104 protein-coding genes and 3 pseudogenes (2 of these 107 running past the window's edge) are annotated in these 115,343 nt (G+C 69.3%); 70 read left to right on the forward strand and 37 right to left on the reverse strand.

The window, feature by feature from the left end; translation table 11 throughout:
* Window positions 1-156, reverse strand: partial view of a hypothetical protein gene (locus tag A5727_RS23890; RefSeq protein ID WP_068256589.1) — the 5' portion only. It extends 75 nt beyond the left edge of the window; 156 of the gene's 231 nt are visible here — the first part of the coding sequence; its start codon is at window positions 154-156; its stop codon lies beyond the left edge, outside the window.
* 81 nt (window positions 157-237) lie between these two features.
* Between A5727_RS23890 and A5727_RS23895 the strand changes: the two are divergent.
* Window positions 238-676 (forward strand): annotated as a pseudogene (locus tag A5727_RS23895) (nitroreductase family deazaflavin-dependent oxidoreductase).
* Between the two features lie 51 nt (window positions 677-727).
* The gene (ilvA, locus tag A5727_RS23900) at window positions 728-2,008 is read left to right on the forward strand and encodes a threonine ammonia-lyase IlvA (protein ID WP_068256216.1); all 1,281 of its coding nucleotides are present in this window, start codon (window positions 728-730) and stop codon (window positions 2,006-2,008) included.
* On the opposite strand, the gene treZ is transcribed toward ilvA, so the two are convergent.
* The 4 genes from treZ to sucT are packed head-to-tail and all read right to left on the reverse strand — an operon-like array spanning window position 2,005 to window position 10,401.
* On the reverse strand, window positions 2,005-3,735 hold the full coding sequence (treZ, locus tag A5727_RS23905; RefSeq protein WP_068256592.1) for a malto-oligosyltrehalose trehalohydrolase: 1,731 nt from the start codon (window positions 3,733-3,735) through the stop codon (window positions 2,005-2,007). The genes ilvA and treZ overlap by 4 nt on opposite strands.
* Window positions 3,728-6,013, reverse strand: a complete 2,286-nt coding sequence (gene treY, locus A5727_RS23910; protein ID WP_068256221.1) for a malto-oligosyltrehalose synthase — start codon at window positions 6,011-6,013, stop codon at window positions 3,728-3,730. The genes treZ and treY overlap by 8 nt, the downstream gene beginning before the upstream one ends.
* 4 nt (window positions 6,014-6,017) lie before the next feature.
* Window positions 6,018-8,180: a glycogen debranching protein GlgX gene (gene glgX / locus A5727_RS23915; RefSeq protein ID WP_068256225.1), complete on the reverse strand. Its 2,163-nt coding sequence runs from the start codon at window positions 8,178-8,180 to the stop codon at window positions 6,018-6,020.
* A 52-nt stretch (window positions 8,181-8,232) separates the two neighbouring features.
* Window positions 8,233-10,401 (reverse strand): acetyltransferase SucT, encoded by a 2,169-nt coding sequence (gene sucT, locus A5727_RS23920; protein ID WP_068256229.1) that lies wholly within the window; start codon window positions 10,399-10,401, stop codon window positions 8,233-8,235.
* A 94-nt stretch (window positions 10,402-10,495) separates the two neighbouring features.
* On the opposite strand from sucT, the gene A5727_RS23925 reads away from it, so the two are divergent.
* The 4 genes from A5727_RS23925 to A5727_RS23940 are packed head-to-tail and all read left to right on the forward strand — an operon-like array spanning window position 10,496 to window position 14,186.
* Window positions 10,496-11,782, forward strand: a complete 1,287-nt coding sequence (locus tag A5727_RS23925) for an adenosylmethionine--8-amino-7-oxononanoate transaminase (protein ID WP_068256232.1) — start codon at window positions 10,496-10,498, stop codon at window positions 11,780-11,782.
* 41 nt (window positions 11,783-11,823) lie between these two features.
* Entirely contained in the window at window positions 11,824-12,978 is a 1,155-nt protein-coding gene (locus tag A5727_RS23930; RefSeq protein ID WP_068256235.1) for an 8-amino-7-oxononanoate synthase, read from the forward strand.
* The gene (gene bioD, locus A5727_RS23935; protein WP_068256238.1) at window positions 12,975-13,652 is read left to right on the forward strand and encodes a dethiobiotin synthase; all 678 of its coding nucleotides are present in this window, start codon (window positions 12,975-12,977) and stop codon (window positions 13,650-13,652) included. Before A5727_RS23930 ends, bioD begins: the two co-directional genes overlap by 4 nt.
* 12 nt (window positions 13,653-13,664) lie before the next feature.
* Window positions 13,665-14,186 carry a 2'-5' RNA ligase family protein gene (locus tag A5727_RS23940; protein ID WP_068256241.1) on the forward strand — a complete coding sequence of 174 codons (522 nt, stop codon included), beginning with the start codon at window positions 13,665-13,667 and terminating at the stop codon, window positions 14,184-14,186.
* On the opposite strand, the gene A5727_RS23945 is transcribed toward A5727_RS23940, so the two are convergent.
* Window positions 14,183-14,794, reverse strand: a complete 612-nt coding sequence (locus tag A5727_RS23945) for a TetR family transcriptional regulator (RefSeq protein WP_068256245.1) — start codon at window positions 14,792-14,794, stop codon at window positions 14,183-14,185. The two genes, A5727_RS23940 and A5727_RS23945, sit on opposite strands and share 4 nt — an antisense overlap.
* Before the next feature lie 67 nt (window positions 14,795-14,861).
* Here A5727_RS23945 and bioB point away from each other — a divergent pair, with 67 nt between their 5' ends.
* From bioB to A5727_RS23960, 3 genes are read left to right on the forward strand one after another with little or no spacing between them, the layout of a single operon-like run.
* Entirely contained in the window at window positions 14,862-15,869 is a 1,008-nt protein-coding gene (bioB, locus tag A5727_RS23950; protein WP_068256248.1) for a biotin synthase BioB, read from the forward strand.
* Between the two features lie 9 nt (window positions 15,870-15,878).
* Entirely contained in the window at window positions 15,879-16,127 is a 249-nt protein-coding gene (gene bsaP / locus A5727_RS23955; RefSeq protein ID WP_068256251.1) for a biotin synthase auxiliary protein BsaP, read from the forward strand.
* Window positions 16,124-16,780, forward strand: a complete 657-nt coding sequence (locus A5727_RS23960; RefSeq protein WP_068256255.1) for a DUF2567 domain-containing protein — start codon at window positions 16,124-16,126, stop codon at window positions 16,778-16,780. Before bsaP ends, A5727_RS23960 begins: the two co-directional genes overlap by 4 nt.
* Here the strand turns inward: A5727_RS23960 and A5727_RS23965 are convergent.
* Both A5727_RS23965 and A5727_RS23970 read right to left on the reverse strand, forming a co-directional pair.
* Window positions 16,746-18,083 carry a lipase family protein gene (locus A5727_RS23965; RefSeq protein ID WP_068256258.1) on the reverse strand — a complete coding sequence of 446 codons (1,338 nt, stop codon included), beginning with the start codon at window positions 18,081-18,083 and terminating at the stop codon, window positions 16,746-16,748. The two genes, A5727_RS23960 and A5727_RS23965, sit on opposite strands and share 35 nt — an antisense overlap.
* A 68-nt stretch (window positions 18,084-18,151) precedes the next feature.
* Window positions 18,152-18,844 carry an NUDIX hydrolase gene (locus tag A5727_RS23970; RefSeq protein ID WP_082949996.1) on the reverse strand — a complete coding sequence of 231 codons (693 nt, stop codon included), beginning with the start codon at window positions 18,842-18,844 and terminating at the stop codon, window positions 18,152-18,154.
* A 45-nt stretch (window positions 18,845-18,889) separates the two neighbouring features.
* On the opposite strand from A5727_RS23970, the gene nadA reads away from it, so the two are divergent.
* Genes nadA through nadC form a run of 3 tightly spaced genes read left to right on the forward strand, consistent with a single transcriptional unit; the run spans window position 18,890 to window position 22,391 of the window.
* Window positions 18,890-19,933 (forward strand): quinolinate synthase NadA, encoded by a 1,044-nt coding sequence (nadA, locus tag A5727_RS23975; RefSeq protein ID WP_068256263.1) that lies wholly within the window; start codon window positions 18,890-18,892, stop codon window positions 19,931-19,933.
* Window positions 19,930-21,528 carry an L-aspartate oxidase gene (locus A5727_RS23980; RefSeq protein WP_068256266.1) on the forward strand — a complete coding sequence of 533 codons (1,599 nt, stop codon included), beginning with the start codon at window positions 19,930-19,932 and terminating at the stop codon, window positions 21,526-21,528. Before nadA ends, A5727_RS23980 begins: the two co-directional genes overlap by 4 nt.
* 11 nt (window positions 21,529-21,539) lie before the next feature.
* Complete coding sequence (gene nadC, locus A5727_RS23985) at window positions 21,540-22,391, forward strand: carboxylating nicotinate-nucleotide diphosphorylase (RefSeq protein ID WP_231992213.1); 852 nt, start codon at window positions 21,540-21,542, stop codon at window positions 22,389-22,391.
* A 15-nt stretch (window positions 22,392-22,406) separates the two neighbouring features.
* Here the strand turns inward: nadC and A5727_RS23990 are convergent, their stop codons facing one another.
* The gene (locus A5727_RS23990) at window positions 22,407-23,483 is read right to left on the reverse strand and encodes a PrsW family intramembrane metalloprotease (protein ID WP_068256595.1); all 1,077 of its coding nucleotides are present in this window, start codon (window positions 23,481-23,483) and stop codon (window positions 22,407-22,409) included.
* Window positions 23,484-23,488: 5 nt separating this feature from the next.
* On the reverse strand, window positions 23,489-24,064 hold the full coding sequence (locus A5727_RS23995; protein ID WP_068256270.1) for a hypothetical protein: 576 nt from the start codon (window positions 24,062-24,064) through the stop codon (window positions 23,489-23,491).
* Window positions 24,065-24,364: 300 nt separating this feature from the next.
* Here A5727_RS23995 and A5727_RS24000 point away from each other — a divergent pair, with 300 nt between their 5' ends.
* Window positions 24,365-25,321 (forward strand): sensor domain-containing protein, encoded by a 957-nt coding sequence (locus A5727_RS24000; RefSeq protein ID WP_082949997.1) that lies wholly within the window; start codon window positions 24,365-24,367, stop codon window positions 25,319-25,321.
* Window positions 25,322-25,328: 7 nt separating this feature from the next.
* Here the strand turns inward: A5727_RS24000 and rhtB are convergent, their stop codons facing one another.
* Complete coding sequence (gene rhtB, locus A5727_RS24005) at window positions 25,329-25,964, reverse strand: homoserine/homoserine lactone efflux protein (protein ID WP_068256275.1); 636 nt, start codon at window positions 25,962-25,964, stop codon at window positions 25,329-25,331.
* Window positions 25,965-26,043: 79 nt separating this feature from the next.
* On the opposite strand from rhtB, the gene hisD reads away from it, so the two are divergent.
* The 9 genes from hisD to A5727_RS24050 are packed head-to-tail and all read left to right on the forward strand — an operon-like array spanning window position 26,044 to window position 33,469.
* Window positions 26,044-27,384, forward strand: a complete 1,341-nt coding sequence (gene hisD, locus A5727_RS24010) for a histidinol dehydrogenase (RefSeq protein WP_068256278.1) — start codon at window positions 26,044-26,046, stop codon at window positions 27,382-27,384.
* Complete coding sequence (locus A5727_RS24015) at window positions 27,381-28,514, forward strand: histidinol-phosphate transaminase (RefSeq protein WP_157521545.1); 1,134 nt, start codon at window positions 27,381-27,383, stop codon at window positions 28,512-28,514. The genes hisD and A5727_RS24015 overlap by 4 nt, the downstream gene beginning before the upstream one ends.
* Window positions 28,511-29,119: an imidazoleglycerol-phosphate dehydratase HisB gene (hisB, locus tag A5727_RS24020; protein WP_068256281.1), complete on the forward strand. Its 609-nt coding sequence runs from the start codon at window positions 28,511-28,513 to the stop codon at window positions 29,117-29,119. The genes A5727_RS24015 and hisB overlap by 4 nt, the downstream gene beginning before the upstream one ends.
* Window positions 29,116-29,742: an imidazole glycerol phosphate synthase subunit HisH gene (gene hisH / locus A5727_RS24025; RefSeq protein ID WP_068256284.1), complete on the forward strand. Its 627-nt coding sequence runs from the start codon at window positions 29,116-29,118 to the stop codon at window positions 29,740-29,742. The genes hisB and hisH overlap by 4 nt, the downstream gene beginning before the upstream one ends.
* Window positions 29,739-30,485 (forward strand): bifunctional 1-(5-phosphoribosyl)-5-((5-phosphoribosylamino)methylideneamino)imidazole-4-carboxamide isomerase/phosphoribosylanthranilate isomerase PriA, encoded by a 747-nt coding sequence (gene priA / locus A5727_RS24030; protein WP_068256287.1) that lies wholly within the window; start codon window positions 29,739-29,741, stop codon window positions 30,483-30,485. The genes hisH and priA overlap by 4 nt, the downstream gene beginning before the upstream one ends.
* A gap of 6 nt (window positions 30,486-30,491) precedes the next feature.
* Entirely contained in the window at window positions 30,492-31,310 is an 819-nt protein-coding gene (locus A5727_RS24035; protein WP_068256290.1) for an inositol monophosphatase family protein, read from the forward strand.
* Entirely contained in the window at window positions 31,307-32,089 is a 783-nt protein-coding gene (hisF, locus tag A5727_RS24040) for an imidazole glycerol phosphate synthase subunit HisF (RefSeq protein WP_157521546.1), read from the forward strand. The genes A5727_RS24035 and hisF overlap by 4 nt, the downstream gene beginning before the upstream one ends.
* Complete coding sequence (gene hisI, locus A5727_RS24045) at window positions 32,086-32,433, forward strand: phosphoribosyl-AMP cyclohydrolase (RefSeq protein ID WP_068256294.1); 348 nt, start codon at window positions 32,086-32,088, stop codon at window positions 32,431-32,433. The genes hisF and hisI overlap by 4 nt, the downstream gene beginning before the upstream one ends.
* 43 nt (window positions 32,434-32,476) lie before the next feature.
* Entirely contained in the window at window positions 32,477-33,469 is a 993-nt protein-coding gene (locus A5727_RS24050; protein ID WP_068256297.1) for an ESX-1 system-associated protein, read from the forward strand.
* 7 nt (window positions 33,470-33,476) lie between these two features.
* On the opposite strand, the gene A5727_RS24055 is transcribed toward A5727_RS24050, so the two are convergent.
* The gene (locus A5727_RS24055; protein ID WP_068256300.1) at window positions 33,477-33,935 is read right to left on the reverse strand and encodes a peroxiredoxin; all 459 of its coding nucleotides are present in this window, start codon (window positions 33,933-33,935) and stop codon (window positions 33,477-33,479) included.
* Between the two features lie 51 nt (window positions 33,936-33,986).
* Here A5727_RS24055 and A5727_RS24060 point away from each other — a divergent pair, with 51 nt between their 5' ends.
* The 12 genes and pseudogenes from A5727_RS24060 (at window position 33,987) to A5727_RS24115 (ending at window position 51,083) form a co-directional block, all read left to right on the forward strand.
* On the forward strand, window positions 33,987-35,522 hold the full coding sequence (locus tag A5727_RS24060; protein ID WP_157521547.1) for an anthranilate synthase component I: 1,536 nt from the start codon (window positions 33,987-33,989) through the stop codon (window positions 35,520-35,522).
* Window positions 35,515-36,204 carry a TIGR02234 family membrane protein gene (locus A5727_RS24065; protein WP_068256306.1) on the forward strand — a complete coding sequence of 230 codons (690 nt, stop codon included), beginning with the start codon at window positions 35,515-35,517 and terminating at the stop codon, window positions 36,202-36,204. The genes A5727_RS24060 and A5727_RS24065 overlap by 8 nt, the downstream gene beginning before the upstream one ends.
* A 101-nt stretch (window positions 36,205-36,305) precedes the next feature.
* Complete coding sequence (gene trpC, locus A5727_RS24070) at window positions 36,306-37,124, forward strand: indole-3-glycerol phosphate synthase TrpC (RefSeq protein WP_068256309.1); 819 nt, start codon at window positions 36,306-36,308, stop codon at window positions 37,122-37,124.
* A 42-nt stretch (window positions 37,125-37,166) separates the two neighbouring features.
* On the forward strand, window positions 37,167-38,435 hold the full coding sequence (trpB, locus tag A5727_RS24075; RefSeq protein ID WP_068256312.1) for a tryptophan synthase subunit beta: 1,269 nt from the start codon (window positions 37,167-37,169) through the stop codon (window positions 38,433-38,435).
* A complete protein-coding gene (gene trpA / locus A5727_RS24080) occupies window positions 38,432-39,238 on the forward strand; it encodes a tryptophan synthase subunit alpha (protein WP_068256315.1) in 807 nt (268 codons plus the stop codon). The genes trpB and trpA overlap by 4 nt, the downstream gene beginning before the upstream one ends.
* Window positions 39,238-40,101 (forward strand): annotated as a pseudogene (gene lgt / locus A5727_RS28545) (prolipoprotein diacylglyceryl transferase); the annotation flags it as partial. The gene trpA and the pseudogene lgt, both read left to right, overlap by 1 nt.
* Before the next feature lie 1,425 nt (window positions 40,102-41,526).
* On the forward strand, window positions 41,527-41,994 hold the full coding sequence (locus A5727_RS24090) for an NINE protein (protein ID WP_068256320.1): 468 nt from the start codon (window positions 41,527-41,529) through the stop codon (window positions 41,992-41,994).
* The gene (locus A5727_RS24095; protein WP_068256322.1) at window positions 41,984-42,400 is read left to right on the forward strand and encodes a DUF2752 domain-containing protein; all 417 of its coding nucleotides are present in this window, start codon (window positions 41,984-41,986) and stop codon (window positions 42,398-42,400) included. Before A5727_RS24090 ends, A5727_RS24095 begins: the two co-directional genes overlap by 11 nt.
* A 190-nt stretch (window positions 42,401-42,590) precedes the next feature.
* The gene (gene gltB, locus A5727_RS24100) at window positions 42,591-47,174 is read left to right on the forward strand and encodes a glutamate synthase large subunit (protein ID WP_068256325.1); all 4,584 of its coding nucleotides are present in this window, start codon (window positions 42,591-42,593) and stop codon (window positions 47,172-47,174) included.
* Window positions 47,167-48,669, forward strand: a complete 1,503-nt coding sequence (locus A5727_RS24105) for a glutamate synthase subunit beta (protein ID WP_068256328.1) — start codon at window positions 47,167-47,169, stop codon at window positions 48,667-48,669. Before gltB ends, A5727_RS24105 begins: the two co-directional genes overlap by 8 nt.
* Before the next feature lie 77 nt (window positions 48,670-48,746).
* Window positions 48,747-50,165, forward strand: a complete 1,419-nt coding sequence (pyk, locus tag A5727_RS24110; RefSeq protein WP_068256331.1) for a pyruvate kinase — start codon at window positions 48,747-48,749, stop codon at window positions 50,163-50,165.
* Window positions 50,166-50,195: 30 nt separating this feature from the next.
* Window positions 50,196-51,083, forward strand: a complete 888-nt coding sequence (locus A5727_RS24115; protein WP_068256334.1) for an acyl-CoA thioesterase II — start codon at window positions 50,196-50,198, stop codon at window positions 51,081-51,083.
* Window positions 51,084-51,137: 54 nt separating this feature from the next.
* Here A5727_RS24115 and A5727_RS24120 read toward each other — a convergent pair whose 3' ends face one another.
* The 6 genes from A5727_RS24120 to A5727_RS24145 all read right to left on the reverse strand — a co-directional run bounded on the left by A5727_RS24120 (window position 51,138) and on the right by A5727_RS24145 (window position 58,347).
* On the reverse strand, window positions 51,138-51,692 hold the full coding sequence (locus A5727_RS24120) for a DUF4190 domain-containing protein (RefSeq protein WP_068256337.1): 555 nt from the start codon (window positions 51,690-51,692) through the stop codon (window positions 51,138-51,140).
* Window positions 51,689-53,404, reverse strand: a complete 1,716-nt coding sequence (cydC, locus tag A5727_RS24125) for a thiol reductant ABC exporter subunit CydC (protein WP_068256340.1) — start codon at window positions 53,402-53,404, stop codon at window positions 51,689-51,691. The genes A5727_RS24120 and cydC overlap by 4 nt, the downstream gene beginning before the upstream one ends.
* On the reverse strand, window positions 53,391-55,013 hold the full coding sequence (cydD, locus tag A5727_RS24130) for a thiol reductant ABC exporter subunit CydD (protein ID WP_231992208.1): 1,623 nt from the start codon (window positions 55,011-55,013) through the stop codon (window positions 53,391-53,393). The genes cydC and cydD overlap by 14 nt, the downstream gene beginning before the upstream one ends.
* 41 nt (window positions 55,014-55,054) lie before the next feature.
* Complete coding sequence (gene cydB / locus A5727_RS24135) at window positions 55,055-56,101, reverse strand: cytochrome d ubiquinol oxidase subunit II (protein ID WP_068256343.1); 1,047 nt, start codon at window positions 56,099-56,101, stop codon at window positions 55,055-55,057.
* A gap of 15 nt (window positions 56,102-56,116) precedes the next feature.
* Window positions 56,117-57,664, reverse strand: coding sequence for a cytochrome ubiquinol oxidase subunit I (locus A5727_RS24140; protein ID WP_068256346.1), 1,548 nt, complete (start codon window positions 57,662-57,664; stop codon window positions 56,117-56,119).
* 98 nt (window positions 57,665-57,762) lie between these two features.
* Complete coding sequence (locus A5727_RS24145) at window positions 57,763-58,347, reverse strand: HdeD family acid-resistance protein (protein ID WP_068256349.1); 585 nt, start codon at window positions 58,345-58,347, stop codon at window positions 57,763-57,765.
* Between the two features lie 250 nt (window positions 58,348-58,597).
* Here A5727_RS24145 and A5727_RS24150 point away from each other — a divergent pair, with 250 nt between their 5' ends.
* Genes A5727_RS24150 through A5727_RS24180 form a run of 7 tightly spaced genes read left to right on the forward strand, consistent with a single transcriptional unit; the run spans window position 58,598 to window position 66,791 of the window.
* Complete coding sequence (locus tag A5727_RS24150; RefSeq protein WP_157521553.1) at window positions 58,598-59,509, forward strand: ABC transporter substrate-binding protein; 912 nt, start codon at window positions 58,598-58,600, stop codon at window positions 59,507-59,509.
* Window positions 59,510-59,525: 16 nt separating this feature from the next.
* Entirely contained in the window at window positions 59,526-60,446 is a 921-nt protein-coding gene (locus A5727_RS24155; RefSeq protein ID WP_068256356.1) for an amino acid ABC transporter permease, read from the forward strand.
* A gap of 1 nt (window position 60,447) precedes the next feature.
* On the forward strand, window positions 60,448-61,209 hold the full coding sequence (locus A5727_RS24160) for an amino acid ABC transporter ATP-binding protein (protein ID WP_068256359.1): 762 nt from the start codon (window positions 60,448-60,450) through the stop codon (window positions 61,207-61,209).
* 48 nt (window positions 61,210-61,257) lie between these two features.
* Window positions 61,258-63,087: a serine/threonine protein kinase StpK7 gene (stpK7, locus tag A5727_RS24165; protein WP_286150258.1), complete on the forward strand. Its 1,830-nt coding sequence runs from the start codon at window positions 61,258-61,260 to the stop codon at window positions 63,085-63,087.
* Complete coding sequence (gene macS / locus A5727_RS24170; RefSeq protein WP_502687709.1) at window positions 63,084-64,238, forward strand: MacS family sensor histidine kinase; 1,155 nt, start codon at window positions 63,084-63,086, stop codon at window positions 64,236-64,238. Before stpK7 ends, macS begins: the two co-directional genes overlap by 4 nt.
* A 26-nt stretch (window positions 64,239-64,264) precedes the next feature.
* A complete protein-coding gene (locus A5727_RS24175; protein WP_068256607.1) occupies window positions 64,265-64,900 on the forward strand; it encodes a response regulator in 636 nt (211 codons plus the stop codon).
* A 55-nt stretch (window positions 64,901-64,955) separates the two neighbouring features.
* Complete coding sequence (locus tag A5727_RS24180) at window positions 64,956-66,791, forward strand: DUF2339 domain-containing protein (RefSeq protein ID WP_068256368.1); 1,836 nt, start codon at window positions 64,956-64,958, stop codon at window positions 66,789-66,791.
* Between the two features lie 2 nt (window positions 66,792-66,793).
* Here A5727_RS24180 and A5727_RS24185 read toward each other — a convergent pair whose 3' ends face one another.
* A complete protein-coding gene (locus tag A5727_RS24185) occupies window positions 66,794-67,369 on the reverse strand; it encodes a TetR/AcrR family transcriptional regulator (RefSeq protein WP_068256371.1) in 576 nt (191 codons plus the stop codon).
* Window positions 67,370-67,435: 66 nt separating this feature from the next.
* Here A5727_RS24185 and A5727_RS24190 point away from each other — a divergent pair, with 66 nt between their 5' ends.
* Window positions 67,436-68,170 (forward strand): SDR family oxidoreductase, encoded by a 735-nt coding sequence (locus A5727_RS24190; protein ID WP_197507740.1) that lies wholly within the window; start codon window positions 67,436-67,438, stop codon window positions 68,168-68,170.
* A 115-nt stretch (window positions 68,171-68,285) separates the two neighbouring features.
* Window positions 68,286-68,786: a Dps family protein gene (locus A5727_RS24195; RefSeq protein WP_068256377.1), complete on the forward strand. Its 501-nt coding sequence runs from the start codon at window positions 68,286-68,288 to the stop codon at window positions 68,784-68,786.
* A gap of 17 nt (window positions 68,787-68,803) precedes the next feature.
* On the opposite strand, the gene A5727_RS24200 is transcribed toward A5727_RS24195, so the two are convergent.
* Window positions 68,804-70,117: an adenylate/guanylate cyclase domain-containing protein gene (locus A5727_RS24200; RefSeq protein ID WP_082950001.1), complete on the reverse strand. Its 1,314-nt coding sequence runs from the start codon at window positions 70,115-70,117 to the stop codon at window positions 68,804-68,806.
* Window positions 70,118-70,148: 31 nt separating this feature from the next.
* Complete coding sequence (locus A5727_RS24205) at window positions 70,149-70,751, reverse strand: TetR/AcrR family transcriptional regulator (protein ID WP_068256380.1); 603 nt, start codon at window positions 70,749-70,751, stop codon at window positions 70,149-70,151.
* 61 nt (window positions 70,752-70,812) lie between these two features.
* Here A5727_RS24205 and A5727_RS24210 point away from each other — a divergent pair, with 61 nt between their 5' ends.
* A complete protein-coding gene (locus A5727_RS24210) occupies window positions 70,813-71,820 on the forward strand; it encodes an oxygenase MpaB family protein (RefSeq protein ID WP_068256384.1) in 1,008 nt (335 codons plus the stop codon).
* Between the two features lie 11 nt (window positions 71,821-71,831).
* On the opposite strand, the gene A5727_RS24215 is transcribed toward A5727_RS24210, so the two are convergent.
* Both A5727_RS24215 and A5727_RS24220 read right to left on the reverse strand, forming a co-directional pair.
* Window positions 71,832-73,547 (reverse strand): alpha/beta hydrolase, encoded by a 1,716-nt coding sequence (locus A5727_RS24215; protein ID WP_068256387.1) that lies wholly within the window; start codon window positions 73,545-73,547, stop codon window positions 71,832-71,834.
* Window positions 73,544-73,822 carry a DUF7162 family protein gene (locus A5727_RS24220; RefSeq protein WP_068256390.1) on the reverse strand — a complete coding sequence of 93 codons (279 nt, stop codon included), beginning with the start codon at window positions 73,820-73,822 and terminating at the stop codon, window positions 73,544-73,546. The genes A5727_RS24215 and A5727_RS24220 overlap by 4 nt, the downstream gene beginning before the upstream one ends.
* Before the next feature lie 141 nt (window positions 73,823-73,963).
* On the opposite strand from A5727_RS24220, the gene pafA reads away from it, so the two are divergent.
* From pafA to A5727_RS24255, 7 genes are all read left to right on the forward strand, one after another.
* Window positions 73,964-75,322 (forward strand): Pup--protein ligase, encoded by a 1,359-nt coding sequence (pafA, locus tag A5727_RS24225; protein WP_157521549.1) that lies wholly within the window; start codon window positions 73,964-73,966, stop codon window positions 75,320-75,322.
* Window positions 75,323-75,339: 17 nt separating this feature from the next.
* Window positions 75,340-76,332 carry a helix-turn-helix transcriptional regulator gene (locus tag A5727_RS24230; RefSeq protein WP_068256614.1) on the forward strand — a complete coding sequence of 331 codons (993 nt, stop codon included), beginning with the start codon at window positions 75,340-75,342 and terminating at the stop codon, window positions 76,330-76,332.
* Entirely contained in the window at window positions 76,329-77,291 is a 963-nt protein-coding gene (locus A5727_RS24235; RefSeq protein ID WP_068256396.1) for a helix-turn-helix transcriptional regulator, read from the forward strand. Before A5727_RS24230 ends, A5727_RS24235 begins: the two co-directional genes overlap by 4 nt.
* Window positions 77,292-77,320: 29 nt before the next feature.
* Window positions 77,321-77,563, forward strand: a complete 243-nt coding sequence (gene tatA / locus A5727_RS24240) for a Sec-independent protein translocase subunit TatA (protein ID WP_068256400.1) — start codon at window positions 77,321-77,323, stop codon at window positions 77,561-77,563.
* Window positions 77,564-77,715: 152 nt separating this feature from the next.
* Entirely contained in the window at window positions 77,716-78,579 is an 864-nt protein-coding gene (gene tatC, locus A5727_RS24245; RefSeq protein ID WP_068256404.1) for a twin-arginine translocase subunit TatC, read from the forward strand.
* Window positions 78,563-81,343: a DEAD/DEAH box helicase gene (locus tag A5727_RS24250; protein ID WP_068256407.1), complete on the forward strand. Its 2,781-nt coding sequence runs from the start codon at window positions 78,563-78,565 to the stop codon at window positions 81,341-81,343. The genes tatC and A5727_RS24250 overlap by 17 nt, the downstream gene beginning before the upstream one ends.
* 162 nt (window positions 81,344-81,505) lie before the next feature.
* Complete coding sequence (locus A5727_RS24255; RefSeq protein WP_068256410.1) at window positions 81,506-82,309, forward strand: DUF4333 domain-containing protein; 804 nt, start codon at window positions 81,506-81,508, stop codon at window positions 82,307-82,309.
* Window positions 82,310-82,348: 39 nt separating this feature from the next.
* On the opposite strand, the gene A5727_RS24260 is transcribed toward A5727_RS24255, so the two are convergent.
* Window positions 82,349-83,311: a 5'-3' exonuclease gene (locus tag A5727_RS24260; RefSeq protein WP_068256619.1), complete on the reverse strand. Its 963-nt coding sequence runs from the start codon at window positions 83,309-83,311 to the stop codon at window positions 82,349-82,351.
* Window positions 83,312-83,326: 15 nt separating this feature from the next.
* Entirely contained in the window at window positions 83,327-83,761 is a 435-nt protein-coding gene (locus tag A5727_RS24265) for a nuclear transport factor 2 family protein (protein ID WP_068256413.1), read from the reverse strand.
* 42 nt (window positions 83,762-83,803) lie between these two features.
* Between A5727_RS24265 and A5727_RS24270 the strand changes: the two genes are divergently transcribed.
* Complete coding sequence (locus A5727_RS24270) at window positions 83,804-84,934, forward strand: M24 family metallopeptidase (protein WP_068256417.1); 1,131 nt, start codon at window positions 83,804-83,806, stop codon at window positions 84,932-84,934.
* A 6-nt stretch (window positions 84,935-84,940) separates the two neighbouring features.
* Here the strand turns inward: A5727_RS24270 and A5727_RS24275 are convergent, their stop codons facing one another.
* On the reverse strand, window positions 84,941-85,354 hold the full coding sequence (locus A5727_RS24275) for a F420-dependent biliverdin reductase (RefSeq protein ID WP_068256421.1): 414 nt from the start codon (window positions 85,352-85,354) through the stop codon (window positions 84,941-84,943).
* Between the two features lie 35 nt (window positions 85,355-85,389).
* Between A5727_RS24275 and dprE2 the strand changes: the two genes are divergently transcribed.
* The 4 genes from dprE2 to A5727_RS24295 are packed head-to-tail and all read left to right on the forward strand — an operon-like array spanning window position 85,390 to window position 88,818.
* The gene (gene dprE2 / locus A5727_RS24280) at window positions 85,390-86,148 is read left to right on the forward strand and encodes a decaprenylphospho-beta-D-erythro-pentofuranosid-2-ulose 2-reductase (protein WP_068256424.1); all 759 of its coding nucleotides are present in this window, start codon (window positions 85,390-85,392) and stop codon (window positions 86,146-86,148) included.
* Window positions 86,148-87,326 (forward strand): bifunctional cobalt-precorrin-7 (C(5))-methyltransferase/cobalt-precorrin-6B (C(15))-methyltransferase, encoded by a 1,179-nt coding sequence (locus A5727_RS24285; protein ID WP_068256428.1) that lies wholly within the window; start codon window positions 86,148-86,150, stop codon window positions 87,324-87,326. The genes dprE2 and A5727_RS24285 overlap by 1 nt, the downstream gene beginning before the upstream one ends.
* Window positions 87,323-88,078, forward strand: coding sequence for a precorrin-4 C(11)-methyltransferase (gene cobM / locus A5727_RS24290; protein WP_068256431.1), 756 nt, complete (start codon window positions 87,323-87,325; stop codon window positions 88,076-88,078). Before A5727_RS24285 ends, cobM begins: the two co-directional genes overlap by 4 nt.
* Window positions 88,078-88,818, forward strand: a complete 741-nt coding sequence (locus A5727_RS24295) for a cobalt-precorrin-6A reductase (RefSeq protein WP_068256434.1) — start codon at window positions 88,078-88,080, stop codon at window positions 88,816-88,818. Before cobM ends, A5727_RS24295 begins: the two co-directional genes overlap by 1 nt.
* Here the strand turns inward: A5727_RS24295 and A5727_RS24300 are convergent.
* Genes A5727_RS24300 through cobG form a run of 3 tightly spaced genes read right to left on the reverse strand, consistent with a single transcriptional unit; the run spans window position 88,803 to window position 92,020 of the window.
* Window positions 88,803-90,266: a precorrin-2 C(20)-methyltransferase gene (locus A5727_RS24300; protein WP_068256436.1), complete on the reverse strand. Its 1,464-nt coding sequence runs from the start codon at window positions 90,264-90,266 to the stop codon at window positions 88,803-88,805. The genes A5727_RS24295 and A5727_RS24300 overlap by 16 nt on opposite strands.
* Window positions 90,263-90,898, reverse strand: coding sequence for a precorrin-8X methylmutase (locus A5727_RS24305; protein WP_068256439.1), 636 nt, complete (start codon window positions 90,896-90,898; stop codon window positions 90,263-90,265). Before A5727_RS24305 ends, A5727_RS24300 begins: the two co-directional genes overlap by 4 nt.
* A gap of 9 nt (window positions 90,899-90,907) precedes the next feature.
* Window positions 90,908-92,020, reverse strand: coding sequence for a precorrin-3B synthase (cobG, locus tag A5727_RS24310; protein WP_197507741.1), 1,113 nt, complete (start codon window positions 92,018-92,020; stop codon window positions 90,908-90,910).
* A 52-nt stretch (window positions 92,021-92,072) separates the two neighbouring features.
* Here cobG and cobN point away from each other — a divergent pair, with 52 nt between their 5' ends.
* The 7 genes from cobN to A5727_RS24345 are packed head-to-tail and all read left to right on the forward strand — an operon-like array spanning window position 92,073 to window position 101,194.
* A complete protein-coding gene (gene cobN, locus A5727_RS24315) occupies window positions 92,073-95,666 on the forward strand; it encodes a cobaltochelatase subunit CobN (RefSeq protein WP_231992209.1) in 3,594 nt (1,197 codons plus the stop codon).
* Between the two features lie 17 nt (window positions 95,667-95,683).
* Window positions 95,684-96,061 carry a PPOX class F420-dependent oxidoreductase gene (locus A5727_RS24320; RefSeq protein WP_068256449.1) on the forward strand — a complete coding sequence of 126 codons (378 nt, stop codon included), beginning with the start codon at window positions 95,684-95,686 and terminating at the stop codon, window positions 96,059-96,061.
* Window positions 96,062-96,064: 3 nt separating this feature from the next.
* Window positions 96,065-96,448: a PPOX class F420-dependent oxidoreductase gene (locus A5727_RS24325; protein ID WP_068256452.1), complete on the forward strand. Its 384-nt coding sequence runs from the start codon at window positions 96,065-96,067 to the stop codon at window positions 96,446-96,448.
* A gap of 34 nt (window positions 96,449-96,482) precedes the next feature.
* Entirely contained in the window at window positions 96,483-96,962 is a 480-nt protein-coding gene (locus A5727_RS24330) for an FxsA family protein (RefSeq protein WP_068256456.1), read from the forward strand.
* Between the two features lie 36 nt (window positions 96,963-96,998).
* Complete coding sequence (locus A5727_RS24335; protein WP_068256459.1) at window positions 96,999-98,600, forward strand: amidohydrolase; 1,602 nt, start codon at window positions 96,999-97,001, stop codon at window positions 98,598-98,600.
* Window positions 98,593-100,446, forward strand: coding sequence for an apolipoprotein N-acyltransferase (gene lnt / locus A5727_RS24340; RefSeq protein ID WP_157521550.1), 1,854 nt, complete (start codon window positions 98,593-98,595; stop codon window positions 100,444-100,446). Before A5727_RS24335 ends, lnt begins: the two co-directional genes overlap by 8 nt.
* On the forward strand, window positions 100,436-101,194 hold the full coding sequence (locus A5727_RS24345; RefSeq protein WP_068256462.1) for a polyprenol monophosphomannose synthase: 759 nt from the start codon (window positions 100,436-100,438) through the stop codon (window positions 101,192-101,194). Before lnt ends, A5727_RS24345 begins: the two co-directional genes overlap by 11 nt.
* Before the next feature lie 9 nt (window positions 101,195-101,203).
* Here A5727_RS24345 and rbpA read toward each other — a convergent pair whose 3' ends face one another.
* Window positions 101,204-101,542, reverse strand: a complete 339-nt coding sequence (rbpA, locus tag A5727_RS24350) for an RNA polymerase-binding protein RbpA (RefSeq protein ID WP_068256625.1) — start codon at window positions 101,540-101,542, stop codon at window positions 101,204-101,206.
* A gap of 134 nt (window positions 101,543-101,676) precedes the next feature.
* Between rbpA and A5727_RS24355 the strand changes: the two genes are divergently transcribed.
* Entirely contained in the window at window positions 101,677-102,012 is a 336-nt protein-coding gene (locus tag A5727_RS24355; RefSeq protein ID WP_068256465.1) for a hypothetical protein, read from the forward strand.
* A gap of 7 nt (window positions 102,013-102,019) precedes the next feature.
* Here A5727_RS24355 and A5727_RS24360 read toward each other — a convergent pair whose 3' ends face one another.
* A complete protein-coding gene (locus A5727_RS24360) occupies window positions 102,020-102,718 on the reverse strand; it encodes a hypothetical protein (RefSeq protein WP_068256468.1) in 699 nt (232 codons plus the stop codon).
* 75 nt (window positions 102,719-102,793) lie between these two features.
* On the opposite strand from A5727_RS24360, the gene A5727_RS24365 reads away from it, so the two are divergent.
* The 3 genes and pseudogenes from A5727_RS24365 to A5727_RS24375 all read left to right on the forward strand — a co-directional run bounded on the left by A5727_RS24365 (window position 102,794) and on the right by A5727_RS24375 (window position 108,319).
* Complete coding sequence (locus A5727_RS24365; protein WP_068256471.1) at window positions 102,794-104,317, forward strand: carboxylesterase/lipase family protein; 1,524 nt, start codon at window positions 102,794-102,796, stop codon at window positions 104,315-104,317.
* A gap of 61 nt (window positions 104,318-104,378) precedes the next feature.
* Entirely contained in the window at window positions 104,379-106,319 is a 1,941-nt protein-coding gene (locus A5727_RS24370) for a primary-amine oxidase (protein ID WP_068256473.1), read from the forward strand.
* A gap of 27 nt (window positions 106,320-106,346) precedes the next feature.
* Window positions 106,347-108,319, forward strand: a pseudogene (locus A5727_RS24375) (DUF7064 domain-containing protein).
* On the opposite strand, the gene A5727_RS24380 reads toward A5727_RS24375, so the two are convergent.
* Entirely contained in the window at window positions 108,316-109,203 is an 888-nt protein-coding gene (locus tag A5727_RS24380; protein ID WP_068256476.1) for an SCO6745 family protein, read from the reverse strand. The pseudogene A5727_RS24375 and the gene A5727_RS24380 overlap by 4 nt on opposite strands.
* 9 nt (window positions 109,204-109,212) lie before the next feature.
* Complete coding sequence (locus A5727_RS24385) at window positions 109,213-109,929, reverse strand: FadR/GntR family transcriptional regulator (protein WP_231992210.1); 717 nt, start codon at window positions 109,927-109,929, stop codon at window positions 109,213-109,215.
* A gap of 135 nt (window positions 109,930-110,064) precedes the next feature.
* On the opposite strand from A5727_RS24385, the gene A5727_RS24390 reads away from it, so the two are divergent.
* Both A5727_RS24390 and A5727_RS24395 read left to right on the forward strand, forming a co-directional pair.
* Window positions 110,065-110,565: a gluconokinase gene (locus A5727_RS24390; protein ID WP_068256481.1), complete on the forward strand. Its 501-nt coding sequence runs from the start codon at window positions 110,065-110,067 to the stop codon at window positions 110,563-110,565.
* Entirely contained in the window at window positions 110,562-111,956 is a 1,395-nt protein-coding gene (locus A5727_RS24395) for a GntP family permease (protein ID WP_068256484.1), read from the forward strand. The genes A5727_RS24390 and A5727_RS24395 overlap by 4 nt, the downstream gene beginning before the upstream one ends.
* Before the next feature lie 79 nt (window positions 111,957-112,035).
* Here A5727_RS24395 and A5727_RS24400 read toward each other — a convergent pair whose 3' ends face one another.
* From A5727_RS24400 to A5727_RS24410, 3 genes are all read right to left on the reverse strand, one after another.
* Window positions 112,036-112,539, reverse strand: coding sequence for an RDD family protein (locus A5727_RS24400; RefSeq protein WP_068256487.1), 504 nt, complete (start codon window positions 112,537-112,539; stop codon window positions 112,036-112,038).
* A gap of 40 nt (window positions 112,540-112,579) precedes the next feature.
* A complete protein-coding gene (locus tag A5727_RS24405) occupies window positions 112,580-113,500 on the reverse strand; it encodes a DoxX family protein (RefSeq protein ID WP_068256491.1) in 921 nt (306 codons plus the stop codon).
* 86 nt (window positions 113,501-113,586) lie between these two features.
* On the reverse strand, window positions 113,587-114,159 hold the full coding sequence (locus tag A5727_RS24410) for a TetR/AcrR family transcriptional regulator (protein ID WP_068256494.1): 573 nt from the start codon (window positions 114,157-114,159) through the stop codon (window positions 113,587-113,589).
* An 84-nt stretch (window positions 114,160-114,243) separates the two neighbouring features.
* Here A5727_RS24410 and A5727_RS24415 point away from each other — a divergent pair, with 84 nt between their 5' ends.
* Window positions 114,244-114,927 (forward strand): class I SAM-dependent methyltransferase, encoded by a 684-nt coding sequence (locus A5727_RS24415; RefSeq protein WP_068256497.1) that lies wholly within the window; start codon window positions 114,244-114,246, stop codon window positions 114,925-114,927.
* A 43-nt stretch (window positions 114,928-114,970) separates the two neighbouring features.
* Here A5727_RS24415 and A5727_RS24420 read toward each other — a convergent pair whose 3' ends face one another.
* Window positions 114,971-115,343: the 3' end of an aspartate aminotransferase family protein gene (locus tag A5727_RS24420; RefSeq protein WP_068256632.1), read on the reverse strand. The gene runs 947 nt beyond the window's last position; 373 of the gene's 1,320 nt are visible here — the last part of the coding sequence; its start codon lies beyond the right edge, outside the window; the stop codon is at window positions 114,971-114,973.

Here is a 115,343-nt window from a genome sequence, read left to right on the forward strand (position 1 = left end):
ACCCAGGCTGGCGGTCGCCACGCCGACGACACCGAAGACGACTGCGGCCACGACCAGCGCGATCACCTTGTAGGCGGGCCACGGCACGCCGGCGATCGTCACCTCCCGCGATGCGGGGTGGGTGACTGCTGAGCGGAACTGCTCGGCGGTGGTCATGAGCACCACGATAGCTCGTAGAAAACTTTTCGGCCAACCGAAACCCCGGATCCGGCGTGTCGATTTCGATAGCCTGACTACATGCCACTGACAGGGGATTACGCACCCAGCACCTCGGACTGGGCTAGGGAGAACGCCGAGGAGTACATGGAGTCCGGCGGCACGTAAGGGCACCGAACTCAACGGTAAGGCCGTGGTGCTGCTGACCACTGTCGGCGCCAAGACCGGCAAGATTCGCAAGACCCCGCTGATGCGGGTGGAACACGACGGCGAGTACGCGATCGTCGCCTCCCTTGGCGGTGCGCCCAAACACCCCGTCTGGTACTTCAACGTCAAGGCGAATCCGCTGGTCGAACTGCAGGACGGCACGGTGTCGCGCGACTACGAGGCCCGCGAGGTGTTCGGCGACGAGAAGGCCGTGTGGTGGGAGCGGGCGGTGGCGGCGTGGCCCGACTACGCCGAGTACCAGAAGAAGACCGACCGTCAGATCCCGGTGTTTGTGCTCACACCCGTGCGCTGACGCGCCGTAAACGATTTCTTCTGCCAAAAGCCCACGTGGCACGATGTAGCGGTGTCCGCTGAAGTGAGCCAGAAGCATCGGTTGTCGCCGCTGACCGCGGCCGACGTCGAGGCGGCTGCTCGCCGAATTTCGGGCGTCGTCTCACCGACCCCACTGCAGTTCAGCGACCGGTTGTCCCAGCTCACCGGGGCGCTGGTGTACCTCAAGCGTGAGGACCTGCAGGTCGTGCGGTCCTACAAGGTCCGCGGTGCCTACAACCTGCTGATGCAGCTGACCCCCGAGGAGATCGCCGCGGGGGTGGTGTGCTCGTCGGCGGGCAACCACGCACAGGGTTTCGCGTTGGCGTGCCGGTCCATGGGCATCCACGGTCGCGTCTATGTGCCGGCCAAGACGCCCAAGCAGAAGAGGGACAGGATCCGGTACCACGGCGGTGACTGGATCGAGCTGATCGTCGGCGGCAAGACCTACGACCTGGCGGCCGAGGCCGCCCTCGAGGATGTCGCGCGCACCGGCGCCACGTTGGTGCCGCCCTACAACGACCCGCGGACCATGGCCGGGCAGGGCACGATCGCGGTCGAGATCCTCGACCAGCTCGACGGCGAGCCGGACCAGGTGGTCGTACCCGTCGGCGGCGGCGGCTGCATCAGCGGGATCGCGAGCTATCTCGCCGAACGGACCACTTCCACGTCGGTCCTTGGGGTGGAGCCGGCCGGTGCCGCGTCGCTGATGGCCGCGCTGGCCGTCGGGGAGCCGGTGACGCTGGACGACGTCGATCAGTTCGTCGACGGCGCGGCCGTGGCACGGATCGGGGCGGAGCCGTTCGCGGCACTGGCCGCGGTCGGAGACATGGTGTCGGTGACCACCGTCGACGAGGGTGCGGTGTGCACCGCGATGCTCGATCTCTACCAGAACGAGGGCATCATCGCCGAGCCGGCCGGGGCACTGTCGGTCGCCGGCCTGCTGGAATCCGAGGTGGAACCCGGGTCCACGGTGGTCTGCCTGATCTCCGGCGGCAACAACGACGTGTCGCGCTACGGCGAGGTCCTGGAGCGCTCGCTGGTGCACCTGGGTCTCAAGCACTACTTCCTGGTCGACTTCCCGCAGGAGCCGGGTGCGCTGCGCCGCTTCCTCGACGAGGTGCTCGGCCCCAACGACGACATCACGCTGTTCGAGTACGTCAAGCGGAACAACCGCGAGACCGGCGAGGCGCTGGTCGGTATCCAACTGGGTGCGGCCTCCGATCTGGAGGGCCTGCTCGATCGGATGTCCAGTTCGGAGTGCCACATCGAACTGCTCGAACCGGGCTCGCCGACCTACCGCTACCTGACCTAGGTGGTCCGCAGCACCGCGAACGACTGCCCGTCCAGCGCCGTGGCGGTGCTGCCGACGCGGGGCTGCCCCCACGCGTACACGACATCGCCCGTCACCGGGACGGTCACCGGGTCCGGCCCCAGGTTGCACGCGATCACCAGCCCGCCGCGCCGAAGCACAATCCAGCGTGCGTCCTCGTCGAAGTCGACGCCGAGGTGGTCGAGCCGGAAGTCACTGAGATCGGTCTCGTTGCGGCGCAACGCGATCAGGTCGCGATAGAGGCCCAGTATGCGCGCGTGCCTGCCTTCGCCGGGCTCGGCCCAATTCAGCTTCGAGCGCAGGAAGGTCTGCTCGTCCTGGGGGTCGGGGACCTCCTCGGCGTCCCAGCCGTGGTCGGCGAACTCGGCGCGACGGCCCTCCCGGGTGGCTTCCCCCAGCTCGGGCTCGGGATGCGAGCTGAAGAACTGGAACGGCGTGTCGGCCGCCCACTCCTCACCCATGAAGAGCATCGCCGTGAACGGAGTGAGCAGCGCCAGCGCGGCACTGACCGCCAGTTGACCATCGCTCAGGTAGGCCGAGGGGCGGTCGCCGACGGCCCGGTTGCCCACCTGATCGTGGGTGCTGGTGTACGCCAGCAGGCGAGAGCCCGGGATCATCGAGGTGTCCAACGGCCTGCCGTGTCGGCGCCTGCGGAACGATGAATGCGTTCCAGCGTGGAAGTAGCCGTGACGCAGCGTGTGCGCCAGTGTCTCCACCGAGCCGAAATCGGAGTAATAGCCGTGGTTCTCGCCCGACACGGCGGTGTGCAGCGCGTGGTGGATGTCATCGTCCCACTGGGCGGTCAGGCCGTAGCCGCCCTGGCTGCGCGGCGTGATGAACCGCGGGTCGTTGCGGTCGGTCTCGGCGATCAGCGAAAGGGGACGGCCCAGCTGTTCCGACAGGTCGTCGGTTTCGGCGGCCAACTCCTCGAGAATGTGGATCGCCGTGGTGTCGACCAGTGCGTGCACCGCGTCGAGTCGCAGTCCGTCGGCGTGAAAGTCGCGCATCCAGCGCAGCGCGCAGTCGATGATGTATCTGCGCACCTCGTCGGAGTCGGCGTCGGCGATGTTGATGCCCTCACCCCACGGGTTGGTGCCCGACGACAGATAGGGCCCGAACCGCGGCAGATAGTTCCCCGACGGGCCCAGGTGGTTGAACACCGCGTCGATCAGCACACCGAGTCCGCGTCGGTGGCAGGCGTCGACGAACCGCACCAGGCCGTCGGGCCCGCCGTAGGGTTCGTGCACCGCGTACCAGAGCACACCGTCGTATCCCCACCCCCGCGGTCCCGCAAAGGCGTTGACGGGCATGACCTCGACGAAGTCGACGCCCAGTTCCACCAGATGGTCCAGTCGCTCAATCGCCGAGTCGAACGTGCTGCCAGGGGTGAAGGTGCCGATGTGCAGTTCGTAGATGACGGCCCCCTCGACGCTGCGACCGGCCCACGCGGCGTCGCCCCAGGTCGCCGCCGCGGCGTCCCACAGTGCCGAAGGTGCGTGCACACCGTCGGGTTGGCGGGGTGAGCGCGGGTCGGGGAGCACCGTGGGGTCGTCGTCCAGGACGAACCCGTAGCGGCTGCTCACCGTGGCCGGGGCGCTCGCCCGCCACCATCCGTCCGCGGAGCGTGTCATCGGATATCGGGTGCCGTCGACGTCGAGCTGCACTCGGTCCGGTCGCGGTCCCCAGACCGCGAACTCCCGCTCAGTCATCGGCACGCTCCAGCAGGGCCACCGGAAGTTCGTTGAACAGCGTTGGGGCGGAGACGATTCCGGCATGCTGGGCGCCGGTGAGGCAGTCGGTCCAGGTGCCGTCGGGCAGGGTCAGCGCCGTGTCACCCCACCCCGCGTCTGCCAGAGTGACCGTCCAGCGGCTCACCGCGACGAGGACGTCGTCGCCTCGCAGGAAGGACACCAGGTGGGCCGCCAGGTCGCCCGTCGGCAGCAGCGGCGTGTGACGGCCGGACAGGAACGTCTGCGGCCGCCGCCGGCGCAGGTGCAGTGCGGCCCGCACGACACGCAGCTTCGGGTGCTCGAGTGCGGTCAGCGCGCGGCGCCGCGCCGCGTAGTCCACCGGTCTGCGGTTGTCGGGGTCGACCAGGCTGTCCTCCCACAGCTCGGTGCCCTGATAGACATCGGGGACGCCGGGCACGGTGAGCGACAACAGCTTCTGACCCAGCGCATCGCTGCGGGCATGCGCGTCCAACTGGCCGAGCAGAGCGGTCATCTCGGTGCCGACAGGACCGTCGAGCACCCGATCGACCCAGGTGTGCACCGCAGCCTCGAACTCCTCGTCGGGGTCGTTCCACGACGTCCGCAGATGTGCCTCCCGGATCGCCTTCTCGGCGTAGCCGTGCACGCGGGCGCGGAAGGTGTCGTCGATGACCCCGTCGCTCGGCCAGACCCCGAAGAGGTTCTGCCACAGGAAAAGCGCGGTGCTCGCATCCGGCGGTGGGGCCATCTCCTGCCACACACCGACGAGTTGCGTCCACAACGCGGCCACCTGCGAGAGGACTCCGATGCGGGCGCGGACGTCTTCGCCGCGCTTGGTGTCGTGGGTGGTCAGCGCGGTCATCGCGGTCGGCCAGTGCGCGGCACGCACCGCAGCGCTGTGGTGGAACTCCGCGGCGCTGACGCCGAACCGGTCGGGGTCGCCGCCGACTTCGTTGAGTGACACCAGGCGCGTGTCCCGGTAGAACAGGCAGTCCTCGACGGCCTTCGCGGTCACCGCCCCGCACAGCTGCTGAATCCGCGCGGCCGGTTCGGGGGCATCCAGCGCGGCCGCGACGATCTGCAGGGGCGCGGCGAGTTCCGGTTTCTCCGCGGCGGTTTCGGCGATCGCGGTGGACATCATCGCGACCAGACTGGGATAGTCGCAGCGGTACACCTCGATGTGGGTCAGCAGGGCGGCAACGGCCTGCGGCAGCAGATCGTGGTCGGCGCCGGTGGCCGTGACGATCGACCGCCGCACCCGGGCCAGTTCACTGGCCAGGGTCTCGGTGGCCGCGACGGTCTTCAGGGCCGCGGTCTGCTCCTCGACGCTGTCGTGGGAGAAGCCCGCCTCGGCCGAGAGCGCGGTCAGCGCCGGTGCGCCTGCGGGATCGACGAACAACCCCCCGATCTCACGCAGCGCGTCGTATCCCGTCGTGCCGTCGACCGGCAGCGTCGGCTCCAGTGCCTCGTCGGGCGCCAGGATCTTCTCGATCACCAGATAGGCGCTGGGGCCGATGATTTCGCGCAGCCAGTTCAGGTAGCCGACCGGGTCGGTCAGGCCGTCGGGGTGGTCGATGCGCACCCCGTCGACCAGGTTCTCGTCGAACCAGCGCCGCACTTCGGTGTGGCTCGCGTCGAACACCTCGCGGTCCTCCTGCCGAAGACCGGCCAGCGAAGTGATCGAGAAGAACCGGCGGTAGCCGCACACATTGTTGCGCCAGCCCACCAGGCGGTAGTGCTGTCGGTCGTGCACCTGTGCACCAGTGCCCTCGGCGGTTCCCGGTGCGATGGGGAACACCAGGTCGCCGAGTCGCAGGACGTCCCCGTCGACGTCAAGGGCGTCCACATCGCCGTCGTCGCCGAGCACCGGCAGGACGATGCGCCCCTCGGGATCCAGGCTCCAGTCGATGTCGAAGAACGCCGCAAAGCGCGAGGATCGACCGTGCCGCAGCACATCCCACCACCACGGATTCTGCTGAGGTCGCTCGACGCCGACGTGGTTGGGCACGATGTCGATGATCAGACCCATGCCGCGTTCGCGGGCCGCCGCCGAGAGCGCCGCCAGACCCTCGGGTCCGCCGAGTGCGGCCGAGACCGCCGTGGGATCGGTGACGTCGTAGCCGTGCGTCGAGCCCGTGGCGGCCGTCAGGATCGGCGACAGGTACAGGTGGGTGATGCCGAGGTCGTCGAGGTGGTCCACCAGTGCGGTGGCGTCGGCCAGTGTGAACGCATCGCCGCGCATCTGCAGGCGATAGGTGGACAGCACCGGGTGCGCCATGCGGTCACGCCGTCTTCTGCAGGACGAGAACCGATCTGGGCTCCAGCGGGATCTTCTCGCCAGCCTTGACGACGATCGTGCCGGCGCCGTCGGCGACGGCGGTGTCGAGCACGGCGGTCCACTCCGACGCGTAGCTCTCGTCGGGCGCCATGAAGTCCAGCGCCGCGTCATGGGCGTTGAAACAGAGCAGGAACGATGTGTCGACGACCCGCTCACCGCGTTCGTTGGGCGACGGGATGGCGTCACCGTTGAGGAACACCGCCACGGACTTGCCGAATCCCGAGCCCCAGTCCTCCGGCGTCATCTCCTGCGCGGCCGGAGTGAGCCACGCGATGTCGCGGGTCTGATCACCCGTGCGGATCGGCTTGCCCGCGAAGAACCGCCGCCGCCGGAACACCGGGTGGCCAGTGCGCAGAGTCGTGGCGCGGCGAACGAAGGCCAACAGGTCGGCGTTGGTGTCGCGCAGGGTCCAGTCCATCCACGACAGCGGCGAGTCCTGGCAGTAGACGTTGTTGTTGCCCGACTGCGTGCGACCGAACTCGTCGCCGTGGCTGATCATCGGTGTGCCCTGGCTGACCATCAGGGTGGCCATGATGTTGCGCATCTGCTTGGCCCGCAACGCCAGGATCTCGGGGTCGTCGGTGGGGCCTTCGACGCCACAGTTCCACGACCGGTTGTGGCTCTCGCCGTCGCGGTTGTCCTCGCCGTTGGCCTCGTTGTGTTTCTCGTTGTAGGACACCAGGTCTGCCAGCGTGAAGCCGTCATGGGCCGTCACGAAGTTGATGCTGGCCCCGGGGCGCCGGCCGGTGGCCTCATACAGATCCGACGACCCGGTGAGCCGGGACGCGAATTCGCCGAGTGTTGCGGGCTCGCCCCGCCAGTAGTCACGCACAGTGTCGCGATACTTCCCGTTCCACTCGGTCCACAAACCTGGGAAGTTCCCGACCTGGTAGCCGCCCTCGCCGATGTCCCAGGGTTCGGCGATGAGTTTCACCTGGCTGACCACGGGGTCCTGCTGCACGAGGTCGAAGAATGCGCTGAGTCGATCGACGTCGTAGAACTCACGTGCCAGCGTGGAGGCGAGGTCGAAACGGAAGCCGTCGACGTGCATCTCGAGCACCCAGTAGCGCAGCGAGTCCATGATCAGCTGCAGCGTGTGCGGGTGGCGGGCGTTGAGGCTGTTTCCCGTCCCGGTGAAGTCCTTGTAGTACTTGAGATCGCCGTCGAGCAGTCGGTAGTACCCGGCGTTGTCGATGCCGCGGAAGTTGATGGTGGGCCCCAGATGATTGCCCTCGGCGGTGTGGTTGTAGACGACATCCAGAATGACCTCGATGCCGGCCTCGTGGAATGCCTTGACCATGCTCTTGAACTCCGCGACCGCGGCGCCGGCTCGGCGGTTGGCGGCGTACTGGTAGTGCGGCGCGAAGAAGCCGACCGTGTTGTAGCCCCAGTAGTTGCGCAGCCCGAGTTCGACGAGTCGGTGGTCATGCATGAACTGATGCACCGGCATCAGTTCGATCGCCGTGACGTTCAGGGACTTGAGGTGGTCGATGATCACCGGATGGCACAGGCCGGAGTAGGTGCCGCGCAGTTCCTCCGGGACGCCGGGATGGCTCTGGGTCATGCCCTTGACGTGCGCCTCGTAGATGATCGTCTTGTGGTAGGGCGTGCGCGGCGCTCGGTCGTTGCCCCAATTGAAGAACGGGTTGATCACCACGCTGGTCATGGTGTGGCCCAGGGAGTCGACCATCGGGGGAGTGCCGCCGGCGGCGGGGTCCTCGGCCGCGAGGTCATAGGAGAACAGCGCCTGGGTGAAGTGGAAGTCGCCGTGGAAGGACTTCCCGTACGGGTCGAGCAGCAGCTTGGATGGGTCGCAGCGGTGCCCCGCCTCGGGTGCCCACGGCCCGTGCACGCGGTAGCCGTAGCGCTGGCCGGGTGTGATGGTCGGCAGGTAGGCGTGCCAGACGTAGCCGTCGACCTCGTCGAGGTTGATCCGCGTCTCCGTGCCGTCCTTGGCGATCAGGCACAGCTCGACCTTCTCGGCGACCTCAGAGAACAGTGAGAAGTTCGTGCCCGCACCGTCGTAGGTGGCGCCCAGGGGGTACGGCGTGCCCGGCCACACCGTGGTCACGGCGGGTGCTGACGGCCGCAGCGGGTCCGAGGACATCACTTGACCTTATCGGCGGGCCGGTCTGCCTGCTCGGCGCAGGACGTGACGGTCACCACCAACCCGTGGCGGCCGCGATCTGCCGGCCGAGTTCGGGAGCCATGGTGCGCATGTAGGTGGCGGTGAAGTGGTGAGAGTCGTGATACAGCAGCACATTTCCCTCGACCGAGCGGCACACGGTGCGGCGGCACACCGCATCGCTCATGTCCAACGGCTTCAGGTTGGGGAAGCGCGCGGTGAAGTCGAGCGTCGGATTGCGCGCGGCCAGCACCACCGAGCGTTTCACCGAGCAGTCCTCGTCGTCGCCGCCGTCGGCCAGGCACTCCTTGGGGATGAACGGTTTGGTGTTCTTGACCATCCACGGGGTGTCCCGCATCGCCAGAACCTTGATGCCGTTGTCGGCGAACTGCTGCCAGATGCCGATGTAGGTGCCGGGCATGACGTCGCCCGGTTTGATGTTCCACGGCCGGGTCGAGGTGGTGAACACGTAGTCGGGACGGTCGGCGATGATCTTGTCCATCGCGTCCTTGACCCACTCGGCGCACTGTGGGTAGGGCTTGTTGCTGCCCATGACCAGCGGCAACTTCTCGGTGGACAGCGGGCAGCCCATCTTCAGGTAGGTGACCACCTTGAAGTTGTGCATCCGGCCGAGCAGATCCAGCGCGGTGATCCAGTGCTCGGCGTGGGACCCGCCGGCCAGCGCGATGGTGCGGGTCGCGTTCTTGTCGCCGTAGGTGCAGTTGATGACGGCGCCGTTCTTGAAGTCGCTGATGCAGCCGTCGTCGGTCGAGACCGGCAGGTCCTTGGCGGCTTCGAGCACGGTGGGCCGCATCGGGACCCGCGGCACCTTGGCGTCCTCGAGCAGGGCCTTGGCGCCGGGGTAGTCGCGGGCGCTCAGACCGGCCAACTCCTTGCCGTCGGTGCGCTGCAGCATGACGTGTTCCCGCCAGGTGAACGACGTCGCGGTCAACGCCACACCCAGCAGCACGACGGTCGAGCCCAACACCATGGTCGGGCGGCGCAACCGGGTCCACCAGCCGACCCGGTGCTGGTCGGGGCGGGTCGCCGGGGCGCGATAGCGCAACGGTTCCTCGACGAAGCGCATCGTGAGGTAGGCCAGCACGCCGGAGACGGCCAGCACCGCGGCGCCCTCGGCGAAGTTCACCGCCGTCTTCCCGGTGTGGGAGAGCCAGAAGATCAGCAGCGGCCAGTGCCACAGGTACAGCGAATACGCCATCGCGCCCAGCGTCACCAGCGGCCGCCAGGCCAGCACGCGACTGGGCACCGGGACCCGGCCCCGGGTGTGCGGATCGGCGTGCCGGTTGGCCGCGGCCAGGATCATCAGGACCGTGGCGCCGACGGGCACCAGCGCCCACGGGCCGGGGAACTCCTTGACGCCGTCGATCACCCACCCGCAGGCGAAGATCGCGGCCAGACCGACGATCGCCAGCAGCGTGCGCACCCACATCGGGCACCGGACATACCCGACGACGGCGCCGGCGAGCGCACCCACCAGCAGCTCCCAGGCGCGCGCGAAGCTGTTGTAGTACGCGGTGGCCTGATCGGCGTTGTGCGCGATGATCGCGTAGACGAACGACGCGATGGTCAGCGCCGACAGCAGCACCACGAAGAAGATCCGCAGGCGCCGGCCGAACGGTTTGCGCAGCAGCGCCGTGCACAGCAGCACCAGCACCAGGAACGCGATGTAGAACTGTCCCTGCACCGACATCGACCAGATGTGCTGCAGCGGGCTGACGGCCTCCCCGGCGCGCAGGTAGTTCGACGCCGACCCGGCCAGCTCCCAGTTCTGGTAGTACCCGAGGCTCGCCAGGCTCTGGTCGGCGAAGGTCTCCCAGCGCGTCTCGGGCTGGATCAGGATCGTCAGCACGGCCGACGCGGCCAGCACGACGACCAGAGCCGGCAGCAGGCGGCGCACAAGGCGGACGACTTCGCGCCCCGGGTTCAGAGTGGTTCCGGGTGTCAGCGCGTTGCGCAGCAGCTTGCCGCCGAAGAAGAACCCGGACAGCACCAGGAACACGTCGACGCCGCCGGACACCCTGCCGAACCAGACGTGGAAGACAGCAACGAGCGCGATGGCGACACCGCGCAGGCCATCGAGATCATGTCGGTAGAAACCCGCCTTCCTGGTCCCCATCGCGGTCGGGGGCGCAGGATCCGGAACGCTTTCTTGCGCCGACCGGGAGGGGAGCAGGGCAGTCATGTTCGAGGAGACAATCTACCCAATCGTGGCCTGTGGTTCATTTCCCGAAGCCCGCGTCGTGGCGCCTCCGATAGGCTCGGTGCCCGTGTGTGCGATGGCGCCCGAGGACATCAGCGCGATCGATGCTGCCCATATCTGGCACCCCTACAGCACGATCGGCCGGCCCGGGTCGATGCCCCCGGTGGTGGCGGTCGCGGCCAAGGGGGCGTGGCTGACGCTCGTGGTCGACGGTCAGCCGACCCAGGTGCTCGACGCCATGGCTTCGTGGTGGACAGCGGTGCACGGGCATGGCCATCCCGCCCTCGATGAGGCTCTGACCCGGCAGTTGTCGGTGATGAACCATGTCATGTTCGGCGGCCTGACCCATGAGCCGGCCGCGCGACTGGCCCAACTGCTCGTTGAGATCACCCCGGCGGGCCTGGACACGGTGTTCTTCAGCGACTCCGGATCGGTGTCCGTCGAGGTCGCGGCCAAAATGGCACTTCAGTACCAGATAGCGCGGGGCCGGCCCGAGCGGCACCGGCTGATGACGTGGCGTGGCGGATATCACGGTGACACGTTCACTCCGATGAGCGTGTGCGACCCCGACGGCGGGATGCACAGCCTCTGGACCCCGGTGCTCACACCCCAGGTGTTCGCCCCGGCTGTGCCCTCGCAGTACTCCTCGGCGTACTCCGCGGAGTTCGAGCGGCTGCTGGTGGAACACGTCGGGGAACTGGCGGCGGTCATCGTCGAACCCGTGGTGCAGGGTGCGGGCGGCATGCGCTTCCACGACCCGCGGCAGGTGGCCGATCTCCGGGCGATCTGCGACCGCCACGATGTGCTGTTGATCTTCGACGAGATCGCGACCGGCTTCGGCCGCACCGGGGCCCTGTTCGCCGCCGACCACGCGGGCGTGGCGCCCGACATCATGTGTGTCGGCAAGGCGCTCACCGGCGGCTACGTCACCCTGGCGGCGACGCTGTGCAGCACCGAGATCGCCGAGGTGATCAGTGGCTCGGCGGCCGGTGCGCTGATGCACGGGCCCACCTTCATGGCCAATCCGCTGGCCTGTGCGGTCTCGGTGGCCGCGGTCGAGCTGCTGCTCGCGCAGGACTGGGGGGCCCGGGTCGCCGAGATCGAGACCGGCCTGCGGGCGGGGCTCGAGGCCGCGCGCGAGTTGCCCGGTGTGGCCGATGTGCGGGTGCTCGGCGCGATCGGCGTGGTCGAGATGGCGCACCCCGTGGACGTCCCGGTGGCCACCCGGGTGGCGCTGGAGCACGGTGTGTGGCTGCGCCCGTTCCGCAACCTGGTGTACGTGATGCCGCCGTTCGTGTGCACGCCTGCCGAGATCGCCCAGATCACCTCGGCCATGACGGCCGTCGCGCGTGCGTTAGCCTGAACGGTGTTCAAGTAGCCCCCGAGCAGCCGTGGGAGTCCCAGGTGAGAAGTGCAGGCGTCGCATCCGCAACACCGCTGGCCTGGCTCGACGACGTGGAGCGACAGCGTCGCGCGGCGGGGCTGCGCCGCTCGCTGCGTCCCCGCACGCCCGGGACCGTCGACGTCGATCTGGCGTCCAACGACTACCTGGGGCTGTCACAGCATCCGGCGGTGATCGACGCGGGCATCGACGCGCTGCGCACCTGGGGTGCCGGATCGACCGGATCGCGCCTGGTCACCGGTGACACCGAGCTGCACGAGCAGTTCGAGGTCGAGCTGGCCGAGTTCATCGGCGCGCCCGCCGCGCTGGTGTTCTCGTCGGGCTACGCCGCCAACATCGGCGCGGTGGTGGCGCTGTCGGGACCGGACGCCCTGGTGGTCTCCGACGCCTACTCGCACGCCTCGCTGGTCGACGCGTGCCGGCTGTCCCGCGCGCGTGTCGTGGTCAGCCCGCATCGCGACGTCGACGCGGTCGAGGCCGCGTTGTCCTCGCGGTCGGAGGAGCGCGCCCTGGTCATCACCGACTCGGTGTTCAGCGCCGACGGGGCGTTGGCCCCGCTGGCCAGGCTGCATGAGGTGTGCCGCCGGCACGGCGCGGTGCTGCTGGTCGACGAGGCGCACGGCCTCGGTGTGCGCGGCCGCGGCGGTCGCGGCCTGCTCGACGAGGTGGGCCTGGCCGGTGCACCGGACATCGTCATGACCACCACGCTGTCCAAGGCGCTCGGCAGCCAGGGGGGTGCGGTTCTGGGCTCGGTCGCGGTGCGTGAGCACCTGATCGACGCGGCCCGCACCTTCATCTTCGACACCGGGCTTGCGCCCGCGGCCGTCGGTGCGGCCTCGGCGGCGCTGCGGCTGCTGGCCGAGAACCCGGGACTGGCCGATGCGGTCCTCGAACACGCCCGCGCGCTGGCGCACATGTGCGACGTGGTCGAGGAGCCGCAGTCCGCCGTGGTGTCGGTCATCCTGGGCGACCCCGACGTCGCGGTGGCGGCGGCCGCCGCGTGCGCCGAACGCGGTGTCCGGGTGGGCTGCTTCCGCCCGCCCACGGTGCCCGCAGGCACCTCCCGGCTGCGGCTGACCGCGCGGGCCTCGCTGACCGAGCACGAGCTCGAGCGGGCTCGCGAGGTGCTCACCGAAGTGCTCGGGGCGCGCGAATGACCGTCGTGATGGTCACCGGCACGGGCACCGGGGTGGGCAAGACGGTGGCCACCGCGGCGCTGGCGTGTCACGCCCGGCTGCATGCGCACGACGTCGCGGTGTGCAAGCCCGTGCAGACCGGAACGATCGACGGCGACGACGACCTCGCAACCGTCGGCCGGTTGTCCGGCGTGACCGAACTCGCCGGCCTTGCGCGGTACCCGCAACCGCTCGCGCCCGTCGCGGCCGCCGCGGAGGCCGATATGGCACTGCCCACCCGCGCCGAACTGATCGACTTCATCCGCGCCGCCGACCGGCCCGGCCGGCTGACCCTCGTGGAGGGTGCGGGCGGCCTGGTCGTCGAACTCGGCGCCGACGGCGTCACGCTGCGGGACCTGGCCGAGGAACTCGCCACCCCGGTGGTTGTCGTCGTCGGCCCCGAACTGGGCACCCTGAACTACACCGCGTTGACCCTGGAAGCCCTTGGCGCCAGGAACCTTTCCTGCCCCGGTCTGGTCGTCGGGTCATGGCCGGCACAACCCGGGCCCGCCGAGGTGTCCAACCGTGGCGCACTCGAGGCCCTCGCGCCGGTGCGCGCGGCCCTGCCCGCCGGCGCCGGGTCGCTGTCGCCGGCGGACTTCGCCAAGCTGTCGGCCGCGGCCTTCGACGCGGACTGGGTCGCCGGCCTCATCTGATCTGATCTGACCATGGCGCACTCCATCGAGCTGCTGTTCGACGACCGCACCGAGGCCGCGCTGCGGGAGTCCTGGCGGCGGCTGACCGATGCGGGACTGCCCAGTCAGGCACGCATCCGCGCCGAGACCAACCGCCCTCATGTGACGTTGGTGGCCGCAGAGCACATCGACGCATCCGTCGACGACGTGCTCGCGGGGTTCACCCGGCGGCTGCCGATGGCGTGCACCGTGGGTGCGCTGCTGCTGTTCGGCCGCGCACCCTACGTGCTGGCCCGGCTCATCGTGCCCACCGTCGATCTGCTGGATCTTCATCGCGATGTCGCCGCGGCGTGCGCACCGCATCTGCCGCGCGGCGCCATGGCGCACAGCGATCGGGACGCCTGGACCCCACACACCACCCTGGCCCGGCGCCTGCGGCCCGAACAGCTGGCCGACGCGCTGGCGCTGCGCGGCCTCTCCGCCGACTGGCGTGGGCACTTCACCGGCCTGCGCCGCTGGGACGGGGACGCCCGCGTCGATCTGGTCTACCCCTAGTTCGGGGAGCGCTGCCGCGACGGCTCCGTCGCGGCGGCCTGCACCGTCAAGCCGTCGATGAGCAGCGACAGCCCGAAGTCGAAGGCCGCACCCGGTGCCGCGGTCGGGTCGAACACCGACTGGTCGGCGGGCAGCGCGCCCGCGGCGTCCCACTGCAGGCGGGACTGTTCATCGCCGGTGAATCCCAGGACGTAGTGCACGATCGTGCGGGCGGCCAGGTCGGCGCGCGCGGGCGTGGTTCCTCCCTCGACCGCGGCCTCGGCGAGGCGTGCCAGCACCGTCGCCACCGCGGTGGACTGCCCGGCGGAGAAACTGGCTGAGACCAGCTCGGCTCCGTCGGTGTGCGACAGCAGCGCGTCGCGCAACCGGGAGCACAGGGTGGCGATCGTCGACTGCCAGCCGACCGGTTGCAGCGGTGAGCACACCGGGGTGAGGATCTCGTCCGCCACCGCGCCGAGCAGTTCCTGTTTGTTGGCGAAGTGCCAGTAGAGGGCGCCGGGGGTGACATCGAGTTCTCGGGCGAGTCGTCGCATGGTCAGGTCGGCCAGGCCGAAGTTGTCGAGGATCTCGATGGCCTTGGTCACCAGAGCGCGTTTGTGCAGCTGCACGTGGCTAGCATAGCCTGAACACCGTTCAAGTTCTGATCGCAGTCGAGTTGTGGCTTAAGGAGCGCTGGTGACGCAGGCAGCTGTCGATGTCCTGAGTTCGGCCCGGGAACAGGTTCTCGAGCGCGGCGAGGGGCTCAACGAGGACCAGGTGCTGCAGGTGCTGCAGCTTCCCGATGACCGCCTCGAAGAACTGCTGGCCCTGGCCCATGAGGTCCGGATGAAGTGGTGTGGCCCGGAGGTCGAGGTCGAGGGCATCATCAGCCTCAAGACCGGCGGCTGCCCCGAGGACTGCCACTTCTGTTCGCAGTCAGGGCTTTTCGCCTCGCCCGTGCGCAGCGCATGGCTCGACATCCCCAGCCTGGTTGAGGCCGCCAAACAGACCGCGAAATCCGGCGCGACCGAATTCTGCATCGTCGCCGCGGTCCGCGGACCCGACGAGCGCCTGCTGTCGCAGGTGGCCGCGGGCATCGAAGCGATCCGCAACGAGGTCGACATCCAGATCGCGTGCTCGCTGGGCATGCTCAACCAGGAGCAGGTGGACCGCCTGTCCGCGATGGGCGTGCACCGCTACAACCACAACCTCGAAACCGCCAGGTCGTTCTTCCCGAACGTCGTGACCACCCACAGCTGGGAGGAGCGCTGGGAGACCCTGGGCATGGTTCGGGACGCCGGCATGGAGGTGTGCTGCGGCGGCATCCTCGGAATGGGTGAAACCCTCGAACAGCGTGCCGAATTCGCCGCCAACCTCGCCGAACTCGATCCGCACGAGGTCCCGCTGAACTTCCTCAACCCGCGGCCCGGCACCCCGTTCGGCGATCTCGAGGTGCTGCCCGCGTCCGAGGCGCTCAAGGCCGTCGCGGCCTTCCGCCTGGCCCTGCCCCGGACGATGCTGCGGTTCGCCGGCGGCCGCGAGATCACGCTCGGTGACCTGGGGGCCAAGCAGGGCATCCTGGGCGGCATCAACGCCGTCATTGTCGGGAACTACCTCACCACGCTCGGCCGGCCCGCCGAGGCCGACCTCGAACTGCTCGACGATCTGCAGATGCCGATCAAGGCACTCAACGCGAGCCTGTAGAAACAGGTGATGATCGCCGAACTGCCTGCGCTGCCCGAACCGGTGAGTGCGGGCGCCTTCAACGTCTACACCGGCAGGTCCGCCGACTCGGCGGACGGCGCGGTGCTGCCGACGGCCGCCCAGCTGGGGCTGGAGCCGCCGCGGTTCTGCGCCGCATGCGGTCGCCGCATGACGGTGCAGGTCCGACCCGACGGCTGGTGGGCGAAGTGTTCCCGGCACGGCCTGGTCGACTCCAGGGATCTGGAGACCCAGCGGTGACGGCGTCGTCGTCCGAGGGGCAACCCGCCGCCGCGCCGTCGATTCCGCGCCGCCGCGCCGTGGCCATCGTCGTATTCGGACTCCTGGTCGCCGGTGGGATCGTCGGCGTCCTGTGGGCCCTGCTGGCCCCGCCCGTGCACGGTGTGGTGGCGCTGACCAAGAGCGGCGAGCGGATCTACGCCCACCTGGGCGCCGAGGCCGACCATTTCTTCGTTGCGGCTTTCCTGCTGCTGGGCATGCTGTGCGTGCTGGGTGTCACCGGCGCCACCGCCGCCTGGCAGTGGCGCGCCCACCGGGGGCCGCTGATGGTCTTCGGGGTGTCGGTCGGCACCGTCGGGGCCGGCGGGGTGGCTGCGCTGGTCGGGGCGCTGCTGGTACGCGCGCAGTACGACGTGATCGACGTCGCGGGCGCGCCGATCAGCCCGGAGCACCGCGTGCACTACGTGACCGAGGCACCCGCGGTGTTCTTCGGCCACACGCCGCTGCAGATCGCCACGACGCTGCTGGTGCCCGCGGCGGCTGCGGCGATGGTGTACGCCGTGGCGGCGGTGGCGACCCCGCGCGACGACCTCGGAGCCCACCCGCCGGTCGAGGGCGTCGTGCTGCGCTCGCCGGTCGTCACAGTGGACGGCGGTGAAGCACCCGTCCGGTGACCACCCGGGCCGCCACGGTGCCCAGCCGCCACATGCCGCGGTAGGTCATCGGATTGAGCAGCGTGGGCCACTTGGTGCGCACCATGTGCTCCGACAGCGGTCGGCCCTCGAACCGGTCGATCAGCCAGCGCAGGGTCATCGGAGCCGACATCGGGTGCAGCAGAAGATGTTCGCTGAACATGTCGCGGTGATAGGTGACGTGCGACCCGCCGGTCTTGTACACGTCGGTGAGCTCGTCGATGTCGTCGACCGACACAATGCGATCGTGCACGGCCTGCACGATCAGCACCGGTGGTGTCGGGGCGGTGCGGCCCAGTTTGATGTCCTTGAAGACGTGCTGGATCTCGGGGCTGTCGAGAAGTTCGTCCAGCGGGCAGTCCACCAGTGCATCCATGTCGGTGCGGATATGCCGGAGCACGGCGTGCATCGTGGTCATCCGCTCGATGCGGGCCAGCATCTTCTGGCCCTCGGGGGTGGCGTGCTCGTCGATCAGGCGGCGCAGGTCGGGGTAGATGTGCGTCAGCGCGGCCACCACGGTGGCGGGCAGCCCGGAGTAGATCGTTCCGTTGAGCCTGCGGAAGGTGTGCCCCAGATCGCCGACCGGGGAGCCCAGGACGGCGCCGACGACGTTGAGTTCGGGGGCGTAGTCGGCGCACACCTCGGCGGCCCACGCGGTGGCCAGACCGCCGCCGGAGTATCCCCACAGCCCCACGGGCGCAGCCGGGTCCAGATCCAGTCGCGGGGCGGAGAGCGCCGCGCGCAGTCCGTCGAGCACGTGGTGACCGGGCTCGTTGGGGGCGCCCCACATCCCGCGGGTGCCCTCGTGGTCGGGCACCGACACGGCCCAGCCCTCGGCGAGCGCGGCGGCGACCAGCAGAAACTCAAGCTGAGGCAGTGAGCCGACGGCGTGTGCGCCGCGCCGCAGCGCATAGGACGGGAAGCAGCGGTCGCTGACGGCGTCGATCGCGCACTGGTAGGACAGCACGGGAGTGGGCCTGTGCGGCGAGCGCTCGGTGGGTACCAGCACGGTGGTGACGACGGCCTCGGGCTCGCCGTCCATATCGGTGGTCCGGTACAGCAGCTGGGTGGCGACGATGCGCTGCGGGATCACTCCGAGGAACGCAAGCTGCACGTCACGGCTGCGCAGCACGGTCCCGGGGCGGGCGTGTTCGTAGCCGGCCGGGGGGAGATAGAAGGGGTCCTTGGACGGCACCAGGGGCCGTGTCTGCTCACCCCACTCCTCATGGACGGGTGCACCGATCCACTCGGCACTGCTCACCTCGGCTGTGCTCCCCAGCTCCATGCGTCGCCTCCAGACGGTGGACAAAGTTCACCCATTGTCTCTTAAGGATCCCTTAGAATCCAACTTGCTCAGTTTGGCGGACGCAGGGCCGCGAACTCGTCAGTGACACGCAGGCGGGAGTCGGTGAAGCGGTACAGCGCGGCGGGGCGGCCGCCGCTGCGGCCGGACTGCGCGGTGGTTCCGGTGCGGGTGATCACGCCGCGGCGGGCCAGAACCCGCTGCAGATTTGTCGCGTCGACCTGGTAGCCCAGGGCCGCGCTGTAGATGTCTCGCAGCGTGGAGAGGGCGAATTCCTTTGGCGCCAAGGCGAACCCAATGTTGGTGTAGGAGAGTTTGGCCACCAGTCGGGCGCGTGCGTGCTCGACCATGGGGCCGTGGTCGAAGGCCATCGGCGGCAGCGCGTGCAAGGGGTGCCAACGGGTGTCGGGCGGAAGTTCCGGGGTCGCGGGGGAGGGCACCAGGCCCAGGAAGGTCGAGGCGATGGTGCGTGCGCCGGGTACCCGGTCCGGCTCGGAGAACACCGCCAACTGCTCCAGATGGGCGATCTCACGCAGGTCGACCTTCTCCGCGAGCTGGCGGCGCACCGAACTCGTCATGTCCTCGTCGTGCCGCAGACTGCCTCCCGGCAGGGCCCAGGCGCCGCGCTCGGGATCGAGTGCACGCTCCCACAGCAGGACGTTGAGCTGTGGAAAACGCGTCTCAAGGTCGCGAACCTGGAACACGACGGCGAGCACCTCATGCGCAGTGCTAGTATGAGCCATGTTTTCGATTGTAAGTCGAAAACCTCGACGCCGAAAGGATCGGTCATGACCGTCACCGCACGCGACATGGACACCGCGCTGGCAGCCCGCATCGTCGACGGCCCCAACGGCTACTCCGGTGTGGAGGGCGACGAGGAATGGGCCGAGCAGGTCCGCCGGCTGGCCAAGCTGCGCGGTGCGACCCTGCTGGCGCACAACTACCAGCTGCCGGCGATCCAGGACGTCGCCGATCACGTCGGGGACTCGCTGGCGCTGTCCCGGATCGCCGCGGAGGCTCCCGAGGACACCATCGTCTTCGCGGGCGTGCACTTCATGGCCGAGACCGCCAAGATCCTGTCGCCGGACAAGACCGTGCTGATCCCGGACCAGCGCGCGGGATGCTCGCTGGCCGACTCCATCACCGCCGACGAACTGCGGGCATGGAAGGACGAACACCCCGACGCCGTGGTGGTGTCGTATGTGAACACCACCGCCGCGGTCAAGGCGCTCACCGACATCTGCTGCACCTCCTCCAACGCCGTCGAAGTCGTGGCGTCGATCGATCCGGACCGCGAGGTGCTGTTCTGCCCGGATCAGTTCCTGGGTGCGCATGTGCGCCGCATGACCGGGCGCAAGAACATGCACATCTGGGCCGGTGAATGCCACGTCCATGCGGGCATCAACGGCGACGAGCTCGCCGAACAGGCTCGCAGTCACCCCGACGCCGAACTGTTCGTCCACCCCGAATGCGGCTGTGCGACCTCAGCTCTCTACCTCGCCGGAGAGGGCGCCTTCCCGGAGGACCGGGTCAAGATCCTGTCCACCGGCGGCATGCTCGACGCGGCCCGCGAGTCCAAGGCCCGCCAGGTGCTGGTGGCCACCGAGGTCGGCATGCTGCACCAGTTGCGGCGTGCCGCACCGGAGATCGACTTCCAGGCGGTCAACGACCGGGCGTCGTGCAGGTACATGAAGATGATCACGCCCGCGGCGATGCTGCGGTGCCTGATCGAAGGCGCCGACGAGGTTCATGTCGACCCCGAGACCGCGCGACTGGCCCGGGCCAGCGTGCAGCGAATGATCGAGATCGGGCAGCCCGGCGGCGGGGAATGACCACACCGGCCTGCGGGGGCGCAGGTGTGTGGCAGCAGCGGGCTGACGTAGTCGTGATCGGAACGGGCGTCGCGGGATTGGTGGCTGCCCTGGCGGCCCACCGCAGTGCCGGGAAGCGGCCCCTGCGCGTCGTCGTCCTGAGCAAGGCCCCGCGGGGTGAGATCTCCACCGCCACGTTCTACGCGCAGGGCGGCATCGCCGTGGTGCTGCCCGACACCGCAGACACCGTCGACGCCCACGTGGCCGACACCCTGGTCGCGGGCGGCGGGCTGTGCGATCCCGCCGCCGTCGCCTCGATCGTCGCCGACGGGCACCGGGCGGTCGCCGACCTGGTGCGCAACGGCGCCCGATTCGACGAGGCCACCCCGGGCCGCTGGGCACTGACGCGCGAGGGCGGTCACACCAGGCGTCGCATCATCCACGCGGGTGGTGACGCCACCGGAGCCGAGGTTCAGCGTGCCCTCAACGACGCCGCGGCCATGCTGGACATCCGGTATGAGCACGCGGTGCTGCAGGTGCTGACCGACGGCGGTGAGGTTCGCGGGGTCCACGTGGTCAGCCCCGACGGACCCGGTGTCATCCACGCTCCGTCGGTCGTCCTGGCCACCGGCGGTCTGGGCCATCTCTATGCGGCCACCACCAATCCGTCCGGATCGACCGGTGACGGGATCGCGCTGGCACTGCGTGCGGGGGTGGCGGTCAGCGACATCGAGTTCATCCAGTTCCACCCGACCATGCTCTTCGACGGAAGCGCCGGCGGCAGGCGTCCGCTCATCACCGAGGCCATTCGTGGGGAAGGGGCAATTCTTGTTGATGCACAAGGTGATTCGGTGATGGCGGGAGTCCACCCGATGGCGGATCTGGCGCCACGCGATGTGGTGGCCGCCGCCATCGACGCGCGGATGCGGGCCACCGGCGCGCCGTGTGTCTATCTCGACGCGCGCGGCGTCCCCGACTTCGCGCGCCGCTTTCCGACGGTCACCGCGTCCTGCCACGCCGCGGGCATCGACCCGACGCGCCAGCCGATCCCGGTGCTGCCCGGTGCCCATTACAGCTGTGGGGGAGTCCTCACCGACGTCACCGGGCAGACGTCACTCCCGGGCCTCTACGCGGCGGGCGAAGTCGCTCGCACCGGCATGCACGGGGCCAACCGGTTGGCGTCCAACAGTCTGCTCGAGGGTCTGGTGGTGGGTGCGCGCGCCGGTGCCGCGGCCGCCGGGCACGCCGCGTCGGCAGGCTCGAGCCGGGCAGGCGCACCGGCGCTGCCGCGCCAGGAGGTCCTCGACCGGGCCGAACTGCAGATCGCGATGTCGCGCGATGCGTCCGTCGTCCGCGACGCCGCGGGTCTGCGCAGGCTCACCGACACACTCGCCGATTCCGGGCCGCGCCCGGTCGGCACGCGCGCGGCGCTCGAGAATGCCGCGTTGACTCTGACGGCCCAGGCCGTGGCCGTGGCCGCCGCGGACCGGACCGAGAGCCGCGGCTGCCATCATCGGTCCGACTGGCCCGAGACCGACGGCGCCCAGGAGCGCAGCACGGTGGTTCGCCTGGTCGACGGTCGGGTTCAGGTCGGCGACTCGGTGGTGGCCGCATGAGCCGGGCTGTGATGACGCCGGCCGAACTCGCCGATGCGCGGCAGGTGATCGCCCGGGGTCTCGACGAGGATCTGCGCTACGGGCCCGACGTGACGACGCTGGCCACGGTCGGGGCGGATGCCCGCACCACGGCCGCGATGGTCACCCGCGTCGACGGGGTGGCCGCCGGCGTCGACCTCGCGCTGCTGGTGCTCGACGAGGTGCTCGGCAGCGACGGCTACCGCGTGACGGGGCGCGCCGACGACGGCGACCGACTGCGCCGGGGCGATGCGCTGCTGACCCTCGAGGCCGAGACACGTGGCCTGCTCACCGCCGAACGCACGATGCTGAACCTGGTGTGCCATCTGTCGGGCATCGCGACCGCCACCGCGGCCTGGGTGGCCGAGGTTGACGGGACCAGGGCGCGAATCCGTGACACCCGCAAGACCCTGCCGGGCCTGCGGGCGCTGCAGAAGTACGCGGTGCGGGTCGGCGGCGGGGTCAACCACCGGATGGGGTTGGGTGACGCGGCGCTGATCAAGGACAACCATGTTGCGGCCGCGGGGTCGGTGGTGCCGACGTTGCGCGCGGTGCGCGCCGCGGCGCCGGACCTGCCGTGCGAGGTTGAGGTCGACTCGCTGGAACAGCTCGACGAGGTGCTCGCCGAGGACGTGCAACTGGTGCTGCTGGACAACTTCGCGGTCTGGGAGACTCAGATCGCCGTGCAGCGACGTGACTCGGTCGCGCCGGATGTGCTGCTGGAGTCCTCGGGCGGCCTCTCGTTGGAGGACGCCGCGGCGTATGCGGGCACGGGAGTCGACTACCTCGCCGTGGGGGCGCTGACGCACTCGGTGCGGGTGCTCGACATCGGCCTCGATTTCTGACGTCGACGGGTGTCGTCAGCCGCGCTGGATGACGTCCAGCGCGGCTCGCTGAGCGCGTCGGGCAGGCGACTTTGCCGTTCGGCCGCCATGGCGGCGCGCCTCGCGCACGTAGCGGCGACGATCGCGGCGGGTCGACAGCGAATTCAGCAGCGCGGGGTCGAACGGCAGGTCAGGTCGCGCGGTGATCTGATCGCGCACCCAGCCGCGTTCGACCCGGAGCAGGAGCAGCACGGGCACGACGAAGATGGCGACGTTCACCGCGACCTTGAGCGCCAACATCCCCAGAGCCGCAGCCGGGGCGTCGGGACCCGGTGCGTCCCAGATGAAGTGCATCAGCGACGCCGCGCCGAACAGCCCGACCGCCGTCAGCAGCCGCCGCGACCGCGGCCAGCTGTCCCGACCGGCGAACGAGGGGAGCAGCATCAACACCCCCACGGTCGCCAGGGCGGTGTAGGACCAGTGCGCGGGGACGGCGGTGAACGCCCGCAGGATCAGGTTGGCGCCGGCGCCCACCACATCGGAGTCCAAGCTGGCGATGGCCTGGCGGCTGGCGTACACCAGGTCCTCCATCAGGTCGAAACCGACACCGACGAACATGCCCAGCAGAAGGGCGTGGGAGATCCGGTTGAACACCGCCGCGCTGAGCACCAGCACCACCGCGGCGCACACCGCCTTGGCGGCCTCCTCGACGAACGGGGCCGAGAGCGCCGCCGACCACCGCTCCGCGGTGTCGGGGTCCAGGACGCTGCGCCAGAACCCGAACAGCGCGGTGTTGCCGTGCAGTGCGAGCACCATCGCGGTGGTGGCCCCGAGGGCCGTGCCGGCGGCCAGCACCTGTGGGTGCGCCCGCACACTGCGGAACGGGTCGAACTTCAGCATCAGCCACAGCAGGAACGCGATGAGCCCCAGCCACAGCGGCGCCAGCGCGATCTGGGCGGCGAGGGTTTCGGCGATGGCGGCTCCGTCGCTGAGCAGCATCAGCACGGTGCTCAGTCCGACCGCGGCGACGAACAGCCAGAACACCGCTGATTCGGGCCGGTAGACGACCGGGGTCCGAGTCGCGGTCACGGGGTCGGCGGTGTGGTTCTCCATGACGGTCACGGCTGGCTCCTGGTGAGGGGGGCGACGATCTCGGCGACCGGAGGGGCCGGGCTCTCGGCGTCGCCGAGCGCCAGCACCGAGACGACGACGTCGTCGTCGGCCAGGAAGGCGCACGTGCCGGTGCGGCGTTCCGCGACCACGACACAGGTGTCGCCGGTCAACCCGCCGTCGGCGCTGGCGATCCGTCCGCCGTCGAGGGCCGAAGTCCAGCCGGCCACCCGGTTGGATCGGATCAGCCGCTGTGCCACCGCATCCGGGTCGCGTTCACCCCGGTCGTAGACCTGGACCACGACCGTCGCGCCGCCGGACCGCAGTGCCATGGTGTGCCCGTCGTCGCGGGTCTCCCAGCCGGGTGGGGCGGTGACCAGCAGACCGTGGCCGGCGGAACTGACGATCTCGATCGCATCGGATCCCGGTGCGGCGACGTTCCATTCGCGCTCGGGTGCCAGGGCGGCGAGCAGCATCGGGACACCGGGGATGGCCAGCATGAGCGCGGCGAGTGTGAACGCCGCCTTCTTCTGGGTGAGTCTGCGTCGGCCCGCCGGGACGGTCGGCGTAACGGGCAGGGTCATGGACGGCGGGCACCCCCATCTGGTCGGCACAGGTGAGCGGCCAGCATAAATCGACGCAGGCGTCAAAACGGGTGTGGCGCGCCGGGCCCGACACAACCGCCGGGGTTCTCGCCTCAGCTGCTGCAGAACGCTACGGTTTCGGATCGTCGCTGGCCGTTGTCGTCGCAGTACGTGAAGTGAATGTGCAGGTAGCAACGCTTATGTAGCGGATCAGGAGCAAAATGTTGCACTGCTACGGTTTGTTGGTTTACTGTGGAGCGCAGCCGGACAGTCCGGCGGTTGCCGCCGAAAGGGCCAACGATGACGAGCACTCAGACCCCCTCGGGACACGACCTCTGGCGCGCTCCGAGCGCTGCCGCGGCCGATGGACCCACCCGCGTCATTCCCGGACGCCGGCCCGCCCCGCCCCATCATCCGCAGCCGCACTGGGGACCGCCGATGCCGCCGGTTCCTCCCGGTGCGCCGTGGCCGATGCCCACCGCGCCGAACAACGGCGGAAACGGTAAGAAGTGGGCCATCGTCGCCGGGGCTGCGGTCGCCGTGGCGGCGCTCGCGACGGCGACGGTGGTGGTCGCCACCACCGGAGGCTCGGGCCAGAGCGGTCCTTCGCAGGTCACCACCACGACCGTGACGCCGACCACCCCGGTCGAGACCACTTCGCCCACAAGCGAACCCGCGGCCGCGGCCGTCGACCCCGCTTCGGTGCTGCTGTCCCGGTCGGATGCCGAGGATCTCCTGCGCGATTCGCTCAAGGCGATGGGCAACAGCGACACACTGATCGACAACAGCGACCGCATCGATCGGGCCGAGTGCATGGGCTCGTGGGGGCCTGCCGAGCGCAGGGCCTATGCGGGCAGCGGCTACGACGAGGTTGCCGTCAGTGGGTTCAAATCCGCAGGCGACAGCGGTGTGCTGCTGATCCAGGCCGCGGTCAGTTTCGACTCACCCAGCGATGCCCAGGAGTACGTTGGCACCGCGCGGGACTCCTGGCGCGGATGCGCCGACAGCGTCGTGATGATGTCCAGGGAGGACAAGCCGCCAGTGCCGGTCCGCTTCGGTTCGGTCGGAACCGGTGGCGACGGCTTCCTGACCCAGAGCCAGGGGCCGGACTCGCCCGACGCGATGGTCGGCTGCGAGCACGCGCTGGGCGTCCGTGGCGCGATCGTCATCGACACGATGGTCTGCAGCACCGCCTACACCGGGCAGGGGCTCGAGGTCGCCGAGGCCATCGCCAAGAACGTCGACCAGTCGTCCTGAGATCGGATCAGGTCGTCGCGGCGCGCCGCATCAGGGACAACCCCACCGCGGCCGCCGCGAACAGACCCGAGAAGGTCCGGTTGACCAGGCGCTGCTGGCGCGGTGTCGTCAGCCACCGCATCAACCGCGAGGCCAGCGCGGCGTAGCCACCCATGACCGCCAGATCCACGACGACCATCGTGACGCCGATCGCGAGGTACTGCGGGGGCAGCGGAGCGGTCGGCACGACGAACTGGGGCAACACGGCGAGCAGGAACACCAGACCCTTGGGGTTGGTGAGGTTGATCAGCGCCCCGCGCACCACCAGGCCACGGCGCGTGGACACCGGCGCCACGTCCAACTCGCTCTCGAGGTCCATCGCAGCGCTGCGCCACTGCCGAACCGCCAGGTAGACGAGGTAGAGCACGCCCAGCCACTTCACGACAGTGAAAGCCAGCACCGAACTCGCCACCAGGGCGCCGAGGCCCACAGCCACCAGCACCAGTTGCGTCATCAGCCCGATCTGCAGGCCGAGGATCGTCCAGTAGGTGCGTCGCACGCCGTGCGTCAAACCGGTGGCCATCGACAGTATTGCGCCCGCGCCAGGGGACACACTGATGGCGATCGCGGCCCCGATGAAGGCCAACCACAGCTGCAACTCCATGGCCGAAGTGTGGCAGTGATCGACATCGCAGCTCAAACGGATTTTTATTCAACTGGACCGATCAGCGACAATTGAAGAGATGTCCAACTTCGCTATGTCCCGAATCGACCTGCGCGGCCGCGGCCTGTCCGCGGCGCAACTGCGCGCCACCCTGCCGAGGGGCGGCGTCGACGTCGACGCCGTGGTGCCCAAGGTGCGACCCATCGTGGACGCCGTCGCCGAGCATGGCGCGCAGGCCGCGTTGGACTACGGACAGTCATTCGACGGTGTTCGCCCCGATGCGGTCCGCGTGCCCGCCGAGGCGATCCAGCGCGCGTTCTCCGAATTGGACCCCGACGTGCGGGCGGCGCTGGAGGTGGCGATCGAGCGCGCCCGCGCCGTGCACGCCGATCAGCGTCGCACCGACACCACCACCGAACTCGCCCCCGGGGCCACGGTCACCGAGCGGTGGGTACCCGTCGAGCGGGTCGGCCTGTACGTGCCCGGCGGCAACGCGGTCTACCCCTCGAGTGTCGTCATGAACGTCGTGCCCGCGCAGACGGCGGGGGTGGACTCCCTGGTCATCGCCAGCCCGCCGCAGGCTTCGAACCCGGCCCAGTTCCAGGGCCTGCCACACCCGACGATCCTGGCGGCCGCGGGCCTGCTCGGGGTCGATGAGGTGTGGGCCGTCGGCGGGGCCCAGGCCGTCGCCCTGCTGGCCTACGGCGGCACCGACACCGACGGCGCCGAGCTCGCCCCGGTGGACATGATCACCGGCCCGGGCAACATCTACGTGACCGCGGCCAAGCGGATCTGCCGCTCACAGGTCGGGATCGACGCCGAGGCCGGTCCCACCGAGATCGCGATCCTGGCCGACCACACGGCCGATCCCGTGCACGTCGCGGCCGACCTCATCAGCCAGGCCGAGCACGACGAGATGGCCGCCAGTGTGCTGGTCACCACCAGTGTCGAGCTGGCCGAGGCCACCGACGCCGAGCTGACCCGTCAGCTCGAGACCACCAAGCACCGGGCCCGCGTGACGACCGCGCTGAGCGGCCGGCAGTCGGCCACCGTCCTGGTCGACGACCTGGACGAGGGCGTGCGCGTGGCCAACGCCTACGCCGCCGAGCACCTTGAGATCCAGACCGCCGATGCGCTCGCGGTCGCGGGCCGGATCCGTTCCGCGGGTGCGATTTTCGTCGGCCCGTGGGCGCCGGTCAGTCTCGGTGACTACTGCGCGGGCTCGAACCACGTGCTGCCGACCGCCGGGTGCGCTCGGCACTCGAGTGGTCTGTCGGTGCAGACGTTCCTCAAGGGCATCCACGTCATCGACTACACCGAGGCCGCGCTCAAGGACGTCTCGGGTCACGTGATCACGCTGTCCAAGGCTGAGGACCTGCCCGCGCACGGAGAGGCGGTTCGCCGGAGGTTCGAGCGGTGATCGGTGATTCCGTGAGCCTGGCCGACCTTCCGCTGCGCGATGACCTGCGCGGAAAGTCGCCCTACGGCGCACCGCAGCTGTCGGTTCCGGTGCGGCTCAACACCAACGAGAACCCGCACCCACCGACGGAGGCGCTGATCGACGACGTGACCTCCTCCGTCCGAGCCGCGGCGGCCGAACTGCACCGCTACCCGGATCGCGACGCCGTGGCGCTGCGAACCGATCTGGCTGCCTATGTCACCTCGGCGACCGGTATCGAGGTCGGAGCGGAGAACCTCTGGGCCGCAAACGGTTCCAACGAGATCCTGCAGCAGCTGCTGCAGGCCTTCGGCGGGCCGGGCCGCAGTGCGATCGGGTTCGTCCCGTCGTACTCGATGCACCCGATCATCTCCGACGGCACGCAGACCCGGTGGGTGAGCGCGACGCGGTCGGCGGACTTCGCGCTGGACACCGACGTCGCGGTGGCCGCGATCGAGCAGCACCGTCCCGATGTGGTGTTCGTCACCAGCCCGAACAACCCCACAGGGCAGAGCATTCCGCTCGACGATCTGCGTCGCATCCTGGCGGCCATGACGGGCGGCGTGCTCGTCGTCGACGAGGCCTATGGGGAGTTCTCCTCTCAGCCCAGCGCCGTCGCGCTGATCGACGAGCATCCGACGAAGGTCGTCGTCAGCCGAACGATGAGCAAGGCCTTCGCCTTCGCCGGCGGTCGGTTGGGCTACCTGATCTCCTCACCGGCGGTCATCGACGCGATGCTGCTGGTGCGACTGCCGTATCACCTCTCGGTGCTCACCCAGGTCGCGGCGCGTGCCGCGCTGCGGCATGCCGACGACACCCTGGGCAGCGTCGCGGCCCTGGTCGCCGAGCGCAATCGGGTGTCGAAAGCGCTGGCAGAGTACGGCTTCCGAGTGGTGGACAGTGACGCAAACTTCGTGCTGTTCGGCGAGTTCGCCGACGCCTCCGCCACGTGGCAACGTTATCTGGACGACGGCGTGCTGATCCGGGACGTGGGCATCCCGGGCTTCCTGCGCACCACGATCGGCCTGACCGCCGAGAACGACGCATTCCTGGCCGCGAGTCAGCGCCTGGCCGCGACCGAACTGGCCCCGAACCGAGTAGGAGCACCGTGACCCGCTACGCGAAGGTCGAACGCAAGACCAGGGAGTCCGACATCACCGTCGAGATCGACCTGGACGGCACCGGGAAGGTGCAGATCGACACGGGTGTGCCGTTCTTCGACCACATGCTGACCTCGCTGGGCAGCCACGCGAGCTTCGACCTCACGGTGCGCGCCGTGGGCGACATCGAGATCGAGGCGCACCACACCGTCGAGGACACCGCGATCGTGCTGGGCACCGCGCTCGGTCAGGCGCTCGGCGACAAGAAGGGCATCCGTCGCTTCGGTGACTCGTTCATCCCGATGGACGAGACGCTCGCGCACGCCGCGGTCGATGTCTCCGGGCGGCCCTACTTCGTCCACACCGGCGAACCCGAGTCCATGGTGACCTTCACGATCGCAGGCAGCGGTGCGCCGTATCACACGGTGATCAACCGGCACGTCTTCGAGTCGCTGGCCTTCAACGCCCGCATCGCACTGCACGTGCGCACGATCTACGGACGCGACCCGCACCACATCACCGAGGCCCAGTACAAGGCCGTGGCGCGGGCGCTGCGTCAGGCCGTCGAGCCCGATCCTCGGGTCGCGGGCGTGCCGTCCACGAAAGGCACCCTGTGAGCGGCACTTCCAAGTCCGTGGTGGTGCTCGACTACGGCTCGGGCAACCTGCGGTCCGCGCAGCGTGCCCTTGAGCGGGTCGGCGCCGACGTCGAGGTGACCGCGGATCCCGCCGCGGCCGCCAATGCCGATGGGCTCGTCGTTCCCGGGGTCGGCGCGTTCGAAGCCTGCATGACCGGACTGCGTTCGATCAACGGCGAGCAGATCATCGCCGATCGGGTGGCCGCGGGACGGCCCGTGCTCGGTGTCTGCGTCGGCATGCAGATCCTGTTCGCCCGCGGCGTTGAGTTCGGGGTCGAGTCGACGGGCTGCGGACAGTGGCCCGGCGCGGTGACCAGGCTTGACGCCCCGGTCATCCCGCACATGGGCTGGAACGTGGTGCAGGCGCCGTCGGAGAGCGTGCTGTTCAAAGGTTTGGACTCCTCCACCCGGTTCTATTTCGTGCACTCGTACGCCGCGCAGCGCTGGGAGGGCAGTCCCGACGCACTGCTGACCTGGGCCACCCACCACGTGCCGTTCCTTGCGGCCGTGGAGGACGGTCCGCTGTCGGCGACACAATTTCATCCGGAGAAGAGTGGCGATGCCGGTGCCTCGCTGCTCGCGAATTGGGTTGAGGGACTGTGACTTCTAAACCACCACTGATTCTGCTTCCTGCCGTCGACGTGGTCGACGGCAAGGCCGTGCGGCTCGTGCAGGGCAAGGCCGGCAGTGAGACCGACTACGGGTCGGCGCTCGAGGCCGCCGAGACCTGGCAGCGCGACGGCGCCGAGTGGATCCACCTCGTGGATCTCGACGCCGCCTTCGGTCGCGGCTCCAACCGCGAACTGCTGGCCGAGGTCGTCGGCAAGCTGGACGTCGCGGTCGAGTTGTCCGGCGGCATCCGCGACGACGAGTCACTGCGCGCGGCGCTGGCCACCGGGTGCGCCCGGGTCAACATCGGCACCGCGGCGCTGGAGAACCCGACATGGTGTGCGCAGGCGATCGCCGAATACGGCGACCGGGTCGCGGTCGGCCTCGACGTCCAGATCATCGACGGTGCGCACCGGCTGCGGGGCCGCGGCTGGGAGACCGACGGCGGAGACCTCTGGGAGGTGCTGGATCGCCTTGACGCCGAGGGGTGTTCGCGTTTCGTGGTCACCGATGTCACCAAGGACGGCACCCTGACCGGACCCAATCTCGAACTGCTCGGCGAGGTCGCCAAACGCACCGACAAGCCCGTGATCGCCTCCGGCGGTGTGTCGAGCCTCGACGACCTTCGGGCCATCGCGACCCTGACCGATGTCGGCGTCGAGGGCGCGATCGTCGGCAAGGCGCTCTACGCCGAGCGGTTCACGCTGCCGCAGGCGCTGGCCGCGGTCAGCGGTTAGACCGCTATGGCGCTCGACTCCGATCAGCTCGCGGGCTGGCTGCAGACCGCCGCCGGCGTCCTCGACGGCGCGTCCGACCAGTTCATCGCGGGGCACCGCGCCGATTCGGCCGTGGCCAAGAAGGGCAACGACTTCGCCACCGAGATCGACCTGGCAATCGAGCGGCGGGTCGTCGCGGAACTGAACCGGTTGACCGGGATCGGCGTGCACGGCGAGGAGTTCGGCGGCGAGTCGCTGGACTCCGAGTACGTGTGGGTGCTCGATCCCATCGACGGTACGTTCAACTATGCGGCGGGTTCTCCGATGGCCGCGATCCTTCTGGGGCTGCTGCACAACGGCGAACCGATCGCGGGGCTGACCTGGCTGCCGTTCGTCGGGCAGCGCTACACCGCGATGGCGGGGTTTCCGATGCAGGACAACGGTGTCACTCTGCCCGCTTTGGAGCCCACCACGCTGGCGGAGTCGATGGTCGGGATCCAGACCTACAACATCGACTCGCGCGGCACGTTCCCCGGGCGTTACCGCAGCGCGGTCCTGGACAACCTCAGTCGGGTCTGCTCACGCGTGCGCATGCACGGCGCGACCGGCATCGACCTCGCCTACGTCGGCGCCGGAATCCTGGGCGCCGCCATCAGTTTCGGCCACCACATCTGGGACCACGCCGCGGGTGTGGCGCTGGTGAGGTCGGCCGGAGGCATCGTCACCGACCTGGCCGGCCAGGAGTGGACCCCCGCGTCGCGGTCGGCGTTGGCCGCCGCGCCCGGTGTGCACGAGGAGATGCTCGAGATACTGCGTTCGGTCGGAAACCCGGAGGACTACCTGTGATCATCAGTGATGTTGCGACTCGGGTCATCCCGTGCCTCGACGTCGACGCGGGCCGCGTGGTCAAGGGCGTGAACTTCGAGAATCTGCGCGACGCAGGCGATCCCGTCGAGTTGGCGGCGGCCTACGACGCCGAGGGCGCCGACGAGTTGACGTTCCTCGACGTCACGGCGTCCTCCTCGGGTCGTGCCACGATGCTGGAGGTCGTGCGGCGCACCGCCGAACAGGTCTTCATCCCACTGACGGTCGGCGGGGGCGTCCGCTCGGTCGAGGACGTCGACGTGCTGCTGCGCGCGGGGGCCGACAAGGTCTCGGTCAACACCGCGGCGATCGCGCGTCCGGAACTGCTGGCGGAGCTCTCACGCCAGTTCGGGTCTCAGTGCATCGTGCTGTCGGTCGATGCGCGGACCGTGTCCGCGGGCGGCGAGGCCACGCCGTCGGGATGGGAGGTCACCACCCACGGCGGTCGGCGCGGCACCGGGATCGACGCGGTCGAGTGGGCCGTGCGCGGTGCCGAACTCGGCGTGGGGGAGATCCTGCTCAACTCGATGGACGCCGACGGCACCAAGGCCGGGTTCGACCTGCCGATGCTCAAGGCCGTGCGCGCCGCGGTGACGGTGCCGGTGATCGCCAGCGGCGGCGCGGGCGCGGTCGGCGACTTCGCGCCCGCTGTGCGGGCCGGCGCCGATGCGGTGTTGGCGGCCAGCGTCTTCCACTTCCGCGAACTGACCATCGGCGAGGTCAAGGCGGCCATGGCCGCAGAGGGGATCGTGGTGCGATGACGGCCTTGGACCCCGCGATCGCGGCCCGACTCAAGCGCAATGCCGACGGCCTGTTCACCGCCGTGGTGCAGGAGCACGGTACCGGTGACGTGCTGATGGTCGCCTGGATGGACGACGCTGCACTGGCCCGCACGCTGGCCACCCGTGAGGCCACCTACTTCTCGCGGTCGCGCAACGAGCAGTGGATCAAGGGCGCCACGTCGGGGCACACCCAGCGCGTGCACTCGGTGCGCCTGGACTGCGACGGCGACGCCGTGCTGCTCGAGGTCGACCAGGTCGGCGGGGCGTGCCACACCGGTGACCACAGCTGCTTCGACGCCGACGTGCTGTTGACCTCCGACTGAATTCTCGCCGCTCGCCGACCTCCCACGCGGTTAGGCTCGGCAGATGAGCGACCCGTTCGGCCAGTGGCCCAACCCGTTCGGCGATCCCACACCGCGGCCGCCCGTCTTCCACGCCCCGCCACCGCCGCCACCGCGGCGGGACCGGAAAGTGGTGTGGTGGACCCTGGGAGCGGTCGGCGTGATGGCGATCGTCGTGGCGGTGACGGTGGCACTCGTGTTGCGCTCAGGGACCGACCCCGCACCCGGACCCGTGACCGCGGACTCGTCCGCCATGTCCGAACCTGCAGCGCAGGAGACGGTCGGCGTCGTCACCGACGAGCCGACGTGCGCGAAGTTCGATGCCCTCAACTTCGACGGCACCCAGCTGTTCCTCGACTTCGCCGGAGAGATTCCGCCGCTTCCGATGTCCTGGACGCCCGAACAGCGCCGCCACGCCGACGAACTGGCAGGCAGGTTCCGTGCGGCCGCTGACCAGACGGAGTCATTCCTGCTCGACAGTCCGAACCGGGCGGTGCGGGAACTCTACGGGCAGTTGATCGCCCAGGCGCGCACGTTCGCCGACAAGCTGCCGTCCGCGGAGTTCTCGGGCCGCAGCCCCATTCTGTGGGCCGGTTCCAAGTACGGGTTGGCCGCTGGGGCGGCGGCCAACGCGCTGAAGGGAATCTGCTCGGCCGTTCGCACCGGTGATGCGAGCCGCAATCAGGTGCCCGGCATCCCGGTCACCGATCCGCCGACACTCATCGCCGATCCGGCGAACCCGCAACTCATGCCGAGCGCACCGCTGCCCAACTGCACTGAGGCGCAACCGCTGTTCGCCCAATTCATGCAGCAGCAGCGGCCCGCCGACATGCCGGAGCGCATCATCGACTTCGGTGAGCGCAGTGGCGACCCGATGGTCGCCTACCTGGCCACCTTCGCCGCGCAGAACGTGCGCGCAGCCGAGAAGTCGTCGACGTACTCCGCGTTGAACCTGCCGGCGAACTGGACTCTGCTGCTTCTGCAGTACACATGTGAGGCCGTCGCGGCGGCTCCCTAACCGGGATTCAGCCGCGAGCGCGCAACGTCTCCAGGGCCTTGTCGGCGTGGGTGTCCATGCTGATCTCGCTGGCGATCACCTCGAGCACCCTGCGGTCGGTGTCGATCACGAAGGTGGTGCGCTTGACCGGCAGGAACTTCCCGAGCAGGCCGCGCTTGACCCCGAACGCCGTGGCGACCTCACCGTCGGCGTCGGACAGCAGTGGGTAGTCGAACCTCTCCTTGCCGGCGAACTGCGCCTGCTTGTCGACACTGTCGGTGCTGATGCCGACCCGCTGGGCGCCGACCGCGGCGAATTCGGCCGCCAGGTCCCGGAAGTGGCAGGCCTCCTTGGTGCAGCCCGGTGTCATCGCGGCCGGGTAGAAGAACAACACCACCGGTCCGTCGACCAGAAACTCGCTGAGCTTGCGGACCGTGCCGGCCTGATCTGGCAGGGCGAAGTCCTCCACGACATCCCCAGGTTTCATGAGGGTCACGCTACGCCGGGACCGTGATGCCCGTCTGGGAGGATGGTCAGCGTGCACGCCAACGCCCACATCGCCTTGACCACGACGCGGGACGACTTCCGCGCGCTGGCGGCCGAGCATCGTGTCGTTCCGGTCACCCGCAAGGTGCTCGCCGACAGCGAGACGCCCCTGTCGGCCTACCGCAAGCTCGCCGCCAATCGGCCGGGAACGTTCCTGCTGGAATCGGCCGAGAACGGCCGCTCGTGGTCGCGCTGGTCGTTCATCGGCGCGGGTGCACCGTCGGCGTTGACCGTGCGCGACGGCGAAGCCGTCTGGCTCGGCACCACACCGCAGGACGCCCCCAGCGGGGGAGATCCGCTGGAGGTCCTGCGCGCGACGCTGTCGCTGCTGGAGACCGCGCCCCTGGCCGACCTGCCGCCGCTGTCCAGCGGCATGGTCGGGTACTTCGCCTACGACCTGGTCCGCCGCCTGGAGCGGCTGCCCGAACTGTGCGTCGACGATCTTCAGCTTCCCGACATGGTCATGCTGCTGGCGACCGACATCGCCGCGGTCGATCACCACGAGGGCACCATCACGCTGATCGCCAACGCGGTGAACTGGAACGGCACCGACGAGCGGGTCGATGAGGCCTACGACGACGCGGTCGCGCGCCTGGATGTCATGACCGAGGCGCTGGGGCAGCCGCTGCCGTCGTCGGTGGCCACCTTCAGCCGGCCCCAGCCCGTGCATCGCGCACAGCGGACCGTCGAGGAGTACACCGGCATCGTCGAGAAGCTGGTGGGTGACATCGAGGCCGGTGAGGCGTTCCAGGTGGTGCCCTCACAGCGGTTCGAGATGGACACCGACGTCGACCCGATCGACGTCTACCGGATGCTGCGGGTGTCCAACCCGAGCCCGTACATGTACCTCATGCACGTGCCCAATGAGGCTGGCGGCACGGCCTTCTCGATCGTGGGCTCGTCGCCGGAGGCCCTGGTGACCGTCAAGGACGGCTGGGCCACCACGCACCCGATCGCCGGGACCCGGTGGCGTGGCGCCACAGAGGAGGAGGACCAGCTCCTCGAGAAGGACCTGCTGGCCGACGAGAAGGAGCGCGCCGAGCACCTGATGCTCGTCGATCTGGGCCGCAACGACCTGGGCCGGGTCTGTGTGCCCGGCACGGTGCGGGTCGAGGACTACAGCCACATCGAGCGCTACAGCCACGTGATGCACCTGGTGTCGACCGTCATGGGACTGCTCGAGGAGGGGCGCACCGCGCTGGACGCGGTGACGGCGTGCTTCCCGGCCGGGACCCTGTCGGGGGCCCCGAAGGTCCGGGCCATGGAGCTCATCGAGGAGGTGGAGAAGACCCGCCGCGGCCTCTACGGCGGCGTGGTCGGCTACCTGGACTTCGCCGGCAATGCCGACTTCGCGATCGCGATCCGGACCGCGCTGATGCGGGCCGGCACCGCCTACGTCCAGGCCGGCGGTGGTGTGGTGGCCGACTCGAACGGGCCCTATGAGTTCACCGAGGCGTCGAACAAGGCGAAGGCCGTGCTCAGCGCCATCGCCGCCGCCGAGACCCTGACCGCGCCGCGCGATGACTGACACCCCGCGGCGCGGCACCGTGCGCGGTCTCCGCATCGGCCAGCTTCTCCTGGTGATCGCGGCCCTGCTGCTGTGGGGGGCCGCCCGGCTGACGTGGGTGGTGCTGCACTCCTCCGACGGTCTGGGCCAGCCCAAGACCGTGGACCTGGCCGGTTCGACCTGGTCGACGGCCCTGCTGCCGGTTGCGCTGCTGCTGGCGGCCGCGGTGGTCGCCACGCTCGCGGTGCGGGGGTGGCCGCTGCGCGCCGTGGCGGGGCTGCTGGCCGTCGTCAGCGCCGGGCTCGCCTACCTGGCCGTGACCCAGTGGGTCGTGCCGGACGTCGATGAACGCGCCGCCCAACTCGCACAGATCCCGTTCGCCGATCAGGTGATCACCGAGCGGCAGTACGCCGGCGCGGTCTGCACGCTCATCGCCGCGGCCTGCACACTGGTCGCGGCGGTGCTGCTGATCCGCTCCGCCACGGCGGGCCGCCGGACGACCAGCCGGTACGCCGCCCCGGGCGCACGCCGCGCGGCGCTGCAGGCCGACACCGCGCAGGCGCAGACACCGGGCGACGCGGGGGCGTCTCCTTCTCAGGCCGGGCTTTCGGAACGGATGATCTGGGACGCCCTCGACGAGGGACACGACCCCACCGTCGGGGAGAGCGACGACAGGCCGGATCCGTCGGCGGAGGGCCGGTGACGGTTGCGGGCCACTGAACAGATACGCTTTGTCCAGCCATCGCGGAACGTGCACCAGCGCCCCGACGAGCATTCGCGGCAGTGCAGGAAGGAACGACTGGCATGAGTTCGGCCAACGTGCTCGACTCGATCATCGAGGGAGTCCGCGCTGATGTTGCCGCTCGAGAAGCCCTCGTCAGCATGGAGGAGATCAAGGCCCGCGCCAACGCGGCTCCGCCCCCGCTCAACGTTCTCGCGGCGTTGCGGGAGCCCGGCATCGGCGTCATCGCCGAGGTCAAGCGGGCCAGCCCCTCGCGGGGCCAACTGGCCAACATCCCGGATCCCGCGGAGTTGGCCACGGCCTATCAGAGCGGCGGCGCCCGGATCATCAGCGTGCTGACCGAGCAGCGGCGATTCAACGGCTCGCTCGACGACCTCGACGCCGTCCGTGCGGCGGTCAGCATCCCCGTCCTGCGCAAGGACTTCATCGTGCGGCCGTACCAGATTCACGAGGCCCGCGCCCACGGCGCCGACATGCTGCTGCTGATCGTCGCGGCCCTCGAACAGCCTGCGCTGGTGTCGATGCTGGACCGCACCGAGTCGCTCGGTATGACGGCCCTGGTGGAGGTCCACACCGAGGAGGAGGCCGACCGGGCTCTGCAGGCCGGCGCCACCGTCATCGGCGTCAACGCACGGGACCTCAAGACCCTCGAGGTCGACCGGGACTGCTTCGGCCGGATCGCGCCGGGCCTGCCCAGCAACGTCATCCGCGTCGCGGAGTCCGGGGTGCGGGGGACCGCGGATCTGTTGGCCTACGCTGGTGCCGGTGCCGACGCGGTGCTCGTCGGCGAGGGCCTGGTGACCAGCGGCGACCCGCGCGGCGCGGTGGCTGACCTGGTGACCGCGGGCACCCATCCATCCTGTCCGAAGCCGGCCCGCTAGCTGGCCGAATGAGCCTCCGGGCACGCAAGAGAGCTTCCAGCCATGGCTGAACACACCCGAAATGACCTGCCGCGCATGAGCGCTGCGGTGTCTGAGACCACGCGGCATGAGCCCGACGATCGCGGCCACTTCGGTGTCTACGGCGGACGGTACGTCGCCGAGGCACTGATGGCCGTGATCGAAGAGGTCACCGCCGCCTACGACAAGGTGCGCATCGACCGCGAGTTCCTCGGCGAACTCGACCGCCTGCAGGAGCACTACTCCGGCCGACCGTCGCCGCTGTATGAGGCCACCAGGCTGTCCGAGCACGCCGGCGGGGCCCGGCTGTTCCTCAAACGTGAGGACCTCAACCACACCGGCTCGCACAAGATCAACAACGTGCTCGGGCAGGCCCTGCTGGCCAAGCACATGGGCAAGAAGCGTGTGATCGCCGAGACCGGTGCCGGCCAGCACGGCGTCGCGACGGCCACCGCATGCGCGCTGCTCGACCTGGACTGCGTGATCTACATGGGTGCCGTCGACACCGCGCGGCAGGCACTCAACGTCGCCCGGATGCGCCTGCTTGGTGCCGAGGTGATCTCCGTCGAGTCCGGTTCGAAGACGCTCAAGGACGCCATCAACGACGCGTTCCGCGATTGGGTGACCAACGCCGACTCGACGTACTACTGCTTCGGCACAGCGGCCGGGCCGCATCCGTTCCCCACCATGGTGCGTGACTTCCAGCGCATCATCGGCATGGAGGCACGGGCCCAGATCCAGGCGCAGGCCGGCCGCCTGCCCGACGCGGTGACCGCGTGTGTCGGTGGTGGATCCAACGCGATCGGTATCTTCCACCCCTTCATCGACGATCCCGGCGTACGCCTCGTGGGATTCGAGGCCGCCGGTGACGGCGTCGAAACCGGAAGGCACGCAGCCACTTTCACTGGCGGCACGCCGGGGGCTTTCCAGGGCTCGTTCTCCTACCTGCTTCAGGACGAGGACGGTCAGACCATCGAATCGCATTCCATCTCAGCCGGTTTGGACTACCCGGGGGTTGGTCCCGAGCATGCGTTCCTGCTCGACTCGGGCCGGGCGGAGTACCGGCCGGTGACCGACACCGAGGCCATGGACGCCTTCCGCCTGCTGTGCCGCACCGAGGGCATCATCCCGGCGATCGAGTCCGCGCATGCGGTGGCGGGCGCCTTGAAGCTCGGTGCCGAACTGGGCCCGGGCGCCATCGTGGTGGTCAACCTCTCGGGACGCGGCGACAAGGATGTCGCCACCGCGGCGCGGTGGTTCGGCCTGCTCGACGATTCGGCGGTGCAGTCGTGAGCCAAACCTCCCGGCTCGGGCCGATCTTCGACTCCTGTCGTGCCGAGGGACGCTCGGCATTGATCGGTTACCTGCCCACCGGCTATCCGGACGTGGCGACCTCGATCGAGGCCATGACGACCCTGGTCGACGCCGGATGCGACATCGTCGAGGTCGGAGTCGCCTACTCCGACCCCGGGATGGACGGCCCGGTCATCGCCGCGGCCACCGAGACGGCGTTGCGCGGGGGAGCCCGCGTCCGTGACGCGTTACGCGCCGTCGAGGCGATCAGCAACGCCGGTGGTCACGCCGTCGTGATGACGTACTGGAATCCCGTGCTGCGCTACGGCGTCGACGCGTTCTCGCGGGATCTGGCCGCCGCCGGCGGACTTGGTCTGATCACGCCGGACCTCATTCCCGACGAGGCCGACGCATGGTTGGCCGCCTCGGAAGCCCACGACCTGGATCGCATCTTCCTGGTGGCGCCGTCGTCGACACCGCAGCGTCTGGCCGCCACGGTGCAGGCGTCGCGGGGCTTCGTCTACGCGGCGTCGACGATGGGTGTGACGGGGGCACGGGACGCGGTGTCGAACATGGCGCCGGAGTTGGTGGCCCGGGTCAAGGCCGTCTCCGACATTCCGGTCGGCGTCGGACTCGGGGTGCGTTCGCGGGAGCAGGCCGCCGAGATCGGCTCGTATGCCGACGGCGTGATCGTGGGCTCGGCACTGGTGTCCGCACTCGGTCAGGGACTCCCGGCCGTGCGTGCGCTCACCGAAGAACTGGCAATCGGCGTGCGGCAGAGAGTGACTGGGGTATCTGGGTGATCACATCGACACTGGCCTATTTTCCCAGCCCTTCCCAGGGTGTGTGGCATCTGGGCCCGTTGCCGATTCGGGCCTACGCGGTGTTCATCATCATCGGGATCGTGGCCGCACTGATCATCGGAGATCGACGCTGGGTGGCCCGAGGCGGTGAGCGCGGGGTCATCTACGACATCGCCGTCTGGGCGGTGCCATTCGGCCTCGTCGGTGGCCGCATCTACCACGTTCTGACCGACTGGCAGACCTACTTCGGGCCAGGCGGCGCCGGACCGATTGCCGCACTGAGCATCTGGAGCGGTGGACTCGGGATCTGGGGCGCGGTGGCCTTCGGTGGACTGGGTGCCTGGATCGGCTGCCGGCGGCGTGGAATCCCGTTGCCCGCCTTCGGTGATGCGATCGCGCCCGGCATCGTGCTGGCGCAGGCGATCGGTCGGCTGGGCAACTACTTCAACCAGGAGCTCTACGGCCGGGTCACCACCGTGCCCTGGGGCATGGAGATCTTCTATCGCAAGGATCCCTCCGGCGTCGTCGATGTGCATTCGCTCAACGGCGTCTCGACGGGGCAGGTGCACTCCGTCGTGCACCCGACGTTCCTCTACGAACTGCTGTGGAACCTTCTGGTTTTCGCGGCCCTGATCTACATCGACCGGCGTTTCAAGATCGGTCACGGCAGGTTGTTCGCGCTCTACGTCGCGGGGTACTGCCTGGGCAGGTTCGGCGTCGAGCTGATGCGGGACGACATCGCCACGCACATCGCCGGCATTCGGATCAACTCGTTCACCGCGACCTTCGTGTTCATCGGCGCGTTCGTGTACTTCATCCTGGCGCCGAAGGGCCGGGAGGACCCGGCCACGCTGCGCGGCAACGACGAGGAGACCCTCGTCGAGGAGATCGCCGAGGATCTCGCGGCAGTGGCCGCCACCACCGGCGTCGTCGCCGCGGCCACGGTGGCAGGTCGGGAGGACACCGAGGACTCACCCGAGCCGGATGCCGCCGAACCGTCCGAGGTGGATGTCGAGACGCTTGACGCGGTGACCGTCGACGACCCTGAGCCCGTGCCTGTTGAGATCGGTGACGACGGTTCTGAGGATTCGGGGGACTTGGAGGCTGCAGACGCCGCCGCGGTGGCCGAGCTGGACGTCGACGCCGTCGAAGAGGCCGCTGAATCCGGCGAGGCTGAGGCTGCAGACGTTGAAGACGCTGTTGACGAGGTTGACGACGAGGCCGAGGACGAGGACATTCTCGAAGCCGAGGTGGCCGCGCCTGGAGTCGAGACCGAGTCCGCGGCCGTCGCCGAGGAGGCGGATCTGATCGACGAGGATCACGATCCGGTCGACGAAGAGGATCTCGAGAGCCTCGATGAGTCGGTGGCCGTCCTCGCGGATGGGCCGATGTCTGAGCAGGCTGAGGAGCTTGCTGCCGCAGACGCCGAAACCGAGGATTCAGAGGTTGATGAGGCCGATGAACTCGAAGAGGCTGTCGCTGAGGATTCGGCCGAGGCCGACGAACCCGAGGCCGAACCCGAGGCGGCTGAGTCTGAGGAGTCTGAGGAGCCCGTTGCCGAGGATCTGATCGACGAGGATCACGATCCGGTCGGCGAAGAGGATCTCGAGAGCCTCGATGAGTCGGTGGCCGTGCTCGATGGGCCGGTGTCTGAGCAGGCTGAGGAGCTTGCTGCCGAAGACGCCGAGTCGGCTGATGAAGCCGAAGAGGCTACTGCAGACGCTTCTGCCGCGGACACCACCGAAGGGTCCGACGCTGACGCGGACGAGGTTGAAGGGGTCGCCGCCGAAGCCGCTGGGTCCGATGAGGCCGTGGTGGAGGAGTCCAGCGACGACTCCGCGGCGGCTGAGTCGGAGCAGGTCGAGGATGCTCCCGCTGACGAGGCCGCTGGGTCCGATGAGGCCGTGGTGGAGGAGTCCAGCGACGACTCCGCGGCGGCTGAGCCGGAGAAGGTCGACGACGCCGTCACCGACGACGCTGAGGCTGATGAGGCCACCGAATCTGATGAGCCCGCTGATGACTCTGCCGAACCCGCGGCCGAGCAGGAGGAGGACGCCTCCGAAGCCGGCCGTCGCCGGTGGTGGCGGCGCAAGCGCTGACGACCAGTCTGGTCATCTCGGCGCCTCCCGCGTCGAGTTGGGCGTGAGGGTTGTGATTCGGCCCAATCAACAGCCCTGGCGTGCATTTGGGCGCCCCGCGTCGATCTCGGCGGTCCGCGTGCATTTGGGCGCCCCGCGTTGATATCGGCGTATCGGCGACACCGGAAACGATCTGGCATTCTGGAGACCATGACGGATCCGCAGCCCGGCCCACATCCGGGCGATGGCTCGACACCGCAGGGACCGCCGCAGTTTCCACCGCCGCCCCCTCAGTACACCCCGCCCAGCAGCCACCAGTATCCGCCGCCACCACCGGGCTATTACCCACCCGGCGGCCCTTACGGAGACCCGTCCGCCCCGTACGGGCGCCACGCCGTCACCGGCGAGCCGTTGTCGGACAAGTCGAAGGTGGTCGCGGGCCTGCTGCAGCTGCTCGGGCTCTTCGGGTTCCTGGGCATCGGCCGGATGTACCTCGGCCAGGTCGGCTACGGAGTCGCTCAACTGCTGATCGGCTGGATCGGCGGTGCGGTGCTCGGCATCCTCACCTGTGGCCTCGGATTCGCACTGCCCGCGATCTGGGGTGTCGTCGATGCGGTGCTGATCCTCACCGATCGGGTCCGCGACCCGCAGGGACGTCCGCTTCGCGATGGCACCTGACCGCATCGGCTCGGGGCGGGCCGGGATCTATGCCGCGCTGGGCGTCGGCGGGCTGGCCACCGCCGGTGCGCTGACGTACATCGGTCTGGTCGACCCGCATCGTCCGGGCTCGGTGTTTCCGCCGTGCATCTTCAAGGCCCTGACGGGATGGGACTGTCCGGCCTGCGGTGGCCTGCGGATGACACATGACGTTCTGCACGGCGACATCGCGGCAGCGGTCAACGACAACGTCTACCTGCTCGTCGGGATACCGCTGCTGCTGGCGTGGGTTCTGGTTCGGTACACGCGCCGCAAAAGGGTGTTCACCTGGTGGGCCGGCGCGGTGGTGCTCGTCAGCGCGGTGGCCTGGACGGTGGTGCGCAATCTCACTGGTTTTCCGCTGGTGCCGACAGTTCTGGTGGCTTAACGCCCCGTTCTGGGCTGATACAATCGACTCGCCAATGCGCGCCCCTCATGTCGGGCTGCGCTGGGCATTCGTCGGGCCGATGCAGTCCCGGATGACAGATCGTCAGACTGCGGTAGCCCTGAAGAACTGAAACGCTTTGTGCGCAAAGACTTTTCGCCCGCCGTCGTCATGACCGCAGAGGTGGATGCGCATGCTGTTCTCGGCTTTGCCGGAAGCTCAAGGGCTCTATGACCCCGCGCAGGAGTCGGACTCCTGTGGTGTCGCCATGGTCGCCGACATCAAGGGCCGACGTTCGCACTCGATCGTCTCCGACGGCTTGGTGGCCCTCGAACACCTCGAGCACCGCGGTGCCGCCGGCGCCGAGCCCAACAGCGGTGACGGCGCAGGCATCCTGCTCCAACTGCCGGTCGAGCTGCTGACCGAGGTCGTCGACTTCCCGCTGCCCGCACCCGCCGCCGACGGTGCCAACACCTTCGCCGCCGGCATCTGCTTCCTGCCGCAGAACCCCGTGGCCCGGGAGGCGGCACGGCACCGCATCGGGGAGATCGCCGCCGACGAGGGCCTTGAGGTGCTGGGCTGGCGTGAGGTGCCGATCGATCCCGACGGGGCCGACGTCGGGATGACGGCCCTGGGCTGCATGCCGCATTTCGCGCAGCTGTTCGTCGCGGGCCCCGAGGGCGACGGTCCTCGACTGTCGGGTATCGACCTCGACCGGCGGGTGTACCCGCTGCGCAAGCGGGCCGGTCACGTCACCCCGGAGGTCGAAGAGGCCGGCACCGGCGTCTACTTCGCGTCGCTGTCGTCGCGGACCATGACCTACAAGGGCATGCTCACCACGATGCAGCTGCCCAAGTTCTTCCCCGATCTTCGGGATGAGCGCTGCCGCAGTGCAATCGCGATTGTGCACAGTCGCTTCTCCACCAACACGTTCCCGTCGTGGCCGTTGGCGCACCCGTTCCGCTTCGTCGCCCACAACGGCGAGATCAACACCGTCCGCGGCAACCGCAACCGGATGCACGCCCGCGAGGCCATGCTGGCGAGTTCGGTCATCGGCGGGGATCTGTCGCGGCTGAGCCCGATCTGCACACCGGACGCGTCGGACTCCGCGTCGTTCGACCAGACCCTGGAACTGCTGCACCTCGGTGGTCGCAGCCTGCCGCACGCGGTCATGATGATGATCCCGGAGGCCTGGGAGAACAACGCCACACTGAGTCCGCAGCGGCGCGCGTTCTGTCAGTTCCACGCCTCGATCATGGAGCCGTGGGACGGCCCGGCCTGCGTGACGTTCACCGACGGCACGGTCGTGGGTGCGGTGCTCGACCGCAATGGCCTGCGCCCTGGCCGGTGGTGGCGCACCATCGACGACCGCATCATCCTGGCCAGCGAGAGTGGCGTGCTCGACGTCGCCCCCGGCGACGTCGTGGCCAAGGGCCGTCTCGAGCCCGGCAGAATGTTCCTGATCGACACCGCGGCCGGCCGGATCGTGTCCGACGAGGAGATCAAGGATCAGCTCGCCAATGCCCACCCCTACGGGGAGTGGCTGCACGCGGGCCTGCTGGACCTCAAGACCCTGCCCGAGCGGACACGGGTGCAGCCCAACCACGAGTCGGTGGTGCGCCGCCAGATCGCGTTCGGCTACACCGAGGAGGACCTGCGTCTGCTGCTGACACCGATGGCGGCCTCCGGCGGTGAACCGCTGGGCTCGATGGGCACCGACACCCCCGTGGCGGTGCTGTCACAGCGGTCAAAGCTGTTCTACGACTACTTCATCGAACTGTTCGCGCAGGTGACCAACCCTCCGCTGGACGCCATCCGGGAGGAGATCGTCACCTCGATGGCCCGCGTGATGGGGCCCGAGCAGAACCTCCTCGAGGAGACGGCCGCATCGTGTAGGCAGATCCTGCTCCCGTATCCGGTGCTGGACAACGACGAGCTCAACAAGATCGTCCACATCAACGACGACGGTGAGCAGCCCGGGCTGAGGACCTCGGTGCTGCGCGCGCTCTACGACGTCGAGCGCGGCGGCGAGGGCCTGGCCGAGGCGATCGACGACCTGCGTCGCCGCGCATCCGAGGCCATCGCCAGAGGCGCTCGCACACTGGTGATCTCGGACCGCGACTCCGACCACACCAAGGCGCCCATCCCGTCGCTGCTGGCGGTCTCGGCCGTGCACCACCACCTGGTCCGCACCAAGGAGCGCACCATGGTCGCGCTCGTGGTCGAGACCGGCGACGCCCGCGAGGTGCACCACATCGCGCTGCTGATCGGCTACGGCGCCGCCGCGGTCAACCCGTACCTGGCGTTCGAGTCGATCGAGGACCTGATCCGCGAGGGTGAGCTCACCGGCATCGAACCCGCGACCGCCGTGCGCAACTACCTCAAGGCACTCACCAAGGGTGTCACCAAGGTGATGAGCAAGATGGGCATCTCCACGGTCGCGTCCTACACCGGAGCGCAGGCGTTCGAGGCGATCGGCCTGGACAAGGGCGTGGTCGACGAGTACCTGGAGGGCACGGTGAGCCAGCTCGGCGGGGTGGGCCTGGACGTGCTCGCCGAAGAGGTCAAGCTGAGGCACCGCCGCGCCTATCCGGAGAATCCGACCGAACGGGTGCACCGCCGCCTCGAGGTCGGCGGCGAGTACCAGTTCCGCCGCGAGGGCGAACTGCACCTGTTCACTCCGGAGACCGTGTTCCTGCTGCAGCACGCGACCCGGACGGGGCAGTACGACGTCTTCGCGAAGTACTCCGACGAGGTCGACAGGCTCTCGCGTGAGGGCGGAACGCTGCGCGGGCTGTTCGGCTTCAGGAAGGGCGTGCGCCCGCCGGTGCCGATCTCCGAGGTCGAGTCCGTCGACTCGATCTGCACGCGGTTCAACACCGGCGCCATGAGCTATGGCTCGATCTCGGCCGAAGCCCACGAGACCATGGCCATCGCGATGAACAACCTCGGTGGCCGGTCGAACAGCGGGGAGGGCGGCGAGGACGCCGACCGTCTCTACGACCCGCGCCGCCGCAGCGCGGTCAAGCAGGTCGCCTCGGGGCGGTTCGGAGTCACCAGCGAGTACCTGGTGAACGCGACGGACATCCAGATCAAGATGGCTCAGGGCGCCAAACCCGGTGAGGGCGGTCAGCTTCCGGGGTACAAGGTGTACCCCAGCATCGCCAAGACCCGGCACTCCACGCCCGGTGTCGGGCTGATCTCGCCGCCGCCGCACCACGACATCTACTCGATCGAGGATCTCGCTCAGCTGATCCACGATCTGAAGAACGCCAACTCGGCGGCGCGGATCCACGTCAAGCTGGTCAGCTCGGTGGGCGTCGGAACCGTGGCCGCCGGTGTGTCCAAGGCACATGCCGACGTCGTGCTGATCAGCGGCTACGACGGCGGCACGGGGGCCGCGCCCCTGACTTCGCTCAAGCACGCGGGTGCGCCGTGGGAGATCGGCCTGGCCGACGCGCAGCAGACGTTGGTGCTCAACGGTCTTCGCGATCGGATCACCGTCCAGTGCGACGGCGGTATGCGGACCGCGCGCGACGTGATGGTCGCGATGCTGCTCGGTGCCGAGGAGTACGGTTTCGCCACGGCGCCGCTCATCGTCTCGGGCTGCATCATGATGCGGGTCTGCCATCTCGACACCTGCCCGGTGGGCGTCGCGACGCAGAACCCGGAACTGCGGGCGCGGTTCAACGGCAAGCCGGAGTTCGTCGAGAACTTCTTCCGGTTCATCGCCGAGGACATCCGCCGGTACCTGGCCGAGCTGGGCTTCCGCAGCATCGACGAGGCCGTCGGGCACGCCGAACTGCTCGACACCGAAGCCGGTGTGGCGCACTGGAAGAGCCAGGGCCTGGACCTGTCACCGCTGTTCGGCACGCCGACTGACCAGCACGGGGCGCCGTTGCCGCAGCGGCGCAGGCTGCGCGATCAGGACCACGGCCTCGAGCATGCGCTGGACCAGACTCTCGTCGCGCTGGCCGAGGGGGCGCTGGAGGACGCGCACACGGTGGTGCTGGAACTTCCGGTGCGCAACGTCAACCGCACAGTGGGCACGCTGCTCGGTTCGGAGGTCACGCGCCGGTACGGCGCCGCGGGCCTGCCGGCCGACACCATCACGGTGAAGCTGACCGGTTCGGCCGGTCAGTCCCTGGGGGCGTTCCTGCCGCCGGGCATCACCATCGATCTGGTCGGCGACGCCAACGACTATGTCGGCAAGGGACTCTCGGGCGGTCGCGTGGTCGTGCGCCCGCCGGACGATGTGCTGTTCCTGCCTGAGGACAACGTCATCGCCGGCAACACGCTGCTCTACGGTGCGACCTCAGGTGAGGTGTTCCTGCGCGGACGGGTGGGCGAGCGGTTCTGCGCGCGCAACTCCGGTGCGCTGGCCGTCACCGAGGGCGTCGGCGACCACGCCTGTGAGTACATGACGGGCGGCCGCGTCGTCGTGCTCGGCCCGACCGGCCGCAACATGGCCGCGGGCATGTCGGGCGGTATCGCCTACGTGCTGGGACTGAACCCGGCCAAGGTCAACACCGAGATGGTGGAGCTGCAGCGGATGGAGGCCGAGGACCTGGCCTGGCTGCGCAGCGTCATCGCCCGGCACGCCCAGCTCACGGGCAGCACCGTCGCGAGCTCGGTGCTCGACGACTGGCCAAGGCGCAGCGCGCAATTCACCAAGATCATGCCCACCGACTACCAGCGGGTGCTGCAGGCCACCAGGATGGCCAAGGCGGAGGGACGTGACGTGGACACGGCGATCATGGAGGCGACTCGTGGCTGATCCGACCGGCTTTCTGCATGTGCCCAAGATCGAGGCCGCCAAGCGCCCGGTCGACGAGCGCGTGGGCGACTGGCGCGAGGTCTACGAACGCCAGGACCCACACGAGCGCGCCGGCGAGGTCAGCCAGCAGGCGCGGCGCTGCATGGACTGCGGCATTCCGTTCTGCCACTCGGGATCCGCGGGCTGCCCCCTGGGCAACCTGATCCCGGAGTGGAACGACCTGGTGCGCCGCGGCCGCTGGGATGCCGCCAGCGACCGTCTGCACGCCACGAACAACTTCCCGGAGTTCACCGGGCGGCTGTGCCCGGCGCCGTGTGAGGCGGCGTGCGTGCTGTCGATCTCGGAGGCCCAGACCGGCGGCAGCGTGACGATCAAGCGGATCGAGCAGACCATCGCGGACCAGGCCTGGCTCGACGGCACCGTGGAACCTCAGCCCGCGGCCATCGCGACGGGCAGGAACGTCGCTGTCGTCGGTTCCGGTCCCGCGGGACTGGCTGCCGCACAACAGCTCACCCGTGCCGGCCATCACGTCACGGTGTACGAGCGCGACGACCGACTCGGCGGACTGCTGCGTTACGGCATCCCGGAGTACAAGCTCGAGAAGGACACCCTCAACCAGCGCCTGACCCAGATGCGGGCCGAGGGAACACGTTTCGTGACCGACTGTGAGGTCGGAGTCGACCTGTCGGTCGACGAGCTGCGCAACCGCTTCGACGCCGTGGTGCTCGCCGTCGGCGCACTGCAGGGCCGCGACACCGAGGTCGAGGGCCGGCACCTCAATGGCGTCCATCTGGCGATGGAGCACCTCGTGCCGGCCAACCGGGAGTGCGAGGGCGACGGGCCGTCGCCCATCTCGGCGGCAGGCAGGCACGTCGTCATCATCGGCGGCGGCGACACCGGTGCCGACTGCCTGGGTACCGCGCACCGCCAGGGTGCGGCGTCGGTGACGCAGTTGGACTACAACCCCGAACCACCGGAGGTTCGCGACGAGTCCCGCACGCCCTGGCCGACCTGGCCGCTGCTGCTGCGCACCTCGCCCGCGCATGCCGAGGGCGGTGCCCGCAGGTACGAGGTGGCCGTGCAGCGGTTCCTCGGCGACGACGACGGCAACCTGGTGGCGATCGAGATCGCCGAGGTCCGCGTCACCAGGGACGCCGATGGGCGGCGCCACATCACCCCTGTCGGTGAGCCGCTGCGGCTGCCGTGTGACCTGGCTCTGCTGGCGATCGGTTTCGAGGGTGTGGAGCCGATGCCGCTCCTGGACGGACTGGGTCTGGAACGCAACCGCCGCGGTGCCCTGCCGTGCGGTTCGGACTGGCAGACCAGCGCGCCCGGGGTGTTCGTCTGTGGCGATGCTCACAGGGGCGCCTCACTGGTGGTGTGGGCGATCGCCGAGGGCCGAAGCGCCGCGCACGCCGTCGACGTGTACCTGATGGGGGAGTCCGACCTGCCCGAACCGGTGCGGCCCAGCGCGTTGCCGCTGGCGGTCGTGTAGGTGTCGCCCAGGCGAAATCCAGGCCCGCGATCTGTATCGGTCGAGATGCCTCCTGACTGCGACTATGCTGGCTCGTCGTGACCAGACGCGCCAAGATCGTATGTACATTGGGCCCCGCCACCGGGACTGACGAGAAGACGCGTGCCCTCGTCGAGGCGGGGATGGACGTCGCCCGGATGAACTTCAGTCATGGCGAGCACGCCGACCACAAAGAGGCCTATGAGCGCGTGCGACGCGCCTCCGACGCCACGGGTCGCGCGGTGGGCATCCTCGCCGACCTGCAGGGCCCCAAGATCCGGCTCGGCCGGTTCGCGGACGGCCCCACGGTGTGGGAGACCGGCGAGACCGTGCGCATCACGGTCGAGGACTGCCCGGGCGACCACGACCGGGTGTCGACGACCTACAAGCAGTTGGCCGACGACGCCCAACCGGGAGATCGCCTTCTCGTCGACGACGGCAAGGTCGCCCTGGTCGTCGAGCACGTCGACGGATCCGACGTGGTGTGCACCGTGACCGAGGGCGGCCCCGTCAGCAACAACAAGGGGCTGTCGCTGCCCGGCATGAGCGTGTCGGTGCCGGCGCTGTCACAGAAGGACATCGAGGACCTCGAGTTCGCCCTGCAGCTGGGTGTCGACCTGGTCGCGCTCTCGTTCGTCCGGTCGCCCGCCGACGTCGAACTCGTCCACGAGGTCATGGACCGCGTGGGACGCCGGGTTCCCGTGATCGCCAAGCTGGAGAAGCCCGAGGCCGTGGACAACCTCGAGGCCATCGTGCTGGCGTTCGACGCCGTCATGGTCGCGCGTGGCGACCTGGGCGTCGAGCTGCCGCTCGAAGAGGTGCCGTTGGTGCAGAAGCGCGCCATCCAGATGGCCCGTGAGAACGCCAAGCCCGTCATCGTGGCCACCCAGATGCTCGACTCGATGATCGAGAACTCGCGGCCCACCCGGGCCGAGGCCTCCGACGTGGCCAACGCGGTGCTCGACGGCGCCGACGCGGTGATGCTGTCGGGGGAGACCTCGGTGGGCAAGCATCCGCTCGAGGCGGTCCGCACGATGGCGCGAATCATCACCGCCGTCGAGGACAATTCGATCGCGGCGCCGCCGCTGACCCACGTTCCTCGCACCAAGCGCGGTGTGATCTCTTATGCCGCAAGGGATATCGGAGAGCGCCTGGACGCCAAGGCGCTGGTGGCGTTCACTCAGTCCGGTGACACCGTGCGCCGGCTGGCACGTCTGCACACGCACCTGCCGCTGCTGGCCTTCACGGCGCTGCCGGAGGTGCGCAGCCAGCTCGCGCTGACCTGGGGTACCGAGACATTCATCGTCCCCACCATGAACACCACCGACGACATGATCCGGCAGGTGGACAAGTCCCTGCTGAACCTCGGCCGCTACAAGCGCGGCGATCTGGTGGTCATCGTCGCGGGCGCGCCACCGGGCACAGTAGGCTCGACCAACCTGATCCATGTGCACCGGATCGGTGAGGACGACCACTAGCCACCCGCGCCACCAGGAGACCGCCCCCAGATGACGACGCCGGCCAGTAGAGACTTCGAAGAACTGTTGGCAGTCCTCGACCTCCGCAGGGCGGATTCGTCGGCACCCGGCGTTGAGACCTTCTTCGGTTCGCATCCGACGAAGAATCCGATCCGCACGTTCGGCGGACAGATGATGGCGCAGGCGTTCGTGGCCGGAAGTCGGACGGTGCCGGCCAACCTGCCGCCCAGTGCGCTGTCGGCGCACTACATTGCCGGCGGCGACCCCGAGCAGGACCTGGAGTTCTCGGTGGTCCGCCTCCGCGACGAACGCCGGTTCGCCAATCGGCGGGTGGATGTGACCCAGAACGGCGCACTCCTGGGCACTGCGCTGATCTCGTACCTGTCCGGTGGCCGAGGCCTCGAGCACAACGTCGAGATGCCGTCGGTGACGGGCCCCGAGTGGCTGCCCAAGATCGACGAGCTGCTGGCGGGATACGAGGAGACGGTGCCGCTGTTCGTCAACGCGTCGCGGCCCATCGAATGGCGCTATGCGAACGACCCCGCGTGGATCATGCGCGACAAGGGCGCCAAGCTGCCCCACAACCGCGTGTGGATGAAGACCGAGGGTTCGATGCCCGACGACCCGGTGCTGCATCAAGCCGCGCTGGTGTACTCCTCGGACACCACGGTGCTGGACTCCATCATCACCACGCACGGCCTGTCCTGGGGTCACGACCGCATCTTCGCCGTCACGATGAACCACTCGGTGTGGTTCCACCGCCCGTTCCGGTTCGACGACTGGGTGCTGTACGCCACGACCTCACCCGTCGCCGCGGAGTCGCGGGGCCTGGGCACCGGGCACTTCTTCAACGAGGACGGCGAGGTGGTGGCCACGGTCGTGCAGGAGGGCATCGTCAAACACTTCCCGAGCCGCTGACCTCCGATCCCAACCCGCTGCGGCACAGCGGATCTGGCAGGAATCGCCGGGCGGTCAGCGGGTCGGGGTGAGGGTGACGCTCAGGTTGTCCTCGATCTTGCCGCGGAACTCGTCCTCGCACTGCGCCTGTGCGGCAGCGTCGTCGCCCGCCTCGGTCATGCAGTCGACGAAGTCGCGGCCCCCGATGTCCAGGAACCAGTTTCCCGCCACCACCGCGAACACGACAACGACGATGCTCAACAACGTGCCCAACGCGCCCAACAGAATTCCGGACAGCGCCACACCGCCGTTGTCGGCCTCGCCCCTGCGGACGCGACCGCGAGCCACGAAACCGAGGATGATCGCGGTGATGCCGAGGATGAATCCGCCGATGATCGTCAGGGACGCGGGCAGTGAGATCAGTCCGACGATCAGTGCCGCGAGTCCCAGGCCGTTCTTCATCCCCGTCGGCGATGGCGCGTACCCCGAGTACGGCTGCGGCGGCGCGGGCGGATAACCGGCGGCGTATCCGGGCGGCGGCGGTGGTGGATAGCCGCCCGGCGGTGGGGGCGGTGGATAGCCTGAATCGGGCGACGACCCGGGCGAGTCGGGTCCCGGTGGCTGAGTCATGAGTTGCGCTCCCCGTCGTGTCGAGTTGCTGGACCGCCAGCCAGGGTACCCGTCGCGACGCGTTGCGAGGCGCTTTGCAGCGTCAGACTGGGGATGTCGGCGGCGATGTCGCCGGGAAGGTGATGCGTGGCCACCACCACTGTGCGGTTCTCGCCGAGGAGATCACCCGACAGCAGAGCCCGCAGCAGCGCGTCGGACGCGGCCGCGTCCAAGTGCTCGGTCGGCTCATCGAGGAGCACGATGGGCGCGGGGGACAACAGCACTCGCGCCAACAGCAGGCGCCTGCGCTGCCCGGCCGACAGCGCCTCGGCGCCCCCGGTCAGGATCGTCGACAACCCGTCGGGCAGACGGGCAAGCCAGTCGCGCAGTCCCACCCGATCCAGCGCCGCGAGGAGTTCGGCGTCGGCGCAGTCGCCGCGGACGACGAGCAGGTTGTCTCGAACGGTGGTGGCGAAGACGTGCGCATCCTCGGCGAAGAACACCACCGTGGCGCGAAGTTCCTCCTCGGCAAGCTGATCCAGTGGTACGCCGCCGATGGCGACCCTGCCCGAGCGCGGCGTGAGCAGTCCCGCCAGCGTCATCAGCACTGTGGTCTTGCCACATCCGCTGGGCCCCAGCACTGTCATCCGGTCACCGGGCGCAAGGATGAGGTCGACGTCGACGGTCTGCGCTGCGCCGGGATGCCCGGCGGTCGCCTGCGCCGTCAGGGTCAGATCGGCTGGGGCGGAGATGACCTGCGGTGCAGTCGTTTCCGAGGTGTCCGCATCGGTCAGGGCCAGCAGACGGCGGGCGGCGATCCGGGACCGGGTCAACTGGACCGCCGCGGTGGGGAGCGCCGTGACGGCCTCGAAAGAGGACAGCGGGAGCAGCATCAGGATCGCCAGAGTCGTGGGTGCCAGCGTCATCGACATCTCGATCCCGATCACCACCGCACCCAGCAGGCTGACGCCCATCGCGGCGGTGGGGATGGCCGCACCGATCGCGGCGGGACGCGCGGCGCGGTCCAGCGCATCACCCCAATCCCGCTGACTCTCAGCGGATTCAGCGATCAGTCGCGGAAGCTGGCCACTGACCCGTAGCTCCGGTGCGTGGTCGAGGATGGTCATCGCCGTGATGTCGCGGTCGGCGTGGTGGCGGCGGGCGGCCTCCTCCTGCGCGGCCGCCCCGCGCGCCGACAGCCACGGGGCGAGCACCCCGGCCACCGCCAGGCAGGCCGCGAGCACCAGTGCGGCCGCCGGTGAGATCAGCGCAACGATCACCACGGCGGCCACCGACAGGACCGCGGCCACGGCGATCGGCAGAATCGCTCGGACCAGCGCATCGGACAGTTCGTCGACGTCGTGGCCCACCCTGCCCACCAGATCACCTTCGGACAGGGTGGCCGGGACCTCGACGGGGCCCTCGGCCAGCCGCCGGTAGATCTGCACGCGGGCCGAACCCGCTGCGCGCAGGGCGGTGTCGTGCGACGCGAGGCGCTCACAGTAGTTCAGCACGCCGCGGCTGATGCCGAACGTCCGCACGGCGACCACGGCCACCGACAGGTCGAGGATCGGCGGCATCTGCCACGCCCGCGTGATCAACCAGGCCGACACCGCCGCCAGGGCCAGCGCACTGCCCAGCGACAGCACGCCGCACACGACGGCCAGCGCCAGTCGCGGCAAACGCGGGCGCAGCAGGCGCAGGCCGCGCACCAGGGGATCAGACCGGAACATGCGCGGTGACTTCCACGATGTCGTCGGCGATCTCGAGCACCGCACGCCGATGGCCCACGACCACGACGGTGTCCCCGCGGTGCGCGCGCTCGGAGATCGCCGCCAGTACGCGGGCCTCGGTGTCTGAGTCGAGGTGTGCGGTGGGCTCGTCAAGCAGCAGGATCGGTGCCGATGAGCCGAGGACGCGGGCCAGGCCGAGACGCTGCCGCTGTCCCAGGGACAGGCCCAGTCCGCCGCGGCCGAGGACTGTGGCGGTGCCCAGGGGCAGGTCGGCCAGCACCTCGTCGAAACCCGCTGCGGCACAGGCGTCGTCAAGGTGGGGGACAGGACCGAACAGCTGCAGGTTTTCCGAAACCGTGCCAGGCACCAGAACCGGGCGTTGCGCCAGCCATGACAGCTGTGCCCACCAGGCCCGCGGATCCAGGTCGGCCACGTCCACATCATCGACGGTGACCCGGCCCGACGTGGGCCGCGTGAGGCCCGCGATGACCTGCAGTGCCGTGGACTTCCCGGCCCCGTTGGGGCCGGTGAGCACCGTGACGCGGCCCGGTGCGATCGTCGCGGTCAGATCCTGAGGCCGAGCGCCGTCCCGGTCGACCACGCTCAGGTGCTCGATCCGCAGTGGACTGCCGGCGGCACACACCGTCCGCGTGCCGTGTGCCGAGCGCTCCGTGGTCGCACCGATGAGCTCAAAAGCCTTGTCGGCAGCGGCTTTACCATCCTGTGCGGCGTGGAAGGCCACGCCGACGCGGCGCAGCGGCCAGAACACCTCCGGGGCCAACAGCAGCGCGGTCAGCCCGTCGGCCAGGGTCACACCCCCGTAGACCAACCGCAGCCCGACACTGACCGCCACCAGGGCGACACCGAGCGTCGCGAGCAGTTCGAGCACCAGCGACGACATGAACGCGATCCGCAGCGTGGACATCGCCGATCGGCGATGTGCCGCATTCAGATCGGCGATCCGGCCCGCCGGCCCGCGGGCCCGGCCGAGTGCGCGCAGCGTGGGGATGCCCGCCACGAGGTCCAGCAGACGGGACTGCAGAGTGGTCATGGCCTGCAGCGCGGCGGCCGAGCGGTCGGCGGTCACCAGTCCGATCAACACCATGAACAGCGGGATCAGCGGCAGCGCGATCAGCACGATGACCGCCGAGGCCGGGTCGAAGCCGGCGATGACGGCGACGGCCGCCGGCGTGAGCAGCGCGGCCAGCACCAATGCGGGCAGGTAGGAGGTGAAATACGGTCGCAGGCCGTCGAGCCCGCGCAACACGACCGCCGCCGCGTCGTCGCGTTGCGCGGCCAACTCCCGCGGCGACGCCGAGGTCACCGAGGTGAGCACCTGGGTGCTCAGATCCGCGATCGCGCCGCTGGCCTCGCGCTGGCTGATCCGGGCCTGGGCCCACTGCGCCAAGGTCCGCAGCGCCCACACACCGCCCAGAAGGAGCAGCGTCGGCGTCCAATGCCCCAGGCTCCGGCTCGTCGGATCGGTGATGACCGTCGCCACCAGGTGTGCGACAACGACCGCGGAGGCGATCGTGGCTGCGGCCGTCACCAGACCGCAGCACACCGTCGCGAACAGGTAGCGGCGGACCGACCCGGATGCGCGGGCCAACCGGGGATCCAACGGCCCCTTCGCCGAGCGCGTCGGGGCGGTCAGGACACGTGCCTCGGCAGTCCGACCGAGGCCGGGATGCGATCAGCGGTGATGCGTTGCCGGAACACCCAGTACGTCCAACCCTGATAGATCATCACCAGTGGCGCGAAGATCACGGCGGCCCACGTCATCACCTTGAGCGTGTAGGGGTTCGACGACGCGTTCTCGATCGTCAGGCTCCACTCGGGATTCAGCGTCGAGGGCAGCAGGTTCGGATAGAGGTCGATGAACAGCATGGCGACCACCGCGAACACGACGACCGTGGTCGCGATGAAGGCCCAGCCGTCGTGGGTGCCGGCCCGCAGCAGAGCGACCGCGGTCAGCAGCGACACCACGGCAACCGCCAACACCAGCCATGACCCCGGCTTGCCGTAGACGAACTGCGTCCACAGGCCGTACACCGCCGCGATCAGCACGACCGGAATCGAGATCCGGCGCGCGATGGTGAGTGCGTTGTCACGCACCGCTCCGGCGGTCTTGAGCGCCAGGTACGCCGCTCCGTGCAGCAGGAACACACCGCAGGTGGCCAGTCCGCCCAGCAGCGTGTAGGGGTTGATCACGTCGGTGAACGTCAGGCCGACCACCTGGTGGTCTTCGCCCACCGGTAGACCACGAACCAGGATGGAAAACGCTGCGCCCCACAGGATCGCGGGCACCCACGACCCCACGGCGATGCCGAGGTCGGCGCGCCGGCGCCAGACCGGGTCATCGATCTTGCCGCGCCACTCGATCGCGACGATCCGCAGGATCATCGCGAGCAGGATGGCCAGCAGCGGAAGGTACAGACCCGAGAACACCGTGGCGTACCACCCCGGGAAGGCCGCGAACATCGCGCCGCCGGCGGTGATCAGCCACACCTCGTTGCCATCCCACACCGGTCCGATGGTGTTGAGCACCGCGCGGCGGTGGTTGTCACGGTCCTCCGGGCCGGCCATGGCGCCCAACGGCGCCATCAGCATGCCGACCCCGAAGTCGAATCCCTCCAAGATGAAGAACCCGAGGAAGAGCACCGCGACGGTGATGAACCAGAACTCCTGCAGTCCCATGTCCGGTCTCCCTTGTCAGTAGGCGAACGACAGCGGGGCCACGTCGTCATCCCCGGGTGGGGTGGGCGGCGCGGGTTCGGAGTCGTGTTCCTGTGGGCCTTTGGCCACGTATCGGCGCAGCAGGTAGAACCAGATCACCGCCAGGACGGCGTAGATCAGGGTGAAGCTCACCAGCGACAGCCACACCATGCCCGCCGAATGGTTGGACACCCCGTCCTGCACCGTGAGCCGAACCAGTTGATCGCCCGTGGGGTTGGGGACGACCACCCAGGGCTGACGGCCCATCTCGGTGAACACCCACCCGGCCGCGCTGGCCAGGAACGGGGTGGGCAGGGTCCAGAGGGCGAGCGTGGAGAACCAGCGCTGGTTGGGGACTCGGCCGCCGCGGGCCAGCCACAGTGCGGCCAGGGCGAAGAGCATGGGGAATGCCAGGAATCCGATCATCGCGCGGAACGACCAGTACGTCACGAACAGGTTGGGGCGATAGTTGCCCGGACCGAACTTCTGCTCGGCCGCGGCCTGCAGGTCTTCGACCCCCTGCAGGGTCACTCCGCTGAACTTGCCCTCGGCCAGGAAGGGCAGCACATAGGGCACCTCGAGCACATGGACCACGCTGTCGCAATTGTTGTGCGTGCCCACTGTGAGGATCGAGAACATCGGGTCCGATTCGGTGCGGCACAAGGATTCAGCCGACGCCATCTTCATCGGCTGCTGCTCGAACATCAGCTTGCCCTGGATGTCTCCGGTGAAGAACAGCGCGACCGCGGCCACCAGCGCCACCCAGCAGCCCAGGATGGTCGCTGGCCGGAACATCGTCGCGTTGTCCTTGGCCGCCATGACGGCGACGGGGACCCGGCCCTCGCCGGCGTCCTCGTCGGCGGGCACGGCGCTCGTGGCGTCGAGGTCGGCGTCGGGCGCCGCGTCCAGTGCCCGCCGGTTGCGCACCATCCACCAGGCGCACACGCAGGCGACGAAGACCGCCGCGGTCAGGAAGGATGCCGCCACCGCGTGCAGGAAGGCCCAGATGGCGGTGTTGTTGGTCAACAGGTCGACGATGCTGTGCAGTTCGGCACGGCCGGTCTCCGGGTTGAACCTCGCGCCGACCGGGTGCTGCATGAACGAGTTGGCGGCGATGATGAAGAACGCCGACATGTTGACGCCGATCGCCACGATCCAGATGCAGGCCAGGTGCAGCGCGCGGGGCAGTCGGGTCCAGCCGAAGATCCACAGTCCGATGAAGGTCGACTCGAAGAAGAAGGCGATCAGGCCCTCCATGGCCAACGGGGCGCCGAAGACGTCACCGACGAACCGCGAGTACTCGCTCCAGTTCATCCCGAACTGGAACTCCTGCACGATGCCCGTCGCGACACCGATGGCGAAGTTGATCAGGAAGAGTTTGCCGAAAAACCGTGTCAGCCGGTACCACTCGGGTCGCCCGGTCACATGCCAGATCGTCTGCATCACCGCTATGAGCGGAGCGAGTCCGATCGTCAGTGGTACGAAGATGAAGTGGTAGACGGTGGTGATTCCGAACTGCCACCGCGATACGTCCAATGCATCCATGTGCACCAACTCCCGAGCCGCGGGTCCTGATTACTACGGATTGTAGTAGCAGTGCCTCGGTGGAGCCAGGGTGACGTGCGTTGCAGTCACCCCGGCTGTCAACTGGTGAGCACTTTGGTGGCCTTTCGGATGCGCAGCGCCGCCACGATCTCGAAGACTCCGAGCACGATCAGCCAGATGCCCACCACCTGGAACAGCGTGATCAGAGAGAGTCCGGGCCACACCAGCATCACGATGCCGGCCACCAGGCTCACGATGCCGAAGAAGATCTCCCAACCACGGGCCGGCAGCGTCTTGTCGCTGATGGCAGAGATGGTGGTGGAGACCCCTCGGAAGACGAATCCGATGCCGATCCAGATCGCCAGCAGCAGGATCGAATCCTGCAGGCTGAGGAAACACAGCACCGCCAGCACCAGCGACGCGAGGCCGCTGATGAGCAGCAGGGCGCGTTGTGCGCCCGAAACACGCAGACTGAACGCGAACACGACCTGCATGAGGCCGCTGACCAGCAGGTACGCACCGAAGAAGATCGCGGCCACGATGATGGTCTTGCCGGGCCACACCAGGGCCAGCACACCGAGGATCAGGGCGAGCACGCCCGAGATCAGTGTCGTCTTCCACAGGTGGGGCAACAGGCTTGGGGCAGTGGTGGTTTGCCCGACGTCGTCCACGCTTTTGTCCATGCCGGAAGTGTGACACACACACCCTGGTCGACAGGGCATTTGCGACAGCAATAGAAGTGACGAATGTTGACCCGTGGACCAGGTGTGGTCGTTAATGTTCCGTTACCGACAGTGCGCTCCGGGGCCCGGGTCGATAACGTGCTCTGCTTGGGCGAGGGCTGACGGCCGGACGACCGCGGGAATCGACTGCGCGGCCACTGCGCAGATTGAGCCCGACCTAGTACAGAAAGAGATGAACGTGGAAGCAGCAATGCAAGACCGTCGGGTGAGTACACGCTGGTGGCGCCGTGCGGCGATCGTCGCCGCGGCGAGCGTGTTCGCGCTGTCAGGCTGTGCCAGCGGAGGTGAGTCGCCGTCGGAGTCGGCCACCTCAGAGACCGGCTCGGCCACCAAGGTCGACGACATCGCCAACATGGTGCCCGAGGACATCAAGGCTTCCGGCAAGCTCGTCGTCGGGGTCAACATCCCGTACAAGCCCAACGAGTTCAAGGACGAGAGCGGCAAGATCGTCGGGTTCGACGTCGATCTGATGAACGCGATCGCCGCCACGCTCGGTCTCACCCCGGAGTACCGCGAAGCCGACTTCGCGAAGATCATCCCCTCGATCCAGGGCGGCACCTACAACGTCGGCATGTCGTCGTTCACCGACACCAAGGACCGCGAGAAGACCGTCGACTTCGTGACCTACTTCTCCGCGGGCACGCAGTGGGCGCAGCGCCCCGGCACCCCGATCGATCCCAACGACGCGTGCGGGAAGCGGGTCGCGGTGCAGGCCACCACGTATCAGGAGACCGACGAACTGCCCGCCAAGAGCAAGGCGTGCACCGACGCCGGCAAGCCCGCGATCGTCATCGTGCCGTTCGACGGTCAGGACGCCGCCACCAACGCGGTGATCCTCGGTCAGGCCGACGCGATGTCGGCCGACTCGCCCGTGACGGCATATGCGATCAAGGAGACCAACGGCAAGCTCGAGGCGGCCGGCGAGGTCTTCGACGCGGCCCCGTACGGCTGGCCCGTCGCCAAGGGTTCGGCACTGGCCGCGGCGCTGCAGAAGGCGCTCGAGCACCTCATCGAAAACGGCGAGTACGAGGCCATCGCCAAGAACTGGGGTGTCGAGGAGGGCATGATCGACAAGCCGGTGATCAACGGCGCGATCAGCTGATCTCTACGGACACACCATGACCACAGACGTTTCGTCGTCGCCTGCTGCCATCGACGCGGTCCCGCTACGGCATCCCTGGCGGTGGGTGACGGCGATCGTCATCCTCGTGCTCGCCGGGCTGTTCCTCTACGGGGCGGCCACCAATCCGGCCTACCGATGGTCCATCTACTTCGAGTACCTGTTCAACGAGCGGGTCCTGCGGGTCGGCCTGTTGAACACACTTCAGCTGACCGTCTATTCGATGGTCATCGCGATCGCCCTGGGCGTGGTGATCGCGGTGATGCGCCTCTCGCCGAATCCGGTGCTGCGCTGGGTGGCCTGGGTGTACCTGTGGATCTTCCGCGGCACCCCGATCTACGTGCAACTGGTGTTCTGGGGTCTGCTGCCGACCATCTACCAGAACATCCAGCTCGGGGTGCCGTTCGGGCCGTCACTGCTGCAGATCAACCTGCAGGCCCTGTCGATCCCGTTCCTGCTCGCGATCCTCGGACTGGCGCTCAACGAGGCGGCGTACATGGCCGAGATCATCCGCGCGGGAATCAATTCCGTGCCCGAGGGGCAGCTGGAGGCGTCCACGGCTCTCGGCATGTCGTGGGGCATGGCGATGCGGCGCACGGTGCTTCCACAGGCGATGCGCGTCATCATTCCGCCGACGGGCAACGAAGTGATCAGCATGCTCAAAACCACCTCGCTGGTCACGGCGGTGCCGTTCACGCTCGACCTCTACGGCATCACGTCCCGTGAGATCGCCGCGCGCACATTCGAACCGGTCCCGCTGCTGTTGGTCGCCGCCACGTGGTACCTCGTGGTGACGAGCATCCTGATGGTCGGGCAATACTACCTCGAGCGGCACTACTCGCGTGGGGCCTCGCGCAAGCTGACCTCCAAACAGCTTGAGGCACTGGCCAAGGCCCAGCTCGACACCCCGGGAGAGTGACATGACACCGATGGTCAAGGCTGAGTCGGTCTGCAAGGACTTCGGCGCACTCAAGGTGCTCAAGGGCATCACCCTGGAGGTCGAGAAGGGGCAGGTGCTGGTCCTGGTCGGACCGTCCGGGTCCGGCAAGTCGACATTCCTGCGGTGCATCAACCACCTCGAGAACGTCAGCGCGGGCCGGCTCTACGTCGACGGCGAGTTGGTGGGCTATCACGAACGCGGCGGAAAACTGCATGAGATGAAGCCGCGCGAGGTGGCGCGCCAGCGTCGCGACGTGGGCATGGTGTTCCAGCACTTCAACCTGTTCCCACACCGAACGGCGCTGGAGAACATCATCGAGGCGCCGATCCAGGTCAAGCGGGTCAAGAAGCAGGACGCGCTGGACCGAGCTCGCGATCTGCTCAATCAGGTCGGCCTGGCGGAGAAGGCGGACGCCTATCCCGCCCAGCTGTCGGGCGGTCAGCAGCAGCGGGTCGCGATCGCGCGTGCACTGGCGATGAGCCCCAAACTCATGCTGTTCGACGAGCCGACGTCGGCACTGGACCCCGAGTTGGTCGGTGAGGTGCTGGCAGTCATGAAAAAGCTTGCCGCCGAGGGCATGACGATGGTCGTGGTGACCCATGAGATGGGGTTCGCACGCGAGGTCGCCGACGAGTTGGTGTTCATGGACGGCGGCGTCGTCGTTGAACGCGGCGCCCCGCGTGAGGTGCTCAGCAACCCCCAGCACGAACGTACGCAGACCTTCCTGTCGAAGGTGATGTAACCTCAGTCCACTTGGGACGGGGGGCGCCGACGCGCCTGGGAGCAGACGGTGGATACAGAGTCTTCGGGGTCTTCGCAGCGGTTCGGGCACTACGAACTGCTCGAGCTGCTTGGTCGTGGCGGCATGGGCGAGGTGTACCGCGCCCGTGACACCAAGACCGATCGCGTCGTCGCGCTCAAACTCCTGCCGCCGCACCTGGCCCAGGACGCGGTCTTCCAGCAGCGGTTCCGGCGCGAGGCGCATGCCGCGGCGGGGGTCAACGATCCGCACGTGGTCCCCATCCACAGCTACGGCGAGATCGACGGCCGGCTGTATCTGGACATGCGGCTGGTCGAGGGGCTCAACCTCGGCGACATCCTGGCCCGGCGGGACAAACCCCTGGGCACTGAACTCGCGGCCGTGGTCGTCGAGCAGGTCGCCTCGGCGCTCGACGCCGCACACAACGCCGGTCTGGTGCATCGCGACGTCAAACCGTCGAACATCCTGATCTCCGAGAGCGAGTTCGTCTACCTCATCGACTTCGGTCTGGCCCGGGCCACCACCGAACCGGGCATCACGACGACGGGCAACACCCTGGGCACCCTGGCCTACATGGCGCCCGAGCGGTTCAGCGGGGGCCTCAGCGATCCGCGCTCCGACATCTACGCGCTGACCTGTGTGCTCTACGAATGCCTCACGGGCAGCCGCCCGTATCCCAGTGACAGCCTGGAACAGCAGATCGCCGGGCACATGGTGAATCCGCCACCGCGGCCCTCTGATGTGGATCCCGCCCTGGCGGCCTTCGACGAGGTCATCGAGAAGGGCATGGCCAAGGATCCGGAGCGCCGGTACCAGACCGCACCCGAGTTGGCCGCGGCCACCCGCAGGGCTGTGGACCGGCCCCGCGTCCGTGCCGACCGCAGGAGCACGGGCCGGTCGGCGCACCGCGCCACGGCCCGCACGCCGTCGCTGCGTCGTCGCCTCGCCGTCATCGGCGCGGTCGTCGCCCTGGTGGCGTCGGTGTCCACGCTGGCGGCTTGGCAGCTGCGGTCCGGCCCCAATGAGCGCACCCGGACCGCGAGCGTGTCGGAGAGCACCGCGACCGTCGCGCAGGCAGCACCCGCCGACGCGGTGTCGACGGTCGCGGACGCCGTGCCCGCGGAGATCCGCGCCACCGGGCGTCTCGTCATCGGCGTCAACGTGCCCTACGCGCCGAACGAGTTTCGGGACTCCTACGGCGAACTGGTGGGGTTCGACGTCGACCTGATGAAAGCGGTCGCCCGCACGATGGGTCTGACGCCGGACTTTCGGGAGACGGCCTTCGAGAGCATCCTGGGCTCGGTTCAGTCCGGCAGTTTCAACCTCGGGATGTCGTCGGTCACCGACACCCGGGAACGCCAACAGGTCGTCGACTTCGTGAACTACTTCGAAGCGGGCACGCTGTGGGCGCAGCGCCCGGGCGTGCACGTCGACCCCAACGACGCGTGCGGCCTGCGGGTCGGGGTGGCGTACGCGGTGATCCAGGAGACCGAGGAGATCCCGGCCAAGAGCGCCGCCTGCGTCGCCGCCGGTCGCCCGCCCATCGAGAAGGTGGTCTACACCCGGCAGGACGATCTGACCGCCGCGCTCATCGCGGGTGAGGTCGACGCGATGTCTGCCGACTCGCCGGTCACCGGATTCGCCGTCAAGACCAGCGGCGGCGCGATCGAGGTCACGGGCGAGGTGTTCGACGCCGGGCTCTACGGCTGGGCGGTCGCGAAGGGGTCGGGCCTGGCCGAGGCGCTCCGCCTGGCGCTCGCGCACCTGATCGACACCGGCGAGTACAGGACCATCGCGACCATGTGGGGTGTCGAACGAGGAATGATCGACGAGCCGATCATCAACGGCGCGTCCAGGTGAGCGCTGCTGCGCCACCCACCCACGATCCCACCGCGCCGATGTGGCGTGCCGCCCAGGTGTTCCGCCTGCTCAGTTTCGTCTATGCGGCCGGCTTCGAGATCGCCTCGGTCGACGAACTCGACCATCCCGTCCTGGGCTGGGTGCTGTTCGGCGTGCTGTCCGTGTGGACCCTGATGTGCGCGGTGGCCTACCTGCACGGCTTCGGTCGCCGCCCGGCCTGGGTGCTCGCCGAATTCATCGTGGTCGCTGCCCTGATCTGGTCCACCCACCTCGTGGCGTCACAGGAGTGGATCGCGGCCAACCAGTCCTGGCCAACCACCCTGTGGGCCACCAACGTCACGATCTCGGCGGCGATCCTGCGCGGACCCATCCTCGGCATGCTCGCCGGCTGCGCGATGATGGCGGTGTACGGCGCGCTGAAGGGATACGTCAACGTCGACCTGGCCCGCAACGCGACGATCGTCATCGAACTCGCGGTGGGCCTCGCGGTCGGAATGGCCGCGCAGACGGCGCGGCGCGCGCACGCCGAACTGGAGCGTGCCGTGCGCATGTCGGCCGCCGTGGCCGAACGCGAACGGCTGGCCCGCCACGTCCACGACGGCGTCATCCAGGTGCTCGCGCTGGTGGCCAAGCGTGGTCGCGAAATAGGCGGTGCTGCGGGCGAACTCGCGGTGCTCGCCGGGGAGCAGGAACGCGCGCTGCGCAGACTGGTCAGCACTCAGGAGGTCCCCGACGGCGCGGACGCCGGGTGGGTGGACCTGCGCCTGACCCTGAATCGTTTTGCGGCCGAACGGGTTGTCGTCAGTGTCCCCGCGACGGTGGTGCCCTTGCCGGCCGGGGTCGTCGCCGAGATCGGTGCCGCGGTGGGCAACGTGCTCGACAATGTGTCCGCCCACGCCGGTGCGGACGCGACGGCGTTCGTCCTTCTCGAGGACCTCGGTGACCGTGTCATCGTCAGCGTGCGGGACGACGGTGTCGGAATCGCGCCCGGTCGGCTGCGGCAGGCCGAAGCCGAAGGACGAATGGGCATATCGCGGTCGATCGTCGGCCGACTGCAGGCGGTGGGGGGCACCGCGGACCTGACCACCGAAGCCGGTGGGGGTGTGGAATGGGAGCTGACGGTGCCGCGGGATGCTGACGGACAGGGGTGAGTTGCGTGGGTGACGGTCCGACGGTGATGGTCGTCGACGACCACCCGATCTGGCGCGACGCCGTCGCGCGCGACCTCGCCGACGACGGGTTCGACGTGGTGGCCACCGCGGACGGTGTCGCGTCTGCCCGTCGGCGGGCCGCCGTGGTGCGCCCCGACGTGGTCCTGATGGACATGCAGCTGCCCGACGGCGACGGGGCCGCGGCGACGGTCGGCGTGCTCGAGGTTTCGCCGACGAGTCGGGTGCTGGTCCTGTCCGCCTCAGGCGAACGCGAGGACGTCCTGCAGGCCGTCAAGGCCGGCGCGACGGGATACCTCGTGAAGAGTGCGTCACGGGCCGAACTGGCCGACGCGGTCCGGGCCACCGCACAGGGACGTGCGGTGTTCACTCCGAGCCTGGCCGGACTGGTGCTGGGGGAGTACCGGCGGATCGCGCAGCGGCCGGCCAGGGCCGGCGACTCAGGTCCCACCCTCACCGAGCGGGAGACTGAGGTGTTGCGGCACGTGGCAAAGGGGTTGACCGCCAAACAGATTGCGGCCAAGCTGTCGGTCAGCCACCGCACGGTCGAGAATCACGTCCAGGCGACGTTCCGCAAGCTGCAGTTGGCCAACCGTGTGGAGTTGACGCGGTACGCGATCGAACACGGACTCGACAAGGACTGAAAAGCCGGTAGTCCTACTCATCCGCTGTCCGCACACGCGCGGCCACGATGGAGCGATGACTGCACCGCATCAGGATGCCCTGCAACGGTTGTCCATCGAACTCGATCAGCTGTCGCAGCACATGGCCGCGGTGGCTGGGCGATTCGCAGAACTCGGGGCGGCGGTTGCTGCCCCGCCGGTCCCGGTGATGACGGCCCCGCCGGTTCCGGTGATGGCACCCGTGTCCCAACCTCTTCCACCGCACCCCATGCCCCAACCCGTCCCACCGCACCCAGGGTTTGTGCCGCCGCCCGTGCCCGCTCCGCCGCGGCGGAAGCTGTCGGCACGGTTGCAGCGCGACGAGGACCAGAACTGGATCGGCAAGCTGCTCGCAGTCGCGGGAGTGGCCGTGACCCTCGTCGGCGTCGTGCTGCTGCTGGTGCTGGCCGCCCAGGCCGGGGTCCTGCGCCCCGAGATTCGGGTCGCGGCCGGCGCGGTCCTGGCGGCTGGTCTGGTGGTCGTCGGAGTTCGACTGTGGCACAGGCCGGGTGGGCAGGTCGGCGGTGTCGCCCTGACGGCCACGGGCGTGGCCGCGGCCTACATGGACGTCATCGCGATCACCACGATCTACGGCTGGGTCTCACCGGGGTTCGGGCTTGTGACCGCGGCGGTGATCGGCGGCGGGGGACTGACCCTGGCGCGGCGCTGGAACTCCCAGCAGTTGGCACTACTGGTTCTGGTGCCCTTGATCGTGCTGGCACCGATCGTCGGCGACGGGGTCACGCTGCTGCTGATCGGATTCATGACCGCGTTGTCCGCGGCCGCGCTGCCCGTGCAGCTGGGCCGGGACTGGCTGTGGATGCACGCCGCGCGAACGGTGGGCGTCACCCTGCCCCTCCTTGCCGCCCTGTTCGTCACGAGCGTCTCCGGGGACCGAGGCGACGGCTGGCTGCTCGGTGGAGCATGCGGCGTTGCGGCCCTGCTGGCGGTGCTCTCCTCGATCGTGTTGCTGCCGACGACCACCCGCCCGACCGCGATGGGGCTTCTCACGGTCGTCGGGGTGCTTCCGGCGCTGGCCGCGGGTGGCGCGGTGCCCCGAGTGCTGGCGGTGTTGTTGGCCACCGCCGTGGCCGCGGCGATGCTGGCACTGAGCACCGCGGGACGCAGGCTGGCGGGCGTCACCACCCCTGTGGTCGTGATCTGGTCGGCGCTGTCGGCTTTCGCCGCGTTGATCGCAGTGACCGCGGCCTTCGACGGCGAAGTGGAGGCACCCGTGCTGCTGGGGATGGCCCTTGTCGTCACCCTGGCCGGTCGCCGCAGCCGGATCGCGGCGTGGATCGGTCTGGCGTTCGCGGCCGTCGGCGGTCTGGCGTTCCTCGCCTACGCGCCGCCCGGATACCTCTTCGAGGGCACGGAACTGGCTGTGCCGCTGGCGATCTCGAACATCGTCGCCAGCTCGCTGGCCATTGCGTGTGCGGCTGCGATCGGCTACACCTGGGCCAGGCCCGCCCACCTCGCGGGTGACGGTGTGCGCATGCTCTGGATCGGTTCGGGACTCGTCGCGCTGTACTCGATCACGATGTTCACCGTGACGACCGGCGTGCTGATCGCGGGGGCCGACGGCGGTTTTCTGGCCGGGCACATGGCGGCGACGATCTGCTGGATCGGCGGCGCCGCCGTGCTTCTGGTCGCGGCGCGGCGCATGACCGGCCCTCAGGAGCGGATCGCGGGAGTCATCGGCGGCCTGTCGTTGACGGTGGCCGCAACCGCCAAGTTGTTCCTGTTCGATCTCGGGACCCTCGACGGCATGTTCCGCGTCGCGGCATTCATCGTGGTCGGTCTGGTGCTCCTCGGCATGGGCACCGGGTACGCCCGGAGCCTGGCTCAGGGCGACGGGGCGGACTCCGCCTGAGATCAGCGCGGAGGCCGCACGCGCAACGCGTCGACGACCAGGTTCAGCAGGTGGGGCACCCGGTCGTCGACGCGCGTGTCGAGCCGCCACAGAAAGCTGACCAGCGGGAGGACGTCCTCGGCGCGTGCGTCGGGCCGCAGCGTCCCACCGCTCTGACCGGCCGCGAGCAGTCGGTCGATCGCAGCGATGATGCGGTCGTACTGCTCATGGTGAAGTTCGTCGCGCGTCGCGGCGTCCAAGACGTGCGACAGCGCATGCTTCCTGCGTCCGAAAGCGGCCAGGACGTCCAGCCAGGCCCGCAGGGCGGCATCCGGTTCGTGACGGCTCAGCAGGTCCGCCGACGCGTCGACAAGACGCTCGAAGTCGTCGCGGTAGACCTCGGCCAACAGGGCCTCACGTGTCGGGAAGTGCCGATACAGCGTGGCCTGCCCGACGCCTGCGGCGGCGGCGATCGACTGGAGGGTGGCGTCGGGCTCGACGTCGAGGGCCGCGCTGGCGACCTCGAGGATGCGCGCGCGATTCTGTCGCGCGTCGGCGCGACGAGGGGCCGGGGTGCGGTCGCCAGGCGAAGCGGACATATGTCCGGTAACCTTTCGGATAGTTTCGGACAATTGTCCGTTTAGCGTATCCGGCAGGGGGCGTTGATGGGCATCGACGGCAAGACGGTGGCCATCACCGGGGCATCGAGCGGGATCGGTGCCGCGACTGCCGTGCACCTCGCGGCCCGCGGTGCGGCCGTGGTCCTGGCCGCGCGCCGCTCCGACCGGCTCGACGATGTGGTCCAGCACATCACGGACCGCGGTGGCGTCGCCGTCGCGCTGCGCACGGACGTTCGGCGACGGGCCGATGTCGAACACCTCGTCGACGCCACCCGGCGGCGGTTCGGACGCCTCGACGTGCTCTTCTCGAACGCCGGCAGCATGGCGGTGTCGGCCTTCGACGACCTGCGCGTCGATGACTGGCAGCAGATGATCGAGGTGAACCTGACCGGCGTGCTCAACGGGATCAGCGCGGCCCTGCCCGTGTTTCGCGCGCAGGGATCGGGTCACTTCATCCACACCGCCTCCACGGCGGCTCATCGGATCGTGGCCACGCAGGGCGTCTACGCCGCGACCAAGACCGCGGTCCGGGTGCTGTCCGAGTCGCTGCGGCAGGAGGCCGGCCCGGATCTGCGGGTGACGGTCATATCCCCGGGCCTGACGGACACGGAGGGAGTGGGCAAGGGCGCGAGTCAGGAGAGCGCCCAGCGACTCCGCGCGCTGCGGGCCGATCTGGCCATGCCACCCGACGCGGTGGCCCGCGCGGTCGGGTTCGCGATCGAGCAACCGGACGGCGTCGACGTGGGGGAGATCGTGGTCCGCCCCACGGCGCAGTCCTGACCCGGGAGCCGACCCCGCGAAACGTGACGCGGTCGCCGGAGCGTGCCGGAATTCATTCTGTTACCAAGCGTTACACCTATCGAACTGTCGATACGCAGAGGAGAGGGATTCCCCCATGAGCACAGCACTGCGAAACCAGAGGCGCGACGCCGACGGGATCACCGGCTTCGCACCGTCCGCCGAGTTCTTCGACAACCTGCAGAGAGTCCTGGTCGACCTGATCGAACTGCACCTGCAGGGCAAGCAGGCCCACTGGAACGTCGTCGGCACCAACTTCCGTGATCTGCACCTGCAGTTGGACGAACTCGTCGATTTCGCCCGCGAGGGCAGTGACACGATCGCCGAGCGGATGCGCGCCTTCTACGGCACGCCGGACGGCAGGTCCGACACCGTCGCCGCGACCACCAGCCTCCCGCAGTTCCCGGCGTTCGAGCAGAGCAGCAGCGAAGTGGTGGACCTGGTCACCACCCGGATTCGGGCGGCCGTGGACACCATGCGCGCCGTGCACGACGCCGTGGATGCCGAGGATCCCACCACCGCGGACATCCTTCACCAGCTGATCGACGGCTTGGAGAAGCAGGCCTGGTTGATCAGTTCGGAGAACCGTAAGGTCTGATCGCCGCGCGATCGGCGTCACCGCCGGCCTGTCGCCCCGACCGCACCTTCGCGGGGCGTGACCACAGGTTCGCTGCGGCGTCCGGTGAGGTACCAGGTGTGCATGACGCCCTTGCCCTTGATCTCGACGTCTCCGCGCTCCTCGAAGACGAAGTCGTCGCGCAGGCGCCGGTAGACGGCGTCGGGCACCTGGATGCGTCCCTCCTGATCGGTGGTCTCCATGCGGGAGGCGACGTTGACGGCGTCACCCCACACGTCGTAGAAGAACCGCCGGGCCCCGACCACGCCGGCGACCACGGGTCCGGCTGCGAGCCCGATCCGGATGGGCACCGGCCGGCCTTCGGGATCGCGCAGTCCGGCCACGGTGGTGGCCATGTCCAGCGCCAGCAGGGCCAGGGCGGCAAGATGGTCGGGCCGCGGTGTCGGCACCCCGCTGACCACCATGTAGGAGTCTCCGGTGGTCTTGATCTTCTCCAGGCCGTGCTGGTCGACCAGCGCGTCGAACTGCGTGTACAGACGATCGAGGAACCCCACGAGGTCGCACGGCGCGGTCTCGCTGGCCCGACGGGTGAATCCTGCGATGTCGGCGAAGAGTATCGACGCGTCGTCGTAGGCGTCCGCGATCATGTCGTGGTCGGGGTCCTTGAGTCGCTCGGCGATGGTCGACGGCAGGATGTTGGCCAGAAGCTGTTCGGAGCGTTGGTATTCCAGCTCCATGGCCACCTCGGCCCGGCCGACCTCGCGCAGCACGTACCACACCGTGGCGAACGCCATCAGGCAGGACGACGCCACGGAACTGATGAAGCCGATGGTCAGGGACCAGTCCGGCATCACGCCCGTGCTGCGCGGAACGTTCAGTTCGAGCACCACCACCAGGATCGCGCCGACGGCGACCAGCGCGCTGGCCAGCACGATGCGGTCGGTGCCCAGTGCCAGCACCACGATGGAGGCCGAGATCAGGAAGTAGAACTGCAGTCCGGATCCGGTGCCGATGGTCCAGGCCATGAACGAGACCGAGGCGTAGGCCGCGATCACGAAGGTGATCGCGGGCACCAGTTCCCCGAACCGGCGCAGCAGTGGAATCGTGAGGAACACGAGCGCGGACGCGATGTTGATGGCCGCGATCCGTTCGACACCGAACCCGCCGACCAGCTGCCAGATGCCGAACGCCCCGCTGACCGCGGCGGCGATCCAGGTGGCGATCTTGAGCACGCGGAACCTGCGCGCCGCACTGTCGGCGTAGTGCGCATTGCGGCTCGAGACGCACGGGTTGTCCCGGCGGGCCCGCCGCACGGCCCGCACGGCGGCCGTCGCTTCGCGTGCTCTCGGCATTCCAGCAGCGTAACGCCGTCGACGCGGCAGGTCAGTCGCTCGGCGAGACCAGTCGCACCGCGTGCTCGACGACGACGTCGAGATCGTCGCCCAGGTTCCCCGACAGCCACTGCTGGGCCAACTCGGCCATCGCGCCCGTGTACATCGCCGCGGCCACCAGTGTCGCCGTGCGGTCGCCGTTCGGCAGGGCCTGTTCGCGCTCACTGAGCACCATCTGACGCAGTGTCTCCTGGGCGATCTCGCGCCGCGCCGCCAGCACCGGATTGGCGCGGGCCTCGGTGAAGAGCACACGTCCGCGCCGCGGATCGGCGCTGCTGAAACCCAGCACCGCGCGGATGCCGGCCCGCAGTCGCTTGAGGGGGCCGCCACCCGCGGCGAGGATCTCGCGTTCGACTTCGGCATTCAACTCCGCGGCCACCACGTCGTACACCGCGCCGAGCAGCTCGTCGGTGTCGGCGAAGCTCTCGTAGAAATACCGCGTGTTCAGCGCGCTCTCGCGGCACACCGACCGCACCGACACCGCGCTCTCGCCACCGTCGCCGAAGAGCGCGAAAGCCGCGCCGACGAGCAGGTTTCGGCGCTCGACGCGGCGATCGGTGAGCGGAACCCCCGCCCACCTGGTGGGGCTGGACATGGGTAGAGCTTAGCGGCGAAAATTCTGGACACGGCTGTGACCAGAATTGTAGGCTGGCCCCATGCAGCTTCCGCATCAGCTTCTGCAGCACCGGATCACCCGCTTCTATGACAAGGAGATCCGCGGTCGGTACTTCCGCGGCCTCGAGTTCGACGGCCCCGTCGGTGATCCCGGCTGGTTCGGTCCGGGAAGTGCGGTGTGGCATGTGCATTCGCACCTGCCCGCGCTGGTGCTGGGCCTGCAGTGCGCGGCCTACATCGAGCGGTTCGATCCCAGCATCTTCTGGATGGGGGTCGACCACTCGCGCATCGTGGCCCGCGACTCGGAGACCGGGGAGCCCACCATGCTGGTCGATCCGGAGGGTGCGGCGGTTCGGCTGGGGCACTCGGTGTCGTTCTTCATCGGCACCGCGTACGGTTCGACGGCCACCGCCGAACGGTTGGCCACCACCGTGCGCGCCATGCATCACACCATCAAGGGCACCCGGCCCGACGGCCTGCCCTATGACGCCGACGACCCCGACTGGTTGCGGTGGAACTACGCGACGGTCGTCTGGGGCATCGCCACGGCCCACGAGTACTATCACCCGAACCCGTTGCGCGGCAAGAAGATCGACCGCTACTACCGCGAGTTCGTCAAGGTCGGTCATGCGCTCGGCGGAACAGACCTGCCCGAGACCAAGGCCGAGACGCTGGAGTGCCTGCACTCATACCTGCCCAAGTTGGCCATCACGTACGGCACGGCCATGGCCACCGGTGTGAACCTGTCCGACGCCGAGGCCAAACTGCCCGGCGGCGACTTCCTGGACTGGGCGATCCGCGACACGCTGCCGCGGTGGGCTGCGGCCATGGTGCAGTACAAGCCGCCCAATCCGGTCGAGCGTGCACTGCGCCAGGCGTCGGTGTTCGCGTTGATCAACGGCGTGCACACCGCGATGGGCCCGCTGCCGGAGTTCCGGGCGGCCCAGAAGCGCATGGCCACCGCCCAAGCCCGGCCCGTCACCTCACCCACGTACGTGCTGGGCACCGATCCCGAGCGCAGCCGTGCCAAGGTCGAACAGATGGCCTGAGATCACGGCGGTCACCGCACCACCGGCCGGCCGGTGATCACCGCCAGCAGGTTGCGCCACGCGTCCGACGGTTCGTTGACGATGTCGCCGTGAGCGCGCAGCCCGGACATCTCGGTGCCGTCGAGTCGCCGCCCCGTCGCGAGCCGCCACACGCCTGCCATCTCGTCGGGATCGGCGCCGTGCGGGCTGCCCGGCCGACCCTGCACCGCCTCGATCCAGTCACCCGGGGCCGTCATCGCATACCGTTCGATGTCGGGATTGCGGTTGTGCCAGTCGTTCTGGCTCTCGACACCGACACCCGCCCCGGCGGCGGCCACATAGACGGTTCGATCGGCGGTCAACCCCAGTCGTTCGGCCGTGCCGAGAATCGACCCACCGTAGGAGTGCCCGAGATAGGTCACCGGGATGTGTCGGCCGGTGGCGTCGACGGTGCGCTCGACGTCCTCGCTGAACGCCACCAGCCGCGGCGCCATGTCGAGCGCATACCGAGACTGCGCGGCATCCAGCACACCGCTGACGACGTCGTTCCCGGTGGGAAACGGGCCGCCCAGATACGTGATCATCGCGACGTCACCGCCGCCGGCCGCGACGAACCTGCGTGCGGTCCTGACGTTCGAATCCGATTCCAGCACTGTGGTGTTGAGGCCCGGAACCAGCACGGCGAGACTGGTCGCGCGGCTCAGATCACCGTGCAGTTCGACCAGGGACGATTTCGCCGGATCGAACGCGAGCACCTGACGTTTCACGGGTTCGGCGCTGTGCCCGGTCGGATCGGGCACCGCGGCCGTCAACTCGCGGTAGAACGCGATACCGCGCCGGGGGACCCGGTCGTGGTGGGCGATCGCGGCGGCACGCCAGGCCGGATCGGTGAACACCATCGCCTGAAACCGTTCCGCCGCAGCGCGATCGGGACCGAAGCCGCCCGCGCCGCGCAGTCCCTGGCCGAAACCCTGCGCCAGCGCCTCGCGGATCTTCTCGTTCTCCGGACGGTCGAGGATACGGCGTTGTGCGGCAATGGCGTCGGTGATGTTGATCTCGTTGGCCGCGACCCGCATCGGCCAGGGCACGCCATCGGTGTTACCCACCTGCAGCGGCGCGCCGGCGATCAGCGCCGCCCGCTGCCCGGGTGTCATGGCGGCGATCTGCTCGGCGATCCGGTCCTGACTCATTTTCGGCCAGGCCGCCACCACGTCGGTGGCCGCGGGCGCGGTGGCCGATGCGGCGGGACCGCGCAGCGGCGGAGGTGCCGACCCCTCGGAGGGCGCCGCACCCAACGCTTCGCGAATCGCGCCCGCGACGGCGTGGTCGACCGCGCCGGCGCGCCGCAGCGCGGCCTGCACCTGCACGGTCAAGTCGTCGGCGGACCCGAATCGGGGCGTGGCCGCCGACACCACCCCGGCGTCGTCGACGTCGCATCCGAGCGCTCGCACCGACCTCAACACCGCAACCAGCGCAGATCGGGCCGCGAGCAACTCGAGACCGCCCCGCCGGGCCTGTACCGCCGCCGTTGACAGGGCCTGCGCCAACCGGTGCGCCTGGGTCACGCTGTGGTTCAACCGGGTGAAGGCCTCATCGGCGGCGGCGCCGAGCCAGCCGTCCTTCTCGCGACCCAGTCCTTCGGTGTGTCGGCGCAGCGCCTGCGCCAGCGCCGACCACCCCTCGGCGACCTCCTGCAGCACCGCCGGCCGCCAGCGCTCGACGTCGGTGACCGTCGGCGCCGGGGTCATCGACCCAGCCGGGACGCGGTCGACTGGTCGGCGGCAGCCAGATCGTCAGCGCAGCGCTGGGCGGTCTGCGACCAGGCGTGGAGTGCGGCCACCACCCCACGGCATCGCGCGCCGACGTCGGTGGCCGCGACGACGGCCGAGGTCTCGGTGCCCACGAGGGCGGCGGGATCGAACTGCGGGATGGGCTGCGCGAGAATCCGGTCGGCGGCCCGGGCCACCGCAGTGGTCAGTTCCTGAAGCTTCGCAGGGTCTGCGGACAGCGGCGGGTGATTCATTGCCGCATCGTGACAAAGCCGCGTGAGCGGTGTGTACGACCGTCAACAGCCCTGGTGCAGACCGTCGGGGCGGCACCGCGCGGCAGCCCGATGGCGGTTCTTGCACACCGTTGCGCGTCCGCAACCCGTAAGCTCGAAGACGTGCAGCGACGAATCATGGGTATCGAGACCGAATTCGGCGTGACCTGCACGTTCCACGGTCACCGGCGGCTCTCTCCCGACGAGGTTGCCCGTTATCTGTTCCGGCGCGTGGTGTCGTGGGGCCGCAGTTCCAACGTGTTCCTGCGCAACGGTGCGCGCCTGTACCTCGACGTGGGCAGCCATCCCGAGTACGCGACCGCCGAGTGCGACAGCCTGATCCAGCTGGTCACCCACGACCGTGCGGGCGAGCGTGTGCTGGAGGACCTGCTGATCGACGCCGAGCAGCGGCTGGCCGACGAGGGCATCGGCGGCGACATCTACCTGTTCAAGAACAACACCGACTCGGCCGGCAACTCCTACGGCTGCCATGAGAACTACCTGATCGTGCGGGCCGGCGAGTTCTCCCGGATCTCCGACGTGCTGCTGCCCTTCCTCGTGACGCGACAGCTGATCTGCGGCGCGGGCAAGGTCCTGCAGACGCCCAAGGCCGCCACCTTCTGCCTGTCCCAGCGCGCCGAGCACATCTGGGAGGGCGTCTCGAGCGCCACCACCCGCAGCCGACCGATCATCAACACGCGTGACGAACCGCATGCCGATGCCGAGAAGTACCGGCGCCTGCATGTCATCGTCGGCGACTCGAACATGTGCGAAGCCACCACAATGCTCAAGGTGGGTACCGCGGCGCTGGTGCTGGAGATGATCGAAGCCGGCGTCCCGTTCCGGGACTTCTCCCTGGACAACCCGATTCGGGCGATCCGCGAGGTCAGTCACGACCTGACCGGCCGCCGTCCGGTCCGGCTGGCGGGCGGGCGGCAGGCCAGCGCGCTCGACATCCAGCGCGAGTACTACAGCCGCGCGGTCGAGCACCTGCAGACGCGTGAACCCAACGCCCAGATCGAACAGGTCGTCGACCTCTGGGGCCGTCAGCTCGACGCCGTCGAGTCTCAGGACTTCGCCAAGGTGGACACCGAGATCGACTGGGTGATCAAGCGCAAGCTGTTCCAGCGCTACCAGGACCGCTACGACATGGAGCTGTCCGACCCGAAGATCTCCCAGCTGGACCTGGCCTACCACGACATCAAGCGCGGCCGGGGGGTCTTCGACCTGCTGCAGCGCAAGGGTCTGGCGGCCCGCATCACCACCGACGAGGAGATCGACGAGGCGGTCAACACCCCGCCCCAGACGACGCGGGCCAAACTCCGCGGTGAGTTCATCAGTGCCGCCCAGGAGGCCGGCCGGGACTTCACGGTGGACTGGGTGCATCTCAAGCTCAACGATCAGGCGCAGCGCACGGTGTTGTGCAAGGACCCGTTCCGGGCCGTCGATGAGCGAGTCAAGCGCCTCATCGCGTCCATGTGACCCTTAGGGTGTTGTCGGTGGCGACCTCAAAAGTCGAACGGCTGATGAACCTTGTCATCGCGCTGCTCTCGACGCACGGCTACATCACCGCGGAGCGCATCCGCAACAGCGTCGCCGGATACGGCGACAGTCCCAGCGACGAGGCGTTCTCGCGCATGTTCGAGCGCGACAAGAACGAGTTGCGCGACCTCGGCATCCCGCTGGAGACCGGTCGCGTGTCCTCGTTCGACCCCACCGAGGGGTATCGAATCAACCGCGACTCATATGCGCTGCCCGACATCGAACTGACCCCCGACGAGGCCGCCGCGGTCGCCGTCGCGACGAAGCTCTGGGAGTCCCCGGAGTTGGTCACCGCGACCCAGGGCGCGTTGTTGAAACTGCGCGCCGCGGGCGTCGACGTCGACCCGGACGCGGGCCTGTCGCTGTCCGCCCCCAGTGGCCTGCCGGGTCTACGCGGCTCCGAGGACGTGCTGGGAGTGCTGCTGGCGGCGATCAACGCGGGGCAGGCCGTGCAGTTCCCGCACCGTGCGGGCCCGACCGCGCCGTTCACCACGCGCACCGTCGAACCGTGGGGAGTCGTCACGATGAACGGGCGCTGGTACCTGGTGGGCCACGACCGCGACCGCGACGACACCCGCACCTTCCGGCTGTCCCGTATCGGAGCCGAGGTCAGTCCGGTCGGCCCCGCGGGCGCGGTCCACCGGCCAGATGGGGTGGACCTGCGCGCAATCGTCGCCCGAGTGGTGAGTGAACCGTCCAGCGGAGTGCAGGCCAGGGTGTGGGTCGCGGCGGGCCGAGCCACCTCGCTGCGTCGCATCGGCACATCGTTGGGCGCCAAGCAGTTGGGCGGCCGCGACGGCGAGATCATCGAAGTCGATGCGGGCGCGCGCGGCGGCCTGGCCCGCGAGATCGCCGGGCACGGCGCGGACGCCGTGGTGCTCGAACCCGAGACGCTGCGCCAGGAGGTGCTGGCCCGGTTGCGGGCGGCCGCGGGGGAGGTGGCCTCATGACATCGGTGTCCGCTCGCCTGGTGCGCCTGCTCAACATGGTCCCGTACTTCCAGGCCAACCCGCGCATCACCTACGCCGAGGCGGCCGCCGACCTCGGCGTCACCCGCAAGCAGCTGGAATCCGACCTCAACCAGCTGTGGATGTGCGGCCTGCCCGGCTACGGGCCCGGCGATCTGATCGATTTCGAGTTCTCCGACGACACCATCGCGGTGACCTTCACCGCGGGCATCGACGAGCCACTGCGGCTCACCTCGCCGGAGGCGACCGGTCTGCTGATGGCGCTGCGCGCGCTGGTGGACGTGCCGGGCGTCGTGGATCCCGAGGCCGCCCGAAGCGCGATCGCCAAGATCGAGTCGGCCGCCGGCGCGGTCTCGCACCCGTCGTCGGCGACGGCCGAAGCGGAACCGGCTCCTGCCGAGAGCGCGGCCGCGGCAGCGGTCCGAGAGGCCGTGCGCACGGGTCATGCGTTGTCCATCGAGTACTACTCGGCCTCCCGGGACACCATGTCGACACGGGTGGTGGATCCGATCCGGGTGGTGCTGGTGAACGACCACAGTTACCTCGAAGCCTGGTCGCGGGAGGCCGAAGGGGTGCGGCTGTTCCGGTTCGACCGCATCGTCGACGCGGCGGTGCTCGACGAACCGGCCGCGGCACCGGAACCGGCGCTGCAGGGGCCCCCGGACACCTCGCTGTTCGACGCGGACCCTGCACTGCCCGCGGCGACGCTGCGCATCGCGCCCGAGGCGTCGTGGATGTTCGAGTACTACCCGATGCGCGACATCCGGCAGCTGCCGGACGGGCAGTTCGAAGCCGTCATGACGTATGCGTCCGAGGACTGGATGGCCCGCCTGGTGCTCGGCTTCGGGGCCGAGGTGAAGGTCGTGGAACCGGCCGAACTCGCCGAGCGGGTCCGGGTTGCGGCACGTGCCGCGCTGGGCGCGTATGCCGACGCGGAGTAACATCAAACCAACGTCTGGAGGTAATCAAAGTGGGTGCACTGAGTCCGTGGCATTGGGCCATCCTCGCCATCGTGATCATTCTGCTGTTCGGCGCCAAGCGGCTGCCCGATGCGGCACGGTCGCTGGGTAAGTCCCTGCGGATCTTCAAAGCCGAGGTCAAGGAGCTGCAGAGCGACAAGCCCGAGCAGGCGCCGACCCAGGTGCAGTCGGAACGGGTGGCCGAGCCCGCGCCGAGCCCGGAGCCCAACCACACCGACGCACGGCCCGCCTGACGGCCCACCCAGTCTCTGTCGACCCATCGTCCCACCTCCAGGTGGGCAGCGACTGAGCGTGCCCAACCGAAGCGACGATCGTGAAACCTTCAGGCGTCTTCAAACGGCTTGACCCGCGTCAACGCCGCAGCAGGGTCAACCCCGACGGGACGATGTCCCTTGTCGACCACATCCGGGAGCTGCGCACCCGCCTGCTCATCTCGGTGGCGGCGATCTTCGTCACCACGATTATCGGGTTTCTCTGGTACGGGCACGGCTTCTTCGGCTTCGAGAGCCTCGGTGAATGGCTGCGCCGGCCCTACTGTGCGCTGCCGGAGTCGGCCCGCGCGGACATCAGCGCCGACGGCGGCTGCCGACTGCTCGCCACGGCCCCGTTCGACCAGTTCATGCTCCGGCTCAAGGTCGGCCTGATGGCGGGCATCGTGCTGGCCTGCCCGGTGTGGTTCCACCAACTGTGGGCGTTCATCACCCCGGGTCTGTACAAGAAGGAACGCCGTTTCGCCGTCACCTTCGTGGTCAGCGCGGCGGTGCTGTTCGTCTCGGGTGCCGTGCTGGCCTACATCGTGCTCTCCAAGGCCCTGCACTTCCTGTTGACCGTCGGCAGCGACGTCCAGGTGACCGCGCTCTCGGGTGACCAGTACTTCAGCTTCCTGATCAACCTGCTTCTGGTGTTCGGCGTGGGCTTCGAGTTCCCGCTGCTGATCATCATGCTCAACTTCGTCGGTGTGCTGCCCTACGAGCGGCTCAAGGCCTGGCGGCGCGGTCTGATCCTGGGCGTCTTCGTCTTCGCGGCGTTCGCCACCCCGGGCTCAGACCCGTTCTCCATGCTTGCGCTCGGCCTGGCCCTGACCCTGCTGCTCGAGTTCGCCATCCAGATCGGACGGATCCACGACAGGCGCAAGGCCAAGCGGGAGGCGGCCAAGGAGCGGGAGCTGCCCGACGATCAGGCCTCCGAGATCGACGTTCCCTCGCCGGTCGCGGCGCCGGCGAGCATCTCACATGACGACGTCACCTGACGCAGGCGAACTGCAGCGGTTCACCGCCGACCTGCCGTTCGCGCTGGACGGATTCCAGCAGCGCGCCTGTGAGGCGCTCGAACGGGGCCACGGCGTCCTGGTCTGCGCCCCCACCGGCGCGGGCAAGACCATCGTCGGGGAGTTCGCGGTGCACCTCGCCCTGGCCGCGGGACGAAAGTGCTTCTACACCACCCCGATCAAGGCCCTGAGCAACCAGAAGCACACCGATCTGGTCCGCCGTTACGGTGCCGACCGGATCGGACTGCTGACCGGTGACGTGTCGGTCAACGCCGACGCACCCATCGTGGTGATGACCACCGAGGTGCTTCGCAACATGCTGTATGCGAACTCGCCTGCGCTGCAAGGTCTCTCCCATGTCGTGATGGACGAGGTGCACTTCCTCGCCGACCGCATGCGCGGCGCGGTCTGGGAGGAGGTGATCCTGCACCTGCCCGATGAGGTCCGCCTGGTCAGCCTGTCCGCCACCGTCAGCAACGCCGAAGAGTTCGGCGGCTGGATCCAGACCGTGCGCGGCGACACCACGGTGATCGTCGACGAACACCGCCCGGTGCCCCTGTGGCAGCACATGCTGGTGGGCCGGCGCCTCTTCGACCTGTTCGACTACGACTCACGGCGCTCCATGGACGCCCAGCTGCTGGTCGATCCCGAGTTGGTTCGGCACATCGCGCATCGGCGCGAGGCGGACCGCATGAATGACTGGCAGCCACGCGGTCCCAAAGGCCGCGGCCAGCACCGCGGGCGGCCGAGCATGTTCAGGGCGCCGGCCCGCACCGATGTGATCGCGACGCTCGACCGTGAAGGTCTGCTGCCCGCCATCACCTTCGTGTTCTCCCGCGCCGGGTGCGAGGGTGCGGTCAAACAGTGCCTGAGGTCGTCGCTGCGCCTGACCACCGATTCCGAGCGCGCCCGAATCGCCGAGGTGATCGACCGTCGCTGCGGTGATCTGCCCGACGCCGACCTGCCGGTCCTGGGCTACTACGAATTCCGCGAAGGGCTGCTCCGGGGCATCGCGGCGCACCACGCGGGAATGCTGCCGATCTTCCGGCACACGGTCGAGGAGCTGTTCGCGGCGGGCCTGATCAAGGCCGTGTTCGCCACCGAGACACTGGCGCTGGGCATCAACATGCCGGCTCGTACCGTGGTTCTCGAACGGCTGGTGAAGTTCAACGGCGAACAGCACGCACCGCTGACACCCGGTGAGTACACCCAGTTGACGGGGCGCGCGGGCCGCCGGGGCATCGACGTGGAGGGCCACGCCGTCGTCATCTGGAATCCATCCGAGAGTTCCGCCGAACCCGCCGAGGTCGCGGGCCTGGCCTCCACTCGGACCTTTCCACTGAAGAGCTCGTTCGCGCCGTCGTACAACATGACCATCAACCTGGTCTCCCAGATGGGACCCGCGCAGGCCAGGCACCTGCTGGAACAGTCCTTCGCGCAGTACCAGGCCGACCGTTCGGTGGTGGGACTGGTGCGAGGCACCGAGCGCGGCGAGAAGATGCTCGACGAGATCGCCGCGGAACTCGGCGGCCGGGACGACCCGGTCCTCGACTACGCCCGACTGCGGGTGAAGATCTCCGAACGTGAACGGGCCCAAGCACGTTCGTCGCGCGTACAGCGCCGGGCGGCGATCAACGACGCGCTGGGGGCACTGCGGCGCGGCGACATCATCGCGCTGTCGCAGGGTCGCCGGGGCGGACTGGCCGTGGTGCTGGAACCGGCCCGAGACGCCGACGACCCGCGGCCCCTGGTGCTCAGCGAACACCGCTGGGCCGGACGCATCTCATCCGCGGACTGCTCGGGCGCGCCTGCCGCACTGGGCACGATGTCGCTGCCCAAGCGTGTCGAGCATCGGCAGCCTCGGGTCCGTCGTGACGTCGCCTCGGCGCTGCGCTCAGCCGCGGAAAGCCTGGTGATCCCCGACGATCGGGACTCTCGCCGCAGGCGGGGACCAAACCAGGACGACGACATCGACGCGGAACTGATCGACCTGCGCAACCAATTGCGCCGCCACCCCGGGCACAGTGTTGCCGATCGGGAGGCCAAGGTGCGCATCGCAGAGCGTTACCTGCGCGTCGAACGCGACAATGCTCAACTGCGCCAGAAGATCTCCGCGGCCACGAACTCGCTGGCCCGCACCTTCGACCGGATCGTCGGGCTTCTCAGCGAACGCGGTTTCATCGCGGCTCCCGAAAGCGCGGACGGACCACCCGTGGTCACCGACGACGGCCGACTGCTGGCCCGGATCTACAACGAGAGCGATCTGCTGGTGGCCGAGTGCCTGCGCAGCGGCGCGTGGAATGACCTTGCGCCCGCCGAATTGGCGGCCGTGCTGTCGGCGGTGGTGTTCGAATCCCGCGGCGGGGACGGTCCGTCGGCACCCGTGCACGACGCGCCCACCGCGGGACTGAGACGTGCCCTGGCCCGCACCCGAAGGTTGGCGGGGGAGTTGCGCGCCGACGAGATTCGGCACCGGATCGCCCCCACCCGTGAACCCGACGAGGGATTCGTCACCACGATGTACCGGTGGGCCACGGCGGGTGATCTCACCACGGCACTGGCCGCAGCCGCCGATGCGGGCGGTGGGACACCGCTGTCCGCAGGCGATTTCGTGCGATGGTGCCGACAGGTGCTCGATCTGCTCGACCAGGTTCGCAACGCCGCTCCGTCCGCAGAACTTCGGGCCGCGGCCAAACGCGCGGTCGACGACGTGCGGCGTGGGGTCGTCGCCGTGGACAGCGGCTGACCGAGCGGGGCATGAATCTGTCGACTCACCAGCGCAGAACCCCTTCCGACACGCGTTCGCCCTTGTCGGTGGCGCACCGATCGCCGTGTTGTCTGCGGGTAGGGTGAGGCAACCGCTACGGTTGATGCCGGCGCACGAGTTTCGAATATCCGAGGAGAGACGATGAGCGGACCGCAGGGCCCGGACCCGACGCAGCCGTGGCAGGGCCAGGGTCAGGATCAGCCTGCCGGGGATTCCGCCGAGCAGCCGACCACTGTGACCCCCGGGATGCAGCCGCCTGCCGCACCGCCCTCGGGAACCCCCGATCAGCCCACCGCGCAGGCGCCCGGCGGCTGGCAGCCGCCCGCCTACACCCAACAGCAGTACGGGCAGCCGCAGTACGGCCAGCCGCCGTCGACGCCGGGTTACCCGGCGGCGCCGGAGTACGGCCAGCCCGGCCAGCCCCAGTATGGGCAGCCGCAGTACGGCCAGCCCGGTCAGCCGCAGTATGGGCAGCCGCAGTACGGCCAGCCCGGTCAGCCGCAGTATGGGCAGCCGCAGTACGGCCAGCCCGGCCAACCGCAGTATGGGCAGCCGCCCTACGGCCAGTACGGCCAGTACGGACAGCCCGGACCCGAGGACGGGTCGAAGAAGTCGCTTACCACGCTCACCGCGATCCTGGGCGCGATCGTTCTGGTGATCATCGCCGCGATCCTGGTGCTGGGCTTCTGGAAGCCCGGCTTCTGGGTGACCACGAAGCTGGACATCAACAAGGCGCAGGCGGGAGTGCAGCAGATCCTGTCGGATGAGTCCAACGGGTACGGCGCCAAGAACGTCAAGGACGTCAAGTGCAACAACGGCCAGAACCCCACGGTCAAGAAGGGTGACACCTTCACGTGTGAGGTCAGCATCGACGGGACCAAGCGCCAGGTGACCGTGACGTTCCAGGACGACAAGGGCACCTACGAGGTGGGTCGACCCAAGTAGGCCCGGCGGGCCGGCCCCCGGTCGGCCCCCGGTCGGCCGTCAGTCGAGCGCGTCGAGCGCCTTCTGCAGGCGCGCGATCGACGACCCGACACCGTAGGCCCCCGCGAGCTCGGCGACCAGGCCCGGATCACGCGCGGCCAGCGGCAGCGCGTCGGTGTCGTTGGACAGGGTGACCTGCGCGTCGGTGGCCACGCGAACCACCGGCACGGCCGCGTCGAGGTAGTCCTGCGAGCTCGCCAGCTTGGCCCGAATCCCCTTGGCGAGTCCCGATTTCGGGTCGGCGGCGGCCGCGCGGATGGCGTCGAGTGACCCGTGTTGCGCCAAGAGTGTCGCGGCCGTCTTCTCGCCCACGCCGGGCACGCCGGGCAGGCCGTCCGAGGGATCCCCGCGCAGCACCGCGAGGTCGGCGTAGGCCGCACCCGCTCGCGTCAGCGGAAGGCCGTACTTGTCGGAGACCTCGGTGGGCCCGAAGAGCGTGGCCTTGGCCAGGCCTCGACCCAGATACAGCACCCGCACCGGCACGGGTTCGTCCGTCACCACCTGCAACAGGTCCCGGTCCCCGCTGACCACCACCACCGGGTCACGCGTCTCCCGTGCCGCCAGGGTGCCCAGGACATCGTCGGCCTCATACCCCGGGGCGCCGCCCGTGGTGATCCCGAATGCGGCGAGGATTTCCAGGATCATGTCCACCTGGGGTGTCAGTTCGTCAGGCACCTCCTCGATGTCCGGTGCGTCGCCGACGCCCTCCTGTTCGACCCGGTGCGCCTTGTACGACGGGATCAGATCGACCCGCCACTGCGGTCGCCAGTCCAGGTCGAGGCACACCACCAGGCGCGTGGGCCGCTGCTGGGCGACCAGCGTGGCGACCGCGTCGAGAAACCCACGCACGGCGTTGACCGGCCTGCCGTCAGGCGCCTTGATCGAGGACGGCACACCGAAGAACGAGCGGAACCACATGCTGGCCCCGTCGAGCAGCAGCACCTTGCCGGTGTCGGAAGTCATGGCGGTCATCCTGCCTCAGCGGGCCATGGTCGAGTTGGGCGCAGTCCAGTCCGTCGACACGAATCGCCGTGCGATCAGCCAGTCGGGGCCCTGCACGGCGAATTCGTCTCGGTACCGGCCGAAGTGGTCGAGCCCGATCTCGGTGAACACCGTGAAATAGGACGTCACGTGGGCCCGGTCCGGGGTGATTTCGGCGAACAGGATGTTGGCCAGGTTGTGCCGCACAATGCGCCGCGTGCCCTCGGCCGCAGCCGGGGTGGCCGCGACCGAGGACAGCCGCTCCACGATGGCGGCACGGCCCCGCAGCGGTTCCTCCCCTTTGATGTGCAGGACGCCGTCGGTGCAGAAGGTCGCGGCCAAGTCGTCGACCCTCCCGGCGTCTCCGGACCACGTGTAGCGGGCCAGCGTGTCACGGATGCGTTCGCGCGCGGTCAGTTCCCAGTGCTCCACGCGTGTGATCGTATGCGGTGCCTGCGCACTAATCTGGTGTCCATGGGTGCCAGCCGGTTCGAATCCAGTGTGTACGAGCATCGTCTGCGCGCCGCCGCGGCCGCCGCGGCCGAGGCCGGTCTGACCGGCTTGATCATCACTCCCGGCTACGACCTGCGGTACCTGGTGGGTTCGCGGGCACAGACCTTCGAACGCCTGACGGCGCTGGTGATTCCGGCAGCCGGAGCGCCCACGATCGTCGTACCGAGGTTGGAGTTGGCGTCGCTGAGGGAGTCAGCCGTCGTCGAGCTAGGGATCACGGTCACCGACTGGGTCGACGGCGAGGATCCCTACGACCTGGTGGTGGCGGCACTCGGCGACGGGTCGGTCGCGACCGCGGTCACCGACTCCATGCCGGCACTGCACCTGCTGCCGCTGTCCGACCGACTCGGCCGCACGCCGGTGCTGGCGACGGAGGTGCTGCGCTCACTGCGGATGGTCAAAGACCCGGCCGAGATCGACGCGCTGCGCAAGGCCGGTGCGGCCATCGACCGCGTGCACGCCCTGGTGCCCCAGCTGCTGGTGCCCGGCCGCACCGAGGCCGAGGTCGCCGCCGACATCGAGGCCGCGATCCTGGCCGAAGGGCACAGCGAGGCGGCGTTCATCATCGTGGGCTCGGGTCCGCACGGCGCCGACCCGCATCATGAGCACTCGGATCGTGAACTGCGCGCCGGTGACGTCGTCGTCGTCGACATCGGCGGTCCCTACGACCCCGGCTACAACTCCGACTCCACCCGCACGTACAGCCTGGGCGAGCCCAGCGCCGAGGTCGCACAGCACTATTCGGTGCTGCAGCGGGCCCAGCAGGTCGCCGTCGACGCCGTGCGGCCCGGGGTGACGGCCGAACAGGTCGACGCCGCCGCCCGCGATGTGCTGGCCGAAGCGGGATTGGCCGAGTACTTCGTGCACCGCACCGGCCACGGCATCGGACTGTCGGTGCACGAGGAGCCCTACATCGTCGCGGGCAACGACCTGCCGCTGCGGCCTGGGATGGCGTTCTCCGTCGAACCCGGCATCTACTTCCCGGGTCAGTGGGGTGCCCGCATCGAGGACATCGTCATCGTCACCGAGGACGGCGCGGAGCCGGTCAACACGCGGCCCCATGACCTGATCGTGGTGCCGCTGCCGCAGTGAACTGACTCAGCCCTCGCCGCGGTCCAGCAGCTCAGATGAGCCCAGCACCCGCTCGACCTGCACCTCGATCACGACGCGGCGCGGATTCACGCGGGGGGTGCGGTACCGCTGCGCGTACCGCAGTTCGGCGTCTCGGATGGCCTCGGGGTCGGTGTTCACCTTGGACCTGCCCTCCAGGGACAGCCAGCGGGCGCCGTCGACCTGACTCAGCACGGCCACTCCGCCCCGGTCGGCGTTCACGGCCTTCTGCGAACCGCCGTTGGTGATGACCCGCGCGATGTGGGTCTTGGGGTCGAACGTGAAACCCACGGCCACGACGTGCGGCGATCCGTCCGCCCTCAGCGTCGTGAGCATCGCGAGGTGACGTTCCGTCAGGAACGCCAGCGCGTCGTTGGTGAGCCGGGTGGTTGCGTGCGCCATCAGAGCCCACGCTAGCGCAGGACATAATCGCAGCCATGAACGACACGGCTGCAGCGGCGCCCGAGGTGGTGGTGGTCTTCGGCGGCCGCAGCGAAATCGGGGGAGAACTGGCGGCGCGGTTGGCGCCGAGGGCGACGGTGGTGCTCGCGGCACGCGGCGCCGAGGGCCTCGACGGGCTGGTGGGCAGGCTGTCGCAGGCCGGTGCCGCCGCCGTCGAGATCGTGGAGTTCGACGCCGACGACCTCGGCTCGCACGCCGGGGTGCTCGACCGGATCGCGGCCGAACATGGCCGCATCGACACCGCGGTCCTGGCGTTCGGGGTGCTCGGTGATCAGGCGCGGGCCGAGGCTGAGGCCGAGCACGCGGTCGCGGTGGTGCACACCGACTACGTCGCGCAGGTGAATCTCCTGACGCTGCTGGCCAACCGGATGCGGGCCTCGGGCCGAGGGCGCATCGTGGTGTTCTCGTCGATCGCGGGCGTGCGGGTGCGGCGCGCCAACTATGTCTACGGCTCGGCCAAGGCGGGCCTGGACGGTTTCGCCAGCGGATTGGCGGACGCCCTGCACGGCACCGGCGTGCACCTGCTGATCGTGCGGCCCGGTTTCGTGATCGGACGCATGACCGCCGGGATGGACGCGGCGCCGCTGTCGAGCACTCCGGCGCAGGTCGCCGAGGCCACCGCACGGGCGCTGGCCAGGGGCCGACGCCAGGTGTGGGTGCCGCGGACGATCGGCGCGCTCGCGTTCGCGACCCGATTCGTACCGCAGGCGATCTGGCGAAGGATGCCGCGCTGATGATCGTGGTGGTGGGTATCGGTGCCGACGGTGTGGCCGGCCTGTCGGAACGGGCCCGCGGCGAGCTGTCGCGCGCGACCGTCGTCTTCGGTGCACCGCGGCAACTGGCCCTGCTGGACGCCTCGGTGCGCGCGGACCGGCGTGAGTGGCCGTCGCCCCTGCTGGCCGGCCTGCGCGGCGCGCTGGAGAACATCGACGGTGACGTGCACGTCGTGGCGTCCGGGGACCCCATGCTGCACGGCATCGGCACGACCCTGGTGACGATGTTCGGCGCCGACCAGGTCCGCGTGCTCCCACACGTCTCCAGCGTGTCGCTGGCCTGCGCCGCGCTGGGATGGGCGGTGCCCGACACCGAAGTGATCAGCCTGGTCACGGCTCCGCCGCACACCGCGGTCCGTCGAGGCGGGCGTGCGATCGTGCTGTCGCGGGACGGGTCGACCCCCGCGACGCTGGCCACCCTGCTCGCCGAGACGGGCCGGGGGCCGTCCGGCATGACCATCCTCGAGCAGCTGGGCGGGGCCGGGGAACGCATGCGCACCGCGACCGCGGCGCAGTGGGCCGCCGAACCGCCGTCCGACGTCGATGCGCTCAATGTCGTGGCGGTGGAGTACCAGCCCGACGACCGGGTGCTCACCACGCTGCCCGACGACGCCTACGCACACGACGGCCAGCTGACCAAGCAGCCCATGCGGGCGCTGACCCTGGCCGCGCTCGCGCCCCGTCCGAATGAACTGCTGTGGGATGTCGGTTCGGGTTCGGGCAGCATCGCCATCGAATGGTGCCGACACGGAAATGGCTGCCGTGCCGTCGCATTCGAACGCGACGAGGTTCGGCGAGCCCGGGTCACCGCCAACGTCAGCAGATTCGGCGTCCCGGTGCAGGTTCGGGGGGCGGCTCCGGACGAGTTCGCCGGAGCCTCCCCGCCGTCGGCGGTGTTCATCGGCGGCGGCCTGACCCAGCCGGGTCTGTTCGACGGGTGCTTCGCCGCGCTCGCGCCGGGCGGGCGGCTGATCGCCAACGCCGTCACAGCAGAGTCAGAATCCTTTCTTGTGCAGCGTTATTCCGAACTCGGCGGCGAACTTCGCCGGTTTCAGCACTACCGGGGCGAACCCGTCGGTGGTTTCACCGGATGGCGCCCGGCCATGCCCGTGACTCAGTGGACGGTGGTCAAAGCATGACGATCCATTTCATCGGCGCCGGACCCGGTGCGGCCGATCTGATCACGGTGCGCGGGCAGCGCCTGATCCAGTCGTGTCAGGTCTGCCTGTACGCGGGATCGATCATGCCCGCCGACCTGCTGGCCTGGTGCCCGCCTGAGGCCAAGGTCATCGACACCGGGCCGCTGAACCTCGACCAGATCATCGACGAACTGGCCGCCGCCGATGCGGCTGGACTCGACGTGGCGCGGCTGCACTCGGGGGATCCGGCCCTCTACAGCGCGCTGGCCGAACAGTGCCGCCGCCTCGACGAGCTGAACATCCCCTACGAGATCGTCCCGGGCGTCCCGTCTTTCGCGGCGGCGGCGGCCGTGCTGGGCCGCGAGCTCACGGTGCCCGGGGTGGCCCAGACCGTGACGCTGAGCAGAGTGGCCACCCTGTCCACCGCGATGCCGGAGGGGGAGGATCTGCGCACCCTGGCCGGGATCGGCGGCACGCTCGTGCTGCACCTCGCGGCGGCTCAGATCGACACCGTGGTGGCCGACCTGACGGCCGGCGGCATCAGCGCCCAGACACCGGCGGCCGTCGTCGCGTTCGCGAGTTGGCCGCAGCAGATCGTGCTGCGCGGAACGCTCGGAGACATCGCGGCGCAGATGCGCGCCGCGAAAGTGACGCGCACCGCGGTCATCATCGTCGGCGAGGTGTTGGCCGCGCAGGGGTTCGTCGACAGCTATCTGTACTCCGCGGACCGCGCCAGGGGAGCTCGGCACTGATGCGCGTGCTGCTGCTCGGCGGCACCTCCGAAGCCCGAGCGCTGGCCGGCCGCCTGCACCCGGGCGTCGAGGTGATCAGTTCGCTGGCCGGGCGGGTCCCCGATCCAGCGCTGCCGGTGGGTCCGGTGCGCATCGGTGGCTTCGGCGGGGTGACCGGATTGGCGAACTGGTTGCGGGACAACGCCGTCGACGCTGTCGTCGACGCCACCCATCCGTACGCGGCCACCATCACCGCGAACGCCGCGGCGGCATGCCGGCAGGAGGCGGTGCCGCATGTGGTGCTGGCCCGGCCGGGCTGGGACCCCGGTGACGCGGTGCTCGTCGAGTCGGACGTCGCCGCGGCCGCAGAGGTGGCCCGCCGTGGGTGGGCACGGGTCTTCCTGACCACCGGCAGGTCGGGCACCGCGGCCTTCGTCGGCAGCGGCGCGTGGTTCCTGATCCGGGCTGTTACGCCGCCGGACCCGGAGACGCTGCCCACAGACCACGAACTCGTGCTGTCGCGCGGGCCCTACCACTACGAGGACGAGTGCGCGCTGCTGCGGCACCACGCCATCGACGTGCTGGTCACCAAGAACAGCGGCGGATCGATGACGCGGCCCAAGTTGGACGCGGCGCGCGACCTCGGCGTACCGGTGCTGATGATCGACCGGCCACCCCTGCCCGCGGGGGTGGCGGTGGTGTCCGACGTCGCCGAGGCCGAGGCCTGGGTGCGGCAGCGCGAGGGTCAGTTCGCGGGGTAGGTGCGCGGCGTGAAGACGCGGCCGTCGTGCCACTGCGTCTGCGTCGAACCGATGATCAGCAGGCAGCGCATGTCGACCTCGGACGGGTCCAGATCGCCGAGGCGCACCACCCGGACCTCCTCGGCCGGACCGGCGACATCGCGGCCGATCACCACCGGGGTGTCCGGAGACCGGTGTTCGAGAAGCAGCTCCCGCATCGCGCCGACCTGCCAGGTCCGCGTCTTGGACGCCGGGTTGTAGATCGCGAGGACAAGATCCGACTCGGCGGCCGCCGTGATGCGCTTGGCGATCACCTCCCAGGGCTTGAGCCGATCCGACAGCGACACCACGGCATAGTCGTGGCCCAGGGGAGCGCCCACCCGGCTGGCCACGGCCTGCGCCGCGGTCATCGCCGGGACCACCCGCACCTGCACATCGGGCCAGCGGGTCGCCTCCTCGAGCACCGCGGTCGCCATGGCGAACACGCCCGGGTCACCGGAGGACACCACCGCCACCGCGCGGCCCTGCTCGGCCAGCGAGCACGCCAACCGGGCCCGCTCGGGTTCGTCGGTGTTGTCGCTGGGATGCAGGCGCTGGCCGTCCCGAAGCACCACCCGATCCAGGTAGGGTCCGTACCCGATCAGATCGGTCGCCGCTGACAGCACGCGCCGACTCTCGGTCGTCATCCAGTCCGGATCGCCGGGGCCCAGGCCGACCACTGCCACCGAACCGACCGGCTCGGGTCGGGCGGTCATGCCGCTGCCGGGCACCATCGCCAGCGAGAAGTACGGCACCTTCTCGGCGTCGACGTCTCCGGCGGGCAGCACCCGCTGCTTCTCGGTGCTGGCGCGCTCGACATAGAACGCGTCATCGAGCCGTCCGGCCTTGGAAAGCGCCTCGCGCACCGCGGGATAGGACCGGCCGAGCTTGAGCACCACCGCGGCGTCGGCGTCGCGCAGCCGACGGGTCAGTTCGGCCTCCGGCAGGGTGCCGGGCAGGATCGACAGCACCTCGTCGCCCTGGACCAGCGGCGTGGCGATCGCCGCCGAGGCGGCGCTGACCGATGTCACGCCGGGCACGATCACGGCGTTGAACCGCTCGGTGAGCCGGGTGTGCATGTGCATGTAGCTGCTGTAGAACAGCGGGTCACCCTCGGCCAGCAGGGCCACGTCGCGGCCCGCGTCCAGGTGCGCCGCGATGCGCTCGGCGGACTCCCGATAGAAGTCCTCCATCGCACCGGCATACCCGCCGGGGTGTGCGGTGGCCTCCGTGGTCACGGGGTAGACCAGGTGCTCCTCGATCTGCCCCTCGCGCAGGTACGGCTCGGCGATGCCGCGTGCGATGCTGCGACCGTGCCGCGCACTGTGGTAGGCGACGACATCCGCGGCCCCGATCACCCGGGCCGCCTTGACCGTCACCAATTCCGGATCGCCGGGTCCCAGCCCGACGCCCCACAGGGTGCCGCTCACGCCACCCCCTCGGAGACGCTCGCGATGGCGTTGACGGCTGCCGCCGCCATGGCGCTGCCGCCGCGTCGGCCCGTCACCACCAGATAGGACATGCCGCGCGGACGGGCGATCAATTCGTCCTTCGACTGCGCCGAGCCGACGAATCCGACCGGTCCGCCGAGGACGGCGGCCGGGGCGGGAACTCCGTCATCGAGGAGTTCGAGCAGCCGGAACAGCGCTGTGGGGGCGTTGCCGATGGCCACGACCGCACCCTCGAGACGGTCGGCCCACAACTCGACACCCGCGGCTGAGCGGGTGTTGCCGGTCGCGGCGGCGCGTTCGGGGGCGCGGGGGTCGGCGACCAGGGAGACGACGTCGTTCTTGGCGGGCAGTCGGGCCGCGGTGATCCCGGCGGCGACCATCGAGGAGTCGCAGAGCACCGGCGCGCCGGCGGCCAGAGCGGTGTGTGCGCGGGTGACGACATCGGCGGTGAAGGCCACGTGGTCGGCGACGTCCACCTGACCGCAGGTGTGGATCAGGCGGACCACCACCCGGGCGACATCCTCGGGAAAGCGGGACAGGTCTGCCTCGTCGCGGATGGTCGCGAAAGACTGGCGGTAGATCTCGCCGGCATCGCGGATGTAGTCGAGCACCCGCTCACCCTACGGGTGGTGCCGACGCGGCCGATAACCGTCCGGCGTCGCCAGGAGAACCTGACTTCCAGGCGGGCTGCCGCACGCGCGTTCGCACCCCACGTAGTGGCGGTGATCGGCGCCGACCTCGCCGGCGGCCACGGCCGCGGCGGCATCAGCGCGCACGTCGGCGATCGACTTCGCGCACCCGGGACGTCCTGTGCACGCACTGACCGTCAGCCAGGGGGAGTTCTCGTCGAACACCAGTCCCTGCGGGGCCAGCACCCGCAGCGAGGCGTCGGCGACCTCCTCGGTCAGGTCGTACACCAGCACGGACCGCCACGGGGTGATCGCCAGCGGCGCCCCGATGGCCGCCAGGAACTCGGCCGTGCGGGCCGCCAGCACGCCCAGTGGCACCGCCGCGCCCAGCGTGACCAGCCCGTCGTGCTGGGTGAACCAGCCGACCGGGGGCCGATGGGTCGGGGTCGGCGGCGGGCCCAGCACGGCGCCGTCGAAGAGCACCGCCGGGTCGGGCAGTTCGTTGACCCGCCAGGCGTTCCCGCGTATCTCGACGAACCGGTGCGCGGCCCCCAGCAGGGCATCGACCGCCCGTTCGGGGGCGACCGACAGGCCGGTGTCCCGGCCGCAGATCTGCAGCCCGGCACGGTCGCCGTGCAGACGCAGTCCGATGTCGGTGCCCAGCCCGCTGATGTCGCCGCGACCGTCGTCGAGTCCGATCCAGAAGCGGCCGGGCAGGCGGGCCAGATCGGGCTCGGCCTGCAGGGCGGTGTCGAGTTGGGTCACCAGGTCTCGGACGTCCCCGAAGTCGCCTACCCGCCCCGACAGTGGGGAGGCGACGATGTTGCGCACACGTTCATGCGTGGGTGAGGGGAGCAGGCCGGCCTCGGCGACGGCCTGCGCCACGGGTGCGGGGTCCGGGCCGATCCCGCGGATCTGCAGGTTGCCCCGACCGGTCAGCTCCAACACACCCGACCCGTGGTCCCGGGCCGCGACCGCCAGCGCCGCCATCTGCTGGGCGGTCAGTCGGCCACCAGGCAGCCGGATCCGCGCCAATGCGCCGTCGGCCGCCTGATGCAGGCTCAGCGCGCCGGGGCAGGCGTCGTCGTCGCGGGTGCGGATCACGTGTCCACGGTACGACGTGGGTGGCCCGGAGCTCATGCGGTACGAATGGGGGGTGCCGACCGACTCTTCGCCGACCGTCCTGCTGCTGTCCACCTCTGACACCGACCTGATCACCGCCCGTGCCAGCGGTCGGAACTACCGGTGGGCCAATCCGAGCAGGCTGATGCAGTCCGACCTGGCCGGAGAACTCGCGGAGCTGCTCGACGGCGTCGACGTGGCGGTGGTGCGCATCCTGGGCGGCTACCGCGCCTGGGAGGACGGCATCGACGCGGTGCTCGCCAGCGGGGTGCCGACCGTGGTGATCAGCGGTGAGCAGGCGCCCGACGCCGACCTCATGGAGCGTTCCACCGTGCCTGCCGGCATCGCCGTGCAGACCCACCTCTATCTGGCCCAGGGGGGCGTGGACAACCTCGCCAGCCTGCACGCGTTCCTGTCCGACACCGTGCTGATGACCGGGGTCGGCTTCGACCCGCCGGCCGAGATGCCCACCTGGGGCGAACTGGCCCGGCCCGCCACCGAGGCGACCGGACCCACGGTCGCGGTGCTCTATTACCGGGCCCAGCAGCTGGCCGGCAACACCGGCTACATCCACGCGCTGTGCGACGCGATCGAACACGCCGGGGGCCGTCCGCTGCCGCTGTTCTGCGCGTCACTGCGCACCGCACCGCCCGAACTGCTCGAGCGGCTGCGCGGCGCCGACGCCATGGTGGTGACGGTGCTGGCCGCGGGCGGGGCGCGCCCCGCGACCGCTTCGGCGGGCGGGGACGACGACAGCTGGAACGTCGAACACCTCGCGGCCCTGGACATCCCGATCCTTCAGGGGCTGTGCCTGACATCCCCGCGTGCGCAGTGGGAGGCCAACGACGACGGCTTGAGTCCCCTGGATGTCGCGACGCAGGTCGCCGTCCCGGAGTTCGACGGACGCATCGTCACGGTCCCGTTCTCGTTCAAGGAGATCGACCAGGAGGGTCTGATCACCTATGCGGCCGACCCGGAGCGTTGCGCGCGCGTCGCGGGTCTGGCCGTGCGCCACGCCAGGCTGCGTCACGTGGCACCGGCCGACAAGCGGGTCGCCCTGATCTTCTCGGCGTATCCGACCAAGCATGCCCGCATCGGCAACGCGGTGGGCCTGGACACCCCGGCCAGCGCGGTGGCGCTGCTGCGGGCGATGAGCGAGGCGGGCTACGCCGTCGGAGACGTCCCGGGCCTGGCGGCGGGGGACGGCGACGCGCTGGTGCACGCCCTGATCGAGCGCGGCGGTCAGGATCCCGACTGGCTCACCGCGGAGCAGCTGGAGTCCAATCCGGTGCGGGTCGCGGCGTCGGAGTACCGGGACTGGTTCGCCACCCTGCCCGCCGAACTGGCCGACGCCGTGGTCGAACACTGGGGCCCGCCGCCGGGTGAGCTGTTCGTCGACCGCAGCAACGATCCGGAAGGCGAGATCGTCATCGCCGCAATGCAGTTCGGCAACGTGGTGCTGATGGTCCAGCCGCCGCGCGGGTTCGGCGAGAACCCGGTCGCGATCTACCACGATCCGGATCTGCCGCCCAGCCACCACTACCTGGCGGCCTACCGCTGGATCGACACGACGTTCGGCGCCGACGCCGTGGTCCACATCGGCAAGCACGGCAACCTCGAATGGCTGCCCGGCAAGACCCTGGGGCTGTCGGCGGCCTGCGGCGCCGACGCGGCGCTCGGAGACATGCCGCTGATCTATCCGTTCCTGGTCAACGACCCCGGCGAGGGCACCCAGGCCAAGCGCCGAGCGCACGCGGTGCTGGTGGACCACCTCATCCCACCGATGGCGCGCGCCGAAAGCTACGGCGACATCGCCCGATTGGAGCAGCTGCTCGACGAGCACTCAAACATCTCGGCACTCGACCCGGGCAAACTGCCCGCCATCCGGCAGCAGATCTGGACGCTCATGCGCGCGGCCAAGATGGACCACGACCTGGGATTGGCCGACAGGCCCGACGAGGACTCGTTCGACGACATGCTCCTGCACGTCGACGGGTGGCTGTGCGAGATCAAGGACGTGCAGATCCGCGACGGCCTGCACATCCTGGGCCAGCGCCCCGAGGGTGATGTCGAACTCGACCTGGTGCTGGCCATGCTGCGGGCCCGCCAACTGTTCGGCGGGGAGCAGTCCGTCCCCGGCCTGCGGCAGGCCCTGGGCCTGGCCGAGGACGGCGAGGACTCCCGGATCTCGGTGGACGCCGCGGAGGCCCAAGCGCGCGAACTCGTCGCGGCCCTGCAGTCCTCCGGATGGGACGCCGCTGCGGTGGACACCCTGACCGACGACCCGGACGTCGCGGCCGTGCTGCGCTTCGCGGCCACCGAGGTGGTGCCCCGGCTGGCCGGCACCTCCCGCGAGATCGAGCAGGTGCTGCGGGCCCTGGACGGCCGGTTCATCGCGGCCGGACCGTCGGGTTCCCCGCTGCGCGGACTGGTCAACGTACTGCCGACCGGACGCAACTTCTATTCGGTGGACCCCAAGGCGGTTCCGTCGCGGCTGGCCTGGGAAACCGGTGTGGCGATGGCGGATTCGCTGTTGAACCGCTACCGCGACGACCATGGCCGGTGGCCGGAGTCGGTGGGCCTGTCGGTGTGGGGGACCTCGGCCATGCGCACGTCCGGCGACGACATCGCCGAAGTGCTGGCCCTGCTCGGCGTGCGCCCGGTGTGGGACGAGGCGTCGCGCCGCGTCGTCGACCTCGAGGCCATCACGCTGACCGAACTCGGTCGGCCCCGCATCGACGTCACGGTGCGCATCTCAGGATTCTTCCGCGACGCCTTCCCGCACGTCGTCACGATGCTCGACGACGCGGTGCAGCTCGTCGCGGCGCTCGACGAACCCGACGACCAGAACTTCGTCCGCGCGCACGCGAGCGCCGACCGGGCCGACCACGGCGACCGGCGGCGCGCGACGACGCGCATCTTCGGGTCCAAGCCGGGCACCTACGGTGCGGGCCTGCTGCAGTTGATCGACAGCCGAAACTGGCGCGACGACAACGATCTCGCGCAGGTGTACACCGCCTGGGGCGGGTTCGCCTACGGCCGCGACCTGGACGGCGCACCGGCGACCGAGGATATGAACCGCGCCTACCGGCGAATCGTGGTGGCGGCCAAGAACACCGACACCCGCGAGCACGACATCGCCGACTCCGACGACTACTTCCAGTACCACGGCGGCATGGTGGCCACGGTGCGCGCGCTGACCGGGAAGGACCCCGCGGCCTACATCGGCGACAACACCCGTCCCGACGCGGTCCGCACGCGGACCCTGTCGGAGGAGACCACCCGAGTGTTCCGCGCCCGGGTGGTCAACCCACGCTGGATCAGCGCGATGCGCCGGCACGGCTACAAGGGCGCCTTCGAGATGGCCGCCACGGTCGACTACCTGTTCGGCTACGACGCGACGGCCCATGTCATGGCCGACTGGATGTACGAGCAGCTGACCTCGAGCTACGTGCTGGATCCGGAGAACCGCAAGTTCATGGCCGAATCGAACCCATGGGCGCTGCACGGGATGGCCGAGCGACTGCTCGAGGCCGTGCAGCGCGGGATGTGGGCCGAGCCGGACCAGAACACGCTCGACGGCCTGCGCCAGGTGCTGCTCGAGACCGAGGGCGATCTCGAGGGCTGACCGCTAGATTGGCAGGCATGCCCTTGACCTTCGCCGACATCGCCGGGTCCGAGTACATCCTGCTGACCACGTTCACCAAGGACGGGCGGCCCAAGCCGACGCCGATCTGGGCGGCGCCGGAGGGTGACGGTCTGATCGTCATCACCGGCGCCGACTCCTGGAAGGTCAAACGCATCCGCAACACCCCGCGGGTCACGATCGCGCGCTGCGACATGCGCGGCAACGTCAAGAGCGAGGCGGTGGAGGCCGTGGCCAGCATCGACGCGAATCGTGCCGGGGATGCCTACGACGCCATCGGCCGCCGGTACGGCCTGATGGGCAAGGCGTTCACCTTCTTCTCCAAGCTTCGCGGCGGCATGAAGAAGAACGTGGCGCTTGTGATCAGGGCGGCGTGAGCCGTGGCGCCGACGTTCCGTGAGGTCGCGGCGTCGAAGTACCTGCTGCTGACCACGTTCACCAAGGACGGGCGGCCCAAGCCCACCGCGGTCTGGGGCGTGCCGGACGGTGACCGGCTCCTGATCATCACCGACGACGGGTCGTGGAAGACCAAGCGAATCAACAACACCCCGCGGGTCACGATCCAGAAGTCCGGTGCACTCGGGAAGCCGAAGGGCGAACCGGTGGAGTGCGTCGCCCGCAACCTGCCCAAATCGGAGACCCGTCGCGTCTACGACCTGATCACCCGCAGGTACTGGTGGCACGCCTGGTGGTGGCTGCCGCACACTCTGGTCCGCGGCGGCATCGACAAGGTGCACAGCGCCATCGAAGTGCGCCCCGCGTGAGGAACCTCGATCCCGTCCGGTTCGTTGACCGACCATGGTGATGCGGCTGTTCGTTCTGTATGTGGTCGTCGAGATGGCGGTGATCGTCGCGCTGACGGCCACCATCGGGTTCGGCTGGACCGTCCTGGCGTTGATCGCCGCGTTCCTGCTGGGCTTGGCGCTGGCCGGGTCGCAGCTTCGTCGCCAGATCGTCGCGCTGCAGCAGCGGATGCGCGATCCCGGCGCTCAGCTGACCGACAGTGCGCTGGTCGGACTGGGCTCGGTGCTCGTCGTCGTCCCGGGACTGGTGACCAGCCTGGCCGGAGTGCTCATGTTGGCCCCACCCACCCGGTCCCTGATGCGTCCGCTCGCGGGTGCGGTGGCCGCGCGCGCGATCTCCCGAAGCGTCGTCTTCGTACCGGCCCGGCCCGGCTACGGCGCCGGTGAGGTCATCGACGGCGAGGTTGTCGACGTCCAGGACGGGCCGAAGCCCAGCGGGCCCGCAGGTCCGGCGATCGCCCCGAAACCCGATTAACCGCAACCCCAGGTTCGCCAAGTACGTTCTTCCTTCGTGACCACGACGCTTCTGCTCGGCGGGCGGATCTACAGCCCTTCCCATCCCGATGCGACCGCCCTTGCCGTGCGCGGCGACGTCGTCGCGTGGCTGGGCGGCGACGACGTGGGCCGCGCCCAGTTCCCCGACGCGCGTGTGGTCGACCTGCGGGGTGCGTTCGTCGCGCCGGCCTTCGTCGACAGCCATGTGCACCTCACGGCCACCGGGTTGACGCTGGCGGGACTGGACCTGCGCGCCGCCACCTCCAGGACGCACTGCCTGCATCTGGTCGCAGAGTTCGCCGCGGCGCACACCGACGGCGTGGTGTGGGGGCACGGCTGGGACGACACGGCCTGGGCCGACGGTGCGCCCACGACTGCCGAACTCGACGCCGCGATCGGTGGCCGACCCGCCTACCTGAGCCGGGTCGACGTGCACTCCGCGCTGGCGTCGAGCGCCCTGCGGGCCCGTGTCCCCATGCTGGCCGCTGCCCTCGGGTTCGACGCCGACGGTCCGCTTTCGGCCGATGCCCATCACCTCGTGCGCGCCGAGGCGCGTTCCCTGCTGAGTCCCGCGCAGCGGGATCGCGCGCGGCTGGCGGCCCTCGACGCGTTCGCCGCTGCGGGCGTGGTCGCCGTGCACGAATGCGCGGGACCCCAGATCGGGGGCCTGCAGGACTGGCACGAGGCGCGTGGCACCGCGCACGGCGTCGAGATCAGCGGCTACTGGGGTGAGGCGGTGACCACCGCGGCAGCGGCCCGGGAGCTGATCGCCGAGACCGGTGCGCGCGGACTGGCCGGCGACCTGTTCGTCGACGGCGCCCTGGGATCTCGCACGGCGTGGCTGCACGAGCCGTACGCGGACGGCGATGGCTGCGGGACATGCCATCTCGAACCCGAGGCGGTATTCGCCCACCTCTCGGCATGCACCGAAGCCGGTGTGACGGCGGGCTTCCACGTGATCGGCGATCGAGCGGTCTCCACGGTGGTCGACGCCCTCGAACGCGTGGTCGCCGACGTCGGCGTCGCGGCGGTCGCCCGGTGCGGGCACCGTCTCGAGCATCTCGAGATGGTCGACGCCGAACAGGCCGCCAAGCTGGGCTCATGGGGCGTGATCGCCAGTATGCAGCCGGTGTTCGACGCCCTCTGGGGTGGCGCCGACGGCATGTATGCCCGACGGCTGGGAATCGATCGAGCAGGGCGGCTCAACCCCTTCGCGCTGTTAGCATCCCAAGGCGTGCCACTCGCCTTCGGCTCAGACGCGCCGGTGACCGAGATCTCGCCGTGGGCCAGCGTTCGCGCGGCGACCAGACACCGCACGGACGGAAGTTCGATCTCCCCGCGCGCGGCCTTCTCCGCGGCCACGCGCGGTGCCTGGCGGGCCGCGGGAGTGCGCGACGGAGTGACCGGCACACTGACCCCCGGCGCACCGGCGTCCTTCGCGGTGTGGGAGGCCGCGGACCTCGAGGTGGCGGCGCCCGCCGACGCCGTGCAGCGCTGGTCCACCGAGCCCGGTTCGCGGGTTCCGCCGCTGCCACGTCTTGACGCCGACACCGCGCTGCCGCGGTGCCGCGCGACGGTGCACCGTGGCGGGGTGATCCATGGGTCGGTCGATGGCTGACCTACCGGGGCGGGACCCGAATCTCGCGGCCACGCAGGCCGAGACCACAGACATCATCCCGGCCGTCACCGACGAGGACGGCGGCGACCCGGTGGGCGCCCCGGACTCCGACGAGGATTCCGCTGCGGACCCGGACGCGCCGTCGGTGTCGACGGGCGAGCGGATCACGCGCTGGGCGCGGCGGGCCGCGGAATGGTTCGTCCCGCGGTGGCCCCGTCTGCTCGCCTCGGTCGCGGCGGGTGCGCTGCTGTGTGCGAGCTTCGCGCCGCTGTCGTGGTGGTGGTCGGCGGTGCTCGGATTCGTGGCGCTGGCCTGGGTGCTGACCCGGCCGGCGACCACCCTCGCCGGCGGGTTCGGATACGGATTCCTGGCCGGCCTGGCGTTCTACATTCCGCTGCTGCCCTGGATCAGCGGCCTGGTGGGAGCGGGCCCGTGGCTCGCGTTGGCCGCGGTGTGCGCGCTGTTCCCGGGCCTGTTCGGCCTGCTGGCGGTGCTGGTGCGGACACTGCCGGTGTGGCCGGTGTGGTTCGCACTCGGATGGGGTGTCACCGAATGGCTCAAGGCCACGGTTCCCTTCGGCGGATTTCCCTGGGGCATCGTCGCTTTCGGCCAGACCACGGGTCCGTTCCTGCCGCTCGCGCAGTTCGGCGGCGTGCCTCTGGTCTCGCTGGCGGTCGCTCTGGCGGGCTTCGCCGTCGCGGCGCTGGGGCTGGAGTTCGTCACGTGGTGGAACCGAGGAGCGCAGCGCGACGTGGTGCCGCCGGCCGTGGTGGCCCCCGGGCTGTGCATCGTCGTCGTGCTGCTGGCGACGGCGCTGGCCACCCCCCACGTCCGCCAGTCCGGCGCTGGAGCGGGTGACGATCCGACCGTCACCGTCGCGGCGGTCCAGGGCAATGTGCCCCGCCTGGGCCTTGAGTTCAACGCCCAGCGCCGCGCGGTGCTCGACAACCACGTCAACGAGACGCTGCGCCTGGCGCGCGACGTGCGCGAGGGCCGCGCGCCGCAACCGCACTTCGTGATCTGGCCGGAGAACTCCTCGGACATCGATCCGCTCGCCAACCAGGACGCCGCGGCCCGCATCGAGGTGGCCGCCCGGGCCATCGGCGTGCCCATCCTCGTCGGTGGGGTGGTCGCGCACCCCGACTGGACACCGGAGAATCCGGCCGCCACCAACACCGTCATCGTGTGGGATCCGGTTCACGGACCGGGGGAGCGGCACGACAAACAGATCGTCCAACCGTTCGGCGAGTACCTGCCGTGGCGCGGGTTCTTCCGCCTGCTGTCGTCGTATGCCGACCGCGCCGGGTACTTCGTGCCCGGGACGGGCTCAGGGGTGGTGAACGCGGCAGGCGTACCCGTGGGGGTGGCCACGTGCTGGGAGGTCATCTTCGACCGGGCCGTGCGGGAGTCCGTGCGCAACGGCGCCCAGGTGATCGCCGTGCCCACCAACAACGCGACCTTCGACGCCACCATGAGTGCCCAACAGTTGGCGTTCGCGAGGGCCCGCGCCGTCGAACACGACCGCTACGTGGTCGTCGCCGGGACCACCGGCATCAGTGCCGTCATCGCTCCCGACGGCCGCGAACTGGCCCGCACCGAGTTCTTCGAACCGGCGTATCTGGACACCCAGATCCGGCTCAAGAACTCTGTGACGCCCGCCACCCAGTGGGGACCGGCGATCCAGTTCGTGCTGGTCGCCGCGGGCGCGGCAGCGGCTCTGTCCATGCTGGTACTGCGAATCAGGCAGAATGGAGGGTTAATGCGTCCAGGGCGCCGCCACCGGAATCAACCGACCGCCGAGAGCACCGGACCCACGACCGAACCCAAGGAGCCACATGACCAGTGAGCGCCCCAGCCAGCGCGCTCTGGTGATCATCCCCACCTACAACGAGCTTGAGAACCTCCCGCTCATCCTGGACCGGGTGCACGCGGCGCGTCCCGACGTACACGTGCTCGTTGTCGACGACGGCAGCCCGGACGGCACCGGAAAACTCGCCGACGAACTGTCGCTGGCGGATCCCGATCGCAAACACGTCATGCACCGCACCGCCAAGGACGGCCTCGGCGCGGCCTACCTCGCCGGTTTCGCGTGGGGCCTGAGCCGCGAGTACTCGGTGCTCGTGGAGATGGACGCCGACGGCAGCCACGCCCCAGAGCAGCTGCATCGCCTTCTGGACGCGGTCGACGAGGGGGCGGACCTGGCGATCGGCTCGCGCTACGTGGAGGGTGGGACGGTGCGCAACTGGCCGCTGCGCCGCCTGATCCTGTCCAAGACCGCCAACACCTACTCTCGCGTGCTGCTGGGCGTGGACATCCACGACATCACCGCCGGCTACCGCGCCTACCGTCGCGAGGTGCTGGAGAAGATCGACCTGAGCGCGGTCGAATCCAAGGGTTACTGCTTCCAGATCGATCTGACCTGGCGCGCCATCAACAACGGCTTCAAGGTGGTCGAGGTCCCGATCACCTTCACCGAGCGGGAACTCGGGGTGTCGAAGATGAGCGGGTCCAACATCCGCGAGGCGATGCTCAAGGTCGCCCAATGGGGCATCGGCGGGCGCCTGGATCGCGCCCGCGGAGCCCAGTACCAGTAGCGGGAGGGGTCAGCTGCCCCGGCGCTTCGACTTGATGATGTCGAGGCGCTCCTTGAGCAGTTCCTCGAGTTCCTCGACCGAACGGCGCTCCAGCAGCATGTCCCAGTGGGTGCGGGGCGGCTTGACCTTCTTGGGCTCGGGCAGGTCACCCTCGATCAGGGTGCCCTCGAGGCCGTTGCGGCACAGCCAGGTGCCGGGGATCTCGGCGTCGTCGGCGAAGGGGACGTCGAACTCCTCGCCATTCTCGGTGCGGTACCGCGCGATCTGACGGGGTGCCAGGTCGTGGTTGCGGTCAGTCTCGTAGCTCACGGCTCCGAGGCGACTACCCCTCAAGACACGATCAGCCATCGTCATCACTCCTCATCAGCGCAGAACTTCCGGGATTATCAACGCAGCCGGGCCGGGTGGAGTTCCCGGCGCGATGCAGCCCGACTGTCAAGGATACCGGGAAACCCGCAAGGCCCCCGCTAGAGTCGACAGCCATGGCACGTCGCGTCCGTCCCCAGCCCTGTCGCTGGTGTGGTCGCGACCTGGCGTCGGTCGACGTCGGGATGGGCCGCCGTCGCCAGTACTGCCGCCAGTCGTGCCGGCAGCGAGCCTACGAGCAGCGCGCCCAGGTCAAAGGCACGGCCCTGCCCGCCGACGCCGTTGTGCTGTCCGCCGACGAGGCCGCTCAGCTGTCCGATCGCGTCTACCAGGTGCGTTGTGCGGCAGAGGATGTCGTCACGGCGGTGGAAGAGGGTGCCGACGCGACCGAACTGCGCGAGTTGTGCGACGCGCTGCTGTCGGCCGCCAAGGCCGCCGACGGCTGGCGCTGACTCCCGGTCAGCGGCAGGAGAACCGCGCCGCCGCATCGTCCGGGGTCTCCACCTTGCGCAGGCACCCGAACGGCTCGATGCCGGTGTCGCTCACCCGGACCCCGGACTGATGGGCGAAGTTGACGCAGAACACGCCGGACTGGTCTGAACGGCACTGGTAGTCACCGAATTTCAGCGTGCTGCCGTAGGGCAGTTCCGCTCCCGTGCCCGCGCTGAACTGACCCGGATCGGCGCGACCCGCACCCATCGTGGCCTGTGTGCCGTCGAATTCGACCCAGCCGGGGACCCATTCGCCGTAGACCCCCTCCGGTGCGGGCGGGGGATCGGTCAGCGTCACCAGGCAGGCCAGTGCGCCGTCGGACAGTTCGTCGGTCATGCATCTGGTCTTGCCCGACGGTGTGACGAACGCGACATATTCACCCAGCTGTGTCGTGACGTCGTCGCGGGTCGCGGTGCGGAACTGCGCCTCATCGGCGGGCCTGCCGGCCTTCACCCACGTGGTCACCGCCGGTATCGGGGCGCCCGCTTCCGGGGCCGCCGACGGAACCTTCGAGGTCGTCGGGGGTGTCGAGGTCGGTGCGGACGAGCGCGACGGCACCGGAGTCAGACCCCCCGTCGCCTCCTGAGTGCCGTCGTCGCCCGACGAGCACCCCACCGCGGCGGCGGTGAGCAGCAACGTCATCGTGGTCAGCGCGAGAATTCGCATGACAGCCACGGTAGCCGTCGACGACACGCTGTACGTGCAGGCGCACGCGCGCGCCGGGTTCGCTACCGTCGAGGAATGCACGAGCGCATCATCCGCGTGGCAACCACCGCTGGGCTGGTCGAAGGCTTCACCAGAAACGGTGTGCACCGCTGGCGGTCGATTCCCTACGCGCAACCGCCGGTCGGCCCCCTGCGCTATCGCGCGCCGCAGCCCGCCGAACCGTGGCGCGGCGTGCGGTTCTGTCACTCGTTCGCCAACTGCGCCCCGCAGCAGCGGATGTACACCGCCACGGGTCTGGGTCGCTACCAGCCGATGAGCGAGGACTGCCTGACGCTGAATGTGGTGGCGCCCGAAAACCCCGAGAACACGGAGAACGCGGGCACGGAGCCGCTGCCCGTGATGGTGTTCATCCACGGCGGTGCCTACATCCTGGGCAGTTCAGCCACCCCCATCTACGACGGTGCGGCGCTGGCGCGGCGCGGATGCGTCTACGTCTCGGTGAACTACCGGCTGGGCGCCCTGGGATGCCTGGATCTGTCGTCGCTGGCCACCGAGGACCATCCGATCGAGTCGAACCTCTTCCTGCGCGACCTGGTGCTGGCCCTGCAGTGGGTGCGCGACAACATCTCGGCCTTCGGCGGTGACCCCGGCAACGTCACGATCTTCGGAGAGAGCGCGGGAGCCCAGGCCGTCATCACGCTGCTCGCCACTCCGTCCGCCAAAGGCCTTTTCGCCCAGGCGATCTCGGAGAGCCCGGCGGCTGGTATGACGAGTTCGGCCGAGACCGCGGCGAAGTTCGCCGACCGGTTCGTGTCGCTGCTCGGCGTGTCCCGCGCGGACGGGGCCGCGGCGGTGCGGGCCGCGCGCCCCCGCGATCTGGTCAACGCCCTCGACCGGCTGATCGAGAGCACGTCCACCGAGATGCTCGGTGCCTTCCCTGCGGGCCCCACCTACGGCGACGACGTGTTGCCGCTGGAACCACTGGAGGCCATCCGCACGGGGGCGGCCGCGCCGGTCCCGTTGATCGTGGGCACCAATCGCGATGAGGGACGGCTGTTCACCCGTTTCCTCAAACTCCTGCCGACCACCGAACACGCGGTCGAAGCCGTGCTCGGCGGCGCCGGAGCCGCCACCCGGGACCGCATCATCGAGGCCTACCCCGACTACCCGGCCCGCAAAGCCTGCGTCCGGATCGGCGGTGACTTCGCCTTCGGCGCGGCGTCCTGGCAGGTCGCCGAGGCGCGCGCCGACGTCGCACCGACCTACGTCTACCGCTACGACTACGCGCCGCGCCCGCTGCACTGGTCCGGGCTCGGCGCCACCCACGCGACCGAGCTGTTCGCGGTGTTCGACATCTACCGCACGCGGTTCGGCGCCGCGCTGACGCTGGCCGGAGACCGAGCCGCCGCGCAGCGGGTCTCACGGGACCTGCAGAACAGGTGGCGCGCATTCGCCCGCACCGGTGTGCCGGGTGACGGGTGGCCGGCACACACGTTGGATCGCCGGGCGGTGATGGTGTTCGACCGGCGTTCCCGCGTCGAGTTCGACCCCCACCCGGAACGTCGTGCGGCATGGAGCGGTTTCTCCCTCGCCGAATAGGGTGGCCCGAATTCCGCTGAATCCGGTCCCGTGACGTAATCCTCCAGCAGAGGATGTACGCATGAGCCAGCCCGAGAGTCCCTCGACACACCATCCCCTGGATCCCCTTTCGGCAGCGGAGTTCACGACGGTCACCGCGATCCTGCGGCGTGACCGCGGCGTCGGAGAGGGCTGGCGGATCAACTGCATCGAGATGGTCGAGCCCGCCAAGGCGGAGTTGGCCGCGTTCGAGGAGACCGGCACGCGGCCCACGCGGCGGGCCGTCGTGCTGTGCCTGGATCGGGCGGCCAACGCCACGTACAAGGGTGTGGTGTCGTTGACCGACGACCGCATCGAGTCCTTTGAGCACATTCCCGGTGTCCAGGCCAACTTCACGGTCGACGAGTTCGTCGAGTGCGACCAGATGCTGCGCGCGCACCCCGATGTCATCGCGGCCCTGGCCAGGCGAGGCATCACCGATATGGACCTGGTGTTCATGGACACCTGGACCTACGGTGAGGCGGTCGCACCCCCGGAGTACCGCGATCGCCGCATCGGCTGGTCCGACACGTGGGTGAAGAAGGAACCGGGAGCCAACCCCTACGCCAACCCGGTCAGCGGCCTGCACTGCGTGGTCGACCTGAACTCGATGGAACTGCTGCGCATAGAAGATGACGGGGGAGTCCCACCGCCGCAGGTCATGGGCGAATACATTCCCGCCCGAATCCCTGAACTCCTGCGCAGCAGGTGGCGGCGTGATCCGATCAGACCGCTGGAGATCATCCAGCCCGAGGGACCCTCCTTCACGCTGGAGGGCAACCTGCTGCGCTGGCAGAACTGGAGTGTGCGTGTCGGTTTCAACCACCGCGAGGGAATGACGCTGCACCAGTTGAGATATCGCGACGGTGACCGGGAACGCTCTGTGGCGCACCGGCTCTCATTCGCCGAGATGATGGTGCCGTATCGAGATCCGTCGACCGACCATTACCGACGCACGGCCTTCGACATCGGGGAGTGGGGGCTCGGGTTCATGACCACCTCGCTGGAGCTGGGCTGCGACTGCCTCGGCGAGATCCGGTATCTCGACGCGACTCTGCACGACAGCCGCGGTGAGCCCTACGAGATCCGCAACGCGATCTGCATCCACGAAGAGGACAACGCGGTGCTGTGGAAGCACGTCGACCACGACACCGGGGCCGAGGTCCGGCGTATGCGCCGGCTGACCATCTCGTGCCACGTCACCGTCGCCAACTACGAGTACCTCGTCTACTGGCGTCTCTACCAGGACGGAAACGTCGAGTGCGAGGTCCGCGCGACCGGCATCATGGTGACCACGCCGATCCCGGAGGGCGGGACGCACCCCAACGGCACCCTGGTCGACGAGCGCACGTATGCGCCGTTCCACCAGCACTTCCTGGTGGCCCGCCTCGACCTCGACGTCGACGGCACCGACAACACCGTGTACATGACCGAGTCGCATGTCGAACCGATGGGTCCGGACAACCCCTACGGGCTGTCGCTGGTGCAGCGCAACATCCCGTTGCGCACCGAACGGGATGGTGTCCAGGACATGAACTTCGCGACCCAGCGGGCGTGGAAGGTGGTCAACACCAACGTGGTCAACGGTCTGGGCACTCACCCGGCGTACAAACTCGTGCCCGGGGGCGCCATCCCGGCGATGTTCCACGAGGACTCCCCGGTGTTCCAGCGCGCGACCGTGGTCGGGCACACGCTCTGGGTCACCCCGAATCATCCCGACGAACGCTGGCCGGCGGGCGAGTTCGTCAACCAGTCGAGTGAAGACCGGGGGATCGGTGCCTGGGTTCAGGCCAACCGGTCCATCGAGGACACCGATGTCGTGCTGTGGTACGTCTTCGGCATCCACCACATCACCCGTCCCGAGGAGTGGCCGATCATGTCGGCCGACGTGGTGTCCTTCTGGCTCAAACCCTCGGGCTTCTTCGACCGCAACCCGGCCCTCGATGTGCCACCGCCTCCGGCCACCGAATGCAGGCACTCTTGACACCTGTCTTAAGTTGATCGGGTGCCACTGCAAACGACGCGTATCGAAACTCCCGGTGACCTCACGGCGGAATGGCTGACAGCCGCACTGGGGGCGCCCGTCACCGACTTCACCCACGAGCGCATCGGTACCGGGCAGATGAGTGAGTGCTACCGCGTCTCGCTCACCTACGCCGAGGCGGGGACCGGCCCGGCGTCGGTGGTGTTGAAGGTGGCCGCGGCCGATCCGACCAGCCGCCAGACCGGCCTGGGGCTGGGGCTCTACGAACGTGAGGTGCGCTTCTACACCGACATCGCGCCGCGGTTGGACGGTCCTGTCGCACGCTGTCACCACGCTGCGATCGACACCGCGACCGGGGTGTTCGACCTGCTGCTCGACGACGCCGCCCCCGCCGAGGTGGGTGACGAGATCCGCGGCGCCACCCTCGATCAGGCACTGCTGGCGGTCACCGAATTGGGCCGCGTGCACGGTTCGGCCCGGGCCAGCGGCGATCTGGCCGATGTCGGGTGGCTCGACCGGGCGGAGCCCCCGGTCACCGGTGACCTGCTGACGCAGCTGTACGGGGCGTTCGTGGCCCGGTACGCGGACGTCATGACCGAGGAACAGCGCACCATCTGCGAGCGGCTGGTGGCGGGCTTCGACCGCTGGCTGGCCGCAGAGTCCGAGGGCCCGTTGGGCCTGGTGCACGGCGACTACCGGCTGGACAACATGCTCTTCGGTCAGGCCGGTGCGACGCGCCCCCTCACGGTGGTGGACTGGCAGACCGTCACGCGCGGCGCGGCCTTCACGGATCTGGCGTACTTCCTGGGCTGCGCGCTGGAGTCGGAGGCGCGCCGCTCCAATTTCGAGGCGCTGATCGAGGCCTACCTCGCCGGGTTCGGACCGGATTCCGGACTCACCGCGGTCGACGTGCGCGAGGGGGTGCGGCGGCAGAGCTTCTTCGGCGTGATGATGGCCATCGTGTCGTCGGTGCTGGTGGTCCAGACCGAGCGGGGCGACCAGATGTTCATGACGATGCTGCAGCGGCACTGCGACCAGGTCGTCGACACCGACGCACTGGAGGTGCTGCCGGCGTGACGACCGAACCGTTGCTGCCCAGCGCGTCCGATGAGGGGTCGCACCCGCCCGGCGCCGAAGCGCTGTGGAATGAGAGCTGGTACTTCGACTTCGTCGATCCCGCTCAGGAGCTCGGCGGGTGGGTGCGTCTGGGGCTGTACCCGAACGAGAACCGAGCCTGGATCAACGTCCTGCTGTGCGGGCCCGGTCAGCCGACCGTGGCGCTCAACGATTTCGAGGTTGCCGCGCCCGCCGATCCGTTCGATGTCCGGACGGCCGGAATCGTGCTCACCCAGGAGGTCACCGAGGCTCTGCAGCGTCACCGCGTGACGGTCCGGGGCACCGCGCAGGCTCACGACGATCCGGCCGCGCTTCTGCGCGGTGAATCCGGCCGCCCGGTCGAGGTGTCGATGGATCTGACCTGCGAGACCGTCGGGGTTCCCTACGCCTACCGGTTGGCCACCCGCTACGAGATCCCGTGCGCGGTGTCGGGGACCGTCGTGGTCGACGGGGTGTCACACGAACTCGACGCCGTGGTGGGACAGCGGGACCACTCGTGGGGCGTGCGGGACTGGTGGGGCATGGACTGGGTGTGGAGTGCGCTCCACCTCGAAGACGGCACGCATCTGCACGCCGTCGACCTCCGCATCCCCGACCTGCCGTCGATCGGGGTCGGGTACTCGCAACGTGCCGGCGAACCGCTCGTCGAGTTGACGGCCGTCACCGCCGAGGCCACCTTCGACCCCGACGATCTGCCGGTCAGCACGACGCTGACGCTGCAACCGGGTGACCTGGTGGCGACCGCGGAGATCATCGGCCACGCACCCGTGCGCCTGGTCGCCGACGACGGACGTGTCGCGCAGTTCCCCAGGGCCTGGGCGACGGTCACGATGGCAGATGGCCGCCGTGGAATCGGCTGGCTGGAGTGGAACCGCAACCGCTAGCGCAGGTGCGCGCTGTCGTCGTCGAGTTCGTTGCGGCGCAGGCCCATCGGTGTCACCGCCGGCACATCGCCCGCGGCGACGACGAGGCGGGTCAACGGGGTCAGCGCTTCGAACAGCGCTTCCATCTCGTCGTCGTCGAGTCCCTCGAAGGCCGTGAGCGCGGCGCGGTCGGTGGCGGCCTCGACCTCGGCCTTGAGCTCTCGGCCGGTGTCCGTGAGCGCCCCGCGGCCGTCGAGCAGGCCTCGGTCCCGCAGTCGCTCGGTGCAGGTCTGCCATTCGGCGTCGTCGTAGTCACGGCTTCGCATGATGAACTCCGCGGGCACGGCGCCGGACGCACAGTGCAGCACGTTGGATTCGCGGCCGCTGATCCCCGCGGCGACCAGCGCCGCGATGTGGCCGTCCCCGCGGTGTTCGCGCAGCAGCGTGGTCGCATGCCAGAGCGCCTCCAGCGGCGCGTCAGGCCAGGGGAGAGCGGCGTTCGCGGCGAAGAGTGCCCGCCCGTCGACAGGCGCGGTGCGGGCGGCCTTGGCGGCGAGTTCGGCCGCGGTGTCCAGGCTCTGGTGGCCGGCAAGACCGTATCGGCGCAGCGCCGCCACCGCACCGGTTGACCTGGCCGCCAGAGCGTCTGCCGCGGGGGCGGCGGCCCGAGCTGCGGCCAGCGACTTGGCGACCCGTTCGGCGGAGAAGTTGTAGAACAGCGCGGCGACGACGGGGGCCGGTGCCGGGTCCAGAGGTGCGGCGCGGCCCGCGAAGTACCCGGACCAGAACCCACGACACCCCAACGCGTCCATCGCGGTTCGACTCTCGGGGGTGAAGTAGGTGACAGCGTGGATCGGCTCATACCGGTCGAAAAGCCGCCGGGAGAGTTCGGGGGTGCGGTTCACCCACCCGAGTTAACCACCCGAGTCTGAGTCCCCGGCGACCGCTGCCGCGGCCTCGTCGATGATCGCGCGCATCGCGGCCTCCGCGGCGTCCTCGTCGCGCAGTCTGATCGCGCGGGCGACCTCGTCGTGCAGCGCGATGGCGTCGGGGTTCGGGCGCTCGGGCATCATCTGGTGGTGCGTGCGTCCGGCGAGCACCTCGGCCACCACGTCGTTGAGCGCCCGGAACATCTCGTTGCCGCTGGCCTCCAGCAGGGTGCGGTGAAACTCCTTGTCCGCCAGCAGATATGCCTCAAGATCGCCGGAACGGCCGTGCATCACCATGTCGGACACCGCAGCGGCCATCGTGCGGCACTGATCCGGATCGGCCCGCCGCGCCGCCAGTGCTGCCGCCGCGGGCTCGAATCCTCTCCGCAGTTCCGACAGGGACGCCAGCTGTGCGGCCCTGTCGCCGGCGTCCAGTCGCCAGCGGATCAGCCGAGGGTCGAAGACGTTCCACCGCTGCGCGGGTTGGATGGTGATGCCGACTCGCCGGCGGGGGGCGACCATCCGCATCGACTCGAGGACGCGGATCGCCTCGCGGGCGACGCTGCGGGAGACGCGGTGCTCGGCCGACACTTCGTCCAGGGTCAGGACGTGGCCCGCCGGGAGCCGACCCGACACGATGCCGGTTCCCAGGGCGTCGAGGAGATTGCTGTGCAGCTCCCCGACGATCGGCGCGTCCACCACGCACACATGCTGTCATAGGACGCCTTGCCGCTTTTAAAGCAGATCTATTCGTTATCTGCTTGCAATGATCAGACTATTAATGCATTCTGTGTGAGGTCGAACACAGCCTGCGGGGGCAGTATCGAAGGGGGGAGAATGCGCGCTCCGATCGTCGTGATGGGCGTATCCGGCTCGGGCAAGTCCACGGTCGGGGCGGCGCTCGCACAGCGCCTGCGCGTTCCGTTCGCCGACGCCGACGACTTCCATCCGGCCGCCAACATCGAGAAGATGTCGGCGGGACACCCGCTCGACGACGACGATCGCCGCCCGTGGCTCGAGCGCATCGGGGAGTGGCTGAGCGTCCACGACGAAGGTGGCGTGATGAGCTGCTCAGCCCTCAAGCACGCCTACCGCGACCAGTTGCGCCGGCACTGTCCCGATACGTGCTTCCTGCACCTGGCCGGCACACCCGAGGTGATCGGGCGCCGCCAGGCGAGTCGTCCCGGCCATTTCATGCCCGCCTCCCTGTTGAGGTCGCAGTTCGACACCCTCGAACCGCTGAGCGACGACGAACAGGGACTGACCATCGACGTCGACCAGAGCATCGACGCCATCGTCGAAGAGTTCATCTCGCGAGCCGGACAGGAGCATCCATGACCATCCCAACCCTGCTGGCGGAGGCGCCCTCGCTCACCGAGCCGGTGGCCTCAGGGCTGCAGCTGATCCTGGCCTTCCTGGCCGGCATCGCGGTCATCGTCGTGCTCATCACGGTGGTGAAACTGCACCCGTTCCTGTCGCTGATCTTCGGCGGTCTGACCGTCGGGCTGGTGTCGGGCGAGGGCCTGACAACGGTGCTCAAGTCATTCACGGACGGATTCGGTTCCACGGCAGCCGGAGTCGGCATCCTCATCGCATTGGGCGCCATGTTCGCCAAACTGCTGGCGGACTCCGGCGGCGCCGACGAGATCGTCGACACCATCGTCGGTCACGCCTCGCCACGCTCACTGCCGTGGGCCATGGCCCTGGTGGGTGCCATCATCGGGTTGCCGATGTTCTTCGAGATCGGCCTCGTGCTGCTGATGCCGGTGATCTATCTGGTGGCCCGGCGCTCGGGACTGTCGCTGATCACCGTCGGAATCCCCGCACTGGCGGGCCTTTCGGCGATGCACGGCTTCGTGCCGCCGCATCCCGGCCCGCTGACGGCGGTCGGCCTTCTCAACGCCGACCTGGGTGTGACGCTGGCACTCGGTGTGCTGGTGGCGATTCCGACGATCGTGGTGGCCGGGCCGCTGTTCGGCAAGCTCGCGGGGCGCTGGGTCGTGGTCGAGGCGCCCGACACTTTCGACGCGGATCGGTTCGCCGACGGTGAGAATCTCCGTCGCCCGTCGTTCGGCATCACGCTGTTCTCGGTGCTGCTGCCCGTCGTGCTGATGATGGGCAAGGCGCTGGTCGACATCTTCATCGAGGACGAATCGAACCTGGTGCGGCAGATCTTCGACAGCCTCGGCACGCCCGTGATCGCGCTCCTGCTGGCGGTGATCGTCGGACTGTTCACGTTGGGCCTGGGCGCCGGGATGTCGCGCGAACAGATCACCAAGGCCGTCGAGTCCGGGCTGCCGCCGATTGCGGGCATCATCCTGATCGTCGCGGCCGGAGGCGGTTTCAAGCAGGTGCTGGTGGACACCGGGATCGGCACGATGCTGGCGCGCTGGGCCGAGCAGGTCAACATCTCGGTGCTGATCCTGGCCTGGGTGCTGGCGGTGGTGATCCGCCTGGCCACCGGCTCGGCAACCGTCGCCACGATCACGGCGTCGTCGTTGATCCTGGGCCTGGTCGAGGGCATGGACACGGGGCAGGTGTCCCTGGTCGTGCTGGCCGTCGGCGCGGGCTCGCTGTTCTTCTCCCACGTCAACGACGCCGGATTCTGGTTGGTGAATCAGTACTTCCGGCTCACCGTGGGCCAGACGATCAAGACCTGGTCGATCATGGAGACCATCCTGTCGGTCGCGGGACTGGTGGTCGTGCTGCTGCTCGACCTGATCATCTGAAGCCCGCTCACCGCGAGATCGACGCCAGGGCTGCGCAATCGAGCCCGTAACAACCCTGGTGTCGAACTCGAGGGCAGGCTCAGACCTTGACGACCTGCGTGCCGCCCGCGAGTTCGTCGTGCTTGCCCTGTTTGGTCGGGCTGGCGTTGATGGTCACCGCGATCACGATGTACGCGACGGGCGCGAGAATCCAGCCCAGGCACGGGATCAGGGCCAACAGGGTGAACAGGTTGCGGACGGCCGACTGCCGCAGGTCGGGCTTCGGGGTTCCGCCGACGCCGCGCACCTCGAGGCCGAGCAGCTTCTTGGCCGGAGTCCAGCCCTTCCAGACCTCGAAGCCGACGAAGTAGGCGAACATCAGCACGCCCGAGAACAGGCCCGCCGTCAGGGTGTAACTGGGCACGCCCAGCACGGTGTCGCTGCCGAAGCCGAACAGCGAGGTCAGGATGCTGGCCAGGAAACCGACGGCGATGCCGTCGAGCAGGCGTGCCAGGAATCGGATTCCCAGCGTGCCGGGTTGGCCCGCGGGCGGGCCGCCATAGGCGGGAGGCTGCTGATACGGATCGAAGTCACCGGTGGACATGCCGCGTAATGTACCGCTCCCACCGGCCGTTCGGGGGCTGTCAGCGGCGCGCCTCGGCCTGCTTGCGAGCCTTCTTGCGGGCCTTGCGGGCGCTCTTGGCGAGTTCGTCGCTCTGCTCGCGCGCCGCCTCGGCCAGTTCGGCGCTGCGCTCACGGGCCAACTCGGCCCATTCGGTACTCCGCTCGCGGGCGACCTCGGCCAGCTCGCCCCCGCGTTCGCGGGCCGTCACCGCGAGTTCACCGCCGCGCTCCCGGGCCCGCTCCGCCAGTTCGGCGCTGCGCTCGCGGGCCGCCTCCAACAGCGGTGCGCTGCGCTCGGCCGCCACGGCAGCCAGCTCCGCGCTGCGGTCGCGGGCCGCCTCCAGCAGCGGCGTTCCGCGCTCAGCCGCGACGGCGGCGAGTTCACGTCCCCGGTCGGCGCCGACATGCAGGCCGTCGTGGAGCCGATGACCCAACCGGTCTGCCAGGTCTGACTCCGTCGATGACGGCAGCACCGCGGCGACGCTGTCGGAGAGTTTGGCGGCGGCTCGACGACCGCGCCATCCCAGCGAGGGTTTGCCCGCGGTGTCGGCGGCCGCGATCGTCAGTCCCCCCAGCAGGCTCAGGTCGGTCAGGAACTCCCTGCGCTTCTGCGCCTTGAGTTCCGGATCGGCCTCGGCCCAGAACATGTGCGAACCCAGGTTCGCCGGGATCACAGTCGCGGCGAGTGCGGCCGAGGCCACCCTGGGCACCCTGCCGCTGGCCAACAGCACACCGCCGCCGATCTGCACGAGCGCGGTGATCTTGGCGAAAGTCTCGGCGTTGGACGGCACCTTCGAGGCGACGGGTTCCGGCAGCTTCTGCAGGCCCTCGAGCGCGGGGCGGGCTGCGTCGGCGGCCGGTTTCGGACTTCGCAGGGACTCGATGCCCTGGCCGATGAAGGCTGCGGACAGAAGAGGACGGGCGATTCTGCGGAGCAACATGGTCGCGGTGTTCCCCGTGCCACCCGCCCACAAACCTGCACAACGCGGTGAACGGATGTGCCGCACAGCCCAATTACGTCACTCCGTCAGGAGAGCAGTGACCTGGCGGAACGCTCCAGAAGCTCGGCAATCTCCTGGTAGGTGGCGTACCCCATTCCGGCGCGCACCAGCGCGCCGGCGTAGAGCAGTTCCAGGGACTGCACGGAGCCGGGATCGGCGTCGGGACCGAGCGCCGCGGACAGGCGGGCGTTGATCTCCCTCCCGATCTTCACGCGCAGGTAGTCCACGTCGGGGTCCCTGCCGAGCAGTGCGCTGGTCACCGCGCCGGCGAGTTCGGGTTCGTCGGCGAGCAGCAGTGCGATGTGGCGCAGCACCGCGACCGCGCGCGTGGTCGGGTCCCGCGAATCATTCGGTGGGGCGGGGGTGGTGGCCAGACGCCGCCAGAAGACCTCCGCAACCAGGTGTTCCTTGGACGAGAAATACGTGTAGGCGGTCGCGGCCCCGACTCCTGCCTCGGCGGCCACCATCCGAATGGTCAGGCCGGCGAAACCCTCCCGGCTGAGCACCTCCACCGCGGAACGCCCGAGGCGGTCGACGGTGTCGGCCTGTTTCGCTGACAGCCGACGGCGCGTCGCCTCCCGAGTCACCGGTTCGGACACATGTCCGGACGCTACTACAGCCGGACCGGGCGGGCAAGGATATGCCCTGGTTGTCGGGTTGCGGACCGGGTGTAGGTTGCGTTCATGACCGACACCGACGTCGCCGCAGCAGGGATCCCGGAAACCGTGCAGCGCCTCTTCGCGCTCGCCGAGCGCGTGACCGGTTTCATGCCGCAGGACGAGGGGCGGGCGCTGTATGCCGCGGCCCGCGACCATCTCTCGGGCGGCGTGGGAGTCGAGATCGGCACATACTGCGGCAAATCCACGGTGCTGCTGGCGGCGGCGGCGCTGGAGACCGACAGCGTGCTCTACACCGTCGACCACCACCACGGTTCCGAGGAGCACCAGGTCGGCTGGGAGTACCACGACACCTCGATGGTGGATCCGACCACCGGGTTGTTCGACACCCTGCCCACCTTCAGGCACACGCTGGACGCCGCCGCGGTGGACGACAATGTGGTTGCCGTGGTGGGCAGGTCAGCCGTCGTGGCGAAGAACTGGCGCACTCCGCTGCGGATGCTGTTCATCGACGGCGGCCACACCGAGGCCGCGGCGCACCGCGACTTCGAGGGCTGGGCCAAGTGGGTCGAACCCGGCGGGGCACTGATCATCCACGACGTGTTCCCGGATCCGGCCGACGGCGGCCAGGCGCCCCATCAGATCTACTGCCGCGCATTGGAAAGTGGTCAATTCCAAGAGGTTTCGGCCACTGGAACGTTGCGCGTCCTGGAGCGCACCGCCGGGGAACCGGGTCAGCCGGTCGACTGACCCCCGGATCCGATGTGGGAGGCCCACTCGAAGCCTTCCGATGTCATGACATCTCATCTACGACTGCGGTGAATGCGCTCACGAACCAGTCCAGGTCGGACTGCGAGAAGACCAACGGCGGGCGGATTTTCAGGACGCTTGCAGCTCTGCCGCACACCGAGATCAACACGTGCCGTTCGCGCATGGCGTCCACGATGTGCTGCGCTCGCGTGCGGTCGGGCTCCTTGGAGTCGGGATCGGTGACGATCTCGACGCCGGTGTACAGCCCGGCGCCGCGCACATCACCGATGAAATCACAGTTCAACGCAGTCAGTTCGGCGCGCAGGGCCGTGCCGATCGCGGCGGCATGGTCAGCCAGGTCGCCCTCCTGGATGCTGTCGAGCACGGCCTGGGCGGCCGCCATCGAGACCGGGTTG

This window comes from Mycobacterium sp. ACS4331, from assembly GCF_001667265.1.
Classification (GTDB): domain Bacteria; phylum Actinomycetota; class Actinomycetes; order Mycobacteriales; family Mycobacteriaceae; genus Mycobacterium.

Bases quoted from the DNA above. Each gene is read 5' to 3' on its own strand.
- treZ (WP_068256592.1), bottom strand. From the start codon at position 3,735: ATGACTGAGCGGGAGTTCGCGGTCTGGGGACCGCGACCGGACCGAGTG.
- treY (WP_068256221.1), bottom strand. From the start codon at position 6,013: ATGGCGCACCCGGTGCTGTCCACCTATCGCCTGCAGATGCGCGGCGAT.
- glgX (WP_068256225.1), bottom strand. From the start codon at position 8,180: ATGTCCTCGGACCCGCTGCGGCCGTCAGCACCCGCCGTGACCACGGTG.
- sucT (WP_068256229.1), bottom strand. From the start codon at position 10,401: ATGACTGCCCTGCTCCCCTCCCGGTCGGCGCAAGAAAGCGTTCCGGAT.
- A5727_RS23925 (WP_068256232.1), top strand. From the start codon at position 10,496: ATGGCGCCCGAGGACATCAGCGCGATCGATGCTGCCCATATCTGGCAC.
- bioD (WP_068256238.1), top strand. From the start codon at position 12,975: ATGACCGTCGTGATGGTCACCGGCACGGGCACCGGGGTGGGCAAGACG.
- A5727_RS23940 (WP_068256241.1), top strand. From the start codon at position 13,665: ATGGCGCACTCCATCGAGCTGCTGTTCGACGACCGCACCGAGGCCGCG.
- bsaP (WP_068256251.1), top strand. From the start codon at position 15,879: ATGATCGCCGAACTGCCTGCGCTGCCCGAACCGGTGAGTGCGGGCGCC.
- A5727_RS23965 (WP_068256258.1), bottom strand. From the start codon at position 18,083: ATGGAGCTGGGGAGCACAGCCGAGGTGAGCAGTGCCGAGTGGATCGGT.
- A5727_RS23970 (WP_082949996.1), bottom strand. From the start codon at position 18,844: ATGGCTCATACTAGCACTGCGCATGAGGTGCTCGCCGTCGTGTTCCAG.
- nadA (WP_068256263.1), top strand. From the start codon at position 18,890: ATGACCGTCACCGCACGCGACATGGACACCGCGCTGGCAGCCCGCATC.
- A5727_RS23980 (WP_068256266.1), top strand. From the start codon at position 19,930: ATGACCACACCGGCCTGCGGGGGCGCAGGTGTGTGGCAGCAGCGGGCT.
- nadC (WP_231992213.1), top strand. From the start codon at position 21,540: ATGACGCCGGCCGAACTCGCCGATGCGCGGCAGGTGATCGCCCGGGGT.
- A5727_RS23990 (WP_068256595.1), bottom strand. From the start codon at position 23,483: ATGGAGAACCACACCGCCGACCCCGTGACCGCGACTCGGACCCCGGTC.
- A5727_RS23995 (WP_068256270.1), bottom strand. From the start codon at position 24,064: ATGACCCTGCCCGTTACGCCGACCGTCCCGGCGGGCCGACGCAGACTC.
- A5727_RS24000 (WP_082949997.1), top strand. From the start codon at position 24,365: ATGACGAGCACTCAGACCCCCTCGGGACACGACCTCTGGCGCGCTCCG.
- rhtB (WP_068256275.1), bottom strand. From the start codon at position 25,964: ATGGAGTTGCAGCTGTGGTTGGCCTTCATCGGGGCCGCGATCGCCATC.
- hisD (WP_068256278.1), top strand. From the start codon at position 26,044: ATGTCCAACTTCGCTATGTCCCGAATCGACCTGCGCGGCCGCGGCCTG.
- A5727_RS24035 (WP_068256290.1), top strand. From the start codon at position 30,492: ATGGCGCTCGACTCCGATCAGCTCGCGGGCTGGCTGCAGACCGCCGCC.
- hisI (WP_068256294.1), top strand. From the start codon at position 32,086: ATGACGGCCTTGGACCCCGCGATCGCGGCCCGACTCAAGCGCAATGCC.
- A5727_RS24050 (WP_068256297.1), top strand. From the start codon at position 32,477: ATGAGCGACCCGTTCGGCCAGTGGCCCAACCCGTTCGGCGATCCCACA.
- A5727_RS24055 (WP_068256300.1), bottom strand. From the start codon at position 33,935: ATGAAACCTGGGGATGTCGTGGAGGACTTCGCCCTGCCAGATCAGGCC.
- A5727_RS24065 (WP_068256306.1), top strand. From the start codon at position 35,515: ATGACTGACACCCCGCGGCGCGGCACCGTGCGCGGTCTCCGCATCGGC.
- trpC (WP_068256309.1), top strand. From the start codon at position 36,306: ATGAGTTCGGCCAACGTGCTCGACTCGATCATCGAGGGAGTCCGCGCT.
- trpB (WP_068256312.1), top strand. From the start codon at position 37,167: ATGGCTGAACACACCCGAAATGACCTGCCGCGCATGAGCGCTGCGGTG.
- A5727_RS24090 (WP_068256320.1), top strand. From the start codon at position 41,527: ATGACGGATCCGCAGCCCGGCCCACATCCGGGCGATGGCTCGACACCG.
- A5727_RS24095 (WP_068256322.1), top strand. From the start codon at position 41,984: ATGGCACCTGACCGCATCGGCTCGGGGCGGGCCGGGATCTATGCCGCG.
- gltB (WP_068256325.1), top strand. From the start codon at position 42,591: ATGCTGTTCTCGGCTTTGCCGGAAGCTCAAGGGCTCTATGACCCCGCG.
- A5727_RS24115 (WP_068256334.1), top strand. From the start codon at position 50,196: ATGACGACGCCGGCCAGTAGAGACTTCGAAGAACTGTTGGCAGTCCTC.
- A5727_RS24120 (WP_068256337.1), bottom strand. From the start codon at position 51,692: ATGACTCAGCCACCGGGACCCGACTCGCCCGGGTCGTCGCCCGATTCA.
- cydC (WP_068256340.1), bottom strand. From the start codon at position 53,404: ATGTTCCGGTCTGATCCCCTGGTGCGCGGCCTGCGCCTGCTGCGCCCG.
- cydB (WP_068256343.1), bottom strand. From the start codon at position 56,101: ATGGGACTGCAGGAGTTCTGGTTCATCACCGTCGCGGTGCTCTTCCTC.
- A5727_RS24140 (WP_068256346.1), bottom strand. From the start codon at position 57,664: ATGGATGCATTGGACGTATCGCGGTGGCAGTTCGGAATCACCACCGTC.
- A5727_RS24145 (WP_068256349.1), bottom strand. From the start codon at position 58,347: ATGGACAAAAGCGTGGACGACGTCGGGCAAACCACCACTGCCCCAAGC.
- A5727_RS24150 (WP_157521553.1), top strand. From the start codon at position 58,598: ATGCAAGACCGTCGGGTGAGTACACGCTGGTGGCGCCGTGCGGCGATC.
- A5727_RS24155 (WP_068256356.1), top strand. From the start codon at position 59,526: ATGACCACAGACGTTTCGTCGTCGCCTGCTGCCATCGACGCGGTCCCG.
- A5727_RS24160 (WP_068256359.1), top strand. From the start codon at position 60,448: ATGACACCGATGGTCAAGGCTGAGTCGGTCTGCAAGGACTTCGGCGCA.
- A5727_RS24175 (WP_068256607.1), top strand. From the start codon at position 64,265: ATGGTCGTCGACGACCACCCGATCTGGCGCGACGCCGTCGCGCGCGAC.
- A5727_RS24180 (WP_068256368.1), top strand. From the start codon at position 64,956: ATGACTGCACCGCATCAGGATGCCCTGCAACGGTTGTCCATCGAACTC.
- A5727_RS24185 (WP_068256371.1), bottom strand. From the start codon at position 67,369: ATGTCCGCTTCGCCTGGCGACCGCACCCCGGCCCCTCGTCGCGCCGAC.
- A5727_RS24190 (WP_197507740.1), top strand. From the start codon at position 67,436: ATGGGCATCGACGGCAAGACGGTGGCCATCACCGGGGCATCGAGCGGG.
- A5727_RS24195 (WP_068256377.1), top strand. From the start codon at position 68,286: ATGAGCACAGCACTGCGAAACCAGAGGCGCGACGCCGACGGGATCACC.
- A5727_RS24200 (WP_082950001.1), bottom strand. From the start codon at position 70,117: ATGCCGAGAGCACGCGAAGCGACGGCCGCCGTGCGGGCCGTGCGGCGG.
- A5727_RS24205 (WP_068256380.1), bottom strand. From the start codon at position 70,751: ATGTCCAGCCCCACCAGGTGGGCGGGGGTTCCGCTCACCGATCGCCGC.
- A5727_RS24210 (WP_068256384.1), top strand. From the start codon at position 70,813: ATGCAGCTTCCGCATCAGCTTCTGCAGCACCGGATCACCCGCTTCTAT.
- A5727_RS24215 (WP_068256387.1), bottom strand. From the start codon at position 73,547: ATGACCCCGGCGCCGACGGTCACCGACGTCGAGCGCTGGCGGCCGGCG.
- A5727_RS24220 (WP_068256390.1), bottom strand. From the start codon at position 73,822: ATGAATCACCCGCCGCTGTCCGCAGACCCTGCGAAGCTTCAGGAACTG.
- A5727_RS24235 (WP_068256396.1), top strand. From the start codon at position 76,329: ATGACATCGGTGTCCGCTCGCCTGGTGCGCCTGCTCAACATGGTCCCG.
- tatC (WP_068256404.1), top strand. From the start codon at position 77,716: ATGTCCCTTGTCGACCACATCCGGGAGCTGCGCACCCGCCTGCTCATC.
- A5727_RS24250 (WP_068256407.1), top strand. From the start codon at position 78,563: ATGACGACGTCACCTGACGCAGGCGAACTGCAGCGGTTCACCGCCGAC.
- A5727_RS24255 (WP_068256410.1), top strand. From the start codon at position 81,506: ATGAGCGGACCGCAGGGCCCGGACCCGACGCAGCCGTGGCAGGGCCAG.
- A5727_RS24260 (WP_068256619.1), bottom strand. From the start codon at position 83,311: ATGACTTCCGACACCGGCAAGGTGCTGCTGCTCGACGGGGCCAGCATG.
- A5727_RS24270 (WP_068256417.1), top strand. From the start codon at position 83,804: ATGGGTGCCAGCCGGTTCGAATCCAGTGTGTACGAGCATCGTCTGCGC.
- A5727_RS24275 (WP_068256421.1), bottom strand. From the start codon at position 85,354: ATGGCGCACGCAACCACCCGGCTCACCAACGACGCGCTGGCGTTCCTG.
- dprE2 (WP_068256424.1), top strand. From the start codon at position 85,390: ATGAACGACACGGCTGCAGCGGCGCCCGAGGTGGTGGTGGTCTTCGGC.
- A5727_RS24285 (WP_068256428.1), top strand. From the start codon at position 86,148: ATGATCGTGGTGGTGGGTATCGGTGCCGACGGTGTGGCCGGCCTGTCG.
- cobM (WP_068256431.1), top strand. From the start codon at position 87,323: ATGACGATCCATTTCATCGGCGCCGGACCCGGTGCGGCCGATCTGATC.
- A5727_RS24295 (WP_068256434.1), top strand. From the start codon at position 88,078: ATGCGCGTGCTGCTGCTCGGCGGCACCTCCGAAGCCCGAGCGCTGGCC.
- A5727_RS24320 (WP_068256449.1), top strand. From the start codon at position 95,684: ATGCCCTTGACCTTCGCCGACATCGCCGGGTCCGAGTACATCCTGCTG.
- A5727_RS24330 (WP_068256456.1), top strand. From the start codon at position 96,483: ATGGTGATGCGGCTGTTCGTTCTGTATGTGGTCGTCGAGATGGCGGTG.
- lnt (WP_157521550.1), top strand. From the start codon at position 98,593: ATGGCTGACCTACCGGGGCGGGACCCGAATCTCGCGGCCACGCAGGCC.
- A5727_RS24345 (WP_068256462.1), top strand. From the start codon at position 100,436: ATGACCAGTGAGCGCCCCAGCCAGCGCGCTCTGGTGATCATCCCCACC.
- rbpA (WP_068256625.1), bottom strand. From the start codon at position 101,542: ATGGCTGATCGTGTCTTGAGGGGTAGTCGCCTCGGAGCCGTGAGCTAC.
- A5727_RS24355 (WP_068256465.1), top strand. From the start codon at position 101,677: ATGGCACGTCGCGTCCGTCCCCAGCCCTGTCGCTGGTGTGGTCGCGAC.
- A5727_RS24360 (WP_068256468.1), bottom strand. From the start codon at position 102,718: ATGCGAATTCTCGCGCTGACCACGATGACGTTGCTGCTCACCGCCGCC.
- A5727_RS24365 (WP_068256471.1), top strand. From the start codon at position 102,794: ATGCACGAGCGCATCATCCGCGTGGCAACCACCGCTGGGCTGGTCGAA.
- A5727_RS24370 (WP_068256473.1), top strand. From the start codon at position 104,379: ATGAGCCAGCCCGAGAGTCCCTCGACACACCATCCCCTGGATCCCCTT.
- A5727_RS24390 (WP_068256481.1), top strand. From the start codon at position 110,065: ATGCGCGCTCCGATCGTCGTGATGGGCGTATCCGGCTCGGGCAAGTCC.
- A5727_RS24395 (WP_068256484.1), top strand. From the start codon at position 110,562: ATGACCATCCCAACCCTGCTGGCGGAGGCGCCCTCGCTCACCGAGCCG.
- A5727_RS24400 (WP_068256487.1), bottom strand. From the start codon at position 112,539: ATGTCCACCGGTGACTTCGATCCGTATCAGCAGCCTCCCGCCTATGGC.
- A5727_RS24405 (WP_068256491.1), bottom strand. From the start codon at position 113,500: ATGTTGCTCCGCAGAATCGCCCGTCCTCTTCTGTCCGCAGCCTTCATC.
- A5727_RS24415 (WP_068256497.1), top strand. From the start codon at position 114,244: ATGACCGACACCGACGTCGCCGCAGCAGGGATCCCGGAAACCGTGCAG.